The sequence below is a fragment of the Pseudocitrobacter sp. 73 genome (genome assembly GCF_008369545.1).
Lineage (GTDB): Bacteria > Pseudomonadota > Gammaproteobacteria > Enterobacterales > Enterobacteriaceae > Pseudocitrobacter > Pseudocitrobacter vendiensis.
This window is the reverse complement of the sequence record NZ_VTZO01000026.1, coordinates 57,546-151,613: the sequence shown is the minus strand read 5'-3', so window position 1 is coordinate 151,613 and position 94,068 is coordinate 57,546. Positions and strand designations below refer to the sequence as shown.

Below are 94,068 nucleotides of genomic sequence, written 5' to 3'. Positions count from 1 at the left end.
ATACATAAAAACAAGAGTAACACCACAGCCGCCGCAAACCCCGCAGGCGTTGCTGGATTATGCCCGACAGCATCCCGGGACAATCACCTACCCTCGCCCACCTGATTTTACCGGTACAGCGCTGCTTGAGCAGTTTCTGATAAACCTTACACCGCATCCCGAAGCGCTGAAGCGCCCGCCGCAGGAAAAGACCTTCGCGCAGGTTACCGCTCCTCTCTGGCGCTATCTTGATGCGCTTCATCCCCTACTGTGGCGTGAGGGGCGCGACTTCCCGCCGTCTCCTGCGCGCATGGATAGCATGCTGGCAAACGGTACTTTACGGTTGTCACTGACGTTTAACCCCCTGCATGCTCAGCAAAAAGTCGCAACACATGTGCTGCCTGACGACAGTTACAGTTTTGGATTTCAGGATGGCATGCTTGGAAACGTTCATTTTGTAACCATTCCAGCTAATTCACGCGCCAGTGCGGCGGCGCAGGTGGTCGCTAACTTCCTGCTGTCGCCGGAGGCACAGCGTCGGAAAGCTGACCCGGCGATATGGGGCGATCCCAGCGTTCTGGACCCCAAAAAGCTACCCGCCGCGCAGCGAGATGAACTCTCCGCCCGTGAGCCCACCGATCTGCCGCCCGTTCTGGCAGAGCCTCATGCCGCCTGGGTAAACGCGCTGGAGCAGGAATGGCTACGCCGCTACGGTACACATTAAGCGCGTTATGCTGTACCGCAATGCTACTTGTCTATCTGCCGCTGTTTTCTGCGGCAGGCTTTCTGCGTCCGGCATTGATACCGGAGAACTGGCGTCTGCTGTTTGAGGACCCGCAATTCAGTCAGGCGCTCAGCGCCACGCTTATTTCATCGCTCATTGCGGTGGGCGGCGCGCTCGCTCTGACGCTGCTCATTATTGCCGCGCTCTGGCCTTCTGCTGGCTGGCGGCGACTGACTGCCCGTTTACCGTTACTGCTGGCGCTGCCGCACGTCGCCTTCGCCACTGGCGCACTGTTGCTGTTTGCTGAGGGGGGCGTTTTTTACCGTATTCTCCCCCATTTACACGCCATCCCGGACCGTTATGGTATTGGGCTGGGGCTGGTACTGGCAGTGAAAGAGAGCGCGTTTCTGCTGTGGGTAAGCTGGGCGGTATTGGGTGAAAAGCGGCTGAGTGAACAACTTCTTGTACTGCGCAGTCTTGGCTATGGTCGCGGGCAGTGCCTGCGTTATCTGATACTCCCGGTTCTGCTGCCGGCGCTGGGTATCGCCCTTCTGGCGACCACCGCATGGACCCTCTCTGTTGTCGATGTGGCGATTATTCTTGGGCCGGGAAACCCACCGACGCTAGCCGTGCTGGCCTGGCAATGGTTAAATCAGGGTGACGAAAGCACGCAAATCAAAGGCCAACTGGCCTGTGTGATGCTGCTGGCGATTTTGGCAGTACTGGCGCTCACCGCCTGCCTGTTATGGGTTACCGCACGACGCTTTTGTCCTGGCCTGCATGGGCGTCGTCGCCCGCACGCTTCGCCGCTATTCGGGAAGGTTGCCAGCCAGCTTATCCCCCTGAGCGGTGTGGCGTGCGCGTTGACATTATTGCTACTGGCCCACGCCGCACTGCCAGATGCACTGACATTCAGCAACAGTTTCTGGCTGGCCCTGCTGGCGGCATTATTGGGCGCAATACTCTGCCTGCTGTGGCTGGAATGGGGGCCCTCAGCGCTGACGCGCTGTCTGTGGTTGCCGCTGATACTGCCCGCCCTGCCATTAGCAGCGGGCCAGTATGAGATGGCATTATATGGCTGGATGGATGGCGAGTTCATCACCGTGTTGTGGGGGCATCTTTTGTGGGTTATCCCCTGGATGCTGTTTGTGCTGCGCCCGGCGTGGCAGCGCATCGACCCGCGGCTGGTGTTGATTGCCCGCACCCTCGGCTGGCATCAGGTACGCATTTTTGCGCAAATCAAATGCCCGCTGATAATCAAACCCTTACTCTCTGCGCTGGCGATCGGTTTTTCAGTCAGTATCGCGCAATATTTACCCACCCAGTGGTTGGGCGCGGGTCGAGTGCCGACGCTTACGACAGAAGCGGTGGCACTTTCCAGCGGCGGCGCGTCGGCGCAACTTGCCGCTCAGGGTCTCTGGCAGTTGATATTGCCCGTGTGTTTTTTCTCGCTAATGGCTCTCATGGCCCAACTCATTGGCCATTATCGACGAGGTCTACGCTAATGTTGCAGTTAAACAATGTCACGCTGATGCAGGGTCAACAACCGCTGCTGCGCGATGTCTCCTTTACCGTTCGTCCGGGCGAAATTGTCACGCTAATGGGCCCATCTGGCTGCGGAAAATCGACCCTGTTCTCGTGGATGATCGGTGCGCTGCCTTGCACATTTCAGGCCCGCGGTGAGCTATGGCTCAATAACTCGCGCATTGACAAGTTTCCAACTGAGCAACGTCGCATCGGTATCCTGTTTCAGGAAGCGCTACTGTTTGATCACTTGAGCGTGGGCCACAATCTGCAACTGGCGCTTCCTGCCGCGGTGCGTGGAGGCCAGCGTAAAGATGCCGTTCACCACGCGCTGGCGCAGGCCGGGCTGCACGATTTCTATACGCGTGATCCGGCAACACTTTCCGGAGGCCAGCGCGCACGCGTCGCCTTACTGCGTGCCTTGCTGGCGCAGCCCAATGCACTCCTGCTCGATGAGCCCTTCAGCCGGCTCGACAGCACCTTGCGTGTTGCTTTCCGCCAGTGGGTATTTGACACGCTTATCGAACAAAACATCCCGACAATTCTGGTTACCCATGACCAGGCGGATGTGCCGGAAAATGCTTCATGCATGGATATGATGCGCTGGCATGAAACAGTTTAACGACGTGATATTTCACTCTACAAACTGTTGATGCGCTACAATACTGCGTTAACGCAAAGTATTTATGAGGCCTGGCGTTCAGAATGGCGTACCTTTTTTTCTTTGTCGGACGATTCGATGAAACGTGTTTCTCAACTGTCTTTGCTGGCCCTCGCGCTTGGACTCTCCACCTCGGTTTTTGCCACTGATATGGCGAAAACGTTGAGTTTCTCTCATCTGTTACAACAGAATGGCGTCGCTATCGATACGCGCCTGAGCGCGTTCTATAACGGCTGGCCTCAGACAGTCAATGGCCCTCAGGGGCATGAACCCCTGGCGCTCAACCTGTCGGCCAGCTGGCTATCAGCAATGACCGATGAGCAGCTTGCGGCATGGGCGCAGCAGCATAAACTGCAAAAAGAGACCGCCATTGCGCTGTACGGCAACGATAAAGATAACGAGGCCGTCGCGGCACGTTTAGAAAAAATCGGCTACACGCAGATCGTCCGTTTAAGCGACGCCCTGCAACAGCAAAATCGTCTGCAGAAACTCCCCCACTTTGAACAACTGGTGTACCCACAGTGGCTTCACGACCTCCAGAAAAACAAATCTGTAGAGGCCAAACCGACGGGTGACTGGAAAGTCTTTGAAGCCGGTTGGGGCGCACCGAAACTTTACTTACTTAGCCACATTCCGGGCGCAGGCTATATCGACACCAACGAAGTCGAAAGCGAGCCGCTGTGGAATAAAGTCTCTGACGAACAGCTGAAAGCGATGCTGGCGAAACACGGCATCCGCCACGACACCACGGTGATCCTCTACGGACGTGACGTCTATGCCGCCGCACGTGTTGCACAGATTATGCTCTATGCCGGCGTAAAAGATGTCCGGCTGCTCGATGGCTGCTGGAAAACCTGGTCTGATTCAGGGCTGCCCGTTGAACGCGGTACCGCGCCTAAAGAAAAATCCGCGCCAGATTTCGGCGTCGCCATTCCCGCTCAGCCACAGTTAATGCTGGATATGGAACAAGCGCGTGGCCTGCTGAATCGCCAGGACGCCTCGCTGGTCAGCATTCGCTCCTGGCCAGAATTTATCGGCACCACCAGCGGTTATAGCTACATTAAGCCAAAAGGCGATATTGCCGGTGCACGCTGGGGCCATGCGGGCAGCGACTCCACGCATATGGAAGATTTCCATAACCCGGACGGCACCATGCGCAGCGCGGATGATATTACGGAAATGTGGAAGCGCTGGAATATCCGGCCTGAACAGCACGTTGCATTTTACTGCGGCACCGGATGGCGCGCGTCTGAGACCTTTATGTACGCCCGCGCCATGGGCTGGCAAAACGTCGCGGTCTATGACGGCGGCTGGTACGAATGGAGCGCTAACCCGAAAAACCCGGTCGCAACAGGCGATCGCAAACCGGATAGCTCGCTTTAAGGTTTCGATTCGTGACGCTGACACGCCCTCAGCGTCACATACCCTCCCCACACCCGATTAAACGTCGTCAGCCAGCACAGCGCGCCAAATATCCACGCCAGCCAGGAAAAGTACGCCGGGAAGAGGCAACAAAGCACAAATAACGCGATAGTTTCACTGCCTTCCGTCAGGCCGCCGAGGTAATAAAACGATTTGTGCGCATAGCCGGGGTTATCGATATTGTGTTTCGCTGCCAGTGCGGCAAACGCCAGAAAGCTGCTGCCGGTACCGATAAACGCAAACAGTAGCCACGCGCCGGCAATAGCATTGTTCAACGGGTCCGCAAGGACAAAGCCAAACGGCACCAGCGCGTAAAAGAGAAAGTCGAGGGCAATATCAAGGAACCCACCGGCATCCGATAAACCCCGCCGCCTTGCAAGCGCACCATCCAGCCCATCACACAGGCGATTAACCACAATCGCCATTAATGCCACGCCATACCATCCCAGCGCCAGAAACGGCAAGGCCAGCACGCCGACAGCAAACCCCACCAGCGTGATGCCATCTGGGGTAATCTGAGGACGATCGACGATTTCAGCAACGCGATTGAGCAAGGGCTTGAGACGCGGGTGGAGATGACGGTCGAGCATGTTTTTTCCTGTAACAACGCTTTAGCAAACTTCAGGGCAAGGATATTATGGTAATACATTTACAGAATCTTTGACCGCTATGCTGAAAACCATCGATGTCGTTGCTGCCATTATTGAACAAAACGGGCAAATTTTACTTGCCCAACGTCCGCCTCACGCCGACCAGGCAGGCATGTGGGAGTTTGCCGGGGGAAAAGTCGAGCAAGGCGAGAGTCAACCGGAAGCGCTGACCCGCGAGTTACGTGAAGAGTTCGGTATTCACGCGCAACCAACCCGTTATATCGCCAGCCATCAACGAGAAGTCTCCGGGCGTATCATTCATCTGCATGCCTGGCACGTTCCGGTTTACGAGGGTGAGATTGTGGCCCTGGAGCACACTGCGCTGGCGTGGTGCCTCCCGGAAGAGGCATTCGATTATGCGCTTGCGCCTGCCGATATTCCTCTGCTCGAAGCATTTATGGCTTTACGCGATGCCAGATAAGCGGGTTGGTGCTGAGGGTTTTCTCATCGCGCTGACACTGTAGCAAACCACCGTCCGTATTAATCACCGCGCCTTCAGAATAATATTCATTTTGATAGACGCAGCACTGGCTACAGTTTTCTACCTGCTGCCCCCGGGTACTGAAGACTTCCGGCGGCACGTTGACCTCGACCTGCGGGCGCGCGAACGCCGCCCCCGCCATCACAATCAGTACTCCTGTCAGCCATTGCGTTTTCATCCTCGAGCTCCTGTTCTCTGCTTTCGTATCTCTATATATCGACCCATTTGCTCACTTCCTTAAGGGTAAACGTCTATCGGTTTTTATTATGACCCACTGCTGCGTATTAATTTTCCTTTCGGGCTCAATTTTGCTTGTCAAAAGTTAGCAACGTAATGATATAGTCAAAAAACATCACGACGTTAAAACATAAATCACAACAAGCACATACATCATTAACTATAAGAGGAACTTATACTTATGGATCAGGTTGGCTCTCTGGAAAACTTCCTTGCCCACGTTCAGCAACGCGACCCACACCAGACAGAATTCTCTCAGGCCGTACGCGAAGTCATGACCACCCTATGGCCATTTCTGGAACAGAACCCGCAATATCGTCGCCTCTCGCTGCTCGAAAGGCTGGTTGAACCAGAGCGCGTGATCCAGTTCCGCGTAGTATGGGTGGACGATCGCAATCAGGTACAGGTGAACCGCGCATGGCGCGTACAGTTCAGTTCGGCGATTGGGCCGTTCAAGGGCGGGATGCGTTTCCACCCTTCCGTGAACCTGTCGATTCTGAAATTCCTCGGCTTCGAGCAAACCTTTAAAAACGCCCTGACCACGCTACCGATGGGTGGCGGCAAAGGCGGCAGCGATTTTGACCCGAAAGGCAAAAGCGAAGGCGAAGTCATGCGCTTCTGTCAGGCGCTGATGACTGAACTCTATCGTCATCTTGGCGCGGACACCGACGTCCCGGCGGGCGATATCGGCGTGGGCGGTCGCGAAGTCGGTTTCATGGCTGGCATGATGAAAAAACTTTCCAACAACACCGCCTGCGTGTTTACCGGTAAAGGTCTTTCGTTCGGCGGCAGCCTGATTCGTCCAGAAGCTACCGGTTACGGCCTGGTTTACTTCACCGAAGCGATGCTCAAGCGTCATGGTCTGAGTTTTGAAGGCATGCGCGTTTCTGTTTCCGGCTCCGGTAACGTGGCGCAATACGCGATTGAAAAAGCAATGGAATTTGGCGCTCGCGTGGTTACCGCATCCGACTCCAGCGGCACCGTGGTGGACGAAAGCGGCTTTACCAAAGAAAAACTGGCGCGTCTGATTGAAATCAAAGCCAGCCGTGACGGTCGCGTGGCCGATTACGCGCGTGAATTTGGTCTGGTCTATCTGGAAGGCCAGCAGCCGTGGTCTGTGCCGGTTGATATCGCCCTGCCGTGTGCCACGCAGAATGAGCTGGATACCGATGCCGCTCGCGTGCTGGTCGCTAACGGCGTCAAAGCCGTAGCCGAAGGTGCGAATATGCCAACCACCATCGAAGCCACCGAACTGTTCCTCGACGCGGGCGTACTATTCGCACCGGGTAAAGCGGCGAACGCGGGCGGTGTCGCCACTTCCGGCCTGGAGATGGCGCAAAACGCCGCGCGTATGGGCTGGAAAGCCGAGAAAGTCGATGCGCGTCTGCATCACATCATGCTGGATATTCACCATGCCTGCGTTGAGCACGGCGGCGAAAGCAAGCAAACCAACTATGTGCGCGGCGCCAACATTGCAGGCTTCGTTAAAGTTGCCGACGCGATGCTGTCACAGGGTGTGATTTAAGTAGCAAATGCCTGATGGCGCTGCGCTTATCAGGCCTACGGACGGGTGCCATTCATTGAAAACGGCACCATCCGCTTACGCTATCGCCCCACTGCCCGCTTCATCCGATGGCGGGCTTTTTTTCGCGCTACGTTTACGCGGGGCACTCTTTTTCTTATCGCCACTTCCACTGCCCGGCGCGACAATGCCACGGAAACGTCTGACCGGCGTGCTGCGGGCCTGATCAATCAGTTGATACAACGTGCCCACCAGCGGCTGCATAAAGTCCTGATAGCGACACTGTTTTTCGCTGATTTGCGTCAGAATTGACTCCCAGTGCGCGGTCATATCCGGCCGTGTCGCCATTTCTGGCAGCGAGTGGAACAGCGCTTTACCCGCGTCAGTCGAGTGAATATAGCGCCCTTTTTTAGTCAGGAAGCCGCGTTTAAACAGCAGTTCGATAATTCCTGCGCGCGTCGCTTCGGTGCCGAGCCCATCCGTTGCGCGGAGGATCTTTTTCAGATCTTTGTCCTGCACAAAACGCGCGATACCGGTCATAGCAGAAAGCAGCGTTGCGTCGGTGAAGTGGCGCGGCGGCTGGGTTTGCCGTTCCACCACTTCACCTTTTTCGCACAGCAGTTCATCGCTTTTGGCAACCACCGGCAACGGCGTACCGTCGTTTTCTTCATCGCGTTCTTTCCCGCCAAGCAGCGTGCGCCAGCCTGCTTCAGCAAGAAAACGCGCTTTAGCGATAAATTTGCCATTAGCAATATCAAGGTCTATCTGACACTTACGGAAAACCGCGTCCGGGCAGAACTGCATCAGATATTGACGCGCCACCAGGGTGTAGATCTTCGATTCGTTTTCGGTGAGGTTGACGTTGCTCGACCGCGCAGTAGGGATAATGGCGTGGTGCGCATCAACCTTTTTATCATCCCAGCAGCGGTTGCGCGTGTCCGGATTCACCACCGGTTGCGGCAAGAGATCGGGCGCGTGAACGCCAATTGCATTCAGCACCGCATGTCGCCCGGCGAAATGCTCTTCCGGCAAATAGCGGCTATCGGAACGCGGATAGGTAATCAGTTTGTGGGTTTCGTAAAGTTTCTGGCAAATATCGAGCACGTTCTGCGCGCTCAGGCCATAACGTTTTGCGGCTTCAATCTGCAAGGCTGAAAGCGAAAACGGCAGCGGCGCCGATTCTGATTCCCGTTTATCGTTATAGGCGGTGACAATCGCCGGCTGGCCTTCAATGCGTTTGACCACATGATCGGCCAGCGCGCGGTGCAGCAATCGCCCCTCTTCGTCCTGATACGGCTCGCAGGCTTCGCTTGGCTGCCAGACGGCGGTGAAGCGTTCATCTTTCGGCGTGACAATATGCGCTTTCACTTCGAAGAAGTCTTTGGCGACAAAGTTTTCAATCTCTTCATCACGACGCACTACCAGCCCCAGCACGGGCGTTTGTACACGGCCAACGGAGAGCACGCCGTTATACCCGGCGTTACGCCCTAAAATGGTGTAGGCGCGAGTCATATTGATGCCGTAAAGCCAGTCGGCACGGGCGCGAGCCAGCGCGGAGACGCAGAGTGGAATGAAGTCGCTATTGGCGCGCAGGCGCGTAATTGCCCGCTCCACCGCCTGCGGGTTCAGGTCGTTGATTAAACAGCGTTGCACCTGCTGGCGCTTTTCGGGCGCCAGCGAAAGATAGTCCAGCACTTCATCCACCAGCAGTTGCCCTTCTCGGTCGGGGTCTCCTGCGTGAATGACTTCACTGGCTTCGAGCAAAAAACGCTTAATGACATTGAGTTGCTTTGTCACCGACGGACGCGGCTGAAGTTGCCACTTCTCCGGGACTATCGGTAGATCCTGCAAATTCCAGCGCGCATAACGGCTGTCATACGCGTCCGGCTGCGCCTGTTCGAGTAGATGGCCAATACACCAGGTCACCACCTGACCGTTGCCACATTCGATATACCCGTCGCCCTTTCGATGGGGTTTCGGCAATACATCGGCAATGGCCCGCGCCAGGCTCGGTTTTTCCGCAATAAACAGGCGCATCAGTTTAGCGGATCTCAATCATCGGGCGACCCGCGCGGGCCTCAACCAGACCACCAATCGACGTTAAGGTAATGCCATACTCTGCCGCCGCAGCCTGTACCTCTTGCTCGGCATCCGGCGTGACCGCCAACAGCAGGCCACCAGAGGTTTGCGGGTCGCACAGCAGCGAACGCCATTCTTCCGGCATTGCCCCCATCAAATGACCATAGCTGGCAAAGTTACGCCCGGTACCGCCAGGCACCGCACCCTGCGCGATGTACTCTTCCACGCCCGGCAATTTCGGCACGTCGGCAAAGTTCACCTGCGCCTGCACGCCGGCGCCCTGACACATTTCGCTCAGGTGGCCCAGCAGACCAAAGCCGGTGACGTCCGTCATTGCTTTGACGCCGTCAATATTAGCGAAAGCCGCGCCAGCCAGGTTCATCTGGCACATGACTTCCGTCGCCAGCCCCTGATGTTCAGGTTTCAGCAGCGATTTTTTCTCCGCGGTAGTGAGTACGCCAATCCCCAGCGGTTTGGTGAGGAACAGTTTGCAGCCCGCCTGCGCGGTGCTGTTTTTCTTCACGCGCTCGGTCGGCACGACGCCCGTGACCGCCAGCCCAAAGATAGGCTCTGGCGCATCAATGGAGTGACCGCCTGCCAGGGCGATTCCGGCTTGCTGGCAGGCAAAGCGCCCACCGTCAATCACGTCGCGCGCGATTTCCGGGGCCAGCGTGTTGATGGGCCAGCCGAGGATAGCAATCGCCATAATCGGTTTGCCGCCCATCGCGAAGATATCACTGATGGCGTTGGTGGCCGCGATACGGCCAAAATCAAATGGATTATCAACGATCGGCATAAAGAAATCGGTGGTACTGATTATCGATGTGCCATTGCCGAGGTCGTATACGGCCGCGTCATCACGGGTTTCATTGCCGACAAGCAGGTTCGGGTCGACAAACTTCGCCTGCTCACTGTGCAGGATGGTTTCCAGCACTTTTGGGGAAATTTTACAACCGCAACCGGCTCCGTGGCTGTACTGTGTTAAACGAATGGCTTGCTCGCTCATGGGCATCTCCTGATTTTGCCAATCCCACTATGGTAGCGCCCAAATGGCGGCGAGGTAAGTCCGACACTCCGAAATCGCTCACTACTGCTCACTTCGCAAGCAATTGTCCGTTTTGCGACACAGGGCAATTTTTCTTACTGCGTTTTTCTTTCTACTAATTAGTGGCATGAATATATGAGTGTCAAAACCTGCATATCAGGATAAAAATCAAAAGGAAATATCAATGAAAAAACGCATTATCGCCCTTTGCCTGGCTACGCTTTTTACGTCCAGCGCTTTTGCTCTTGCTCCGGCCGGGAACGACGCGACTACCAAACCAGACCTCTATTATCTGAAAAATGCGCAAGCCATTGATAGCCTCGCTCTGCTTCCGCCTCCGCCAGCCGTAGGGAGCATCGCATTCCTCAACGATCAGGCGATGTATGAACAAGGCCGCCTGCTGCGCAATACTGAACGCGGTAAGTTGGCGGTGGAAGATGCAAACCTGAGCGGCGGCGGCGTGGCGAATGCCTTCTCCGGCGCGTTCGGATCGCCTATCACCGAAAAAGATGCGCCGCAGTTGCACAAACTGCTGACCAACATGATTGAAGATGCGGGCGATCTGGCGACCCGTGGCGCGAAAGATAAATACATGCGCATTCGTCCATTCGCCTTCTATGGCGTACCGACCTGTAACACCACCGAGCAGGATAAACTGTCGAAAAACGGTTCTTATCCGTCTGGCCATACTTCTATCGGCTGGGCCACCGCGCTGGTGCTGGCAGAGATTAACCCGGGTCGTCAAAATGAAATTTTAAAACGTGGGTATGAGCTGGGTGAAAGCCGTGTGATTTGTGGTTACCACTGGCAGAGCGATGTTGATGCGGCGCGTATTGTCGGTTCCGCCGTTGTTGCCACGCTGCACACCAACCCGGCGTTCCAGCAGCAGCTGCAAAAAGCGAAAGACGAATTCGCCAAACAACATAAATCTTAATGAAAAAGCCCGGTGGCGCTTACCGCCGGGCGATAAGCTTTATCAGAAACGTACTACAAACGGTGTCGTATCCGGCACCGAGACCGTTGTCGACGCCTTGAGTTGTGGCGTGCCTAAATAGAGAAAACCGACGATTTTATCGTGTTCCCCACACTGAAGCCCTTCACGCACGACCGGGCTATCGGTTAATGCGCCGCTGCGCCAGATACCGTTAAATCCCTGCGCAACCGCCGCCATCTGCATCGCCATCACCGCGCAGCCCGCTGACATCTCCTGTTCCCATTTGGGCACTTTATGATGTGGCTGACATTTCGCGACCACCGCAATAATCAGCGGCGCACGGAATGGCGCATCACGTGCTTTATCAATCGCTTTCTCATCGCTGCCCGCGTCAATTGCGCCTTTTTCCAGCAACTGGCTGAAACGTTCGCGGCCTTCTCCCTCGATGATAAAAAACTGCCACGGCTGTAGGGTGCCGTGATCCGGGGCGCGCATCCCGGCTCGCAGGATATTTTCCAGTTGCTCACCGGCTGGCGCAGGGTCAGCCAGGCGGGAAGCGCTACGGCGATTTACCAGTAATTCAAGTGCGTCCATTGATTCGCTCCTGTCATGTTATTTTTCACAAAATTAACATGCGCAGAGAATTTGTTACAGCGCTGATGGCGATTCCTGCTGACAACAGGCGGCGCTGTAATTAGGATAGCCAGATGTTTCACCGCTTTCGGTGGACCGTTTACTGTCTTTATCAGGGAGAAAACATGCGAACCCTATGGCGTTTTATCGCCGGATTCTTTAAATGGACGTGGCGATTACTCAATTTTGCCCGCGAACTGGTGCTGAACCTGTTCTTTATTTTCCTTGTGCTGGTTGGCGTGGGGATCTGGATGCAGCTTAGCAGCACGCCTGAAAGCAACAATACGCGTGGCGCGCTGTTGATGGACATCAGCGGCGTAATTGTCGATAAGCCTTCAGCCAGCAGTAAGCTGGGGGTGATTGGTCGTCAATTGTTTGGCTCAAGCTCCGATCGTTTACAGGAAAACTCGCTGTTCGATATCGTTCAGGCCATCCGCCAGGCGAAAGATGACCGCAATATCACCGGTATCGTGCTGGATCTCAAGAACTTCGCCGGGGGCGATCAGCCGTCGATGCAGTATATCGGCAAAGCGCTACGTGAGTTCCGTGACAGCGGCAAACCGGTTTATGCCGTGGGCGACAGCTACAGCCAGGGTCAGTATTACCTCGCAAGCTTTGCCAATAAAATCTGGCTCTCGCCGCAGGGCGTTGTTGACCTGCACGGCTTTGCCACCAACGGCCTCTATTACAAATCCCTGCTTGAGAAGCTGAAAGTTTCTACGCATGTATTCCGCGTCGGCACCTATAAATCCGCCGTGGAGCCGTTTATTCGCGATGATATGTCCCCCGCCGCGCGTGATGCTGACAGCCGCTGGATTGGCGAACTGTGGCAGAACTATCTGAATACGGTGGCGGCAAACCGCAAAATCACCGCGCAGCAGGTCTTCCCTGGCGCGCAGGCGATGCTTGATGGCCTGACCAAAGTGGACGGCGATACGGCGAAATATGCGCTTGATAGCAAACTGGTCGATTCACTGGGCAGCAGCGCTGAAATCGAGAAAGCGCTCAGCAAAGAGTTTGGCTGGAGCAAAGCGGATAAAAACTACCGTGCAGTCAGCATTTACGACTATGCGCTGAAAACCCCGGCAGATACGGGTTCCAGCATCGCCGTCGTCTTTGCCAATGGCGCGATTATGGACGGTGAAGAAACGCCGGGGAACGTCGGTGGTGATACCACTGCCGCGCAAATCCGCGATGCGCGTCTTGATCCGAAAGTGAAAGCGATTGTGCTGCGCGTCAACAGCCCTGGCGGCAGCGTCAGCGCCTCGGAAGTGATCCGCGCGGAACTGGCGGCGGCGAAAGACGCGGGTAAACCGGTTGTAGTGTCGATGGGCGGTATGGCGGCTTCAGGCGGTTACTGGATCTCCACCCCGGCAAGCTACATCGTGGCAAACCCGAGCACGCTGACCGGTTCTATCGGTATCTTTGGCGTGATCAATACCGTGGAAAACTCGCTGGATTCCATCGGCGTGCACACGGATGGCGTCGCCACGTCTCCGCTGGCAGATGTGTCAATGACCAAAACGCTGCCGCCTGAAGTGCAGCAGATGATGCAACTGACCATTGAGAACGGCTATAAACGCTTTATCACCCTGGTTGCACAGTCGCGCCACAGCACGCCGGAGCAGATTGATAAAATCGCCCAGGGCCACGTGTGGACCGGGCAGGATGCGAAAGCCAATGGTCTGGTCGACAGCCTCGGCGATTTCGATGACGCGGTCGCCAAAGCCGCTGAACTGGCGAAACTGAAAGCGTGGCACATCGACTACTATCAGTCTGAACCCACGTTCTTCGATATGGTGATGGATAGCGTTTCCGGCTCGGTGCGCGCCTCGCTGCCGCAGGCATTGCAGGCGTATCTGCCTGCGCCGCTGGCCTCAGCCGCCAAAGAGGTGAAAGCCGAAACGGACAAGCTGGCTGCCTTCAATGACCCGCAAAATCGCTATGCGTTTTGCCTGACCTGCGCCAATATACGTTAATCGCAATCCCCTCTTCGGAGGGGATTTTCTTTCGCTTACTCAAACGACACCATGCAAAAAAAATCCATTTACGTCGCCTATACCGGCGGTACCATCGGGATGCAGCGTTCCGAACACGGTTATATTCCTGTCTCTGGTCATCTGCAACGTCAGCTGGCGCTGATGCCAGAATTCCATCGTCAGGAGATGCCGGATTTCACTATCCATGAATATCAGCCGCTGATGGATTCTTCGGATATGACGCCAGAAGACTGGCAGCACATTGCCGATGATATCAAAGCGCACTACGACGATTATGATGGTTTTGTGATCCTTCACGGTACGGATACCATGGCCTTCACCGCCTCGGCGCTGTCGTTCATGCTGGAGAATCTGGGCAAACCGGTAATTGTGACAGGGTCACAAATCCCGCTCGCCGAACTGCGTTCTGATGGACAAATTAATCTGCTGAATGCCTTATACGTGGCGGCGAACTACCCGATCAACGAAGTCTCACTGTTCTTCAACAACCGCCTCTATCGCGGCAACCGCACCACCAAAGCGCACGCCGACGGTTTTGATGCTTTCGCATCGCCGAACCTGGCGCCGCTGCTGGAGGCGGGAATTCATATCCGCCGCCTGGGTACACCGCCCGCGCCGAGCACCTCAGGCGAATTGATCGTCCATCCGATTACGCCGCAGCCGATTGGCGTGGTGACGATTTATCCCGGTATTTCAGCCGACGTGGTGCGTAACTTCCTGCGCCAGCCGGTAAAAGCGCTGATTCTGCGCTCTTACGGCGTCGGCAATGCGCCACAAAACAGCGAATTTTTAAAAGAACTGACCGAAGCCAGCCAACGCGGCATCGTGGTGATTAACCTCACGCAGTGTATGTCCGGCAAGGTCAACATGGGTGGCTATGCTACCGGCAATGCCCTCGCCCACGCAGGTGTGATTGGCGGTGCGGATATGACCGTGGAAGCCACGCTGACCAAACTGCACTATCTGTTAAGCCAGAACCTTGACGCCGACGCCATCCGTAGTGCCATGCAGCAAAACCTGCGCGGTGAGCTGACGCCAGACGACTAAGGAGCCTCTATGAAAGCACGAGCACTGTTACTGGTTGATCTGCAAAATGATTTCTGCGCCGGCGGCGCGCTAGCAGTTGCTGAAGGCGACAGCACGGTTGATGTCGCCAATACGCTGATAACCTGGTGCAAAGCACGCGGCGAAGCCGTGGTGGCGAGCCAGGACTGGCATCCGGCCAGGCACGGTAGCTTTGCCAGCCAGCACGGCGTAGAGCCCTACACGCAAGGTCAACTCGACGGCCTGCCACAGACCTTCTGGCCCGATCACTGCGTGCAACACAGCGAGGGTGCCGAACTGCATCCGTTGCTGGCGCAAAAATCGATTGATGCAGTGTTTCATAAAGGCGAAAGCGTCAATATCGACAGCTACAGCGCATTCTTCGATAACGGTCATCGCCAGAAAACGGCGCTGGATGCGTGGTTGCGTCATCATGAAATCAACGAGCTGATTGTGCTCGGTCTGGCAACCGACTACTGCGTGAAGTTCACTGTGCTGGATGCGCTGGAACTCGGGTACCGCGTGAACGTGATAACCGACGGCTGCCGCGGCGTGAATATTCAGCCGCAGGACAGCAATCAGGCGTTTATGGAGATGGCGGCGGCAGGCGCAACGCTGTATACGCTGGCGGACTGGGAAGAGACGCAGGGGTGATGCCCGGTGGCGCTGCGCTCACCGGGCCTACGTCTTTAACTTCCGTTACCAATCTGCCACAAAAATACCGGCGGTACACCGTTCACCCGCCAGTTTCCAACGCTTCGGCTTTTATAGATAACCGGGTTATGTGATGCCAGCGTTCGCGCATTGCGCCAGTGGCGATCCAGCGCTTTTGCAGTGCGCGTGTCCGATGCACCGAGGGCGTTAAATAACTCTGTTGCTGCACGCGGGATCAGTTCGCTCGCTACCACCTGCGCCTTGGCGGAAGCCACTTCTGCCAGTTCGTTGGCGCGCGTGACTACCGACGGGTCAGTATCGGCATGCACTTCATACGCTGCCTGCATCGCCTGCGCGGCGCGTTCGACTGTGGCCTCTACCGCGTAGACCCAACTGCTGATTTGCCCGACCACCTGCAAAACCTGCGCGTCATCGCGGGCAGCGGGCGCGTTGCCATGGCTATAAACGCGACGGCGATTTTTCACGCCCTCAGCGGCATCGCGTTCAATGGCCCGGCCAACTCCGGCAAGTGTGGCGAGCAGTACGTGCTGATAAAACGCGGTTTGATAACGGAATCGCTCAGCAAAATCCGTCACATGTTCCTGTTCGACAAACGCATCGCGAAAACGGGTGGTGCCGCTGCCCGTCAGGCGCTGACCAAAACCATCCCAGTCATCGTCACGCTCAACCTCCGGCTGGTGCGTGCTGACCAGCGCGATGATATCGCCGCCGGTATCGCTGCGCCGCCCGAAGACATCTATCCAGTCGGCGAACAGCGTGCCGGTGCTGTAAAATTTCTCACCTGTCAGCCGCCAGCCGTTCTCTGTCGGCGTCACTTTAGTGATGACATCACCCAGTTTAACCTCGCCTGTTTCCGTCCAGCCATTGCCGACAATATCGCCATCAAGAAAGCGGCGGAACCAGCGATCGCGCAGTTCGCTCTCGGGGCGGTTGAGCTGGTCTTCGACAAAAGCAAAGTGCCCGCGCAGCGCCTGCGGAAGGTTAGAATCCGCCTGCGCCAGTTCGCTGAACAGCGCGAAAAGCTGCGGCAGCGAGGCGCCAAAGCCGCCCTTTTCCTGCGGGATGCGTACCGTGCCGAAACCGGCTTCCTTCAGCCAGCGAATCGGTTCGTACGGCAGCGTACGGTTAAGTTCCCGCGCGACCGTCTCGGTGGCGATGCGTTCAAATATCGGGCGGAAGCGCGCCGCCAGCACGTCATAATCGGTTCCGGTTGAAAGTAAGGTCATCAAAGACTCCTTATTGGTCGTCAATATCATGGCGGGTAGGCTCATGGCGCACCGCCAGCAGGAAGAAAATGGGGATCAGCGCAGCAAGCGACACCACCCAGAACATGTTGGTACCGAGCGAGGCCTGTAGCAGCGGCAAAATAAACAGCGCCAGCGCGCTGCCAACGCCGGAAAGCGCGCGGCTGAAACCGACGCCCGTCGCACGAATATGCGTCGGGTAAGAGAGCGCCGGGTAAATCATCAGTTGCGCACCGGGGCCAAAGCCTTCGGCAAACAGCCACAGGCCGAGCATCCCCACCGCAATCGCCACGCCCAGCGCCGCCTGCGGTTGCCCCACCAGCGCCAGCACGATCAGCGCGACAAATTGCAGAGCGAAGCCGGCAATCGCCACGTGTCGGGAGGGATATTTCCACGCCAGATGCATTCCGAGCAGGCCGCCGGTAAACGCGAACAGCGCATTCAGCCCAAGCGAGGCAGCGATGGTTTCAAACACGCCCGCGCCGAGGAACTGCGCCAGAATAGTCGGCAGGAAGAATGCAATCGCGGTGTATTCAAACGCGATACAGATATTCATCACCCCGGAAACAATCGTGCGCTCGCGATACGGTTTCTCGAACAGTACGCGGTAGCTCACTTTCGGCGACGGCGCGACGTTTATGCCCGGCGCTTCATGGGCGGCGATACCATAGGATTCGCGCAGAATACGCGCCGCGCCCTGTAAATCGCCCTGATTAGCCGCCCACAGCGGCGACTCGTTCATAAACTTGCTGCGCACGGCAATAATCAACAGCGCAGGCACCGCACCAAACAGCAGCGAGGCTCGCCACAGCCAGTCGAGATGCTGAGTGGGTAGCAGGAAGTACAGCGCGAAGATAATTAAAAAGCAGACGGTGGAGGCCGCATACCACATCGGGCACCAGGCAGCGAGGCGCGCGGCTTTGTTACCTTTTCCGGCGAATTTCGAAAATTCAGCGAGATAGGACATTGCCACCGGCAGGTCGATGCCAACGCCGATCCCCATCAGGAAACGCGCGCCAATCAGTACCCACACATTCGGCGCCAGACCGGCGGCGATCGCCGATATCACGAAGAACAGCATGTCCGCCATAAAGACCGAGTAGCGGCCATACTTATCGGTCAGCCAGCCGCCAATAAGATTGCCAAAAATGGTGCCAACCATAATTGACGACGTCACCAGGCCGGTGAGCAGCGGCGTTAGCTGAAACTCCTTCACCACATCATCGATACCGTAAGAGAGCGTGGTGAGATCGTAAGCATCCAGAAAGACGCCGCCAAGCGCTAAAAAGACAATCATGCGCGCATATTTTGCCTGTTCGCCGTGGTGATTAATCAGCTTCGCGACATCACTCACCGAACCGACGGGCACAGAAACCCCGCCCGTATTTTCTACCGGGATTGAACTCATAATTTTACCTTGCCTGAAAAGGCCGGTCGGCTGACCGGCTAAGAATCGTTATTCTGCGGAAACAGGTACCAGCACACCTTTGACTAAGGGATCGTCCGTGGTCTTAAGCCAGGTTTGGATCCGGGGGTCCGCAAATGCCTGTTTCAGTTTTTCGATATTTTCCTGGTTCAGATATGGCGTACCTATCACCAGTTGTGAAGCGAAGGTACGCGGTGCGGGCGGGAAAAGAATGCCCTTCTCGCGCGGAATTTTCCCGGCATCAAACTGCGAGACATAGCCAATCGCCGCATCCACCGAGTTCAGCGCGCGCGGCATGGTCAGCAAGTCCAGTTCTTTAAACTGATACTGATGCGGGTTTTCGACGATGTTTTTCAGTTTCGCAGTCCGTGGTTCAACCGCCGGGTCGAGTTTAATTAGCCCGATACGCGCTAACAGCCACAGGGCCTGCCCCTGATTTGCACCGTCGTCCGGCACCACAATCGTTGCGCCTTTTGGCAGTTTATCGATAGAGGGATATCGGTCGGAGTAAATACCAAACGCCCACTGGAAGACCGGCACGGTAGTGCTCAGCGCAAAACCGTTGGCATCGACAACCTGCTTGAGCCACCACTGATGTTGATAAATGGTGCCCGCATAGGTGCCATCTGCCACCGCGCGATCCGCCTGCACCGGGTCCTGCACGCCCACGGCTTCCAGCGTCAATCCATAGTCTGGCGCGATATGCTCACCGATATATTCAATAATGCGCTGTTCACCCGCCATCGCCGATTCATAATGAATTTTCAGCGTGGTGCCAAACACCACCTGAGCGGGACCTTGTGTACGCCACCAGGCGAACGCGGCAATCGCAATGAGTAAGATGGCCAGCGCCACCAGCCACGGCCAGCGCTGGGCTTTACGCAGTTCAAACGGTTCTGTCGTCATCAGACGCTCCCCTGTGTGTGTCGAAGTCGGGTAACCAGGCGGTCGCCCAAAAACTGGATAAGCTGAATAGCCACAATCAGCACCACAATGGTGGCAATCATGATGTGGTTGTCGAAACGCTGATAGCCGTACACCACCGCGAGATAACCGATGCCCCCCGCCCCGATGGTGCCCGCGATCGCTGAATACTCAATCATCGAGATGATGTTGAGGGTCACCGCCGCCACCAGCGCAGGCAGCGCTTCACTCAGTTGCGCTTTGGTAATGATTTGCCAGGCGGAGCCGCCGCAAACCAACCCGACCGCCGTCACGTCTGCAGGCAGTTCGCGCAATGCGTTCTCCACCAGCCGCGCGAAGAACGGGATCCCGGCGACAATCATCGGCACCACCGCCGCAGGAATGCCGATGGTGGTTCCCGTTAGCCACCAGGTGAACGGAATGATGGCGGCCATAAGTACCAGGAACGGCAACGATCGCCCGACGTTGGCAATACTGTTGAGTACGCGATGCAGGGCCAGACGAGGGAACAACCCGCGCGCAGAGGTATTGAACAGGACAACGCCGCCCACGCCCCCCAGCGTGACGACAAACAGCATCACGATAGAGACCATCAGCGCCGTTTCCCCCAGTGCGGGCAGCAGCAGCGTATGAATCTCACTCCACGGCGTATCCTGACTGACAGTGGTGGGTTTCATACGGCCTCCTTCAACGCTCGCGGCGCGTCCAGAACCTGCGCGACCACGCCAAGATGCGCTAACTGCGCGATCAGCCGCGGAACTGACATCCGTTCATGGGTAAAGCTGATGCCTATCTGCATTCTGCCGCTGAGTAAGCCATTAATTTGCTCAACATGACCGCCCAACACATCGACACGCAGACCGTGCTGCTGGCTTAACTGGCTAATCCAGTCCGTGCGTACGCTGCCATCGGTGCGATAGCTCACACGCAGTAACACATCGGAAAGCGCGGAGGCCGGCGCCAGCGGCATCAGTTGTTGCCCGAGGCCGGAATCCGGCTGTGCCAGCAGCGTCTTCAGCGCCCCTGCCTGCACAATCTCGCCCTCGCGAATCTCCGCGACCGCATCCGCCGTGGTTCGCACAACGTCCATTTCGTGGGTGATCAACACAATGGCCAGCCGATAGTCATCACGTAACTGGCGCAGCAGTTTCAGCACCGAATCTGTCGCCTGCGGATCCAGCCCGGAAGTGGCTTCGTCCGCCAGCAACACCGACGGGCGTAAAGCCAGCGCGCGGGCGATGCCAATACGCTGACGCTGGCCGCCGGAAAGCTGCGCCGGATAAGCCTGCGCTTTATGGCTCAGCCCGACGCTTTCAAGCAGTTCACCCACGCGAGCGTGAATATCCCGCTCCACCACGCCGAGGCATTCCAGCGGCAGGGCAATGTTCTGCCAGGCCGTTTTACGCCCGAGCAACGCCGAGGACTGGAAAACGGTGCCAATCGCGCGACGTTCACGGCGCAGGGCATCGCCTGAGAGCAGCGAAAGATCGTTACCGTTAACCCGGATGCTGCCGCTATCGGGTCGCTCCAGCAGGCTGATGCACTTCGCCAGCGTCGATTTTCCTGCTCCGCTCGGGCCGACCACTGCCGTGATCGAACCCGTCTGCACCTGCAAAGAAATCCCTTTCAAAACCGGCGTCACGTTGCCGCTTGCGCTACGGTAACTCTTTGAAAGATTTTCGATTTCAATCATGCGACTTTCTCTCCCGCCTCAACGGACTGCCCCGCATGAATGCGATAGCTCGCGCCAGGGTGTGGCGCCTGCAAACGAGCATCCCCGGCGAACAGTTTTTCGCGCAGGGTGCCGGGGCGATACTCTTTCTTGAAGACGCCGCGCTTTTGCAGTTCCGGGATCAACAGTTCCACCACATCGGTAAAGGTCTCGTGCGTCACGGCATACGCCAGGTTGAAGCCGTCCACGTCGGTCTCTTCCACCCACGATTGCAGTTCATCGGCGACGGTTTGCGCACTGCCCACCATTAACGGGCCGAAGCCACCAATACCGACCCACTCCGCCATCGCTTCTACCGTCCACTGACGGTTGGGATCGGCCGTTGAGAACGCTTCGACCACCGACTGAATGGCGTTGGTCTGCGAGTAAGTGAAGATTTGGTCCGGTTTAAACTGGCCGAAGTCGATCCCTGTCCAGCCGGAGATCAGCGCCAGTGCACCCTCGTAGCTGACGTACGATTTGTACTCATTCCATTTCGCCTGCGCGGCTTTGTCCGTTTCGCCGACGATGACCGTTTGCATGTTGAAAATCAGAATGCTGTGCGGGTCGCGCCCGGCTTCAACGGCGCGGCGACGAATATCAGCCACGGTTTTCTTAAGCAACGCTTTTGACGGCGCAGCCACGAACACGCACTCCGCATGGCTGGCAGCAAAGTGTTTACCCCGGCTGGATGCGCCCGCCTGATACAGCACCGGCGTACGCTGCGGAGAAGGTTCGCAAAGGTGAAAACCCGGTACATCAAAGAATTTACCGTGGTGGTTAATATTGTGAATTTTGCTCGGATCGCTAAAGATGCGGCGTTCGCGGTCACGCAGGATCGCGCCCTCTTCCCAGCTACCTTCCAGCAGTTTGTACACCACGTCGAGATACTCGTCGGCGTAGTCATAGCGCGCGTCGTGATCCGTTTGCGCTTTATGCCCAATATTCCGCGCCCCGCTTTCCAGATAAGAGGTGACGATATTCCAGCCCACGCGCCCTTTGGTCAGATGATCAAGGGTCGAAAGACGGCGGGCAAACGGATACGGATGCTCGAAAGACAGCGATGCGGTCAGGCCAAAACCAAGGTGTTCGGTCACCAGTGCCATCGGGGTGATCAGCGCCAGCGGATCGTTTACCGGTACCTGCGCGGCCTGGCGAATCGCCGCCTCGCCGTTACCGTTAAGGACGTCATAAACGCCCAGCACATCGGCAATAAACAGGCCGTCAAACTTACCGCGCTCCAGTAAACGCGCCAGATCGACCCAATAATCCAGGTCTTTGTACTGCCAGGAACGATCGCGCGGATGCGCCCACAGGCCCGGCGACTGATGGCCGACACAGTTCATATCAAAAGCGTTAAGACGAATTTCACGTTGCGATGGCATAGCACTCTCCTGTCGCGCCAGGGGCGAACCTGGCGCTATGTCATTTCATAGTTTTGAAAGGGGGATATTTTTTAGATGGTGGGACATCGTGCTGACAGCGTCAGCAGGGCTTCGCGGGCGACGGCCTGAGCATGATCCGCCACCTGCGGCAGGCCCATCAGTTCACCAAAGCGGCCACGGGCAGCAGGCCCGGAGACCAGAAATATGGCTGAAGGCTTGCCCTGCGCGTCCAGTGTTTGCGAATGGGTATCGACGTCGATCCCTAAACCCAGCGCATCGGGGCGAATCACGCCAGCCCGGCGCAAATCACGTAAAAACGGCTGGCTTTCGGTGAGCGAAGCGTGCGCGGGCCCGGTGGTTAAAATCAGATAATCGACGGACAATTCCTGCTGTGCATCATTGCGCACCGCCAGTTGCACACGCAGATGATTCTCCTTCGCCGTCACCGTTTTCAGCCTGGCCGCCAGCACAGTGAGTAAGCCAGCCTGCTGCTTCGCGGTAATGGCCTCGGCCACCTGTGGCGCAATGCGGTAGCGGTGCACATCCCAGAAGCGACGCAGATGACGCAGGAACTGGCGCTGTTCGCGCTCACTTAACTGTTGCCAAATCGACTGCCCCTGGCTGCGGACTTCATCAAGCACCACCTGCCATGGCAGACCGTTTTCAGCGGCACGAGCGATATCCTCGCGAATCTGCCGCAGGCGCTGGCGTAGCGAGCCGTGCGAATAATCCGCCTGCCATTTTGCCAGCCCCGCCGCCGCGTTAGGCCGTGAAAGCAAGCCGTGGCGCGAGAACGCCAGCAGTTTGCCGCGATGCCCTAAGCGGGTCAGCGATGCCACGACATCCGCCATGCTCAGTGCGGTACCGACAATCGCCACATTGGCCTCGGGCGGGATATTTTCCAGCGCCCCGGCAACCCACGGATTGGCTACCAGGCGCGGATGTTCAGCAATCGCTCGCACTTCTTTCGGGTGATCCGGCGGCGGATGACTGACCGCCAGCACTACGCGATCGGCAGTGATCTTACGCCCCTGCGCGGTGATCACCTGATTATCCTGCCAGGCCACGGCCGTATCACGCAGATGGGAGACGCGTCCTGGCTGCTTTTGCGCCTCGGTGAGAAACGCCCGGGCGACATAGCGACCAAATTCGCCACGTTGCGGATAGACGCTGCCATCGGGATGACGGGCGTCAGCATCGCGCAGGAAACTCGCCTGCTGACGGTACCAGCGGTCAAACGCGCCCTCTTCCTCACCGGAAAGCTGCATCCTGGACGCCGGAACATTGATGCGATGCGCCGGGTCAGCGGCGGAGTACGCCACGCCCAGCCCCGGCTGTTCTCGGGGCTCAATGAGGGTGATACGCACAGGCGTTTGCGCTTCGCGCAGCAGATGAATTGCCACCGCCGCCCCGCTGAAGCCGCCGCCAATAATCACAATATGAGGTTCACTCATCGCACATCTCCACAAACCTTGTTTAACTGGCGCTAACCTGTTTTGTCGGACGCGCCGCACCGCCGATGGTTTCACCAAACGGGCCGGTATTCACGTTGCCGGACTGGCTACGCGGACGCGTACTCAGCGGCAGCAGCGGCATGACCAGCTCAGCGAAGCGATGTGCCTCTTCGAGATGCGGGTAGCCGGAGAAAATAAAATTCGTGATCCCTAAAGCCTGGTACTCCCGAATGCGTTCCGCCACCTGCTGCGGATTGCCCACCAGCGCGGTGCCTGCGCCGCCGCGCACCAGACCAACGCCCGCCCACAGATTGGGCGAGATAACCAGATTGTCGCGATTGCCTTTGTGTAAGGCGCTCATCCGCGCCTGGCCGGTGGAATCCATACGCGAGAAGATCTGCTGTGCCTGCGCAATGGTGTCATCATCCAGATGCGCGATCAGTTTGTCGGCGGCGGCCCACGCCTCTTCTTCCGTTTCGCGCACAATAACGTGCAGACGGATGCCGTATTGCAGCTCGCGTCCTTTCGCCTTCGCTCGCGCTTTCACCACTTCCAGCTTCTCCGCCACCTGCGCAGGCGGTTCGCCCCAGGTCAGATAAGCGTCGATATGATCTGAAGCGACGTCAATCGCCGCATCGGATGAACCACCAAAGTACAGCGGCGGGCCATTTTCCTGTACCGGTGGGAACAGTACTTCCGCGCCTTCCACCTTGATATGCTTGCCGTGGTAATCGACCTTTTCACCTGCCAGCAGACGGCGATAAACATCGAGGAATTCCTGGGTGACTTCATAGCGTTCAGTATGATTCAGGAAAATCCCGTCGCCCTTGTTTTCTACCGGATCGCCGCCAGTGACCACGTTAATCAGCAAACGCCCTTCTGACAGGCGATCCAGCGTTGCCGCCATGCGTGCCGCAAGCGTAGGCGGCTGAAGCCCAGGACGCACCGCCACCAGATAACGCAGATTACGCGTTTGCGGAGCCAGCGCGGCGGCCACCAGCCAGGAGTCTTCACAACTTTTACCGGTTGGGATCAGCACACCGTAATAGCCCAGGCTATCCGCAGCCAACGCCACCTGTTGCAGATAAGGCAAATCAACCGGACGCCCACCCTGAGTAGTGCCCAGATAGCGACCATCACCGTGGGTTGGCAGGAACCAGAAGACATTCAGGTTATTATCGGATTTCGCTGTCATTATCTCTTTCCTTTATAACTATATTCACTATTTATCGAAGCGTTTCTTCAAGATGGTTATAACGGTATTAGCGAAATTCGTGCCAGAACTTCAAAAAAATTAAAATACTTAATATCAATCACTTAACTTATTTTGCGCGTTCAACATCCCGTTGCAAATGCGACAACTACCGGACACAGCCTGCTGCAAATGCAACAAACCGGGCCTTCTCCCCTCTGGTGTATTGCTCCGGTAAAAGATAACTTCGGCATATGAATTACGCGGAGCCAAACCTATGCTGAACGCCTCTACCCCTGTGCTGATTGACCCGGCTTCCAAAGCCTTTCAAAGCCTGCTTGACCGCTTTGCCCCGACCGATGCCACCGTCCTCATCATTGGTGAAACCGGCAGCGGCAAAGAGGTGGTGGCTCGATACCTTCATCACCACAGCCCGCGCAGCCACGCGCCATTCCTGGCGGTGAACTGCGGTGCCTTAACCGAGTCGCTGGCGGAAGCGGAACTGTTCGGTCATGAGAAAGGCGCGTTTACCGGTGCGATGCAGGCACAGCCCGGTTGGTTTGAGGCCGCTGAAGGTGGCACGCTGCTGCTGGATGAAATTGGCGAGCTGAGCCTGGCGTTGCAGGTCAAACTGCTGCGCGTGCTACAGGAACGCGAGATCACCCGAGTGGGCTCGCGCAGACCCATCAAGGTGAATGTACGGGTGATTGCGGCCACCCATGTCGACCTCGAACAGGCCATCCGCGAGCGCCGATTCCGGGAAGATCTCTTTTATCGCCTTAATATCGCGGCAGTTAATCTTCCGGCACTGCGTCAGCGCAGCCAGGATATCCCGCTGCTGGCAGAGCATTTTTTACAGCTTTACGCCAAACGCCTGGGTAAACCCTCACGCCGTTTAGCCCCGGATACGCTGGCCGCGATGATGGACTATTCATGGCCTGGCAATGTTCGTGAGCTGGAGAACATGCTGCATACGGCCGTATTGCTCAGCCAGGAGGAAGTTATTACGCCTGCGCAGCTGCGCTTTACTTCCGCGCCTGCCAGGATCGATGAGCAAGAAGAAGACACATTGGCGGCGTTTATGCGACAGCAGTTAACGCTGCATGGCGGGCAGTTGTACGACCGGGTGATGAACGCAATGATTCAAACGGCGATGGCGCAAAGCGACAATAATCAGAGCCAGGCCGCCGCGCTGCTGGGCATCAGCCGTCACTCTTTACGCACCCATCTGGCGCATCTCGGGGTGATAAAAAGCCGCCGCAAACCGGAATCAATCCTCCTGAGTCCCTCATCACCCGCGCAGCGCGAACGTGAACTGCGTATCGGCTATCAGCGTTTCGGCAACCTTGGCGTACTGAAGGCGCGTCAAACATTAGAGCGTGAGTTTGCCGGGCGCGGCGTGAACGTCCTGTGGAGTGAATTCCCCGCAGGCCCGCAGATGTTGCAGGCGCTGAGCAACAACGATATCGATTTTGGTACCACGGGTGAAGCGCCGCCGGTCTTTGCTCAGTCGCGAGAAAACGCGCTGCTTTACGTCGCCTGGGAGCCGCCCGCACCGCGCAGCGTCGCCATGGTGGTGCCAAACGACAGCGACATTCAGCACATCCATCAATTACGCGGTAAACGTATTGCTCTGAATAAAGGTTCCAACGTGCACTGGCTGCTGGTGCAGATTCTGGAAGAAGCGGGTTTACGCCTTGAGGATATAAAAGTGGTGTACGCACCGCCTAAATATCCGCTAACGCCCAGCGACTATCTGGCCGCCGATGCGTGGATGATGTGGGATCCGGTGCTCAGTGATGCAGAAAAAAGCGGTCAGCTACGGATTGTCGCCACCGGCGAGGGACGCGTGAACAACCATCAGTTTTACATCGCCCGCCGTCACTACGCGCAGCATAACAATGACATCATTGCGCATGTGGTGGATGCGCTCGGCAGAACCGGGAAGTTTATCGACAGGCAGCGTCATGACGCGGCGCAGTTGCTTTCCAGCGAACTGGGGCTGGATATCACCTCGCTGGAGTGCGCGCTGGCCCGTCGCAGCCATCAGACCCGCGAAATGGATCTGAAAGTCATACGCGCACAGCAAACCATCGCCGACCGCTTCTACGCGCTGGGCCTGCTGAGCAAGCCCGTGTCAGTACGCGATGCTATCTGGAATGCGAAAGTGGAACAGGCCGAACCGTGGATTGCGGCCTGAAAACACTCAGTGCTGCTTAAAGGTGGCGATGGGCTTTGGTGAAATGCCGAAGTCCTCTTTCAGCTGCTGCTTACTTTTCATCACCATCTGCCCATTGGTGTCGATGGTCATATGCTGGGCGTCGCTGTTGTAACGCGCCTGCCAGAGCATCACCAGTTGCAGGCAGTTCTCTTTTTGTTCTGCGGTCAGGGCCACGCCATCCGGCCATTTCCCCAGTTCCACCGCCGTCATCAAACGCTGATAAACGTCCGGTGTCATATTGTCGATAATTTGCTCAATACTCATGTCCGACTCCGACTGTTAAGGAATAATTTGCTGAATCGTTTTTTCAACCTTTCGTTGACTCACCTTTCTCGCCATCCGTGAAGCTCAGGGACGCCGAATTGACGCAAAAACGTTCGCCTGTCGGCTGAGGGCCATCGGGGAAGACATGCCCCAGGTGCGCATCGCAATTTCCGCAACGAATTTCAGTACGTTGCATGCCGTGAGAGTAATCGTTGAGATAGCGGATGGCGGTATCACTTACCGGTTCATAAAAACTTGGCCAGCCACATCCAGAATCGTACTTACTTTCGGAGTGGAAAAGTGGCGCATCGCACACTAAACAATGGTAAATCCCGTCACGCTTGTTATGAAGCAAACGCCCGGTGAATGGCGGCTCGGTGCCGTGATTCTGCGTGACGTAGAACTGCATTTCGCTTAAATTTTTTTTGAGTTCTTCGGGGGTAGGTTTGTTCGCCATTTTGCTCACATCTCGCTATGAAAAGTACATCTCAACTCCGATTCTAACAAAACATTAACAATGGCGTATCGACTTTTGTTCTAAACTTATTCGATGCGAAAAAGCGGCTGGTTTATTGTGATGTAATTCACATTTTTATCTGCTGCAACCTTTAAAATTCGCGGCGCCGACCCCATGTGGTTACAAGCTCAAAGGGAGAGTGAGGCATTTCAATCGAGCAAAGCTTGTGCCGATGATTGATTTGTCGCAATGATTGACACGATTCCGCTTGACGCTGCGTAAGGTTTTTGTAATTTTACAGGCAACCTTTTATTCACTAACAAATAGCTGGTGGAATATATGACTATCAAAGTAGGTATCAACGGTTTTGGCCGTATCGGTCGCATTGTTTTCCGTGCTGCTCAGGAACGTTCTGACATCGAGATCGTTGCAATCAACGATCTGTTAGACGCTGACTACATGGCATACATGCTGAAATATGACTCCACTCACGGCCGTTTCAACGGTACCGTTGAAGTGAAAGACGGTCATCTGATCGTTAACGGTAAAAAAATCCGTGTTACCGCTGAGCGTGATCCGGCTAACCTGAAATGGAACGAAGTTGGTGTTGACGTTGTTGCTGAAGCAACTGGCCTGTTCCTGACTGACGAAACCGCTCGCAAACACATCACTGCTGGTGCGAAAAAAGTTGTTCTGACTGGCCCGTCCAAAGACAACACTCCGATGTTTGTTAAAGGCGCTAACTTTGACAAATACGAAGGCCAGGACATCGTTTCTAACGCTTCCTGCACCACTAACTGCCTGGCACCGCTGGCTAAAGTTATCAACGACAACTTCGGTATCATCGAAGGTCTGATGACCACTGTTCACGCGACCACCGCGACTCAGAAAACCGTTGATGGCCCGTCTCACAAAGACTGGCGCGGCGGCCGCGGCGCATCCCAGAACATCATCCCGTCCTCTACCGGTGCTGCTAAAGCTGTAGGTAAAGTACTGCCAGAACTGAATGGCAAACTGACTGGTATGGCGTTCCGCGTTCCGACTCCGAACGTATCCGTTGTTGACCTGACCGTTCGTCTGGAAAAAGCTGCTTCTTACGAAGAAATTAAGAAAGCAATCAAAGCTGCTTCCGAAGGCCCGATGAAAGGCGTTCTGGGTTACACCGAAGACGACGTTGTATCTACCGATTTCAACGGCGAAGTTTGCACTTCTGTGTTCGATGCTAAAGCAGGTATCGCACTGAACGACAACTTCGTGAAACTGGTATCCTGGTACGACAACGAAACCGGCTACTCCAACAAAGTTCTGGACCTGATTGCTCACATCTCCAAATAAGTTGAGATGAAACAGTAATCTGAAAGAGCGACTTCGGTCGCTCTTTTTTTTGTTTGAAAAGAAGGATTGCGTAATGATTAATAAAATTTTTGCACTTCCGGTAATCGAACAACTTACCCCTGTGCTCTCCCGTCGTCAGCTTGATGAGCTGGAAATTATTGTTGTTGATCACCCGGCCGTTAAGGCTTCCGTTGCGCTTCAGGGCGCCCACCTGCTGTCGTGGAAACCGGCGGGAGAAGCGGATGTGCTGTGGCTGAGCAACAATACGCCGTTTAAAAACGGCGTAGCCCTGCGCGGCGGTGTGCCTATCTGCTGGCCGTGGTTTGGCCCGGCGGCTCAGCAGGGACTGCCTTCTCACGGTTTTGCTCGTAACCTACCGTGGGCGCTGAAAGCACATAACGAAGATGACAACGGCGTGGTGCTGACCTTTGAACTGCAAAGCAGCGATGCCTCCCGCCAGTACTGGTCACACGACTTCACCCTGCTCGCTCGTTTCAAACTGGGTAAAACCTGTGAAATCGAGCTGGAAGCACACGGTGATTTCGAAACCACCAGCGCGCTGCACACCTATTTCAACGTGGGCGATATCCATGCGGTAAAAGTGAGCGGCCTTGGCGATCGCTTTATCGATAAAGTGAACGACGCCAAAGAAGGCGTGCTGAGCGACGGCGTACAAACCTTCCCGGACCGTACCGACCGCGTTTATCTGAATCCAGAATCTTGCAGCGTGATCCACGATACGTCGCTGAACCGCAGCATTAACGTGATTCACCACCATAACCCGGACGTTGTGGGCTGGAACCCTGGCCCGGCGCTGTCTGTCAGCATGGGCGACATGCCGGACGATGGCTATAAAACCTTCGTGTGTGTAGAAACCGCGTGCGCCAGCAAAACGCAAAAAGCGTCGGCGGATAAACCGTCCCGTTTGAGCCAGACCATTAAGGTTGTGAAAGGCTAAGTGGTTAGCCCGGCAATTGTGCGGGCTTTTGCCGGGTGGCGCTAGCGCTTACCCGGCCTACAATTGAACGCATATTTGACCGCAATTTTCTGTAGGCCTGATAAGCGAAAGTGCCATCCGGCTTTTTCTTCAGACGACATCAAGCGCCGTTTTATGCCCTGGGGCCGGGAATGCGCTGTCCAGCAATGCCTGTTCTTCTTCGCTTAACGTCAGCGCCAGTGCCGCCGCATTCTCTTCCACATGTTTTACTGTTGCCGCTTTCGGAATGGCCATGATGCCCCGCTGGCGAATTACCCACGCCAGCAGCACCTGCGCGACGGTCGCCTGATGCGCATTCGCAATGGCGCCAACTGTCGGGTTAGCAAACAACCCACTGCGCAAACGACCGGCCTGCGCCAGCGGGCAGTACGCCATTACCGGCATTGAGTGTTGCTGACACCAGGGAAGAAGATCGTATTCAATTCCACGCGAAGCCAGATGATAGAGCACCTGATTCGCCGCGCAGGCCTCCCCACCTTTCACCTGCCACAATTCCTGCATATCGGCGTAATCGAGGTTCGACACGCCCCAGTAGCGGATTTTGCCCTGCGCCACCAGCTTTTCCATTGCCGTCACGGTATCCTGCAAAGAATAATTCCCGCGCCAGTGTAAGAGGTATAGATCAAGATGGTCGGTGCCCAGTCGCCGCAGACTGGCTTCGCAGGCAGCGGTCATATTGCTGCCCCCGGCGTTCCACGGGTACACCTTCGACACCAAAAATACACGGTCGCGAATTCCGCGAATCGCCTCGCCCACCACCTCTTCCGCGCCGCCTTCCGCGTACATCTCCGCCGTATCAATTAGCGTCAGACCGCAATCAACACCCGCCCGCAGCGCCATGGCTTCCTCACGCCGCGCACTGGCGTTTTCCCCCATATACCACGTACCCTGGCCAATCGCGGGTAACCGTTGCCCGGCAAGCGTAACCGTTTTTTCTGCCATAACATCCTCCTTTTGTTACCTCTTACCCTAAAGGAAAACCACATCCCATTATGTTGGTCAATTGCCTGAATTATGACGTCAGTTTCCGGGAAAATGCCAAAAAAAAGCCCGCCAGCGGCGGGCTCGATACAGTGATGCGGGGATCAGAAGGTGTAAGTGACACCGGTTGAGAGCAGACCGGTCCAGCTTTTGTCCACCATCGGGCTGTCGGTGATTTCATCCGACAGACGAGTATAACGAGCAGTTCCGTATACGCTCCAGTTGCCGAGGAAGCGGTAGTTCGCGCTCAGCTCCAGATACGGGTTCCAGCCACCGTCTGCGCTGTAGTCACGCAGGCCGCTTTTACGTGATTCTTTGTGCGACACGCCGTAGTAGTAGTCGTTCATGTTATCGCTGTTCCACTCAACACCGATACCTGGCGTCAGCGTCAGGTTGCCGTTGGTGTAGCGATAAATCCAGCCCAGATCCCAAATCAGACCGTTGCTTTTATCCAGCGTATCACCGGAAAGCGTGGTACGCAGAGAACCGTACTGGGTATGGTGGAACCAGGAGACACCCGCCATCATTGTCGAGTGACGACTGTCGAGGCGACGCAGTTTATGGCTGTCGCTATCGCTCGGTTTGAAATACATCGGCAGCCAGTACGCAGTCAGGGAAAGCTGATCGGTACCGTCGTTCCACAGGTAGTAACCACCGCCCAGGCCTCGGAACCAGAAGTTCTCACTTTCATAGGTCAGAACCGGCACCGGTACAACGTCGTTGCCGTACTGTTTATAGGGATGTTGAATGACACCAACGCCTGCCCCCAGGGTCAGTTTGCTTTCAGCCTGCACGGCAGTTGCAGAAGTAGCCAGCAGCACGCCCAGCGTCAGAAGTTTGATTTTATTCACAATCCTTTATTCCTTTTTCAACTTATCAGCGGCGGAAGTTTACCCGCCAGGTCCGCTTATCACAAATTTTTTACCTGAATGAGCACAATATGGCTCGATATTCTCTCGGAAATCAATGACAGCACGTTTGCAAACACGTGACAGCAGAAAGAAATCCCTTCTCTCCATAAAAAGAATAAATGACCGTATTTTTGGATGAGTTATTGATATGTCATTGAAATTCGTTTTTGACAGCATGCAAGTTTTGCAAATGCCATCTACGCTTATTTTTAGAAGTCGTCATCGCAGGGCATGTTTTCGTGAAGAGTGCAGCAGCCGGGGATTTCGGTTGCAGGACTTGCAGCGAGCGTCGTGCGGCAGACCGCTTCCGGGAGCCTCCACTATTCATACGAACGGCTCTTAACCACCTGTGCTAAAAAAGACGAAAGGACGGCATGCCATGAATATATTCGATCACTATCGCCAGCGTTATGAAGCTGCCAAGGACGAAGAGTTCACACTGCAGGAGTTTCTTACCATTTGTCGGCAAGACCGCAGTGCCTATGCTAATGCGGCAGAACGGCTATTAATGGCTATTGGTGAGCCTGTAATGGTCGACACGGCCCAGGAGCCACGGCTTTCCCGTCTGTTTTCGAACCGCGTCATTGGACGCTATCCGGCGTTTGAGGAATTTTATGGCATGGAGGATGCGATTGAGCAAATCGTCTCCTACCTGAAGCACGCCGCCCAGGGACTGGAAGAGAAGAAACAGATCCTTTATTTACTGGGCCCGGTGGGTGGCGGTAAATCGTCACTGGCGGAACGACTGAAATCCCTGATGCAGCGGGTGCCTATCTACGTGCTGAGCGCCAACGGCGAGCGCAGTCCGGTAAACGATCATCCGCTGTGCCTGTTTAACCCGCAGGAAGACGCGCAGATTCTGGAAAAAGAATACGGCGTGCCTTCACGTTACCTCGGCACCATCATGTCACCGTGGGCGGCAAAACGTCTGCATGAGTTTGGCGGCGACATCACCAAATTCCGCGTGGTCAAAGTGTGGCCATCGATTCTGGAACAGGTGGCGATTGCCAAAACCGAACCGGGCGATGAAAACAACCAGGATATCTCGGCGCTGGTCGGGAAAGTGGATATCCGTAAGCTGGAACACTTCGCGCAGAACGATCCGGATGCCTATGGCTATTCCGGTGCGCTGTGCCGCGCCAACCAGGGCATCATGGAATTCGTCGAGATGTTCAAGGCGCCGATTAAAGTGTTGCACCCGCTGCTGACCGCGACCCAGGAGGGCAACTACAACGGTACCGAGGGCCTCTCCGCCCTGCCGTTCAACGGTATTATCCTCGCGCACTCCAACGAATCGGAGTGGGTCACCTTCCGTAATAACAAAAACAACGAGGCGTTCCTTGACCGTGTGTACATCGTCAAAGTGCCTTATTGCCTGCGCATTTCGGAAGAGATCAAAATTTACGAAAAACTGCTCAACCACAGTGAGCTGGTACATGCGCCTTGCGCGCCTGGCACGCTGGAAACCCTGTCGCGCTTCTCGATTCTTTCACGTTTGAAAGAGCCAGAAAACTCGAGCATTTACTCGAAAATGCGCGTCTACGATGGTGAAAGTTTGAAAGATACCGATCCGAAAGCGAAGTCGTATCAGGAGTATCGCGACTATGCCGGCGTGGACGAAGGGATGAACGGTCTCTCAACCCGTTTCGCCTTTAAAATTCTGTCGCGCGTATTCAACTTCGACCATGCGGAAGTGGCGGCCAACCCGGTTCATCTGTTCTATGTGCTGGAACAGCAGATTGAGCGCGAACAGTTCCCGCAGGAAATGGCGGAACGTTATCTTGAGTTCCTGAAGGGTTATCTGATCCCGAAATACGCCGAGTTCATCGGCAAAGAGATCCAGACGGCCTATCTGGAGTCCTACTCTGAGTATGGCCAGAACATTTTTGACCGCTATGTAACCTATGCGGATTTCTGGATTCAGGATCAGGAGTATCGCGACCCGGATACCGGCCAGTTGTTTGACCGCGAATCCCTGAACGCTGAGCTGGAAAAAATTGAGAAGCCTGCCGGGATCAGTAACCCGAAAGATTTCCGTAATGAAATCGTCAACTTTGTGCTGCGCGCCAGAGCACACAACAACGGGCGCAATCCGAACTGGACCAGCTACGAAAAACTGCGCACGGTGATTGAGAAGAAAATGTTCTCCAACACCGAAGAGCTGCTGCCGGTTATCTCCTTCAACGCCAAAACGTCAACGGACGAGCAGAAAAAACACGACGACTTTGTCGATCGCATGATGGAAAAAGGCTATACCCGTAAACAGGTACGCCTGCTGTGCGAATGGTATCTGCGCGTACGTAAATCGTCATGATGTCATGCCCGGCGGTGCTTACCTGCCGGGCATATCACAGCGTTCCGTAATCCGGATAAGCGCAGCACCATTCGGCATTGATTTACGGCGAAAAGTTGGCAGTACGGGAGGGGAAATATGACCTGGTTTATAGACCGGCGTCTTAACGGTAAAAACAAAAGCGCGGTGAATCGGCAGCGCTTTTTACGCCGTTATAAAGCGCAAATTAAACAGTCGATTTCCGAGGCCATCAATAAGCGTTCGGTTACCGACATAGACAGCGGCGAGTCTGTCTCCATTCCTACGGATGATATTAATGAGCCGATGTTCCATCAGGGACGCGGCGGGCTTCGCCATCGGGTGCATCCCGGTAACGATCACTTTGTGCAAAACGACCGCATCGAGCGCCCGCAAGGGGGCGGCGGTGGCGGCGGAAGCGGTCAGGGTCAGGCCAGCCCTGACGGCGAGGGGCAGGACGAATTCGTCTTTCAGATTTCGAAAGACGAATATCTGGATCTGCTATTCGAAGATTTAGCGCTGCCGAACCTGCGAAAAAACCAGCAGCGACAGCTTACCGAGTATAAAACGCACCGGGCGGGGTTTACCTCAAACGGTGTACCGGCCAACATCAGCGTGGTGCGATCGCTGCAAAACTCACTGGCCCGACGCACTGCCATGACGGCGGGGAAACGGCGCGAATTACATGAACTGGAAACCAGTCTGGAAATCGTCGCCAAAAGCGAACCGGCCCAGTTGCTGGAAGAGGAGCGGCTGCGCAAAGAGATTGCTGAGCTGCGGGCAAAAATCGATCGCGTGCCGTTTATCGACACCTTTGACCTGCGTTACAAAAACTATGAGAAACGGCCTGAGCCCACCAGCCAGGCGGTTATGTTCTGCCTGATGGACGTTTCAGGGTCGATGGATCAGGCCACCAAAGATATGGCTAAACGTTTTTACATTCTGCTCTATCTGTTCCTGAGCCGAACCTATAAAAACGTCGAGGTGGTCTATATTCGCCACCATACGCAGGCGAAAGAAGTGGATGAACATGAGTTCTTCTACTCTCAGGAAACTGGCGGCACGATTGTCTCCAGCGCTCTGAAACTGATGGATGAAGTGGTGACGGAGCGTTATAACCCGGCACAGTGGAATATCTATGCCGCACAGGCGTCGGATGGCGATAACTGGGCGGATGACTCCCCACTGTGTCATGAACTGCTGGCGAAGAAGATTCTGCCGGTAGTCCGTTATTACAGCTATATCGAAATCACCCGCCGGGCACATCAAACCCTGTGGCGAGAGTATGAGCATCTGCAGGCGACGTTTGAGAACTTCGCGATGCAGCATATTCGCGACCAGGAAGATATTTACCCGGTATTCCGCGAGCTGTTCCATAAGCAGGATGCCTGACACTCATCAGCCAGCATTACCTTTTGCTGGCTGATTTCCTCATTTTTGTTATCAGCAAATTCTCAGCACGCTATTCATCGGGGTGATTATCATTAAAAAATGGTATAGCTCACGAAACGTACACTTTTTAATATACCCCTACCCCATAAACGGTTACTTTTAAATTGGTGATGACAAAAGGAGGTATTATGACCAAGAAGATTCTTGTACCGATTGATATTTCAGAAACTGAACTCACCCAGCGCGTGATTGCGCAGGTAGAAGCGCAAGCGAGTCTGGATGATGCGGAAGTCCATTTCCTGACCGTACTCCCTTTGTATCCATACTATGCCACCCTTGGCGCACGCTATGTGGCCGACCTGCCGGTGATGGACGATCTCGAAACCGATGCCATGAAAAAGCTCGATGAGATTGTGAAGCAGTTTTCATTACCTGAAGATCGGGTTTACAAGCACTTCGCGGAAGGCGCGCCAAAGGACAAAATCCTCGAACTGGCGAAAACCATTCCTGCGGATTTGGTTATTATTAGCTCGCATCGTCCTGATTTTACCACTTATCTCCTGGGCTCAACCGCTGCGGCGGTGGTCAGACACGCGGAGTGTTCTGTTCTGGTTATCCGATAATTATCTTTACACTAAGCGGAAAAGGTTATTTCCGCTTAGTGCCCTACCCTGAAAAAAGGCATGCTATAATTCAGCGTCGCCAGTGAAGTTCAGGATATAAACGTGTCACATTTCAGCAGCAAAAAAACAACGTTTGTGATAGTCATCTTATCGACCTGCGTATTCCTCGGACTTTTGTATAAAGAATACAGCAACCTCAATAACTACATGAATTATATCTCCGAGAATGGGCGTTCCGCACTTTTTCACGAGGAGTATATTAATCAGAATCTGGCCTTTCAGTTATCTCGCGCTTTTTCAGCGGATGCCAACATAAAGAAGCACGATACCGGTGCCTGTCAGCAACTGGAGCATCTTAACGGAGTGAATGGGTTTAACCTTGCCAGCCATGATTTTCAGGCGCTACCGGGCACGTTACAAACCACCAACGCCTCCTGTGAGCAGTGGATCAGTGATATCGCTTATCTTCCGCTAATCAATTCACTTCCCGCGCGAAAAACATCAAAGTATACGTTTTCTAACTATTCCGGTTACGCGTTTGATAACATTCGCTATTACATCGACGTGGCTAATTCTTATATCTATATCAATAAACTGGTCGATAGCAATAAGTACACCTTTAATAACTGGCTGGTTGTTCACCATAATTCAATCGATATTAAAAAAAGTGCGCAAACTATCAGCATAGATGACAGCAGCCTGAAAGATCTGGCGATGGGAGAAAACATTATCTCTCATGTTTACCGGGATGGTTACACCCACCATAATATTATTAGCCTGCTAACGCCGGTGTTTAAAGACAGCACGTTTAAAGGCATTATCATCACCGATATAAATATCAGCGACCTGGCAACGTCTTTCTATACCGCCGACAGACCGGTTATCTGGAAGTTTCTGTCGATGCACATCGAAGACAACGCCACCGGGAAAAAAATCAATTTCCACAACCCTGCCTGGCGGGTGCGTACGCTCATTCATCATAAAGAAGCGATCACCCAATACTACTCTCTGCACATCAGCCTGGATATCCTCTATTTTATCATTTCGAATACGTGGCTGATCTTCAGTTATCTCCTGACGACCTATTTGCTCTGCGCTTACGCCAATTACCATCTGACACGCAATGCGCGTCTCTCGCGAGAGAACATCACGGATGTAATGACCGGCCTGTACAACAGAAAACTGCTCTCACCTACCCTGCAGGCAAAAATCGATGAACTGCTTGTTAAAGGCATTGCCGTGAGCGTCATTGCTCTGGACTGCGACGGTCTGAAACGCATTAACGATACCCTTGGCCATCAGGCGGGTGACCGTATGATTCAGGCGCTGGGAAAAGCCATCGATCAGTCGATTCGTAAGAGCGATTACGGCATTCGCCTCGGCGGTGACGAATTTAATATTATCCTCATTGATAATACCCTGGTCGCGGCACAACAGGTGGTGAAACGTATTGAAAACAATCTGGCGGCGATGGATACCGGCTTCCCGGTGAAATTCTCCTGGGGCGGTTATCAAATGCAAGCCGGTGAATCACTGGACAGCGCTTTTGCGAAAGCCGATGGCGCGTTGTATCTGCACAAAAAAGGGAAGCGTTCTCGCTAAAGGTTTAGCACTTGAGTTAGCCGCGAAAAGGTCTACCCTGAAGGCTGTTTTTCGTCGCAAGGAGAAGATATGTCTGAAATCACCGCGCCCCAGGATGTTCACCAGCATCTGTTAGATTTGTTAGCGGAAAACCGCGCACGCTACCGCGTCATGACCCATGAAGCGGTGGGTAAATGCGAAGCCGTTTCTGAAATGCGTGGCACGGCGCTGGGCCAGGGAGCCAAAGCGCTGGTGTGCAAAGTAAAAGGCAACGGTATTAAGCAACATATTCTGGCGGTACTCGCCGCCGATCAACAGGCTGATTTATCGCGTATTGCTGAGCACGTGGGCGGGTTAAAAGCCTCCCTCGCCAGCCCAGCCGAGGTGGAGCAACTCACCGCCTGCGTTTTTGGTGCCATCCCGCCATTCTCGTTTCATCCCTCGCTGCGTCTGATTGCAGACCCATTATTGTTCACGCGGTTTGATGAAATTGCGTTTAATGCCGGCCGTCTGGAAAAATCCGTTATTCTCAATACCGAAGACTATTTACGCATTGCACAGCCAGAACTGGTGGCGTTTCGTCGCGAGCTATAAGAATAAATAATAGGCATAGTGCAAATGCCACAAATATCAATACGAAGAACAAAAAGCCTGCTTATTCACGCGGTTGCGCGTAAAGTAAGCAGGCTTACTTTTTTTGGCAAGGATTTCCTTTCATGTTCGATACCACCCTGCTGATCCTCCTTGGTCTGGCGGCGCTCAGCTTCGTCAGTCATAACACCACCGTAGCCGTCTCCATCCTGGTACTGATTATTGTTCGTGTCACGCCGCTAAATACCTTTTTCCCCTGGATTGAGAAACAGGGGCTGACCATCGGGATTATTATCCTGACCATCGGCGTCATGGCGCCCATTGCCAGCGGGACCCTGCCGCCTTCCACGTTGTTACATTCATTCGTTAACTGGAAATCACTGGTGGCAATAGCGGTTGGCGTGTTTGTTTCGTGGCTTGGCGGACGCGGCGTCGTGCTGATGGGCAGCCAACCACAACTGGTGGCCGGGTTGCTGATTGGCACCGTACTGGGCGTGGCGCTGTTTCGCGGTGTTCCGGTGGGCCCGCTAATTGCCGCCGGGCTGGTTTCCATTCTTATTGGGAAGTCGTGAGGCTCGCCAGATAGCGTCCCGGCGTCTGACCGAGCCCTTTACGGAACATGGTGATAAACGCGGTGGTAGAGTCATATCCCAGCGCCAGCGCCACCTGCTGCACCGCCAGCCCGCGCACCAGCATTTGCAACGCCAGAATCAACTGCAACTGATGCCGCCAGCGGCGAAAATTGAGCCCGGTCTCTTTGACCACCAGCCGCGCCAGGTTACGCTCACTCATGGCAAATCGGCTGGCCCACTGGCTGAGCGTCTGCCACTGCGCGGGCTCCGCCTCCATGGTCTCGACCATCAGGCGAATCTTCGGATGCGGCGATACCGGTAGCTGTAGCTGCTGTTCGGCCTGCTGCGGAAGCTCATCGAACAGGACCTGCGTCAGGCGCTGTTTTTGCTGCGTCTCGCGCGCGTTGCCAGGCCGTTGCGCGAGCGCCAGAATCAATTCGCGCACCAGCGGTGAAATTTTCAAAGAACAGCAGTGATCGGGCATCAATGCCGCGCCGGGCTCGATAAACAGAAAACAGAGCTGCGCCTGCGGCGTTGCACGATTGCTGTGCGGCATCCCGCCGGGGATCCACACCGCAAACTGGGGCGGTACCATCCAGCGCGCATTTTCCACCTCACAGGTGATCGCGCCATGTAACGCCAGAATCAACTGCCCTTTACGATGCTGATGCTGCGGAATGTACTGCTCATCGGGTGCGACCTGAACACTGAACGCCACTGCCGCATCGTGATGACCGTCGGGGTGATAACCATCAAGACCGAGACCCAACATAATTTTGTCCGAATTTAGCGATAATTTGTCATTTTAGCTTGATTTCATCCTGGACTAAACAGGGTATCGTCTTGTTCCCATCGTTTTACTGAGAATGCTATGCGTACTGTTTCACCTTCTGCCGCCCGCCGCACCTGGCTTTTGATTGCGGGCATCTTACTGATCGCCTCGACGCTACGCGTCACCTTTACCGGGGCCGCGCCACTGCTTGACGCTATTCGCGCGGAATATGGCTTAACCACGGCCCAAACCGGTTTGCTGACGACCCTCCCCCTGCTGGCTTTTGGGCTGGTCTCCCCACTGGCTGCGGGGATCGCACAACGCCTCGGCATTGAACGCAGTCTGTTTGTCGCCCTGCTGTTGATTTGCATCGGGATTGCGGTGCGCTCGTTACCGGCAGTCAGCCTGCTGTTCATCGGTACGGCGATCATCGGCTGCGGAATTGCGCTGGGTAACGTCCTGCTGCCAGGGTTAATCAAACGCGATTTTGCAGGCAACGTCGCCCGCATGACCGGCGCGTATTCTGTCACCATGGGTGCCGCCGCCGCGCTGGGCTCCGCCATGGTCGTGCCGCTGGCCCTGAGCGGTTTCGGCTGGCGTGGCGCATTGCTGGGGCTGATGGCCTTTCCACTGCTGGCGTTCCTGCTGTGGTTACCGCAATGGCGCGCGGCAAAGACCGCCACGCTGACCACCTCACGCACGTTGAAAAGTCGGGGGATCTGGCGGTCATCGCTGGCCTGGCAGGTGACACTGTTTTTAGGGATCAACTCGCTGGTTTATTACGTTGTGATAGGCTGGCTCCCCGCCATTTTGATTGGGCAGGGCTACAGTGAAGCGCAGGCCGGGTCGCTGCATGGGCTGTTGCAGCTGGCGACCGCCGCACCGGGGTTTGTGATTCCGCTGATCCTCCATCGGCTCAGAGATCAGCGCGGGATCGCCATCCTCGTCGCATTAATGTGTGCCATCAGTGCAGCGGGCTACTGGCTTTTCCCGGCGCAGGCCGTTGTCTGGACGATAATATTCGGCTTCGGCTCCGGGGCGACGATGATCCTCGGCCTGACCTTTATCGGCCTGCGCGCCAGCTCGGCACATCAGGCCGCCGCGCTTTCGGGCATGGCGCAATCTGTGGGTTACTTGCTGGCCGCCTGTGGGCCGCCGCTGATGGGGAAAATCCACGACGCCAGCGGTGACTGGCATATCCCGCTCTACGCCGTGGCGGTCATTTCACTGGTGATGTCGCTGTTTGGCGCCCTCGCCGGACGCGACCGGGAAATACACTAAGCGTTTAATTTGCCGCTGCGTACAGGAAAGCCTGTACCAGCGGTGCAGGACGCCCTTCCAGCGCATTGCGCTCATGCTGGAAAAGCGTTGCCACAAAGAACGGATGCGTCACCAGTTCAACGGCGCGAATCTCCCCTTCTTCATCCCAGCCGGTCACTCGCAGCGGTTGGTCCTGTAACGCCGCCGCAAATTCCGTAGAGATACCGTAATTACAGTGGTATCCCTCTGTAATGTCATCACGCCCGTACGCGCGCGCAATCAGCGTATTTGTGCGCAGTTCGATAGTGTCCGTTTTTTCCACCAGCGAACAGCTCAGTGGCGCAATCACCATACGGCCTTCGCTGTCGGTTTCAGCGTGAGCCGCATCGTCCCAGCCCATGACGTTACGCGCGTATTCAATCACCGCGTGCTGGAAACCGCCGCAGGTGCCCAGGAATGGCAGGCTGTTTTCGCGCGCGTGGCGAATTGCCAAAAACGCGCCGTCACTGTTCTTATACGGGCTGGCCGGTACCACCCAGATGGCGTCAAACTCCGCTAAATCATCGGTAGAGTGGATATCTGAAGTCGCAAGCCAATGATAGTCCACCGGAATCTCCAGAACCGCCGCCGCGTCATCAATCGCCAGCGGAATCGCCTGATGAGCTGTCACGTCTGGGTTGTAGTCGCCAACCAGAGCAATGCGAAGGGGATTTTTGACAGCTGGGTTTTCCATGAAAGGTCCTTATGCGTAACAATTTTTAAAACAAGATTATGCGTGTCATCCTGGTGGAGTCGCCGTTGAATAGCAATACCCGAAAGGCGGTGTTATTGTGGAAAGTCTATCATCTGGATGAGCGTAAAGGAGGCAGGAGATGATCCAGTGTAAACGCGTTTATGACGCAGCAACACCCGAGGATGGTTATCGCGTGCTCGTCGACCGGCTGTGGCCGCGCGGCATCAAAAAGGAGAATTTAGTCTACGATGACTGGTGTAAAGATCTCACGCCGTCTGCCGAACTGCGTAAGGCGTATCACGGCGAGGTGATCGATTTTGCGACCTTCTGCCAGCACTACCGCGATGAACTGAACCAGCATCGCGAGGAAGGCGTTCGCCTGCAAGGCATCGCCAATACGCAGGGCCTTACGCTACTTTATGCCGCAACCAACACCACCCAAAACCATGCACGGGTGTTAGCTGACTGGTTGAGCAAACTGTAAGACTCTTTAATGCTACGCCTCACGGCGTAGCATTACGCAAAACTGAGCGTTTTTTCTTCTTCAGGCAACATATCCGGCGTGAGTGGCAAAAGATACTCGCTGCGCACAAACGCAAACCCGTGTTGCCCATCCGCTGCTCGCACATCACCGGTAACCAGCCATAACGCGCGCGGCGATTGCGCAGGGACTTGCGTCATCACGCCATTCACCGGATTTAAAATACCTTCTCCCGGCGCGCAAAGCGCAAATAGCTCAACGGCTTTACCAATATTCGCGCGGCCGGCAGTGGTGCGCGCGGCAATGATCAGGGCGGTGCTGCCCGGTTTATGCAAAAACATGCTCTCTTTCTACTCGCGTTCTTTGATTAAGAATTATCCTAAGCGGAGTTTACTCAAGAGCCGCGATATTGTCACTGTTTCTGCGGATGATCTCGCCGCCAGAGTGTCCATTCATCCACACGCTCGCCGCCCGGTAGCTGGCAGAGATTGCTCTCCCCCTGCGCGCTCTTCTGCGCTATCAGTTTGCCGCCCTTTTCCACGCAGTACACCGATGCCGGATTAGCCATGCCCACCTGTTTTGGCGGCGGTGGCGCATCGGGTTGTTGTTGTGCGCACCCAGCAAGAAGTAATGCGGCACCAATCAGATACTGTTTCGACATGCTTTTTCCTTTTAGATGAGGTTTCACTTTAAACTCCATGATTTCTCCATTTTAACTGCACTTTTGCCCAATAAAGTACACCTCGTTCTCGAACTGACCAGAGAACAGATCATTCCATAATCAATGAGTTTTTGCCCCATCTCCCCCGATGGGGCTTTTTTTGTCTTCTAAGCCTTAAAATCCCGCGCCATAATGTATAAAATTTGATATATCCAGGCAGTATTCGTAATACTTAGCCAGAAAATTCTTACCAACGTACGGCCGATTTTTTTGCTGTACGGGAGCTTTTTTCATGTCTGACAACATTCTTGCCCGGATATCGCACACCCTTGCTACGGAACAATCACTGGAGTGCATGGTTCGCCAGTTGCTTGAAATGCTAGAGCTGGTCACCAATATGGAGTCAACGTATCTGACTAAAATCGATACGAAAGCCGAGCTACAACATATTGTTTATGCACGCAACAGTGGTGAAATGACCATTCCAGAAAACGCTTCCGTTCCCTGGGAAGAGTCGTTGTGCAAACGGGCAATGGATGAGAATTTTTTCTTCTGTAATGACGTTAACGTTCACTGGGCTGATTGCGAGCGTGCGCGCGAACTTGGTATCACTACGTTTCTCAGTACCCCGGTGCATCTGGCCGACGGGTCGCTGTATGGAACGCTGTGGGCTTCCAGTAAGCGGACCATGCCGTTTAGCCTAAACGGTGAGCAGGTGCTGCAGTTGTTTGCCAGTATTATTGCACGTTACATTGAGAAAGAGTCGCTGGTAAATCAGTTGCGCGCGGCAAATGCGGCGCTGATATACCATTCCTACACGGATGCTTTGACAGGATTGCCTAATCGCCGGGCGATATTTGAAAACCTGGAGACGATGTTCTCCCATGCCCAAAAAATGGGTTGCCATATTACGCTTGCCTATATCGACCTTGATGACTTTAAGGCCATTAATGACCACTACGGCCATCATTGTGGCGATCTGTTTTTACGGCAAGTTGGGCAACGGTTGTTAGCCTTCAAAACGGAAGACTGTCTCGTCGGGCGTCTGGGAGGCGATGAATTTCTGGTTGCGATACTCTGTGCTCCATATAACAAACAAACGCAGTTTATCCATTCATTGCGTGAGCAGCTAAGTGGTGATTATTTGTTAGCGGAAACAATCCTCCATTATCCCGGAACCAGCATCGGCTTGATTGATATTGATCCCACTACAACGGACATTGAAAGTGCCCTGCGTAGCGCCGACAGTGCAATGTATCTGGATAAACAAATGCGCCGTCAGATACAATCTCCATGGCACATCGTTTAAGATTCACCCTACACAACATGAATAAGTAACATCAGGATAAAATAATGAGGCTAGGTATCGCTTTCCCCATCGTCATCTTTATTGTGGCGGTCATTTTTCTGGGCTGGTTCTTCATTGGCGGCTATGCGCTGCCGGAAGGTGCAAAATGAGAAAAACAACCATTATTATGTTGATTGTGGCGGTTGTTGCCGTCGCCGGGACACAATTAGGCTGGTGGTAAACCGCACAAGGGCCGGTTTACCGGCCTGATTCCTGATGCGTACTTCTTTTCATCCGATACATATCCGCATCTGCCTGCTGAATTGCGCTATCCAGATTATCCGCTCCTGAAGACATTCCCCATGATACGGATAATGGCACCGCTTCACCCTCTACCGTGAAGGTATACTGCGCGACCTGCGTCGCAATCCGTTCAGCAATAAAACGTGCATCTTCCTTACTGGCGCTGGCCAGTAGAATGACAAACTCGTCGCCACCAGTACGGATCACCAGATCGTGGATAGCGCGGACGTTATCCAGCATACATTGCGCGATAATCTTCAGCGCGCGGTCTCCCACGCTATGCCCCCAGGCATCATTGATCGCTTTAAATTTATTGCAATCAAACAGAAGAACAGTGGTGTAACGTAATTCATGCTTCTGAATCAGTTCCAGAATATTGCGCGTATAACTGCCGGTGAGTGCATCAGAATAGAAGCGATTATCCCCTTTATTTAGCCTGCGGCGAATAACAAAGAAAAGTAACAAAAAGAGCAACGGTGCCAGCAGAACGGCAGTTGAGGCCATTGGGTCATTTAAGATGTATAAATAAAGCGGCAGCGCATAACGGAACTCGTAACGTTCGGAGAGATCGTAAACCTGATAAACCGTCGGCCAGTTACAGTTATCCGTTAAGCAAAGATGGCTACCATCCTGACGGTTAACAAATTTCAGCATCAGCTCAGAAGGGATGTTATTTTTGAACGACTCGCGCAAGGCACGCTGTAACTCGGGCTTTGAAAAGTCGTATAATAAATAACCGACGATATGATTACTCACCTGTCCGGCAGAAAGATCGTAGATATAACTCACCAGACTATAGGCTTTTTCACCGGTTATTTTATCCGTATAAAAATTAGTCGAACTCCGCGCTTTTTTACGAGAATCTTTAAGTAATAAACGATCATAAAACGATTCAGGAATCTGGAAAAAGGCGGCAGGATTGCGCGCCATTTGTGACGAATCAAAGGAGAAACGAACGGAATCTTTACTGGTAAACCAATAAAACCAGTGCGCGTCATGCGCCACTATATAACGATGAGTATCGTAATGCCCAGGATTCAACGTATTCATTCTGGCACGCACAAACTCCCCTGCGGCAAACATACAGCGCGCTTCTTCACTTTGCGTTCTGGAGATGAGCGTGCCGTAGCCCGGATTGAGAACCGACCTGTCAGCATTAATGCCCCATTCGTTATGATTACGCGGACGAAAATCGCTCAAATTACCGCACTGGTTATTACTTTTTAGCTGTTGATAACGCACACCCGCGGCATCGGCAATTAATTCATTATCATTAAAGATGGCCAGCATATTGCTTTCCAGCGCATTAATGCCGTCATTGACCTGAGTAATGGCACGTTGATACATAAAAAAGAGATACAGGAAAATTAACAGGCCAGTGATCCCTGCGGCCACAAGCAACGCCTGCTTCTTTCGTAAACTGTCCTGAACACGTCTCACATGCGCACCATCATAAAAGTCATTCTTTTAAACGTAACACACTTTGTGTTTTTAGCTTGTTCAGAAAGAACCTATCAGAAAAATAGGCTTTTCATACCTTAAATGTGCGGTTATTAACAAATTAATGTACAACTGGCTAATTTATGCGCATGAGAATTAGGCGCAAAGACGCAGGAAACCGTAAAGAATGCGGAGTAATCTTATCTACTAATGCATGGGCTTTTATAACAATCGTCTCGGCTGAATCGCATAGACTATTTACAGCGACAGCGTGTTACTGGAGACACTTATAATGAAAAAATTGCTCGCACTCTCTTTATTAATTGTATTGAGCAGCACACTCAGCGGATGCATCATCGACCACGATCATCATCATCATGGCGGTCATCATCACTCGCACCATCGTTGATGGCAGGGAAAATTCAGGCGAGCCGTGCTCGCCTGATCAATTTAGCTGTGGCTCTCTTTGGGGCCCAGGAAAATAAAACCAAATGGAATTGACCCCAGCACGGTGAAAATGCAGCTGTAGACCATAACCATCGCGCCCTGCAAAAAGAACATGCCCGTTGTCCACTCTGAATAAGGCAGGTTGTACTCACGTACCACACCGCCAAACGTTGCCCGACCCACGACAAACAACGCGATCACAAAGATTGTGCAGGCACACAGCAGAAATTTTTTGCCGTTCCTTGTCCGCAATTTTTCCAGCACCATACTCAACGCCCCCCTTCATGGCGATATATTATACTGTAGTTGTAACATTTATGTGCCAATAAATGAATGTTTTTGTGAATCCATAGTGATCTACCCCTTTTAAAGTAGCATTTAAAATGCACTTTTTGATAAATTTCGGCCTGCACTTCGTGCTCTAATAACCCGTAACAAAACAGGGGGAAACATGTTACGGATTCCGCAAAGTTGTGTTCATACGCGTTCCACGCCGTTCTGGAACAAAGAGACGGCACCCGCCGGTATTTTCCAGCGTCATCTCGATAAAGGTACGCGCCAGGGGGTCTATCCTCGCCTGTCGGTGCATAAAGGGGCGGTGAAATACCTTGGCTATGCTGATGAGACGATTGAACAGCCTGAAGCCGAGTTACTGATCCAAGCGGGTCACTTTGGCGTGTTCCCACCTGAAAAATGGCATCTGATAGAACTGATGACCGAGGATACTGTTTTTCAAATTGATTTTTTCGTGGAAGCTGATGTTTTGAGATCCCTTTAAGCTCACAAGGCGACTAAGTAAGGAGCCAATTATGCTGCGTATTCCTGAAAATTTTGTTCATTCCCGTTCTACACCGTTCTGGAATAAAGACACCGCGCCAAAAGCGCTGTTCACTCACCACAACACCAAAGCGCATGTTTATGGCCGCCTCTCGGTGATGCAGGGCGCGGTGCGCTACTTTGGTTTTCCTGACGCCGAGGCCACTGAGCCCGACGTCGATATCGTCATCGAGGCCGGTTCCTTCGGTATTTCGCCGCCGCAAAAATGGCACCGAATCGAGCTTCTGACTGACGACACTTATTTCAATATCGACTTCTTTGCCGACCCGGATGTCAAACTTGAAGGCGCAGGCCTGGGCAAAGTGGTCAATTCGCATAAGGAGTAAACATCATGGGTAAAGCAACCTATACGGTGACCGTCACGAATAACAGCAACGGCATTTCGGTAGATTATGAGACCGATAAACCGATGGAATTGCTGATACCTGATGTTGCTGCCGATGTGGTTAAAGATCTGATTAATACCGTGCGTGCATACGATACCGAGAATGAACACGAAGTGTGTGGCTGGTAACGTATCCGGCGGGAGAGAAAGCGGGAGCCAACGGGCTCCCGTTTTTAATTACTTCAGCGCAATACGCGCCACGCTATCCGGGCCTTTAGTGGTGCTGTCATCATTGAAGTCTTGCTTCAGGGTGACATACAGCGTTTGACCGTCCGGCGTCAGCAGCAGGCTGTTCGGGCGGGCGTCAAATGACCAGCTTTTCTTCACCGCATAGGTGGTGGCATCCAGTTGCAACACTTTCTTCGATTCACGCTGGCTGATAAAGATCTCATTGCGTTTCGCGTCAAACTTGATGCCCAGCGCATCGCCTTCCAGACGTTTAATCACGCATCCGGTGCGCTCATCAAACACCAGCGTGGTTTTCGCCTTCGAGTCATCGGTCACGAACAGACGCCCCGTTTGTGGGTCTGTCGCCATGTTCAGGAACAGGTAGCTTTTGCCATCCCCTGCGGTCAGGCGTTTTTCAATACGGTAGTTTTTCGGGTTAATCACCAGAATTTCACCGCCGCCGTTGGCCGCGTAAATACGATCGGTGGTAGGCGAGTAGATAATCCCGGTCACCCATTTCCCGGCATTTTTGATGCGGGTTTTCAGGGTCATGGTTTTTGCATCCACCACCCAAATCAGACCAGGGTCTGCCACGCCGCCGATAAACAACAGTCCGTCATGCCACAGGATTTCACGCGCACCAACCGGGTCGCCATCCGGACCTTTTTCGCTAAATTTCACCCGTTGCAGAATCTTGCCGGTTTTGGCATCCACTTTCGATACCGCACCATCAAGGGAGTTGGTGGTGTAGAAGATGCTTCCATCCGGCTCGCTCGCCATGCCAAAGTTTTTATAATCGGTATGCGTTTCACCGGTAGTGGCAAGGGTTGCCGGGTCCAGACGATACAACACGCCACCGTTAATATCTTTAAAACCCTGTGCGCTGGCGACATAAAGCGCCTTTTCCGTCGGCGCGTAATTCATCTCATAGAGTCCATTCGCTAATACGCGCTGAGTAACATCACTGCTGGCGGCAGGCGGCTGCGTTTTGGATTCTACCGGCAGTTTCTTCGCCGCCGGAGACTGACATGCTGAAAGCCCCAGCGCAGCAGCAATCGCAAAAGCCATCGTAACGTGACGGCGCGTAAGCACTAATTTCATTCTGTACTCCATTCGATGGATAAAGGTTCCCGTGACGGCAACCATTAGAGAATGAGAATCATACTTATTATCGCCATTTTGGCAAACGGTCCCTGCTCTACTGTCATATCGCCTCACCCGCTCTTTGCGGCGGTTAACCACCTTTCTCTTCGCACAACGCCCGCCCCAGGCCTGTTGGCGAAAAACCCTTACAACACTGTGATAATTAATGAATTTACATTAACTTACAATTTAGATGAGATCATTTCTCAATCCGATAAGGCAAATGATTATCATTGCCATTCGCCCATTTGGGCGGTGGTCACAGTGGCAGATTTTTCTATAACAAACACAACATATGAGAACGTACAATGGGTTGTTTTAACAGGGTTCCCCGTTCCGCACAGAGATCTTCAGCAACGGCATCACGCTTTCTTTTTTCAAGCCTGGCGGCGATGATTCATCTCGCCCTCGCCTCTGGCTCAGCAGTCGCTGCGGAAAATACCGATACGCAGGATGTCATGGTGGTTGATGGTGCAGCGACGGATGCGGCGGACGGGATACAGGATGAGCACGACTACAGTGTAAAAACGACGCGTGCTGGCACCAAAATGCTGCTCACACCACGCGATGTGCCGCAGTCGGTAAGTATCATTACCGAACAACGCATGCAGGATCAAAACCTCGAAACCATCGGCGATGTGCTGGCGAATACCACGGGGATCTCCGCCAATATTTTTGACAGCGAACGCTCCAGCTATTTTTCCCGTGGTTTTTACATCAACAACTATACCTTCGATGACATTCCCACCTCCGTTAGTGATGAATGGAATTTTGGTGACACGGGTGACGACACCGCTATTTATGATCGAATTGAAGTGGTGCGTGGCGCGACCGGGTTGATGACCGGCGCAGGCAACCCGGCGGCCTCGGTCAATATGGTGCGCAAACGCGCCGACAGCCGTGAATTCACGGGCAACGTCGGTGTCACTTATGGCAGCTGGAACAAACAGCGCTATGTTGCCGATCTCTCAGCCCCGCTGAACGACACAGGCTCCGTGCGTGGCAGAATTATCGCCGGATATCAGGATCAGGACAGCTGGCTTGACCGTTATCATAAACGCAAAAAATTCTTCTACGGCGTTGTGGATGCTGACATCACTGACAACACGACAGTTTCGCTGGGATATGATTATCAGCAAAGCACCACCCGTAATCCGACCTGGGGCGGGCTGCCAACCTGGTACAGTAATGGCGTAAAAACCCATTACGATCGTAGCACTAACCCCTCAGCAGATTGGGCGCACTACTATCTTGAGTCACGCAAAGTTTTCGCCGACCTGACCCACGAGTTTGATAATGGCTGGAGCCTGCGCATGAATGGCACACATGCGGAAGCCTCGTTTGATTCGAAACTGCTCTACTCCTTCGGCTTCCCGGATCGCTCCACCGGGGAAGGCCTGTCGGGTTATGGCAGTCTCGATCGCGGCAAGCGGAAACTCGATTCCGTGGATACCTACACCACCGGGCCCTTCACGCTGCTGGGGCGTCAGCACGAGCTGGTGGCGGGTATGAGCTACAGCCGACAGACCAACCGCTATTACAGCGCCGGAGCGGATATTGATACAGCAGATATTGGCGTGTTTGATAACAACTGGAACGGTAGCCTCGCAGAGCCCGCGTGGAGCGACTGGACGCTAACATCCGATGACATCGTGCGGCAAAAATCTGCTTACACGGCGGCGCGTTTCTCGCTGGCTGACCCGCTCTCTTTAATTGTAGGCGCGCGCTACACACAGTGGAGCACCCACGGCTCCAGCGGGGATATGAGCAAAAACAACATCACGCCGTATGCCGGGCTGGTCTATGACATCAATGATATCTGGTCGGCGTATGCCAGCTATACCTCCATCTTCCAGCCGCAGACTTACCGTGACCAGAAAGGCAGTTACCTCTCGCCGGTCACCGGAAAAAGTTATGAAACCGGCCTGAAATCCGCCTGGCTGGACGGTCGGGTAACAGCGACGGTTGCCGTGTTCCGTATTGAGCAGGACAACGTGGGCCAGGCCGATGGCGATAATCACGTCAATGGTAGCAGCGAGCAGGCTTACTACGCGGCAAAAGGCGCCGTCAGCAAGGGCGCGGAGTTTGAGCTGAACGGTGCGGTGACCGATAACCTGCAAATGACCTTTGGCGCCACACGCTACGTGGCACGCGATTCCACTGGGCGCTTCAACAGTAATATGCCTCAGACGCAGTTTAAGCTCTTTAGCCGTTACCAGTTACCGATGCAGCGCGACCTTACCGTGGGCGGCGGCCTCACCTGGCAGAATCGAACATATCAGGATGCCAGTGGACCGGATGGCGTAACCACCCGCGTCCATCAGGGCAGTTATCCACTGGCGAATCTGTTTGCTCGCTACCAGGTCACGAAACAGCTGGCGGTGCAGGCGAATATCGAAAACCTCTTTGACCGGGAATACTATTCCTGGGTCAGTGATTACGTGGTGTATGGTGAACCGCGTAACTATTCGGTAAACGTCTCCTGGGCATTCTGACCGACGCACGCAGAGGATTGTCCTCTGCGTTTTCCCCCTCCGCTTTCAGACTGATTAACCCCGCATTAACTGGATCTTAGCGCGATGTTATTCCAGGCTTGAAACCATGAAAAATTCAATCGCACTGGGCATCACCGGTTTTTCGCTTATCGCTGTCACCTACGGGATGGCGAGATTTTCATGGGGACTGATGATGCCAGAAGTGGCGAAAGAGGTGTCGTTTAGCCCACAAATTGCCGGCATTATCGCGGCCTGCAGCTATCTGGCTTACTGCCTGGCGATCGTCTTCACTCCGCTGCTGGTTTCCCGCTTTGGCCCACGCATGCCGGCATTGACTGCCGCACTGGCAGCAGCAGTCGGGCTTATTCTGCTGGCACTGGCACATTCCCCGCTTATGCTCGCCATCGGGCTTTTCATCGCGGGCACCAGCGCCGGGTTGTCTTCTCCAGCGCTTGCAGAGGCTGTTTCACAGCGCATCTCCGCGCACCACCAGCCGCAGGTGAATACCGTCATTAATGCGGGTACCGGCGCGGGAATTATTATCAGTGTTCCGATATTGCTGGCCCTGCCCGGCGGCTGGCGAATGGCGTGTGTGACCTTTTCCGCGCTGGCAGCACTGTGCCTGTTTCTGATTTATCGGCATATCCCCGCCGGAACAGGTGCAAAACCGCAGCGAAGCCCTCTCACCCTGCGTGAATGGTTTTCGCCAGCAATGATCCGCTTAGCCATTATCGCCCTGATAAGCGGCGCGGCCAGCGCGGCCTGGTGGAGTTTTGGCCCGGATATACTCGGCCATCATCTCGGTGTAAATGCACGGCTTCGCAGCCTGCTATGGCTGATAAGCGGTGCGGCAGGCATTTTAGCGGTATTCACCGGGTTACTGGCTCGCTACCTGGCCTGGGCGCAGATTTATCGTTTATCTCAGTTGAGCATGGCGCTGCCATTGCTGCTAATGGCTTTTTCGCAAAATTACTCCGGGTGGCTGATCCCCGCCGTGGCGATGTGCGGCGCCGGGTATGTCACACTTTCCGGCGTGTTGCTGGTGTATGCCGCCGATGTCCTCCGTCAGGCTCCGGCAACTGGGGTCAGCATCGCGTTCTTTATGCTGGCAGCGGGTCAGGTGGTTGGCTCAGCACTATTTGGGCAGATTTATGCGGAGTATGGCGCAGTTGTTGCGTTGATGGTGTTTTCCGGATTGTCGGGAGGGATGCTATTTTTAATTCCCATCGAGCGTCACGTGGTATTCACGCCGCTGAAAAAAAATGAATAATGAGAACGCAACATACATGTTCCGTTCTCGTTATTTGAATAATATTATTTAATACTCAATCGAGAGCAATTATCAAGTTCCCTAAATTACCCTCGGTATGACCATGCGTTGAAAGGATTCAGGTGCCTGCCTCATTTCCCGGACACGGGGATTAACATAAATAGTATCTGCCGGGATATCTTTATTTACAAAAGACATCGCACCAATGACAACATTGTCACCAATGGTGATCGGCCCAACCAGACATGAATTCGCACCTAAATCGACATTATTCCCGATGGTCATAACTTCGTCTTCTCGCATGCTCACAGTACCGCCCAGCGTGGTGTTTTAGCGAATGATGCAATGTTCGCCAATGTGCGCCCTACTGGTGATGACAATCCCCATATGATGCGGAATATGCAGACAAGCCCCTATCTTTGCATCAAGCGCAATATCACAGGCGTACCTGTCTTTTAACTTTGAAGCAATTGCAGATGCGGCTTTTTTCTGTGATTTAGAACCATGACGGTGCATTTCACTCGCTAAACGCCACCAGAAAAGAAAATTTCTTCGGCGATTCTTTTTATTTCGCAACAGGCGATGCCACGAGAAAGACTCTTTGCGTACCACTTCTATACGCCAGAATTCCATAAGATCATGAGATTTACTTGAAAAAATGAACAAAATACATTGCAAAATTTTAATAATAATCTCCTTTTGCGAATCAAGTCGCAAATGAGGGATAGCACTGTTTAAAAAGATAAAGATAACGCAAGCGTGTACAGAAATCACATAAAAAAGGAGCCTTTCGGCTCCTTCGCGTTCTCAACAAGTGAGCATTACATATTCGCGATTATCGCGTCACCAAACTCTGAACATTTCAGCAGCTTAGCGCCTTCCATCAGACGTTCGAAGTCATAGGTCACGGTCTTGTTCGCGATAGCGCCTTCCATACCTTTAACAATCAGGTCAGCCGCTTCGAACCATTCCATATGACGCAGCATCATTTCTGCGGACAGAATGATGGAGCCCGGGTTAACTTTGTCCTGGCCTGCGTATTTCGGTGCAGTACCGTGGGTAGCTTCGAACAGGGCACATTCGTCGCCGATGTTCGCGCCCGGCGCAATACCGATACCACCAACCTGTGCCGCCAGGGCGTCAGAGATGTAGTCACCGTTCAGGTTCATACAGGCAATTACGTCATACTCTGCCGGACGCAGCAGGATCTGCTGCAGGAAGGCGTCAGCGATCACGTCTTTAACGATGATGTCTTTGCCGGTTTTTGGGTTCTTGATTTTCAGCCACGGACCGCCGTCGATCAGTTCGCCGCCGAATTCTTCGCGTGCCAGCTGGTAGCCCCAGTCTTTGAACGCGCCTTCGGTGAACTTCATGATGTTGCCTTTGTGAACCAGGGTCACAGAGTCACGGTCGTTAGCGATTGCGTATTCGATAGCTGCACGAACCAGGCGTTTGGTACCTGCTTCGGAGCACGGTTTAATACCAATACCGCAATGTTCCGGGAAGCGAATTTTCTTCACGCCCATCTCTTCGCGCAGGAATTTAATCACTTTTTCTGCATCAGCAGAGTCCGCTTTCCACTCGATACCTGCATAGATGTCTTCTGAGTTTTCACGGAAGATAACCATATCGGTCAGTTCAGGGTGTTTAACCGGGCTTGGGGTGCCCTGGTAATAACGCACCGGGCGCAGACAAACGTAGAGGTCCAGTTCCTGACGCAGGGCAACGTTCAGAGAACGGATACCGCCGCCAACAGGTGTGGTCAGAGGGCCTTTGATTGCAACGCGGTATTCACGTACCAGATCCAGCGTTTCAGCTGGCAGCCAGACGTCCTGACCATAAACCTGAGTGGATTTCTCGCCGGTGTAGATTTCCATCCAGGAAATTTTACGCTCACCTTTGTAGGCTTTCTCAACTGCGGCATTCACAACTTTGATCATCGGTGGGGTTACATCAACACCGATGCCGTCGCCTTCAATGAATGGGATAATCGGATTGTGCGGCACATTCAGCTTGCCGTCTTTCAGGGTGATTTTTTGACCTTCTGCCGGAACAACTACTTTGCTTTCCATTCACCTCTCCTTCGAGCGCTTCTGGTGTGCTCGTCATCCTTTACGCCACAGGTTCTCGCTGTTTACTACATGCCGGTTAAACCCCGGGAATGCACTGTCTTACCGCCTTCCTGCAACACAAAGAGTTAGAGCATTTTTGTTAATGATTTGTAATGATCGCGTCAATACTACCTTATTGTTCGGCGCCATGAAAGACACTCGTTATTAGGCTATAATGCGCGAATACATAACATCTGAAAATACCATGCAGAAAACTTCTTTTAGAAATCACCCGGTTAAGCGATTCAGCACCAAACAAGCTGCCAAACAACGTAAAGATAACCAGCCAAAACGCGTAGTTCTGTTCAATAAACCCTACGATGTTTTGCCGCAATTTACTGACGAAGCGGGCCGCAGCACGCTGAAAGATTTTATTCCGGTGCAGGGCGTATACGCCGCCGGACGTCTCGATCGCGACAGCGAAGGCCTTTTAGTGCTGACCAACGACGGTGTGTTGCAGGCGCGACTGACGCAACCGGGCAAGCGCACCGGAAAAATTTACTATGTGCAGGTTGAAGGCGAACCGAGCGAGGCATCGCTGACGGCGCTGCGTACAGGCGTGACGCTCAACGATGGCCCAACATTGCCCGCAGGAATTGAAGTGGTGAATGAACCCGAATGGTTGTGGCCGCGAAATCCGCCGATACGTGAGCGTAAGTCGATCCCCACCACCTGGCTGAAAGTCACGCTGTACGAAGGCCGCAACCGTCAGGTACGCCGCATGACGGCGCACGTCGGCCACCCTACTTTGCGTCTGATTCGCTATGCGATGGGCGACTATCGTCTGGATGGGCTGGCAAACGGCGAATGGCGTGACGCCGAATAAAAAGGAGAGTACATGTTTAAACCTCATGTCACCGTTGCCTGCATTGTGCATGCTAAAGACAAATTTCTGGTTGTAGAAGAGACCATCAACGGTAAAGCATTGTGGAATCAACCCGCGGGGCATCTCGAAGCCGACGAAACATTAGTTCAGGCTGCCGAGCGCGAATTGTGGGAAGAAACCGGTATTCGCGCTACGCCGCAGCACTTTATCCGTATGCACCAGTGGATAGCGCCCGACAAAACGCCCTTTTTGCGCTTTCTGTTTTTGATAGAGCTGGACGGTATTTGTCCGACACAACCGCACGACAGCGATATTGATCGCTGCCTGTGGGTCAGTGCTGAGGAAATTCTTAACGCAACGAATCTGCGTTCAAAGCTGGTCGCGGAAAGCATTCATAGCTACCAGAGCGGCGAGCGTTATCCTCTTTCGCTTATCGGCGCATTTAACTGGCCGTTTACAGAGGGTGTCAAGTAAGGGGCTGCGTGCTAGAATATGCCGCCTTGAAGTTCAATGTCGTGAGTATTCCAATGTCAGAAAGCCAGAAAAAAGTGATCGTCGGCATGTCCGGCGGTGTTGATTCCTCCGTCTCAGCCTACCTGTTGCAACAACAAGGTTATAAGGTTGAGGGCCTGTTCATGAAGAACTGGGAGGAAGACGACGGCGAGGAATATTGTACTGCCGCCGCCGACCTTGCCGATGCGCAAGCGGTCTGCGATAAGCTCGGCATTGAGCTGCACACCGTTAACTTTGCCGCTGAATACTGGGATAACGTTTTTGAACTCTTCCTGGAGGAGTACAAAGCGGGCCGCACGCCAAACCCGGATATCCTGTGCAACAAAGAGATCAAATTCAAAGCCTTCCTCGAATTCGCCGCAGAAGATTTAGGTGCTGATTACATCGCCACCGGCCACTATGTGCGCCGTAAAGATGTCAACGGCAAAAGCCAGTTACTGCGCGGGCTGGATGGCAACAAAGATCAGAGCTACTTCCTTTACACCCTCGGCCACGAACAGATTGCCCAAAGCCTCTTCCCGGTTGGTGAGCTGGAAAAACCGCAGGTGCGTAAAATCGCCGAAGAGCTGGATCTCATCACCGCGAAGAAAAAAGATTCCACCGGTATCTGTTTTATCGGCGAGCGAAAATTCCGCGAGTTTTTAGGTCGCTACCTGCCTGCCCAGCCAGGCAAAATAGTCACCGTTGACGGTGAAGAGATTGGTGAACACCAGGGGCTGATGTATCACACCCTGGGTCAGCGTAAAGGCCTCGGCATCGGCGGTACTAAAGAAGGGTCGGAAGATCCGTGGTACGTTGTCGATAAAGATGTCGAAAACAATATTCTGGTCGTTGCGCAGGGCCACGACCATCCGCGCCTGATGTCCGTTGGCTTAATTGCCCAGCAATTGCATTGGGTCGATCGCGAACCTGTTCAGGGTACGTTCCGCTGTACGGTTAAAACACGTTACCGCCAGACAGATATTCCCTGCACCGTCGTCGCGCTGGATGAAGAGCGCATTGAAGTGCGTTTTGATGAGCCCGTTGCCGCAGTCACGCCGGGCCAGTCCGCCGTGTTCTACAGCGGTGAAGTATGCCTTGGCGGCGGCGTAATCGAACAGCGCATACCGCTGCCGGCATAATTAACAGCAGTCGTCTCCCCAACGCCGGGGCACCAGACGCCCTGGCCGCGCTCAAGCGCGGGGAATCAACAAGGAGTTAGCGTGGCGAAGAACTACTATGACATCACCCTGGCGCTGGCGGGTATCTGCCAGTCCGCCAGCCTGGTGCAACAACTGGCCCATCAGGGCCACTGCGATAGCGACGCGCTGCTTGTGTCGCTGAACAGCGTTATCGACCTGAACCCGGACTCAACCCTGGGCGTGTTCGGTGGCAGTGAAGCAAATCTTCGTCTCGGCCTGGAAACGCTGTTAGGCGTACTGAATGCCAGCAGTCGCCAGGGGCTCAACGCCGAGCTCACCCGCTATACGCTGAGTTTAATGGTGCTCGAACGTAAACTGGCCTCCGCAAAAGGCGCGATGGATACGCTCGGCGACCGTATCGCGGGCCTGCAGCGCCAGCTTGACCACTTTGATTTACAGTCTGAAACCCTGCTGAGCGCGATGGCCGGTATCTATGTCGATGTTATCAGTCCGCTTGGCCCACGTATTCAGGTTACCGGCTCCCCTGCCGTGCTGCAAAGTCCACAGGTGCAGGCAAAAGTCCGCGCCTCGCTGCTTGCTGGCATTCGTGCTGCCGTTCTCTGGCACCAGGTTGGTGGCGGACGCTTGCAGCTCATGTTTTACCGTAATCGCCTGACCACTCAGGCAAAACAAATTCTTGCTCATTTAACCCCGGAGTTATGATCTATGGAATTATCCTCACTGACCGCCGTTTCCCCTGTCGACGGCCGCTACGGCGATAAAGTCAGCGCGCTGCGCGGCATTTTCAGCGAATTCGGTTTGCTGAAATTCCGTGTACAAGTTGAAGTGCGCTGGCTGCAAAAGCTGGCTGCGCAGGCAGCGATCAAGGAAGTTCCTGCTTTTGCCGCAGACGCAAACGGTTTCCTCGATAAAATCGTTACCGACTTCAATGAAGAAGATGCCGCGCGCATCAAAACCATTGAGCGCACCACTAACCATGATGTGAAAGCGGTTGAGTATTTCCTGAAAGAAAAAGTGGCGAATGTGCCGGAACTGCATGCGGTTTCTGAGTTCATTCACTTCGCCTGTACTTCTGAAGATATTAACAACCTGTCTCACGCACTGATGCTGAAAACCGCGCGTGATGAAGTGATCCTGCCTTACTGGCGCAAGCTTATCGACGGCATTAAAGATTTAGCGGTACAGTACCGCGACATCCCGCTGCTGTCGCGTACTCACGGCCAGCCGGCAACCCCGTCCACCATCGGTAAAGAGATGGCTAACGTGGCTTACCGTATGGAGCGTCAGTATCGCCAGCTTAACCAGGTTGAAATTCTGGGTAAAATCAACGGCGCGGTCGGCAACTATAACGCCCATATCGTCGCGTATCCGGAAGTCGACTGGCATCAGTTCAGCGAAGAGTTTGTCACTTCTCTGGGTATTCAGTGGAACCCGTACACCACTCAGATCGAGCCACATGACTATATCGCCGAACTGTTTGATTGCATGGCGCGCTTCAACACTATCCTGATCGACTTTGACCGTGATGTGTGGGGCTACATCGCCCTGAACCACTTCAAGCAAAAAACCATCGCCGGTGAAATTGGTTCGTCCACCATGCCGCACAAAGTTAACCCCATTGACTTTGAAAATTCCGAAGGCAACCTGGGCCTGTCAAACGCCGTGCTTCAGCACCTGGCGAGCAAACTGCCGGTGTCCCGCTGGCAGCGTGACCTGACGGACTCCACCGTCCTGCGTAACCTGGGCGTGGGTATTGGCTATGCGCTGATTGCCTACCAGTCAACCCTGAAAGGCGTGAGCAAACTGGAAGTGAATCGTGACCGTCTGCTGGACGAACTCGATCACAACTGGGAAGTGCTGGCAGAGCCTATCCAAACCGTTATGCGTCGTTATGGCATTGAAAAACCGTACGAAAAACTGAAAGAACTGACACGCGGCAAACGCGTTGATGCCGAAGGCATGAAACAGTTTATCGACGGTTTGGCCCTGCCGGAAGACGAAAAGACTCGCCTGAAAGCAATGACGCCAGCCAACTATATTGGCCGCGCAATTCAGATGGTCGATGACCTGAAATAATGGCTGACTCCCTCCCCTGAATGGGGAGGGAGGTCCCCCTGATTATTCCTTTCCTCACGACCACAAGACGCCCCTCTCATCTTCTATACTCCTGAGTAACACACACTGTCAGCGATAACGCCGCTCATCAGGAGATGCACATGCTCAGGGCTATCATTCCGCCGATTGCCGCGGTGCTGACGTTTATTGCCGGGATATTCATTCTGAATGTACAACTTTGGTATTCCGCCAAAATTGACAATGTCGCTGGCGCTACCCAGGCCGTCGAAAATATTAACCAGATTCTTGACGAAGCTAAGACCGCCAGTAAAACAGCCATGGCCATTGCTGCATCGGGCTGCACCGTTGAAGGGCAATATCAACTGGGGACGACGGCAGTACTCAGCCCACACCTCAGAACGATTCTCATCCTGAAAGAAGGTAAAGCATGGTGCACCTCCCTGCCCGGTAACCGTCTTTTGTTAACCAACCCAGCGTCCCTCCCTGATACGCCATTAACGCTGGTTCGTGCTAAAGATAATGTCCATCAGCATCCAGCTCTCGTTTACCGCGCCGATATATCAGATGGGGTCATTTTAGTGACCATCAGCGACTCCCATATTCATGATGCGCTAAACAGCACCGGAAAAAATGCACAGCTCCGGATGATTGTCGGCCGATATTCACTGGGTCAGGATGGTGATGTGCGCGAGGTGGGGCGTCAGAACCATCGCGAAGACATTATTGATGCCAAAATGTATCCCTTTTCTGTCCAGTACACGTCCCCTGCCTTCTTCAGCCTGAAACGTATTTTTCGTCAGGGCGCTGGCGTCCTCATTTTCATTCTGCTGATGTCCTGTACTGCTGGCTGGTCTCTCGATAAATATTTTCATAAAACGATTACCCCGGCGGATGCCCTGAAACGCGCCATAAACAATGGTGAAATTATCCCCTATTACCAACCGGTGATGGATGGACGAGATAACTCGATACGGGGTATCGAAGTCCTTGCCCGCTGGAAACATCCTGAGGCCGGGTTTATTTCCCCTGCGGCTTTTATCCCGCTGGCGGAGAAATCCGGATTAATCATTCCGCTTACGCAGTCGCTCATGTGGCAGGTTGTGACGCATATGAATGCCATCAGCAGCAAATTGCCGGAAGGCTTTCACGTCGGTATTAATTTCAGCGCCGCACACATCAATGCGGCGTCTTTCGTTGAGGATTGCCTGAAATACCAGGCGGGTTTTGTGAATAAAAAGTTGACGCTGGTGCTGGAAGTGACCGAGCGCGAACCGCTGCACGTGGATGAACAGCTCATCAGTAACCTCAACACGCTGCACGCGAATGGTTTTGCGATTGCACTGGACGATTTCGGCACCGGTTATTCCGGCCTCTCTTATCTGCACGATCTGAACATCGATTACATTAAAATCGATCAGAGTTTTGTCGGTCGGGTGAACGAAGATGAGGATTCAACAAAATTGCTCGACTGCGTCCTTGACCTTGCGCGGAAACTCTCTTTAACGATTGTCGCTGAAGGCGTCGAAACGCAAACGCAGCTCAACTACCTCAATCGTAATAACATCAGCCTGCTGCAAGGTTACTATTTCTACAAGCCCGTTAAGTTTGTCGAGCTGGTAAAAATACTGCTGTCAAAACCAAAAGAGAAAATTGAGCGCTATATTGAAACGTAAAGGAACAGAACAGGACAAATTCTTTTACTGTCCGGTGTTTAGTTTTAGTATAACCAGCCAGGTTTAAACTATTAGCTTCAATTATGATATGGAGAAAAAACATGCGCGTACTCGTGGTAGAGGATAACGCCCTGTTACGTCACCATCTGAAGGTTCAGCTTCAGGAGCTGGGTCATCAGGTTGATGCGGCGGAAGACGCAAAGGAAGCAGATTACTATCTCGGCGAGCATCTGCCGGATATTGCCATTGTCGACCTCGGCTTGCCGGATGAAGACGGCCTTTCTCTGATTCGCCGCTGGCGCAGTCACGACATCTCGTTACCGGTTCTGGTACTGACTGCCCGCGAAGGCTGGCAGGATAAAGTCGAGGTGCTGAGTGCCGGGGCTGATGACTACGTCACCAAACCGTTCCATATTGAAGAAGTGGCTGCGCGCATGCAGGCGCTGATGCGCCGTAATAGCGGCCATGCTTCGCAGGTGATCTCCCTGCCACCGTTCCAGGTGGATCTCTCACGCCGCGAATTGTCGATCAACGACGAAGTGATCAAGCTGACGGCGTTCGAATACACCATTATTGAAACGCTGATCCGCAATAACGGCAAAGTGGTAAGCAAAGATTCTCTGATGCTTCAGCTTTATCCCGACGCCGAACTGCGCGAGAGTCACACTATAGACGTGCTGATGGGTCGCCTGCGCAAGAAAATACAGGCGCAATATCCACATGATGTGATCAACACCGTCCGTGGCCAGGGCTATCTGTTCGAACTGCGCGGATGAATAAGCTATTGCGGCATATGCTGCCCCTCTCGCTGCGGGTGCGCTTCTTGCTGGCGACCGCAGCCGTGGTAATGGTGCTTTCTCTTGCTTACGGTATGGTCGCCCTGGTGGGCTACAGCGTCAGCTTCGACAAAACCACATTTCGTCTGCTGCGCGGCGAAAGCAATCTGTTCTACACCTTTTCCAAATGGGAAGACGGAAAGTTAACCGTCGATATGCCCGATAATCTCATCCGTCAAAGCCCGACGATGGCCATCATCTATGACAACAAAGGCAATCTGCTTTGGCAGCAGAAAGATATTCCCTGGCTGAAAAACCGTATACAGAAGGATTGGCTGCGCGGTAACGGCTTTCATGAGATAGAAGCGGATATCAACGCCTCCAGCGCCTTGCTGACCGATAACCATGAAGCACAGGAACAACTGAGTGAAATCCGTAAAGAAGATGATGACTCAGAGATGACGCACTCTGTTGCCGTCAACAGCTATCCGGCAACAAAGATGATGCCCGCGTTGGTGATCGTAGTGATTGACACGATCCCTATCGAGCTTAAACGCTCTTATATGGTGTGGAGCTGGTTTATCTACGTGCTGGCGGCCAACCTGTTGCTGGTGGTTCCGCTGCTGTGGGTGGCTGCACACTGGAGCCTGCGCCCGCTGGCGGCGTTGACGCGCGAGGTGCGCGAGCTTGAAGAGCATAACCGCGAAGCGTTAAACCCGGAAACGACCCGCGAGTTGACCGGCCTGGTGCGTAACCTGAATCGCCTGCTGAAAAGCGAACGGGAGCGTTATGATAAATATCGCACCACGCTTACCGATCTCACGCACAGCCTGAAAACGCCGCTGGCGGTGCTGCAAAGTTCGCTACGCTCACTGCGCAGTGAAAAAATCAGCGTCAGCGAAGCCGAGCCCATCATGCTTGAGCAAATCAGTCGCATCTCTCAGCAGATTGGCTATTACCTCAACCGCGCCAGCATGCGTACCGACAGTACCCTGTTGAGCCGCGAGCTTCATCCGGTCGCGCCCACGCTGGATAGTTTAATTTCCGCGTTGAATAAGGTCTATCAGCGGAAAGGCGTGAGCATTAGCCTCGACATTTCACCCGAAATTAGCTTTGTCGGCGAGAAAAACGACTTTATGGAAGTGATGGGCAACGTGCTGGATAACGCCTGCAAATACTGCCTCGAATTCGTGGAAGTGTCCGCGCATCAGGCCGAAAACCAGCTACACGTGATTGTTGAAGATGATGGTCCGGGCATTCCGCAGGGTAAACGGGATCTGGTGTTCGATCGCGGCCAGCGCGCCGATACACTCAGGCCAGGCCAGGGCGTCGGGCTCTCCGTCGCGCGTGATATCGTCGAGCAATATGACGGGCAAATCATCACCGCCGACAGCCTGCTGGGCGGGGCAAAAATGGACGTGGTTTTTGGTCGCCAGAACCTGGAGCACCACGTCGGCTAAATCCGGTTTGCGCAGCAGGCAGGTTGCCGGATTACGTGTATAATCCGAGAAAACACCTGCTGCGGACATACTCATATGGATTATCACTTAACGCTCAACTGGCCCGACTTTATCGAACGCTACTGGCAGAAACGCCCGGTGGTCCTCAAACGCGGGTTTGCTAACTTTGTCGACCCTATTTCACCGGATGAGCTGGCAGGCCTGGCGATGGAAAACGAAGTCGACAGCCGGCTGGTGAGTCATCTTGACGGAAAATGGCAGGTCAGCCACGGACCATTTGAAAGCTACGATCACCTCGACGAAACCAACTGGTCGTTGCTGGTTCAGGCGGTCGATCACTGGCACGAGCCCTCGGCGGCGTTGATGCGTCCCTTCCGCGCCCTGCCCGACTGGCGTATTGACGACTTGATGATTTCCTTCTCCGTACCGGGCGGCGGCGTGGGCCCGCATCTCGATCAGTACGATGTCTTTATCATTCAGGGGACGGGTCGCCGTCGCTGGCGCGTGGGCGAGAAAGTGCCGATGAAACAGCACTGTCCGCACCCTGATCTACTCCAGGTAGACCCTTTCGAAGGCATCATTGATGAAGAACTCGAGCCCGGCGATATTCTGTACATCCCGCCAGGTTTCCCGCACGAGGGTTATTCGCTGGAAAACTCGCTGAATTACTCCGTGGGTTTCCGCGCGCCAAGTGGCCGTGAACTGTTTAGCGGTTTTGCCGATTACATCCTGCAACGCGAACTGGGCAGCCAGCGTTATACCGATCCGGACGTACCTGCACGCGCGCATCCGGCGGATATTTTGCCGCAGGAAGTCGACCGTCTGCGTGACATGATGCAGGGGTTAATGAATCAGCCAGAGCAGTTCCAGCAATGGCTCGGTGAGTTTATCAGCCAGTCACGCCACGAGCTGGACGTCGCGCCGCCAGAGCCGCCGTATCAGCCAGATGAAATTTACGACGCGCTGCAACAGGGCGATAAACTGGCGCGTTTAGGTGGGTTACGCGTGCTGAAAATCGGCGACGATGTTTTCGTTAACGGCGAAAAAATCGACTCGCCTCATCGTCCGGCACTGAATGCGCTGGCAGGAAATATGGTGCTGGAAAGCGAACACTTCGGCGATGCGCTGGAAGACCCGTCATTCCTCGCGATGCTGGCCGCGCTGGTAAACAGCGGGTACTGGTTCTTTGAAGGGTGAGTGAGGCCCCTCACCCCGGCCCTCTCCCTCAGGGAGAGGGAGAAAACCAGCGCAGATCTGCAAAACCGGCTCGGTCGGTCCCCTCTCCCTGAGGGAGAGGGTTAGGGTGAGGGGGAGACTTACCCCGCCCGCTTCGCCGTCAGCTCCGCGATACGCACAATCACCTGCACCGCTTTTTCCATCCCTTCCAGCGTCACAAACTCGTGTTTACCGTGATAGTTATAGCCGCCGGTGAAGAGGTTCGGGCATGGTAGCCCCATAAAGGAGAGCTGTGCACCATCGGTACCGCCACGAATCGGTTTGAGATCCGGCTCGATATTGCAATCACGCATCGCCTGCTGAGCGATATCAATGATGTGCGGATGCTCCATCACCTTCTCACGCATATTGTAGTAGCTGTCTTCAATAATAAGTTCAATGTAGCAATCCGGATGCAGCCCTTTGCCGACCTTCTTGGCGATCTCCATCATTTTGCGTTTCCGCGCTTCGAACTGCTTACGGTCAAAATCGCGAATGATGTAGTGCATTTCCGCGCGATCAACGGAACCTTTCATCGTGTTGAGATGATAGAAACCTTCATAACCGTCTGTTTTTTCGGGGCTCTCATCTGCGGGTACTTCCGCATGAATGCGTGCGGCCAGCGACAATGCATTGACCATCACCCCTTTCGCAGTGCCCGGATGCACATTGTTGCCGACGATCTTGATAATCACCGATGCCGCATTGAAGTTTTCATACTCCAGCTCACCCACACCGCCGCCATCAACGGTATAAGCCCAGCGGGCATCAAAGGCTTCCACATCAAAGTGTTTTGCGCCCTTGCCCACTTCTTCGTCGGGCGTAAACGCCACGCGGATATCACCGTGAGGAATGTTTTTCTCTTTCAGTACCGCCAGCGCGGTCATGATTTCCGCAATACCCGCTTTATCATCCGCGCCGAGCAGCGTTTTGCCGTCAGTGGTGATAAGCGTCTGGCCCAGCAGTTGATGCAGCACCGGGAACATCACCGGCGAAAGCACTTCATCGCCGATACCCAGCGCAATATCGCCGCCGCGATAGTTTTCCACGATCTGTGGATTGACGTTTTTACCACTGAAATCGGGTGCGGTATCGACGTGTGAAATGAAGCCTACCGCTGGAATATCGCCGTCGATATTCGCAGGCAACGTGCCCATCACGGTGCCTTTTTCGCTCAGAGTGACATTCACCAGCCCCATTGCTTCAAGCTGTTCTTTGAGCAGATGCAACAGTTTCCACTGCCCCTCTGTACTCGGCACCTGACGCACGCCGGGCTTAGATTGCGTGTCCAGAGAAACATACTGTAAAAAACGCTCAAGTAATTTATCCATGCAGTCACCCTCACTTTTTGTGACAACATTATCAATAAGCGGGAAAACACAAATATTGCGTCAGGTCACTTTTACCCCGGCAAAGCCCATTTTTTTTCGCTAAATCATTTACAGGCTTAAAGATAGCTCATCTGTATGCATAGAGGATTGGCGATTTAACACGATTGCCGTAGAATGCCAGGCCTTAATATGTGTCAGGCCTCTATACGTCTAAAGGTGGTTAACCACAAACCCCGCATCGGTAAGCCATCCGGTGCGTCTGAATGGGACAGAGTAAAAAATTGAATACACAATCGCGTTCGCTTTCACCGCTGGTGCAATTGGCGGGAATTCGCAAAGGTTTCGATGGTAAAACGGTCATCTCCGATCTGAACCTCACCATCAATAACGGCGAGTTCCTTACGCTGCTTGGGCCCTCTGGCTGCGGTAAAACAACCGTCCTTCGTCTTATCGCGGGTCTGGAAAATGTAGACTCTGGAACGATTCATCTGGAAAATCAGGATATTACTAACGTTCCGGCCGAAGATCGCCACGTTAACACCGTTTTCCAGAGTTATGCGCTTTTTCCGCACATGTCCGTCTTCGAAAACGTGGCATTTGGTCTGCGCATGCAGAAAACCCCTGCCGATCAAATTCCCCCTCGCGTAACCGACGCGCTGCGTATGGTGCAACTGGAAGAGTTCGCTGAGCGCAAGCCACATCAGCTCTCCGGCGGCCAACAGCAGCGCGTGGCGATTGCCCGTGCGGTGGTCAATAAACCGAGCCTGCTATTGCTGGATGAATCACTCTCTGCGCTCGACTACAAGCTGCGGAAGCAGATGCAAAACGAACTCAAAGCGTTGCAGCGAAAGCTGGGTATCACCTTTGTCTTTGTCACCCACGATCAGGAAGAAGCGCTCACCATGTCGGATCGCATCGTGGTAATGCGCGACGGGCGTATTGAGCAGGACGGTACCCCGCGTGAAATTTACGAAGAACCGAAAAACCTGTTTGTCGCCAGTTTTATTGGCGAGATCAATATTTTCGACGCGACCGTGATTGAGCGTCTTGATGAACGTCGGGTACGCGCTAATGTTGAGGGCCGCGAGTGCAATATTGACGTCAATTTCCCGGTCACCCCCGGCCAGAAACTGAATGTCCTGCTACGCCCGGAAGATCTGCGTGTGGATGAAATCAACCACAACGATCACATTGAAGGTTTGATTGGCTACGTGCGTGAGCGCAACTATAAGGGCATGACGCTGGAGTCCGTCGTCGAGCTGGAAAATGGCAAGATGGTGCTGGTCAGCGAATTCTTTAATGAAGATGACCCGGACTTCGACCATTCGCTCGATCAAAAAATGGCAATCAACTGGGTAGAAAGCTGGGAGGTCGTACTGGCTGATGAAGAACACAAGTAAGTTCCAGAATGTGGTGATTGCCACAATCGTCGGTTGGCTTGTGTTATTTGTCTTTCTGCCCAACCTGATGATCATCGGTACCAGCTTTCTGACCCGCGATGACGCCAGTTTCGTCAAAATGGTCTTTACGCTGGATAACTACGCGCGCCTGCTCGATCCGCTTTACTTCGAGGTGCTACTGCACTCGCTAAACATGGCGCTCATTGCTACGCTCGCCTGCCTGGTGCTGGGCTACCCCTTCGCCTGGTTTCTGGCAAAGCTGCCGCACAAGGTGCGCCCGCTGCTGCTGTTTCTGCTGATTGTCCCCTTCTGGACGAACTCGTTGATTCGTATCTACGGGCTGAAAATTTTCCTCAGTACCAAAGGCTATCTTAACGAGTTTTTGCTGTGGCTGGGCGTTATCGACACGCCGATTCGCATCATGTTCACGCCGAGCGCGGTCATCATTGGCCTGGTCTATATCCTGCTGCCGTTTATGGTGATGCCGCTCTACTCCAGCATCGAAAAACTCGATAAACCCTTGCTGGAAGCGGCGAAGGATCTGGGGGCCAATAAGCTGCAAACGTTCATCCGCATTATCATTCCATTGACGATGCCGGGAATTATCGCGGGTTGTCTGCTGGTCATGCTGCCGGCGATGGGGCTGTTCTACGTCTCTGACCTGATGGGCGGCGCGAAAAACCTGCTCATTGGTAACGTCATTAAGAGCCAGTTCCTCAATATTCGCGACTGGCCGTTCGGCGCAGCCACCAGCATTACATTGACAATAGTGATGGGTCTGATGCTGCTGGTTTACTGGCGCGCCTCGCGTCTGCTGAACAAAAAGGTGGAGCTGGAATGATCGGTAAACTGCTGCGCGGCGGTTTTATGACCGCCATATACGCTTATCTCTACATCCCGATTATTATTTTGATCGTGAACTCCTTTAACAGCTCGCGTTTCGGGATTAACTGGCAGGGTTTTACCACCAACTGGTATAACCTGTTGATGAACAACGACAGCTTGCTCCAGGCTGCACAGCACTCGCTGACGATGGCTATTTTCTCGGCAACCTTCGCCACGCTGATTGGTTCGCTGACGGCGGTGGCGCTCTATCGCTACCGTTTTCGCGGCAAACCGTTTGTCAGCGGCATGTTGTTCGTGGTGATGATGTCGCCGGACATCGTGATGGCCATCTCACTACTGGTGCTATTTATGCTGCTGGGGATCCAGCTCGGCTTCTGGTCGCTGTTGTTCTCGCATATCACCTTCTGCCTGCCGTTTGTGGTGGTGACCGTTTACTCGCGCCTGAAAGGGTTTGATGTTCGGATGCTGGAAGCGGCAAAAGATTTGGGTGCCAGCGAGCTCACTATTTTACGAAAAATCATACTGCCGCTGGCGATGCCTGCGGTGGCCGCCGGTTGGCTGTTGAGCTTTACGCTCTCGATGGATGATGTGGTCGTCTCCTCATTTGTTACCGGGCCGGGCTATGAGATTTTACCGTTAAAAATTTACTCAATGGTTAAAGTCGGCGTTTCACCGGAAGTGAATGCGCTGGCAACGATTTTGCTGGTGCTGTCACTGGTACTGGTCATCGCCAGCCAGCTTATTGCACGCGATAAAACGAAAGGTCTGGCGCGCCAGGCATAATGGGCATTGGCCTGAATTCAGGCCAATCAACACAGCAGCCTTTCGGGGCTCAATCAGGGGACGTTAAATGAAAAAATGGTCACGCCACCTGCTCGCAGCGGGTGCTTTAGCACTGGGAATGAGCGCCGCTCACGCTGATGACACCAAAACACTCTACTTCTACAACTGGACGGAATATGTCCCGCCAGGGCTGTTAGAACAGTTCACCAAAGAGACGGGCATCAAGGTTATCTATTCGACCTATGAATCGAATGAAACCATGTACGCTAAGCTTAAAACCTACAAAGACGGCGCTTATGACCTGGTGGTGCCTTCCACCTATTACGTCGATAAAATGCGCAAAGAGGGCATGATCCAGAAGATCGATAAAACGACGTTAACCAACTTCGGCAATCTCGACCCGGAAATGCTCAATAAACCGTTCGACCCGAACAATGATTACTCCATCCCCTATATCTGGGGTGCGACCGCTATCGGCGTGAACAGCGACAGTATTGATCCAAAAAGCATCACCAGCTGGGCCGATCTGTGGAAGCCGGAATATAAGAACAGCCTGCTGCTCACCGACGATGCGCGCGAAGTGTTCCAGATGGCGCTGCGCAAGCTGGGTTATTCCGGCAATACCACTGACCCAAAAGAGATTGAAGCCGCTTACAATGAGCTGAAAAAACTGATGCCGAACGTGGCCGCATTTAACTCGGATAACCCGGCCAACCCGTATATGGAAGGCGAAGTCAACCTGGGGATGGTGTGGAACGGTTCAGCGTGGGTCGCGCGTCAGAACGGTACGCCGCTTGAGGTTATCTGGCCAAAAGAAGGCGGAATTTTCTGGATGGATAGCCTCTCGATTCCAGCAAATGCCAAAAACAAGGAAGGCGCGCTCAAGCTCATCAACTTCCTGCTGCGCCCGGAAGTGGCAAAACAGGTAGCGGAAACCATCGGCTACCCAACACCAAACCTCGCGGCACGTAAGCTGCTGAGCCCGGACGTGGCTAACGATAAATCGCTCTACCCTGACGCCGATACCATCAACAAAGGCGAATGGCAGAACGACGTGGGCGCGGCCAGCGCGATTTATGAAGAGTATTATCAGAAGTTGAAGGCGGGACGGTAATTTGCCACTGTGCCGGAGAATGCCTCCGGCACAATTATTTCTGCGTCAGTTGTCTTGGCCAAAAATACTGCACATTAAATTCATAACTATTATTATAAAGAATAGAATAGTCGAGAATTGTTTGGTGGATATCTACCGCCTGCGTCTCCATGCGTATGACCGGGTCTTTAACGCTAATATGTAATATCCGCGCCACGTCCTGATTTGCCAGCTCGGTCGAGAACGTTTCAAACGATCCTGATAGGGTTATGCCACACACACGTTCAAAATAATCAAACTTTGATTTATTCATATCACTGATTGTTAGCTGGGGGAACCGCGTGACTGAAAGCCAGGTATTTTCCAGCTGCATGGGGATATTGTCGATCAAGCGTATTCGTTTCACCTGATAAACCCACTCGCCGGCCGGAATCTTCAATTTTGCCGCGATGTCCTCCGTCGCAGGTAACGCTTCAAACTTCAATACCCGGCTGGTGGAGGGCTTACCGTGCAGGCGCGCGATTTCGCTAAACCCCATAGAGGTATTGACCTGCGGCACAAATTTCTTATAGCACACAAAGCTTCCCGCCCCTTTTCGCGTCTCAACCACACCTTTCGCAACCAGTTCCGCCAGCGCTTTGCGAATGGTATTGCGCGATACATTGCAGCGCTGCGCCAGTTCATATTCAGGAGGTAACGGGTCGCCGATAGACATATTATTGCTGGTGATTAATTCCCGAATCGCATGAACGATATTTTTATAAATCATCTTTTGTTTAATCCATAAAGGAACAACTATAAGACATCTTAATTTAAATTATTTCAATTAGTTACTCTTTTTCAGGCTGAAATATATCGCAGATGTCCATCTTTTCCTTAAGAGTAGAACAAGTTGCCGTAATTAAATATTGATGGGCTTAACACTTTCTCGCTTAAATAATCTCAAAAATATCGCTAACCCTGGCCAATTAAATATATTTACCATGAATAAATTTGAGAAAGCTTTTCAGAAATTAGATCCCATTATTGCCGCTCTGGGTCGTAGCCCGTGGCTACAAACCATTTCGGTATCAATGGTTTCTACCATCGCCATAACGCTCATCGGCTCAATTAGCGTATTGCTGATTGTTTTCCCCATCGATAGCGTGCATCAATTTTTTGTCGCGACGGAGATGATTCCGGTTTTCAGCGGCGTCGCCACCTGCACCCTGGGCATCTTAGCCATCTATGTCACCTTCTTTATGGCGCGCCATCTGGTAAGCCATTATGACGTCGATGTAGATGGTTCTCTCTGCGGCATTGCCGCCGTAATGGCCTTTTTGATTGTCACGCCGTTGGCGGACGCCGAGGGAAATATCGCGTCCATTCCACTGACCTGGCTCGGCGTGCAGGGCGTTTTCTCGGCCATGCTGATAGGCCTTGGCGTCGGGCGGTTGTTCATCTTTGTGGTACAGCGCGGCTGGACAATAAAAATGCCGAAAGGCGTTCCGCCCATGATTAGCCGTGTCTTCCAGGGTCTACTGCCGTTTCTGACCGTCGGTCTGGTGGCGCTGCTTATCAACCGTGCCTTTATGGACACGCCCTGGGGCAGTTTTCACCAGTGTATCTACACGCTGATTCAGCAGCCGCTTAAAGGGCTGGGAGGAAGCCTGCTGGCGTTCCTGCTGGTGACGCTTATCATGCAAATCTTCTGGTTTTTGGGGATTCACGGCACCAATGTTGTTTTGCCGCTGGTGACCCCTATCTGGCTGGCCATGGATCTCGAAAACCTCGCTGCCTGGCAGAATGGTCAGGAGTTACCTAATGTCCTGGGCCTGGCATTCTTTAATATTGTCACCTGGGGCGGCCTGGCGCTGGGGCTGGTATTGCTAATGTGCCTGTCGCGCAGTAAACAATTTAAACAGGTCGGTCGTCTGGCGCTGACGCCTGCCCTCTTTGGCATTACCGAACCGGTTATCTTCGGAACGCCGCTGGTGATGAATTATCACCTGATGGTGCCGTTTATTACCAATAACGCGATTGCGATAACCCTTTCCTGGGCGCTGATCAAAATGGGGCTGGTCGCGAAGATTGTCGGCGCACAAACCATTTTCGGCCTGCCGTTGGGCTTCTTTGCCTCCATTGGCGGAGCGACTTCTATTATTCTGCTGCATCTGTTTTTACAGCTGATTCTCTCCCCGTTGCTGTGGTTCCCGTGGTTTAAGCTGGCGGAAAAAGAGGCGTTAAAACGTGAAACCGAGGAAACTCACTGATGAGCAGAATCACGACGCTTCTGGCGCAGATGACGCTGGAGGAGAAAGTCGGCCAACTGGTACAGCTTTCCGGTGAGTTTTTCGTCGATGAACCTCAACTCACCGTTGGCCCAAAAGCGAAGCTCGGCATCAGCCAGCAACAGGTTCAGTGCGCCGGTTCAGTATTGAACGTGTCTGGCGCGAAAAAGACGCGTCATATTCAGGAACAGCATCTGCAAAACAGCCGCCTGAAAATCCCGCTGCTGTTTATGGCGGATATCGTTTACGGCTATCGCACGGTTTTCCCCATTCCGCTGGCGCTGGGCTGTAGTTGGTCGCCCGCGCTGATCGAGCGTTGCTGTCAGGTGGCGGCAAAAGAAGCGGTCAGCGCAGGCAGCCATGTGACCTTCGCCCCCATGGCTGACCTGGTGCGCGACGCCCGCTGGGGCCGCTGTCTGGAGTCGACGGGCGAAGATCCGCTGCTTAACAGCCAGATAGTCCGCGCCTGTGTACGCGGCTTTCAGCATAATCTGGAATACGGTGAGGGGCTGGCAGCCTGCGTGAAGCACTTCGCCGGGTATGGCGCGCCTGTCGCCGGGCGCGATTACAATACCGTCGAGCTGTCGCGGCAGTCGCTTTTCGATGATTATCTCCCGCCCTATCTTGCCGCGGTTCAGGCCGGATGCAAGCTGGTGATGACGGCATTCAATACACTCGACGGCATTCCCGCCACCGCCAACCGCTGGCTGCTCAACACCGTTCTGCGCGATCGCTGGCATTTCGACGGCGTGACCATCGCTGATTATGCCGCGGTAAAGGAACTCATCCCTCATGGCGTGGCAGAGGATGAACGCCATGCCAGCCAACTGGCCTTTAACGCCGGGCTCGATATCGACATGAAATCGCCCTGCTATGTCAATCATCTGCCCGCGCTGGTTAAAGCAGGTGTGATATCCGAAGACGCGCTGGATCAGGCCGTGACGCGCGTGCTGCAACTGAAAGAAACGCTGGGATTGTTTGACGACCCGTTTCGCGGCGCGTCGGAAGAAAAGGAACGGGCCTGGTTTTATCACCCGGATCATCTGGCGCTGGCGCGGGAAACCGCGGCCCGCAGCCTGGTGCTGTTAAAAAACGATAATGCCCTGCTTCCGCTGAAACCGGGCACAAAAGTCGCCCTGATTGGCCCCTATGCCGATAACCCGGATATTATCGGCCTGTGGGCGGTCTACGGTGAGACGACCCACAGCGTCACCCTCAAACAGGCGCTGGATGAAGTGCTCGCGCCGGAGGACCTGCTGACCACGCAAGGCTGCGATCTGCTGCTTAATTACGACTTTCTCGGTGAATTTGGCGCGACCACACAGGTTGATGCGCAATCCTGCATGAGCGAAGAACAACGGCAAACTGAGCAGGCGCGCGCATTGCAGTACGCGCGTGAGGCTGACGTGGTGCTGCTGGCTATGGGTGAGCATATGATGCAGAGTGGTGAAGCCGCAAGCCGCACCGATATCCATCTGCCGCGTCATCAGGTGGAGTTTATCCAGGCGATCGCGCGGGCGGCGAAGAAAACGGTGCTGATTCTTTTCAACGGTCGCCCACTGGTATTAAGTGATGTGGTGGAACATGTCGATGCCATTGTCGAGGCGTGGTTTCCCGGCAGCGAAGGCGGGCACGCGCTTGCCGATGTACTTTACGGCAAGCGCAATCCCGTCGGACGGCTGTCTATGAGCTTCCCCCGCGCAAACGGCCAGGTGCCGATTTACTATAACGCGCTTTCGACCGGCAGGCCCGCCGGGAAATCCGATCACAGCCCACGCTTTATCTCAAAATACCTCGATTGCCCCACCACGCCGCTCTTCCCGTTTGGCTTCGGGCTCTCGTGGCATCGCGTTGAGATCAGCGAATTAACCCTCGCCGCGCAATTTACCGCTGGCGAGACACTGACGGTAGGCCTAACGGTACGCAATCTGACGCAGCATACTGGTATCGAGACGATTCAGCTCTATTTACACGACTGTGTCGCCAGCGTCGCGCGTCCGGTAATGATGCTGAAGGATTTCCAGCAGATTGCCTTGAAGGGTTACGAAACGCGACGGGTGATTTTCGAAGTGAAAGAGGAGATGCTCGCGTTCTACAACGCGGAGGGTGAGCAGGTTATTGAACCCGGCAGATTCACTGTTTTTGTCGGCACCAGCAGTGTAGACGTGCTGGAGGGGAAATTTATCTACCGCGCAGAATGAAAAACGGGCACCCGGCAAACATCACCGGGTGCACAGACTTACATTTTTTGCAGCAGTTGCTCGACGAACTCGGGCACCACTTCACTCGCCAGACCGTAGTACTTCTCTTCAAACTCGCTGCCTACCTGGCTCGGTTCGAGGTTGAGCTCGACGGTTTTCGCGCCGTGTAGTTTGGCTTCATGCACAAAACCTGCCGCCGGATAGACGTGGCCGGAGGTGCCGATGGCGATAAAAATATCGGCCATAGAGAGCGCCAGATAGATGTGGTCCATCTCAAACGGCATCTCACCAAACCAAACGATATGCGGGCGCAACGGCGCCGGGAATTGACAGCAGTGACATTTATCGTCCGGCGTCACATCGTCAGTCCAGTCCAGCACTTGTCCGCTCTGTGTGCAGCGCACTTTGAGCAGTTCACCGTGCATATGCAGCACATTTTTGCTGCCTGCACGCTCATGCAGGTTGTCGATATTCTGCGTCACCAGCATAAAATTATCGCCCAGCGCCTCTTCCAGCCTGGCCAGCGCGATATGCGCGGCATTCGGCTGGATTTCCGGCTGCTGAAGCTGTCTGCGGCGCGCATTATAAAATGCCTGAACCAGCGCCGGATCGCGCTGAAATCCTTCTGGTGTAGCGACATCTTCAACCCGATGCTCTTCCCACAGTCCATCAGCCGCGCGAAACGTACGAATACCTGATTCAGCCGAAATACCGGCGCCCGTTAGCACAAGAACTCTTGGTTTATCCATATGCTCTGGTATCACCCTGTCAGTGAAAAAAATCCGCTGGCGCAGACGCTGGCGCAGCTGACGTTTATTCCGACGAAAACGGCTCAATCGATGTAAGCGGCGCGACTGCATATCTACTCCATGTATTAGTTTGTGAGATGAAGGAAGGCAGCGCCGCGCATTCCTCCCGCATCACCGTGTCGCGCGCGTTCTATGCGCGGTACGGCGGCGACGGGGAGTAAATGGCGCGGCAGGCGCTGCGCGAGCCCATCTGTGATAGCTGAAAAGTTTGATAACCCGCCACCGAGGACCACTAAATCGGGGTCCACGATAGTTAAAATATTGCCCAGGCACACCGCCAGAAGGTCCAGATAGCGCTCAACGTGTTCGCGTGCCTGCACGTCGCCCTGCTCCCACAATGCGACGATCTCCGGAGAGGTGCGTTGCTGGTGATAAAAATGTGTATAAAGCCAGGCAAATCCGCGCCCGGAAAGGTAATTTTCGATGCAGCCCAGTTGCCCGCAGCCGCAGCGCGTTAACGGAAAATCACGCCCCACCACCTCTAACGCATCCACCGGCAAGCGGATGTGACCGAACTCTCCGGTAATGTAACGATGGCCGGTAATCGATTTGCCGTTCTGTACAATGCCGCCACCGACGCCGGTGCCAAGAATTAAGCCCATCACCAACGGGTATTGGGTGAATTCATCATCCCACGCTTCTGAGATAGCGAAGCAGTTGGCGTCGTTATCGAGACGGACATCGCGCGCCAGTAAGCGGCTCAGGTCTGCGCGCAGCGGTTTACCCGTGGCGGCAGGCACGTTGGCCGCATACAGCGTACCGTCTTCGGTTTCCGGCATGCCTGGAATACCAATTCCCACCGTTCCCTGACAGTTGAAGCGCGCATCGGCTTGCGCCACCAGCCCGCAAACAGCGTCAAGAAAAGCCTCATAACCCTCTTTCGGCGTGGCGACACGCGTCTCCCAGACTAGCTGTCGCGTCGTATCGAACACGCCGAGTGCAATTTTGCTGCCGCCGATATCAAATCCATAATGCATCATCGTAAATTCCTCTTACTGACGCGCACAGCGGCAAAACTGCACCGTCAGGACGTTAAATTACTGGCCACTGAGCACCCTCGCCGGGTCAATACGGCTGGCGCGGCGAGCCGGATACCAGCTCGCCAGCAAACTCAGCAACAGTGCGGTGACCAGCACATAAACGACATCCAGCCAGTGAAGTTCTGACGGCAGGAAGTCGATAAAATAGATATCGCCAGACAAAAATTTATGGCGAGTAACACCTTCAATCCACTTAATAATCGGCGTCAGATTCAGCGCACACAGCACGCCAATCACCACACCGAGAAGGCTGCCCAACAGGCCAGCGAGTAAACCATACCACACGAAAATTGCGCGGATCAGCCCGTCTTTTGCGCCCAATGTGCGCAGTACCGCAATATCGCTACTTTTATCTTTCACCGCCATCACCAGTGTTGAGACGATGTTGAAGCAGGCCACGCCGATCACCAGCACCATCGCCAGATACATAATCGCGCGGATCATCTGGATATCGCGGTACATATAGCCGTAGGTGCCGATCCAGCTCTGGATGGTGACATAGCTGTTGGTCACTTCGCCTGCCGAACGGACCAGTTTATTGGCGTTAAAGACGTCGTTTACTTTAATCGCGATGCCCGTGACACTGTCACCCATTTCCAGATACTGCTGCGCATCCTGCAATGGAATCATGGCAAAGCTATGATCGAGCTGGCCGCTAAGCTGCAAAATGCCGGAAACATGCAAACGAATGCGTTTGGGTTGCAGCAGCTTGTGTTCCGCATTGGCGTTCGGGATCATGATGGTCAGCCAGTCGCCCTGCTTCACCTTCAGCGCATCCGCCACACCTTTGCCAATGATGATTTGCTGACCGCCCGCCTTAAAGTCGCTCCAGCTTTCGCCCTGCACAAATTTCGGCAACGCGCTTAAACGGCTTTCCTGCTCAGGATCAACACCTTTCACCTGAATCGCGCGCATATTGCTGCCGCTTTCGACCAGCCCGGTGAAGGTGATGTAAGGCGCCGCAGCCGCGATACCGTTGACTTTTTCAACCTGCGGCAGAATGGTGCGCCAGTTGGTCCACGGCTGGTTTACCGCTTCGATTTGTCCGTGCGGCACCACGGCCAGTACGCGGTTGTTTAGCTCGCGTTCAAAACCGTTCATCGCGCTTAAGCCGAGGATCAACACCGCGACGCCCAGCGCGATACCGACGGTGGAAATCACGGAGATCAGCGACACCATGCCGCTGCGGCGACGCCCGCGGCTAAAGCGCAGGCCAATCAGAAGGGAGAGTGACGGGGCCATCAATCTGCTCCCATCAGGGAGAGTTGGTCGGTAAGACGGCCATCGCGCATCTCAAGCTGGCGGCCCATGCGTTTCGCCAGTTGCAGGTCATGGGTGACAACCAAAAACGCGGTGCCCTGGGACTGGTTCAGTTCACCCAGCAGTTTAAAAATGCTGTCAGCGTTTTTAGCATCCAGGTTGCCGGTCGGTTCATCCGCCAGCACCAGACGCGGGTTGTTGACCAGCGCACGGGCAATCGCCACACGCTGGCGCTCGCCGCCAGAGAGTTCCGACGGGCGATGGCGGGCACGATGCCCAAGCCCGACGGCGTTCAGCATATCTAACGCGCGCGCGTTGATTTCCGCTGGTTTCTTCTTGCCGATAAGCAGTGGCATTGCCACATTTTCTAACGCGCTGAAATCGGGCAGCAGGTGGTGAAACTGATAGATAAAGCCGAGTTTCTGGTTACGCAGTTCAGCCTTAGCCGCCGAAGAGAGCTTGCTCATCGGTTGACCACTAAAAATAACGTCGCCGGAGGTCGGTGTATCAAGCCCGCCCAGCAGGTGCAGCAGCGTACTTTTACCGGAGCCGGAGCTGCCGACAATCGCCATCATCTCGCCTTCGCCTACGTTAAAGCTCACATTGTGCAGCACGTCGGTTTGCACAGAGCCTTCCTGATAGCGTTTGCACAGGTTGTCGCATTGCAACAGGATCTTATTCATAACGTAAAGCCTCAGCGGGTTGAGTGGCGGCAGCGCGCCAGGAAGGATAAAGCGTAGAGAGTAACGCCAGCGCCATCGCCACCAGCGCAATCACGATAACCTGCATTGGATCGATGGCCACCGGCAGCGCCGCACCATCAAGGAACGCACCGATTACCGGCATTAAATTGTTAAGCTGGCTGGCGAGCAACACGCCCAGTACGGCGCCAAGCAGCGCACCAATCACGCCCGCGCTGGCGCCCTGAACCATAAAGACCATCAGAATTTGACGTGGCGTCAGCCCCTGGGTTTGCAGAATGGCGACTTCGCCCTGCTTCTCCATCACCATCAGCCCCAGCGAGGTGATGATATTGAAGGCTGCCACCGCGATGATCAGGCTTAGCAGCAGCCCCATCATGTTTTTCTCCATGCGCACGGCCTGGAACAGCTCGCCTTTGCGCTCGCGCCAGTCCTGCCATTTGGTGCCTTCCGGCAACGTTTGCTGGCTGAGGGTATCGACCTGCAACGGTTTATCGAGCCACAGACGCCAGCCGGTGATATTCCCCGCCGGATAGCGCATCAAGCGCGAGGCATCCTGAATGTTGACCAGCATTTGATAACCATCGACTTCGCTGCTTGCGGCAAAGGTGCCAATAACATTAAACAGACGCTGGCTCGGAACGCGGCCCATCGGCGTAAACTGGCTGGCCGACGGCACCATCACGCGCAGCTGATCGCCACGGTTAACGCCCAGTTGCCCCGCCAGCTGTTCACCGAGAATGACGTTATATTTGCCCGCTTCCAGCGCACTCTGTTTGACGTTAACCAGATATGGCGTCAGCGGATCTTTCTGTGCGGGATCAACACCCAGCATCACGCCAACCGAGACGTTGCGCGCGCTTTGCAGCACCACATCGCCGGTGGTTAACGGCGCAACGCGCGTGACGCCTTGCAGCTTGACATCTTTCTCAGGCAGCGTTTGGGGATTGAGGGAACCGTTTTCAGCGGTCAGGATGGCCTGAGGCATCAGCCCCAGAATGTTGTTTTGCAGCTCACGTTCAAAGCCGTTCATCACCGAAAGCACGGTAACCAGCGCCATTACGCCAAGGGTAATGCCGATTGTCGACAGCCAGGAAACAAAGCGACCGAAACGGTCCGCTGCGCGCCCACGCATATAACGCAGGCCAATGAATAGTGCGACAGGTTGATACATGTAATCCGTCTTTGCTGATAGCAGAGGCATGAGTATATAAGCGAAAGCAAAGAGCGTAAATGAGTGAAACAGTAAGTTTTCGTCATTGCCGGGTTAAAATATTCCTAAAAATCAAGCAAATGATTTCAGATTCGCAGATAAAACAGACGATTGATTTAAGTAACAACGTGGAAAACGACGCCTGGTTGTTACCTGATCCTTTTCTGAAAATGGTATGAATACAGACTGTTACCCATTACATCCCTTTTAACGGCCTTCAGGATAACGCCTTATTTTATGGCAACGAAGGCACAGGCGACATGCAACAAAAAACATTATGGATCAACCAGATAAAAGGGTTATGTATCTGCCTGGTGGTGGTGTACCACTCGGTGATAACCTTCTATCCGCATCTCTTTGCGTTCCAGCATCCCTGGTCAGAGACGCTCTCGAAATGCTGGATCTACTTCAATTTATACCTCGCCCCGTTCCGCATGCCGGTGTTTTTCTTTATCTCGGGCTTTCTTATTCAGCGTTATGTGGCCGAAGTACCGTGGAAAGGCTGTGTGGATAAACGCATCTGGCATATTGTCTATGTGCTGGCGCTGTGGGGGCTGTTGCAGTGGCTGGCACTGCGCCAGTTAAACGGCTGGCTGGCGCCTGAGCGTGACCTTGGTAATGCCGCCAACGCAGCCTACGCCGATAACCCCGGCGAGTTTATGTATGGCATGCTCACTGCCAGCACCAGCCTGTGGTATCTCTACGCACTGGTCGTCTATTTTGTGTTCTGTAAACTGTTTGTGCGAGTGAAAGCGCCGCTCATCGTCGCATTAGCTCTGCTCAGCGTGGCAATCAACTTCCTGCCGCTACCGTGGTGGGGAATGAACAGCGTGCTGCGTAACGTTATCTATTATGCGCTGGGCGCATGGTACGGCACGGCGGTGATGGTCTGGCTGACGACAGCGCTGCCGCGCAAGGCGCTTATTCCGCTTCTGGTTTTCGCGCTTGCTGCCGTGGCGCTCTACTTCAAGGGCGTTCCGCTGCTGATGGCGCTGCTGTCGATTTTCGTCATCATGAAACTCTTCTGGCGAGCCAGTCAGGTTATTCCACCGAGCGAAAATAACTGGCTGAACGTTGTCGGTTCAAACACCATCGCCATCTACACCACGCACCGTACTCTGGTCGAAGGTGCAAGCCTGGTACTCATCAAACAGGTAAACGGGCATGCGCTCACGGCGACCAGCGAACTGGCGCTGCTGCTTGCTTACCCGCTGCTAAGCCTTTTTGTGTGCACACTGTTTGGTCTTTTAGTACGCCAGATTTCGCGCCGTCTGACGGACGATCTGCTGTTTAGCCCGCCAGCAAAACGCGCGCTGGCGACGTCCTGACGCCTCACGCCAGGCTTCCGGGCCTGGCGTTTTCTCTCCTCGATTTCCGCAGTTGCACTCCCGCCGCCATCACGGATAATAAGCGTAATAAATTGATATTTTTACCGTGTCACTTTGCGGTTTCTGGAGAACGTGCCCCGCTATGCCTGAACTAGCCCGTTACGCCCTACCCACCAAAGCTGGCGATCAGCGTCAACTGGGGGAACTGACCGGTGCGGCCTGCGCCACGCTGGTCGCGGAGATTTCCGAACGTCATACCGGCCCGGTTATCCTGATTGCGCCTGATATGCAGAATGCCCTGCGACTGCACGATGAAATCAGCCAGTTTACCGATAATCTGGTGATGAACCTCGCCGACTGGGAAACGCTGCCGTACGACAGTTTTTCTCCGCACCAGGATATTATTTCGTCCCGTCTTTCAACGCTTTACCAGTTGCCGATGATGCAGCGCGGCGTGTTAATTGTGCCCGTAAGCACGCTGATGCAGCGCGTTTGCCCGCACAGTTATCTGCACGGCCACGCGTTGATGATGAAAAAAGGCCAGCGTCTGTCACGCGATGCCCTGCGCGCGCAACTGGATAGCGCGGGTTATCGCCACGTGGATCAGGTCATGGAGCACGGCGAGTACGCCACGCGCGGCGCGCTGCTCGATCTCTTTCCGATGGGCAGTGAGCAGCCGTATCGTCTCGATTTCTTCGATGATGAAATTGACAGCCTGCGCGTGTTCGACCCGGACAGCCAGCGCACGCTGGAAGAAGTCGATTCCATTAATCTTCTGCCTGCACACGAATTCCCGACGGATAAAACCGCCATCGAGCTGTTCCGCAGCCAGTGGCGCGATAAGTTCGATGTAAAACGCGACGCCGAGCATATCTATCAACAGGTGAGTAAAGGTACGCTGCCAGCGGGGATCGAGTACTGGCAGCCGCTATTCTTTAGCGAACCATTGCCGCCGCTGTTCAGCTATTTCCCGGCCAATACGCTGCTGGTGAACACCGGCGATCTCGACGCCAGCGCTACCCGTTTCCAGGCCGATGCACAGGCGCGATTCGAGAATCGCGGCGTTGACCCGATGCGCCCGTTGCTGGAGCCGGAACTGCTGTGGCTACGCCCGGACGAGCTTAACAGCGAACTGAAAAAATGGCCGCGCATTCAACTCAAAACAGAGCATCTGGCAGAGAAAGCGGCCAACACCAATCTCGGCTTCCAGCCGCTGCCCGAGCTTGCGATTCAGGCGCAAAACAAAGCGCCGCTGGATAACCTGCGCCGCTTCCTGGAATCGTTTACCGGCCTGGTGATTTTCTCCGTAGAGAGTGAAGGTCGTCGGGAAGCGTTAGGCGAGCTGCTGGCGCGCATCAAGCTGTCGCCAAAACGCATTCTGCGGCTGGATGAAGCGACGGATGCCGGGCGCTATCTGATGATTGGCGCGGCGGAGCACGGGTTTATCGACACGCAAAATAACCGGGCGCTGATTTGCGAAAGCGACTTGCTGGGCGAGCGCGTGGCACGACGTCGCCAGGACTCCCGCCGCACCATTAATCCGGATACCCTGATCCGCAACCTGGCCGAGCTGCATATCGGCCAGCCGGTGGTACACCCGGAACATGGGGTTGGGCGCTATGCGGGAATGACCACGCTGGAGGCCGGCGGCATCAAAGGCGAATACCTGATGCTGACCTACGCCAACGAGGCCAAACTGTATGTGCCGGTCTCCTCACTGCATCTGATTAGCCGCTACGCAGGCGGTGCCGAAGAAAACGCGCCGCTGCATAAACTGGGCGGCGATGCCTGGGCGCGCGCCCGGCAAAAAGCCTCTGAGAAAGTGCGTGATGTCGCGGCCGAGTTGCTCGATATTTATGCTCAGCGCGCAGCGAAAGAAGGCTTTGCCTTTAAACACGATCGTGAACAGTATCAGCTATTCTGCGATAGCTTCCCGTTCGAAACCACGCCGGATCAGGCGCAGGCCATTAATGCTGTGTTAAGTGACATGTGCCAGCCGCTGGCGATGGACCGCCTGGTGTGCGGCGACGTGGGCTTCGGTAAAACCGAAGTGGCGATGCGCGCCGCATTCCTGGCCGTCGAAAACAACAAACAGGTGGCCGTGCTGGTGCCGACTACCCTGCTGGCGCAACAGCACTACGATAACTTCCGCGACCGTTTTGCCAACTGGCCGGTGCGCATTGAAATGCTCTCCCGCTTCCGTAGCGCCAAAGAGCAGGCACAAATTCTGGAACAGGTGGCGGAAGGCAAAATCGACATTCTGATCGGCACCCACAAGCTGCTGCAAAACGATGTGAAGCTGAAGGATTTAGGTTTGCTGATCGTTGATGAAGAGCACCGCTTCGGTGTTCGCCACAAGGAACGCATTAAAGCGATGCGCGCCGATGTGGATATCCTGACACTCACCGCCACGCCAATCCCGCGTACGCTGAATATGGCGATGAGCGGCATGCGTGATTTGTCGATTATTGCCACGCCGCCGGCGCGTCGTCTGGCGGTCAAAACCTTCGTGCGTGAATACGATAATCTGGTGGTTCGTGAAGCCATTCTGCGTGAAATTCTGCGTGGTGGTCAGGTCTATTATCTGTTCAATGATGTCGAAAACATCCAGAAAACAGCGGATAAACTGGCCGAACTGGTGCCGGAGGCGCGCATCGCGATAGGCCATGGTCAGATGCGCGAACGCGAACTGGAACGCGTGATGAACGATTTCCATCACCAGCGATTCAACGTGCTGGTCTGTACGACCATCATCGAGACCGGCATCGACATTCCGACCGCCAATACCATCATTATTGAACGGGCGGATCACTTCGGTCTGGCGCAGCTGCACCAGTTGCGTGGCCGTGTGGGGCGTTCACACCACCAGGCCTATGCGTGGCTGCTGACACCGCATCCAAAAGCGATGACCACCGATGCGCAGAAACGTCTGGAAGCCATTGCTTCGCTGGAAGATCTCGGCGCTGGCTTCGCGCTGGCGACCCACGACCTCGAAATTCGCGGCGCGGGTGAACTGCTTGGCGAAGATCAGAGTGGTTCGATGGAAACCATTGGCTTCTCGCTCTATATGGAACTTCTGGAAAACGCTGTCGATGCGTTGAAAGAAGGCCGTGAACCGTCGCTGGAAGATCTCACCAGCCAGCAAACGGAAGTGGAGCTGCGTATGCCGTCGCTGCTGCCGGACGATTTCATTCCTGACGTCAATACGCGTCTCTCCTTCTACAAGCGTATCGCCAGTGCGAAAAGCGAAAGCGAACTGGATGAGATCAAAGTGGAATTGATTGACCGCTTTGGTCTGTTGCCCGATGCAGCGCGCACGCTGCTGGATATCGCGCGTCTGCGCCAACAGGCACAGAAACTGGGTATTCGTAAGCTGGAAGGCAACGAGAAAGGCGGCGTGATTGAGTTCGCGGAGAAAAACCATGTGAACCCGAGCTGGCTGATTAGTCTGTTGCAGAAACAGCCGCAGCACTATCGTCTGGACGGTCCGACACGGCTGAAGTTCTTCCAGGACCTGAGCGAGCGTCAAGCGCGTATGGACTGGGTGCGACAGTTTATGAGTCAGTTAGAAGAGAACGCCATCGCATAATGCTAAATGGCAGGCCTGATAAGCACAGCGCGTCAGGCACCTCAGGTTGCAAAAAGGGGAGCCATTCGGTTCCCCTTTTCTTCTCCCCAACGTCGCTCAACCGAGCTTAGTTATTGCGGATGTATTCATCCATTTCGGTTTTCAGGTTATCAGATTTAGTACCGAAAATCGCCTGAACGCCGGAACCCGCAACAACCACACCTGCCGCGCCCAGTTTCTTCAGCCCAGGCTGGTCAACTTTCGCGACGTCCGCCACGCTGACGCGCAGACGGGTGATGCAGGCATCAAGGTTGGTGATGTTTTCTTTACCGCCGAAAGCAGCGACCAGAGCCGGTGCCATTTCGCTGGTTGCGCCAGCTTTGCTGTCTTCGGTTGCATCTTCACGACCCGGCGTTTTCAGGTCCAGCGCTTTAATCAGCACGCGGAAGATGGTGTAGTAAACGATCGCATAGCAGATACCGACAATCGGGAACAGCCACAGTTTGCTGCTGTTACCAGACAGAACGATAAAGTCGATCAGACCGTGAGAGAACGACGTACCGTCACGCATACCCAGCAGGATACAGATCGGGAATGCCAGACCCGCCAGAATCGCGTGGATGATGTACAGGATCGGCGCAACGAACATGAAGGAGAACTCGATCGGCTCGGTAATACCGGTCAGGAACGAGGTCAGCGCCGCGGAGATCATGATACCGCCCACTTTTGCACGGTTTTCCGGTTTAGCTGAGTGCCAGATAGCAATCGCTGCAGCCGGCAGGCCGTACATTTTGAACAGGAAGCCACCGGACAGTTTGCCCGCGGTCGGGTCACCGGCCATGTAACGCGGGATATCACCGTGGAACACCTGGCCTGCTGCGTTGGTGAACTCACCAATCTGCATCTGGAAAGGCACGTTCCAGATATGGTGCAGACCGAACGGTACCAGGCAGCGCTCGATGAAGCCGTAGATACCAAACGCCACAACCGGGTTCTGGTAAGCAGCCCACTGAGAGAAGGTCTGGATAGCGGTACCAATCGGCGGCCAAATGAAGGACAGCACGATGCCCATAAAGATTGCGGTCAGACCAGAAATGATCGGAACGAAACGTTTACCGGCGAAGAAGCCCAGATACTCAGGCAGCTTGATACGGTAGAAGCGGTTGAACATGTACGCGGCGATCGCACCGGCGATAATACCGCCGAGAACACCGGTATCCGCCAGGTGCTTCGCGGCGATTTCTTCAGCCGGGAGATGCAGGACCAGCGGCGCAACCACAGCCATGGTTTTCACCATGATGCCGTAGGCGACAACGGAAGCCAGAGCGGAAACACCGTCGTTATTGGTGAAGCCCAGAGCAACACCGATAGCGAAGATGAGCGGCATGTTGGCAAAAACGGAACCGCCCGCTTCCGCCATAACATGGGAAACGACGGCTGGCAGCCAGCTGAAGTTTGCAGAACCGACGCCCAGCAGGATACCTGCGATAGGCAGTACGGATACTGGCAACATCAGTGATTTACCGACCTTTTGCAGGTTAGCAAATGCATTCTTAAACATAATTGAGAGTGCTCCTGAGTATTTGTGCTTTTACACATCACCTTTCGGGCTACGTCTGCGTAAGCGGCAGTTACGGTGCCAGCTGACGCAACAAGAATGATGTTGTGTATTTTTTCTACGTTTTCACGCATTAACGAGGGGGGAGTAACCTCGTCGTGTAACGGGCATCTAAGCGCCCTTTATTTATTACATAGAGTAAAATAAATACCCTGAACTTTGTTTGACGGCTATCACGTTTCAATGAGCGACAGATGAAATACTTATGTAACTTTACATAATTGATTGCCAAATGTTACAAAAACCCCATCCACCGCCATTTTAATGGCGGTGAACTTTACTCGCTTTGATTATTAATTACGAGCTTTAAAATAAGCTGAGAAATCAGGGAAGTTGCAGGCGGGCGGGGTCAATATGGAAGAGACTGGCGAAGTTTTGTGTCGTCTGCTGCGCCAGTTCTTCAACAGTAACGCCCTTCAGAACGGCCATATACTCTGCAACATCACGCGTCATCGCGGGCTGATTCTCTTTACCGCGATGCGGTACCGGCGCCAGATACGGCGAATCCGTTTCAACCAGCAAACGATCCAACGGCACGTAACGCGCGGCATCACGCAGTTGCTCTGCATTACGGAAGGTCACAATCCCCGAGAAAGAGATATAGAACCCCATATCCAGCAACTTACCTGCGGTTTCTCTGTCTTCTGTGAAACAGTGTAGTACGCCACCGCAATCCGTCACTTTTTCTTCGCGAAGAATCGCCAGCGTATCAACACGTGCGTCACGTGTATGAACGATAACCGGTTTATTCAGTTCGCGACCAATCTGGATATGCTGGCGGAAGGAGATCTGCTGACGGGGTTTTGTTTCCGGTGTGTAATAGTAGTCGAGCCCGGTTTCGCCCATGGCGACCACGCCCTCCTCTGCCGCCAGACGGCGCAGTTCTTCTACATCGTACTCTTCATCCTGATTCAGGGGATGCACGCCGCAGGAGAAAACCACGTTTGGCCGCTGGCCGACCAGATCGCGCATGCCACGGTAACCGGGCAAAGTGGTGGCGACAGCCAGACAAAATTTCACATCGCGTGCGGCGGCTTTGGCCAGCACGTCATCTACATCTTTATGCAGGTTTTCATAATCGAGGCCATCAAGATGGCAGTGCGAGTCGACTAAAAACATAATGTCTCTCTTAGAGATGCGATACCGGCAGTACCGCACCAGGTTGCAAGTAATGTTCCCAGCGCAGAAGGCGCTCGGTGAGGATCAATTCACGGTTCAGCCCCGTCACGTTCAGCAACTGTTCGCGACAGGAACAGATATCCGCCACGATAGCCTGGAGTCGCGCTGACGTTATCGCATGGGCGATCTGCTGCACCAACGCGCCATAATCGACGTTCACAATCGCGCTGATACCCTGCTGCTGTTTGAGCGCATCAAGCAGCAGCGATGCCAGCCAGTGCAAACGCTGGGCCACCGTTTCATGATTCAGTAACGGCAGCAACACCAGCCAGTCACCGCTGCTAAGGGTAGCAGAGAGCCCCTGACACAGTTTTGCCCGGGATGCCCAGATCTCTTCCTGAAGCAGCGTTTGCGCCGCCGCAGGCGCGCTGGCGCTGAGGCGTAGCGCTGCCAGCAATTCATTTTGTGACATTGTCACTTCTCGTTCCAGCCAGGCTAAACCGTACTGTTCAGACGGCGGTGCGAGATGAAAAAGACGACAACGGCTGCGTAAGGTTGCCAGCAGACGCGCGGGCTCTTCACAGGCGAGGAAGAACCAGGTATTTTTCGGCGGCTCTTCCAGCGTTTTCAACAACGCATTGGCGGCGGCTTCTGTGAGGATCGCCGCATCGGCAATCCACACCACTTTCGCGCCGCCCAGTCGGGCATGCTCGTACAGCTTCTCACTGACCTCACGCACCGCATCAATACCCAGCGTGCTCTTGCCCTTTTCTGGCGCAAGCGCGTAATAGTCCGGATGCGTACCGGCCTGCATCAACTGGCAGCTATGGCATTTCCCGCAGCTTTTATGGCCATCAGGTTGCTGGCACATCAGATAGCGCGTCAACGCATAGACCAGCGCTTCCTCGCCCATACCAACGCGCGCCTGCACCAGCAGCGCATGATGGCCTCGACCGGCCTGATAGCTGGTAATCAGCTGTTCAAAAGCGGGACGTAGCCACGGATACCATTTCATGCCTGCTGCTCCGCAACCCAGTCTATAACCGTCTGGCGGATGTCGCTCATGACCTGCTGCAATGGTTGCGTCGCATCGATAGTGCGAATGCTATCATCTGCCGCCGCCAGCTCAAGATAGCGCGCCCGGGTACGATTGAAGAAGTTCAGCGACTCCTGCTCAATACGGTCAAGGTCGCCACGGGCTCGGGCGCGTTTCAGGCCCACTTCCGGCGTAACATCCAGATAGAGCGTCAGGTTCGGTCGAAAATCGCCCAGCACCGCATTGCGCAGCGTCGCCAGCATGTGTTGATCAATACCGCGTCCGCCGCCCTGATACGCCTGGGTGGAGAGATCGTGGCGATCGCCAATTACCCACTCCCCCTTCGACAGCGCCGGTTTAATGACCGTCTCCACCAGTTGTACGCGCGCGGCGTAAAACATTAAGACTTCGGCTTTATCGGTGATCACTTCATCACCGACAGATTTGATATCCAGCACCAGGCTACGCAGTTTTTCAGCAAGGACGGTCCCGCCCGGCTCACGGATAAAAACCAAATCCGTGATGCCCAGTTCCTGCAAGGTTTTTACCACTACATCGCGTGCGGTGGTTTTCCCTGCGCCTTCCAGACCTTCGATGACGATATAGTTACTGCGCATTTTTTTCCTTAAGGGCTTTTAGATAGTCCTGCACTGAGCGGTTATGGCTGACCAGATTAGTATTGAAAGTGTGGCCGCCTTTGCCGTCAGCAACAAAATAGAGATACGGCGTTTTGGCCGGATGCGCCGCTGCTTTCAACGACGCTTCCCCAGGTGCCGCGATCGGCCCCGGCGGCATGCCGGCAATGACATAGGTGTTGTAAGCCGTCGGCGTTTCCAGATCTTTACGCGTCAATTTACCATTATAACCCTCACCCATCCCGTAAATCACGGTCGGGTCGGTTTGCAGACGCATACCTATACGCAGGCGATTGATAAAAACAGACGCCACACGATCGCGCTCTTCAGCGACGGCCGTCTCTTTCTCGATAATCGAGGCCATGGTCACCAATTCATTCTGGTCTTTATACGGTAGCCCTTCCATACGCCCTTCCCAGACCTTATCGACCTCGGTCACCATTTTCTGGTGCGCACGTTTGAGAATCGCCACATCACTGGTATTGGCGGTGTACATCCAGGTATCGGGCCATAACCAGCCTTCCACCCAATCCGGATGCTCCAGCTCAAGCACCTTTGCGACGGTTTCGTAACTGTCGTCCGCCAGCGTATGCTTCACATACGGCGCATCGCGCAGCTGACGCAGATAATCGCTCACCCGCATACCTTCAACAAAGCGCAGCGGGAACTGCGCCTCTTTGCCGCTCTCGAGCAATTGCAGCATTTCGCGTACGGTCATTGATGGCGTAAAGCGATAGGTCCCGGCTTTGAAGTGAGAAAGCTCCGGCTCAAGGCGTAGCAGCCACTGAAACACGCGCGGACGATTAATGATTTTTTCGCCGTAAAGCTGTTGGCCCAGCGCCAGTCGGCCCGTTCCAGCTTTGAGGGAGAAAATGGTCTCTTCTTTAATTAACAGCGTGCTGTTCGCCAGTTGACGAACTTTCCACGCGCCAATGCCCGCAGCGATAGCCATCACTACCAGCAGTATCAAAATAACGCCTAACAATTTCTTCATGCTAATCAGACAACTCACAAAATGGGGCTAAATATTGGTAAAGTTCGCGCGACGGCCAATCGAACCCGGCGTAGTGTTGCACCGGCACTAACGGCATCAACGCATTGCAGATTAACACTTCATCTGCATCGGCTAACGCTTCCGGCAGCGCGACCACCTCAATCAGCGTGTAAGGCGATGCGGCAAGCTGCGCAATAATGTGCTGGCGCATGATCCCATTCACTCCCGCCTGATCAAGACGCGGTGTAAAAACATCCTGCCCCTTGCGCCAGAACAAGTTAGCCGCACAGCATTCCGTAACCCACCCTTCGCTGTCAAGAACCAGCGCCTCTTCAGCGTCCGTCTGCTCAAGATGAGAGCGGATCAACACCTGTTCCAGCCTGTTAAGGTGTTTCAGCCCGGCGAGATAGGGATTGCGCCCCAGGCGTACCGGGCTGAGTGCTAAAGTGATGCCTTCCTTGCGCCAGCGTGCGTAATGAGCAGGTGATGCGGACGTGGCAAGAATACGCGTAGCAGAGACACACGCCGCACCGCTGTAGCCTCTGCCGCCCGTGCCGCGGCTAATAATAACTTTCAGCACGCCCTGCTGTTGTTGGGCCGCCAGTTGGCACATTTCCTCTTGAAGGAGCGTCCAGTCATTGAAGACGATGCTTAAACGCTGGCAGGCAAGCTGTAAGCGCGCGAGGTGGGCAGAGAGTAAAGATATGCGCCCCTGCTGGATGCAGGCCGTTGTAAAACAGCCATCGCCAAACTGGGTAGCCCTGTCGTTGACCGCGAGGGTGTCCTGTTTCAGGCCGTTAATCAAGAACATAAGCCGCTCCTTTTCGGTGGGCGGATAGTGTCGCAGGATGAGTAGTACAGGACAAGCAGAGAAAACTGAAGATAAAAAAAGACCCGCAAAGCGGGCCTTCTTAAACGGTCTTTCTGTCAGCGAGCGGGCCCGCCGTCAGCGTTAGATCTTTTTGAAGATCAACGAACCGTTGGTGCCGCCGAAGCCGAAGGAGTTACACAGGGTGTATTCCATTCCGCTTACCTGACGGGCTTCGTGAGGAACGAAGTCCAGATCGCAACCTTCATCCGGGTTATCCAGGTTGATGGTTGGCGGGACAGCCTGATCGCGCAGCGCGAGGATGGAGTAGATTGATTCTACCGCTCCCGCCGCACCTAACAGGTGACCGGTCATGGATTTCGTGGAGCTCACCATTACGCGGCTGGCAGCATCGCCGAAGACAGATTTCACAGCCTGCGCTTCCGCTTTATCGCCCGCCGGCGTCGATGTACCGTGTGCGTTAACGTAGCCAATCTGACCCGGTTCAAGCGCTGCATCACGCAGTGCATTGACCATCGCCAGCGCAGCACCTGCACCGTCTTCCGGCGGTGACGTCATATGGTAAGCATCGCTGCTCATACCAAAGCCGACAACTTCAGCGTAGATTTTCGCGCCGCGTTTCTTCGCATGCTCGTACTCTTCAAGTACCACCATACCTGCACCGTCACCCAGCACGAAGCCATCACGCTCTTTATCCCACGGACGGCTCGCCGCCTGCGGGTTTTCGTTATGAGTAGAAAGTGCACGCGCTGCGCCAAAGCCACCCACGCCGAGCGGCGTACTGGCTTTTTCTGCGCCACCCGCCACCATCGCGTCTGCATCGCCATAAGCAATAATGCGAGCTGCATGGCCAATGTTATGTACGCCTGAAGTACAAGCCGTTGCGATAGAGATACTTGGCCCACGCAAACCAAACATGATGGTCAGATGACCGGCCACCATATTAACAATTGTGGATGGAACAAAGAACGGGCTGATCTTACGCGGTCCGCCTTTTACAAGCGAACTGTGGTTTTCTTCGATCAAGCCGAGACCACCGATACCGGAACCAATAGCGGCACCGATGCGGGTTGCGTTCTCTTCCGTCACTTCAAGGCCAGAATCCTGCATGGCCTGTACGCCAGCGACAATTCCATATTGAATGAAGGCATCCATCTTGCGCTGTTCTTTGCGCGAGATAATGTCATCACAGTTAAAATCCTTTACTAAGCCAGCAAATTTCGTTGCATAGGCGCTAGTATCGAAATGGTCGATCAGGCTGATGCCACTCTGACCGGCAAGGAGAGCTTTCCAGGTAGACTCTACGGTATTGCCGACAGGAGACAACATGCCCAGTCCGGTCACAACTACACGACGCTTAGACACGGTTGTCCTCCAGGGAGGGAATAAATAAGATTCGTTGGGAAAAAAAGATAAAACTCAGGCGGTCGAATGACCGCCTGGAGATGTTCACTTACGCCTGGTGGCCGTTGATGTAATCAATGGCAGCCTGAACGGTGGTGATTTTCTCAGCTTCTTCGTCCGGAATCTCAGTATCAAACTCTTCTTCCAGAGCCATTACCAGCTCAACGGTGTCAAGAGAATCTGCGCCCAGGTCTTCAACGAAGGAAGCGGAGTTCACAACTTCTTCCTGCTTAACGCCCAGCTGTTCGCCGATAATTTTCTTAACGCGTTCTTCGATAGTGCTCATACTCTTAAATTTCCTATCAAAACTCGCTTTCGCGATGGTTTTCGTAGTGTATAAAATGTTGAAAAATTTGCAACTAAATCCCGGCAGGTCTTACCACGATTTTACGTTATTTTGAGGCCATACCCCCCTATAACGCAAATCATTTTGCACTAATTATGCCCAGAACTACGTAGACTGCGCGCATCCTGAGCATTTTGTGCAAATCGCGGTCAGACCATGTACATCCCGCCGTTCACATGCAAAGTTTCACCCGTGATGTAAGCTGCTTCGTCGGATGCCAGGAATGCAACCGCGTTGGCGATTTCCTGTGCGCCGCCGAGGCGACCCGCAGGAACCTGCGCCAGGATACCCGCACGCTGGTCATCAGACAGCGCACGCGTCATGTCCGTTTCAATAAAGCCCGGAGCAACAACGTTCACCGTAATACCGCGAGACGCAATTTCACGCGCCAGCGACTTACTGAAACCGATCAGACCTGCTTTCGCCGCAGCGTAGTTAGCCTGACCAGCATTTCCCATGGTACCAACCACAGAACCGATAGTAATAATACGACCGTGACGCTTTTTCATCATAGCGCGCATTACTGCTTTTGACAGACGGAAAACTGATGAAAGATTGGTTTCGATGATATCGTCCCACTCATCGTCTTTCATGCGCATTAACAGGTTATCACGTGTAATCCCGGCATTATTGACCAGAATGTCCACTTCGCCAAATTCTGCGCGAATATTTTCCAGAACAGATTCGATAGATGCCGGGTCGGTCACATTCAACATCAGACCTTTACCGTTCGCACCCAGATACTCGCTAATCGCCTGCGCGCCGTTTTCACTGGTCGCAGTGCCGATCACTTTCGCGCCGCGAGCGACGAGAGTTTCAGCGATTGCGCGGCCAATACCGCGGCTTGCACCTGTTACCAGGGCAATTTTTCCTTCAAAGCTCATGCGTTCCTCTTTTATTGCGCAAGTGCCGCTGACAGGGCTTCCGGCTCGTTAATCGCCGATGCTGTCAGGGTATCTACAATACGTTTCGTCAGGCCGGTAAGCACTTTGCCCGGACCAACTTCATACAGGTGCTCTACACCTTTCGCCGCCATCAGTTCCACGCTCTTCGTCCACTGAACCGGGCTATACAGCTGGCGGATCAGCGCATCACGAATCGCGTCCGGCGCGGTTTCACACTGCACATCCACGTTGTTAATTACCGGGATCTGCGGTGCGTTAAACGTAATTTTTGCCAGCTCAACGGCCAGTTTATCCGCGGCAGGCTTCATCAGCGCACAGTGAGACGGTACGCTGACCGGCAGTGGCAGCGCACGTTTTGCACCAGCGGCTTTACAGGCTGCGCCTGCACGTTCAACGGCTTCTTTGTGACCAGCGATAACCACCTGGCCCGGTGAGTTAAAGTTCACCGGAGAAACCACCTGCCCTTCGGCAGACTCTTCACAGGCTTTGGCAATAGACGCGTCGTCCAGGCCAATGATCGCGGACATGCCACCGGTACCTGCCGGAACAGCTTCCTGCATAAACTTGCCGCGCAGTTCAACCAGACGAACCGCATCAGCGAAATCAATGACGCCAGCGCAAACCAGCGCAGAATATTCACCCAGGCTATGACCTGCCATCAGAACCGGCGCTTTACCGCCCT

Annotated in this window: 89 protein-coding genes (1 of these 89 cut by a window edge); 45 read left to right on the top strand and 44 right to left on the bottom strand. The window is 54.1% G+C overall.

Features of this window, described 5'->3' with window-relative positions; all coding sequences use genetic code 11:
* The 4 genes from F0Q32_RS22290 to F0Q32_RS22275 all read left to right on the top strand — a co-directional run.
* The coding region (locus F0Q32_RS22290) for an ABC transporter substrate-binding protein (protein ID WP_149464775.1) at positions 1–703 on the top strand (703 nt) is incomplete at its 5' end.
* Positions 676–2,208, top strand: coding sequence for a thiamine ABC transporter permease (locus tag F0Q32_RS22285; RefSeq protein ID WP_149464774.1), 1,533 nt, complete (start codon positions 676–678; stop codon positions 2,206–2,208). The genes F0Q32_RS22290 and F0Q32_RS22285, both read left to right, overlap by 28 nt.
* Positions 2,208–2,849: an ATP-binding cassette domain-containing protein gene (locus F0Q32_RS22280; protein WP_149464773.1), complete on the top strand. Its 642-nt coding sequence runs from the start codon at positions 2,208–2,210 to the stop codon at positions 2,847–2,849. Before F0Q32_RS22285 ends, F0Q32_RS22280 begins: the two co-directional genes overlap by 1 nt.
* 117 nt (positions 2,850–2,966) lie before the next feature.
* On the top strand, positions 2,967–4,271 hold the full coding sequence (locus tag F0Q32_RS22275; RefSeq protein ID WP_149464772.1) for a sulfurtransferase: 1,305 nt from the start codon (positions 2,967–2,969) through the stop codon (positions 4,269–4,271).
* Here the strand turns inward: F0Q32_RS22275 and F0Q32_RS22270 are convergent.
* Positions 4,268–4,900: a CDP-alcohol phosphatidyltransferase family protein gene (locus F0Q32_RS22270; RefSeq protein WP_149464771.1), complete on the bottom strand. Its 633-nt coding sequence runs from the start codon at positions 4,898–4,900 to the stop codon at positions 4,268–4,270. The two genes, F0Q32_RS22275 and F0Q32_RS22270, sit on opposite strands and share 4 nt — an antisense overlap.
* 79 nt (positions 4,901–4,979) lie before the next feature.
* Between F0Q32_RS22270 and F0Q32_RS22265 the strand changes: the two genes are divergently transcribed.
* Complete coding sequence (locus F0Q32_RS22265; RefSeq protein ID WP_149464770.1) at positions 4,980–5,381, top strand: pyrimidine (deoxy)nucleoside triphosphate diphosphatase; 402 nt, start codon at positions 4,980–4,982, stop codon at positions 5,379–5,381.
* Here F0Q32_RS22265 and F0Q32_RS22260 read toward each other — a convergent pair.
* A complete protein-coding gene (locus F0Q32_RS22260) occupies positions 5,356–5,619 on the bottom strand; it encodes a DUF1496 domain-containing protein (protein WP_149464769.1) in 264 nt (87 codons plus the stop codon). The genes F0Q32_RS22265 and F0Q32_RS22260 overlap by 26 nt on opposite strands.
* Before the next feature lie 240 nt (positions 5,620–5,859).
* On the opposite strand from F0Q32_RS22260, the gene gdhA reads away from it, so the two are divergent.
* Entirely contained in the window at positions 5,860–7,203 is a 1,344-nt protein-coding gene (gene gdhA, locus F0Q32_RS22255) for an NADP-specific glutamate dehydrogenase (protein ID WP_149464768.1), read from the top strand.
* Positions 7,204–7,278: 75 nt separating this feature from the next.
* Here gdhA and F0Q32_RS22250 read toward each other — a convergent pair whose 3' ends face one another.
* Together F0Q32_RS22250 and selD are read right to left on the bottom strand one after the other, a co-directional pair.
* The gene (locus tag F0Q32_RS22250; RefSeq protein ID WP_149464767.1) at positions 7,279–9,237 is read right to left on the bottom strand and encodes a DNA topoisomerase III; all 1,959 of its coding nucleotides are present in this window, start codon (positions 9,235–9,237) and stop codon (positions 7,279–7,281) included.
* A gap of 4 nt (positions 9,238–9,241) precedes the next feature.
* Positions 9,242–10,285 (bottom strand): selenide, water dikinase SelD, encoded by a 1,044-nt coding sequence (gene selD / locus F0Q32_RS22245; protein ID WP_149464766.1) that lies wholly within the window; start codon positions 10,283–10,285, stop codon positions 9,242–9,244.
* A 223-nt stretch (positions 10,286–10,508) separates the two neighbouring features.
* Here selD and phoC point away from each other — a divergent pair, with 223 nt between their 5' ends.
* On the top strand, positions 10,509–11,258 hold the full coding sequence (gene phoC / locus F0Q32_RS22240; protein WP_149464765.1) for an acid phosphatase PhoC: 750 nt from the start codon (positions 10,509–10,511) through the stop codon (positions 11,256–11,258).
* 42 nt (positions 11,259–11,300) lie between these two features.
* On the opposite strand, the gene F0Q32_RS22235 is transcribed toward phoC, so the two are convergent.
* Complete coding sequence (locus F0Q32_RS22235; RefSeq protein WP_149464764.1) at positions 11,301–11,852, bottom strand: NAD(P)H nitroreductase; 552 nt, start codon at positions 11,850–11,852, stop codon at positions 11,301–11,303.
* A 164-nt stretch (positions 11,853–12,016) separates the two neighbouring features.
* Here F0Q32_RS22235 and sppA point away from each other — a divergent pair, with 164 nt between their 5' ends.
* The 3 genes from sppA to pncA are packed head-to-tail and all read left to right on the top strand — an operon-like array spanning position 12,017 to position 15,589.
* Positions 12,017–13,870, top strand: coding sequence for a signal peptide peptidase SppA (gene sppA, locus F0Q32_RS22230; protein ID WP_149464763.1), 1,854 nt, complete (start codon positions 12,017–12,019; stop codon positions 13,868–13,870).
* Positions 13,871–13,921: 51 nt separating this feature from the next.
* The gene (ansA, locus tag F0Q32_RS22225) at positions 13,922–14,938 is read left to right on the top strand and encodes an asparaginase (RefSeq protein WP_149464762.1); all 1,017 of its coding nucleotides are present in this window, start codon (positions 13,922–13,924) and stop codon (positions 14,936–14,938) included.
* 9 nt (positions 14,939–14,947) lie between these two features.
* Complete coding sequence (gene pncA / locus F0Q32_RS22220) at positions 14,948–15,589, top strand: bifunctional nicotinamidase/pyrazinamidase (RefSeq protein ID WP_149464761.1); 642 nt, start codon at positions 14,948–14,950, stop codon at positions 15,587–15,589.
* Positions 15,590–15,624: 35 nt separating this feature from the next.
* Here pncA and F0Q32_RS22215 read toward each other — a convergent pair whose 3' ends face one another.
* From F0Q32_RS22215 to ssuD, 8 genes are all read right to left on the bottom strand, one after another.
* Positions 15,625–16,836: an acyl-CoA dehydrogenase family protein gene (locus F0Q32_RS22215; protein ID WP_149464760.1), complete on the bottom strand. Its 1,212-nt coding sequence runs from the start codon at positions 16,834–16,836 to the stop codon at positions 15,625–15,627.
* Positions 16,837–16,846: 10 nt separating this feature from the next.
* Positions 16,847–18,262: an MFS transporter gene (locus F0Q32_RS22210; protein WP_149464759.1), complete on the bottom strand. Its 1,416-nt coding sequence runs from the start codon at positions 18,260–18,262 to the stop codon at positions 16,847–16,849.
* 48 nt (positions 18,263–18,310) lie between these two features.
* Positions 18,311–19,186 carry a MetQ/NlpA family ABC transporter substrate-binding protein gene (locus tag F0Q32_RS22205; protein WP_149464758.1) on the bottom strand — a complete coding sequence of 292 codons (876 nt, stop codon included), beginning with the start codon at positions 19,184–19,186 and terminating at the stop codon, positions 18,311–18,313.
* On the bottom strand, positions 19,186–19,881 hold the full coding sequence (locus F0Q32_RS22200) for a methionine ABC transporter permease (RefSeq protein ID WP_149464757.1): 696 nt from the start codon (positions 19,879–19,881) through the stop codon (positions 19,186–19,188). The genes F0Q32_RS22205 and F0Q32_RS22200 overlap by 1 nt, the downstream gene beginning before the upstream one ends.
* Entirely contained in the window at positions 19,878–20,897 is a 1,020-nt protein-coding gene (locus F0Q32_RS22195; protein ID WP_149464756.1) for a methionine ABC transporter ATP-binding protein, read from the bottom strand. Before F0Q32_RS22195 ends, F0Q32_RS22200 begins: the two co-directional genes overlap by 4 nt.
* Positions 20,894–22,300, bottom strand: a complete 1,407-nt coding sequence (locus tag F0Q32_RS22190) for an LLM class flavin-dependent oxidoreductase (protein ID WP_149464755.1) — start codon at positions 22,298–22,300, stop codon at positions 20,894–20,896. Before F0Q32_RS22190 ends, F0Q32_RS22195 begins: the two co-directional genes overlap by 4 nt.
* Positions 22,301–22,371: 71 nt before the next feature.
* The gene (locus F0Q32_RS22185; RefSeq protein WP_149464754.1) at positions 22,372–23,754 is read right to left on the bottom strand and encodes an FAD/NAD(P)-binding protein; all 1,383 of its coding nucleotides are present in this window, start codon (positions 23,752–23,754) and stop codon (positions 22,372–22,374) included.
* Positions 23,755–23,776: 22 nt separating this feature from the next.
* Positions 23,777–24,949 carry an FMNH2-dependent alkanesulfonate monooxygenase gene (gene ssuD, locus F0Q32_RS22180; RefSeq protein ID WP_149464753.1) on the bottom strand — a complete coding sequence of 391 codons (1,173 nt, stop codon included), beginning with the start codon at positions 24,947–24,949 and terminating at the stop codon, positions 23,777–23,779.
* Positions 24,950–25,223: 274 nt separating this feature from the next.
* Between ssuD and F0Q32_RS22175 the strand changes: the two genes are divergently transcribed.
* A complete protein-coding gene (locus tag F0Q32_RS22175) occupies positions 25,224–27,146 on the top strand; it encodes a sigma-54-dependent Fis family transcriptional regulator (protein ID WP_149464752.1) in 1,923 nt (640 codons plus the stop codon).
* 6 nt (positions 27,147–27,152) lie between these two features.
* On the opposite strand, the gene F0Q32_RS22170 is transcribed toward F0Q32_RS22175, so the two are convergent.
* Both F0Q32_RS22170 and msrB read right to left on the bottom strand, forming a co-directional pair.
* Positions 27,153–27,431 (bottom strand): YeaC family protein, encoded by a 279-nt coding sequence (locus F0Q32_RS22170; protein WP_015964794.1) that lies wholly within the window; start codon positions 27,429–27,431, stop codon positions 27,153–27,155.
* Between the two features lie 43 nt (positions 27,432–27,474).
* Positions 27,475–27,888, bottom strand: a complete 414-nt coding sequence (gene msrB / locus F0Q32_RS22165; protein WP_015964795.1) for a peptide-methionine (R)-S-oxide reductase MsrB — start codon at positions 27,886–27,888, stop codon at positions 27,475–27,477.
* 339 nt (positions 27,889–28,227) lie between these two features.
* Here msrB and gapA point away from each other — a divergent pair, with 339 nt between their 5' ends.
* Together gapA and F0Q32_RS22155 are read left to right on the top strand one after the other, a co-directional pair.
* Positions 28,228–29,223, top strand: coding sequence for a glyceraldehyde-3-phosphate dehydrogenase (gene gapA / locus F0Q32_RS22160; protein ID WP_149464751.1), 996 nt, complete (start codon positions 28,228–28,230; stop codon positions 29,221–29,223).
* Between the two features lie 73 nt (positions 29,224–29,296).
* Positions 29,297–30,181: a D-hexose-6-phosphate mutarotase gene (locus tag F0Q32_RS22155; protein ID WP_149464750.1), complete on the top strand. Its 885-nt coding sequence runs from the start codon at positions 29,297–29,299 to the stop codon at positions 30,179–30,181.
* A 129-nt stretch (positions 30,182–30,310) separates the two neighbouring features.
* Here F0Q32_RS22155 and F0Q32_RS22150 read toward each other — a convergent pair whose 3' ends face one another.
* Entirely contained in the window at positions 30,311–31,162 is an 852-nt protein-coding gene (locus F0Q32_RS22150; RefSeq protein WP_149464749.1) for an aldo/keto reductase, read from the bottom strand.
* A gap of 143 nt (positions 31,163–31,305) precedes the next feature.
* Positions 31,306–32,052 carry a MipA/OmpV family protein gene (locus tag F0Q32_RS22145; RefSeq protein ID WP_149464748.1) on the bottom strand — a complete coding sequence of 249 codons (747 nt, stop codon included), beginning with the start codon at positions 32,050–32,052 and terminating at the stop codon, positions 31,306–31,308.
* 439 nt (positions 32,053–32,491) lie between these two features.
* On the opposite strand from F0Q32_RS22145, the gene yeaG reads away from it, so the two are divergent.
* From yeaG to F0Q32_RS22115, 6 genes are all read left to right on the top strand, one after another.
* Entirely contained in the window at positions 32,492–34,426 is a 1,935-nt protein-coding gene (gene yeaG, locus F0Q32_RS22140; RefSeq protein ID WP_015964800.1) for a protein kinase YeaG, read from the top strand.
* Positions 34,427–34,543: 117 nt separating this feature from the next.
* Positions 34,544–35,815 (top strand): YeaH/YhbH family protein, encoded by a 1,272-nt coding sequence (locus F0Q32_RS22135; protein WP_149464747.1) that lies wholly within the window; start codon positions 34,544–34,546, stop codon positions 35,813–35,815.
* Between the two features lie 188 nt (positions 35,816–36,003).
* A complete protein-coding gene (gene uspF, locus F0Q32_RS22130) occupies positions 36,004–36,438 on the top strand; it encodes a universal stress protein UspF (protein ID WP_149464746.1) in 435 nt (144 codons plus the stop codon).
* 102 nt (positions 36,439–36,540) lie between these two features.
* On the top strand, positions 36,541–38,040 hold the full coding sequence (gene dgcJ / locus F0Q32_RS22125; protein ID WP_149464745.1) for a diguanylate cyclase DgcJ: 1,500 nt from the start codon (positions 36,541–36,543) through the stop codon (positions 38,038–38,040).
* 69 nt (positions 38,041–38,109) lie between these two features.
* Positions 38,110–38,613, top strand: coding sequence for a YbaK/prolyl-tRNA synthetase associated domain-containing protein (locus F0Q32_RS22120; RefSeq protein WP_188016903.1), 504 nt, complete (start codon positions 38,110–38,112; stop codon positions 38,611–38,613).
* A 122-nt stretch (positions 38,614–38,735) separates the two neighbouring features.
* Positions 38,736–39,182, top strand: a complete 447-nt coding sequence (locus F0Q32_RS22115; RefSeq protein WP_015964805.1) for a DUF441 domain-containing protein — start codon at positions 38,736–38,738, stop codon at positions 39,180–39,182.
* Here F0Q32_RS22115 and F0Q32_RS22110 read toward each other — a convergent pair.
* The gene (locus tag F0Q32_RS22110; RefSeq protein ID WP_149464744.1) at positions 39,166–39,954 is read right to left on the bottom strand and encodes a helix-turn-helix domain-containing protein; all 789 of its coding nucleotides are present in this window, start codon (positions 39,952–39,954) and stop codon (positions 39,166–39,168) included. The genes F0Q32_RS22115 and F0Q32_RS22110 overlap by 17 nt on opposite strands.
* A gap of 99 nt (positions 39,955–40,053) precedes the next feature.
* Here F0Q32_RS22110 and F0Q32_RS22105 point away from each other — a divergent pair, with 99 nt between their 5' ends.
* Positions 40,054–41,235, top strand: coding sequence for a CynX/NimT family MFS transporter (locus F0Q32_RS22105; protein WP_149464743.1), 1,182 nt, complete (start codon positions 40,054–40,056; stop codon positions 41,233–41,235).
* Positions 41,236–41,239: 4 nt separating this feature from the next.
* On the opposite strand, the gene F0Q32_RS22100 is transcribed toward F0Q32_RS22105, so the two are convergent.
* Entirely contained in the window at positions 41,240–41,947 is a 708-nt protein-coding gene (locus tag F0Q32_RS22100; protein ID WP_149464742.1) for a CTP synthase, read from the bottom strand.
* Between the two features lie 139 nt (positions 41,948–42,086).
* On the opposite strand from F0Q32_RS22100, the gene F0Q32_RS22095 reads away from it, so the two are divergent.
* The gene (locus tag F0Q32_RS22095; protein WP_149464741.1) at positions 42,087–42,431 is read left to right on the top strand and encodes a DUF488 domain-containing protein; all 345 of its coding nucleotides are present in this window, start codon (positions 42,087–42,089) and stop codon (positions 42,429–42,431) included.
* 32 nt (positions 42,432–42,463) lie between these two features.
* On the opposite strand, the gene F0Q32_RS22090 is transcribed toward F0Q32_RS22095, so the two are convergent.
* Together F0Q32_RS22090 and F0Q32_RS22085 are read right to left on the bottom strand one after the other, a co-directional pair.
* Positions 42,464–42,769 carry a hypothetical protein gene (locus F0Q32_RS22090; protein ID WP_149464740.1) on the bottom strand — a complete coding sequence of 102 codons (306 nt, stop codon included), beginning with the start codon at positions 42,767–42,769 and terminating at the stop codon, positions 42,464–42,466.
* A 71-nt stretch (positions 42,770–42,840) separates the two neighbouring features.
* A complete protein-coding gene (locus F0Q32_RS22085) occupies positions 42,841–43,089 on the bottom strand; it encodes a DUF333 domain-containing protein (protein ID WP_041686470.1) in 249 nt (82 codons plus the stop codon).
* Between the two features lie 292 nt (positions 43,090–43,381).
* Here F0Q32_RS22085 and F0Q32_RS22080 point away from each other — a divergent pair, with 292 nt between their 5' ends.
* Both F0Q32_RS22080 and F0Q32_RS22075 read left to right on the top strand, forming a co-directional pair.
* Positions 43,382–44,398, top strand: coding sequence for a sensor domain-containing diguanylate cyclase (locus tag F0Q32_RS22080; protein ID WP_149464739.1), 1,017 nt, complete (start codon positions 43,382–43,384; stop codon positions 44,396–44,398).
* A 44-nt stretch (positions 44,399–44,442) separates the two neighbouring features.
* Entirely contained in the window at positions 44,443–44,547 is a 105-nt protein-coding gene (locus tag F0Q32_RS22075; RefSeq protein WP_149464738.1) for a YoaK family small membrane protein, read from the top strand.
* An 88-nt stretch (positions 44,548–44,635) separates the two neighbouring features.
* Here F0Q32_RS22075 and F0Q32_RS22065 read toward each other — a convergent pair whose 3' ends face one another.
* Together F0Q32_RS22065 and F0Q32_RS22060 are read right to left on the bottom strand one after the other, a co-directional pair.
* The gene (locus tag F0Q32_RS22065) at positions 44,636–46,120 is read right to left on the bottom strand and encodes a GGDEF domain-containing protein (RefSeq protein WP_188016902.1); all 1,485 of its coding nucleotides are present in this window, start codon (positions 46,118–46,120) and stop codon (positions 44,636–44,638) included.
* Positions 46,121–46,570: 450 nt separating this feature from the next.
* Entirely contained in the window at positions 46,571–46,834 is a 264-nt protein-coding gene (locus F0Q32_RS22060) for a DUF2534 family protein (RefSeq protein ID WP_015964815.1), read from the bottom strand.
* Positions 46,835–47,018: 184 nt separating this feature from the next.
* Between F0Q32_RS22060 and F0Q32_RS22055 the strand changes: the two genes are divergently transcribed.
* From F0Q32_RS22055 to F0Q32_RS22045, 3 genes are read left to right on the top strand one after another with little or no spacing between them, the layout of a single operon-like run.
* A complete protein-coding gene (locus F0Q32_RS22055; RefSeq protein ID WP_149464737.1) occupies positions 47,019–47,345 on the top strand; it encodes a DUF1971 domain-containing protein in 327 nt (108 codons plus the stop codon).
* Positions 47,346–47,376: 31 nt separating this feature from the next.
* Entirely contained in the window at positions 47,377–47,730 is a 354-nt protein-coding gene (locus F0Q32_RS22050) for a DUF1971 domain-containing protein (protein ID WP_108475696.1), read from the top strand.
* A gap of 5 nt (positions 47,731–47,735) precedes the next feature.
* Positions 47,736–47,918: a DUF1869 domain-containing protein gene (locus F0Q32_RS22045; RefSeq protein WP_015964818.1), complete on the top strand. Its 183-nt coding sequence runs from the start codon at positions 47,736–47,738 to the stop codon at positions 47,916–47,918.
* A gap of 48 nt (positions 47,919–47,966) precedes the next feature.
* Here the strand turns inward: F0Q32_RS22045 and F0Q32_RS22040 are convergent, their stop codons facing one another.
* Complete coding sequence (locus F0Q32_RS22040) at positions 47,967–49,058, bottom strand: YncE family protein (protein ID WP_149464736.1); 1,092 nt, start codon at positions 49,056–49,058, stop codon at positions 47,967–47,969.
* Positions 49,059–49,408: 350 nt separating this feature from the next.
* Here F0Q32_RS22040 and fhuE point away from each other — a divergent pair, with 350 nt between their 5' ends.
* Both fhuE and F0Q32_RS22030 read left to right on the top strand, forming a co-directional pair.
* Positions 49,409–51,595, top strand: a complete 2,187-nt coding sequence (gene fhuE, locus F0Q32_RS22035; RefSeq protein ID WP_149464735.1) for a ferric-rhodotorulic acid/ferric-coprogen receptor FhuE — start codon at positions 49,409–49,411, stop codon at positions 51,593–51,595.
* A 106-nt stretch (positions 51,596–51,701) separates the two neighbouring features.
* The gene (locus F0Q32_RS22030) at positions 51,702–52,865 is read left to right on the top strand and encodes an MFS transporter (RefSeq protein WP_149464734.1); all 1,164 of its coding nucleotides are present in this window, start codon (positions 51,702–51,704) and stop codon (positions 52,863–52,865) included.
* Positions 52,866–52,946: 81 nt separating this feature from the next.
* Here F0Q32_RS22030 and F0Q32_RS26855 read toward each other — a convergent pair whose 3' ends face one another.
* The 3 genes from F0Q32_RS26855 to icd are packed head-to-tail and all read right to left on the bottom strand — an operon-like array spanning position 52,947 to position 54,937.
* Positions 52,947–53,168 (bottom strand): DapH/DapD/GlmU-related protein, encoded by a 222-nt coding sequence (locus F0Q32_RS26855; protein ID WP_370516901.1) that lies wholly within the window; start codon positions 53,166–53,168, stop codon positions 52,947–52,949.
* A gap of 27 nt (positions 53,169–53,195) precedes the next feature.
* A complete protein-coding gene (locus tag F0Q32_RS26850) occupies positions 53,196–53,639 on the bottom strand; it encodes a hypothetical protein (RefSeq protein ID WP_370516900.1) in 444 nt (147 codons plus the stop codon).
* 47 nt (positions 53,640–53,686) lie between these two features.
* A complete protein-coding gene (icd, locus tag F0Q32_RS22020) occupies positions 53,687–54,937 on the bottom strand; it encodes an NADP-dependent isocitrate dehydrogenase (RefSeq protein WP_149464733.1) in 1,251 nt (416 codons plus the stop codon).
* A gap of 214 nt (positions 54,938–55,151) precedes the next feature.
* Here icd and rluE point away from each other — a divergent pair, with 214 nt between their 5' ends.
* From rluE to F0Q32_RS21975, 9 genes are all read left to right on the top strand, one after another.
* Positions 55,152–55,802 (top strand): 23S rRNA pseudouridine(2457) synthase RluE, encoded by a 651-nt coding sequence (gene rluE, locus F0Q32_RS22015; protein WP_149464732.1) that lies wholly within the window; start codon positions 55,152–55,154, stop codon positions 55,800–55,802.
* 12 nt (positions 55,803–55,814) lie between these two features.
* Positions 55,815–56,276, top strand: coding sequence for an NUDIX hydrolase (locus F0Q32_RS22010; protein ID WP_149464731.1), 462 nt, complete (start codon positions 55,815–55,817; stop codon positions 56,274–56,276).
* Between the two features lie 53 nt (positions 56,277–56,329).
* Positions 56,330–57,436 (top strand): tRNA 2-thiouridine(34) synthase MnmA, encoded by a 1,107-nt coding sequence (gene mnmA, locus F0Q32_RS22005; protein WP_149464730.1) that lies wholly within the window; start codon positions 56,330–56,332, stop codon positions 57,434–57,436.
* An 81-nt stretch (positions 57,437–57,517) separates the two neighbouring features.
* Positions 57,518–58,159, top strand: coding sequence for a high frequency lysogenization protein HflD (hflD, locus tag F0Q32_RS22000; protein WP_149464729.1), 642 nt, complete (start codon positions 57,518–57,520; stop codon positions 58,157–58,159).
* A gap of 3 nt (positions 58,160–58,162) precedes the next feature.
* Positions 58,163–59,533 carry an adenylosuccinate lyase gene (purB, locus tag F0Q32_RS21995; protein WP_149464728.1) on the top strand — a complete coding sequence of 457 codons (1,371 nt, stop codon included), beginning with the start codon at positions 58,163–58,165 and terminating at the stop codon, positions 59,531–59,533.
* Between the two features lie 140 nt (positions 59,534–59,673).
* Positions 59,674–61,206 (top strand): cyclic diguanylate phosphodiesterase, encoded by a 1,533-nt coding sequence (locus F0Q32_RS21990; RefSeq protein ID WP_149464727.1) that lies wholly within the window; start codon positions 59,674–59,676, stop codon positions 61,204–61,206.
* Between the two features lie 101 nt (positions 61,207–61,307).
* Positions 61,308–61,982, top strand: a complete 675-nt coding sequence (gene phoP / locus F0Q32_RS21985; RefSeq protein ID WP_015964830.1) for a two-component system response regulator PhoP — start codon at positions 61,308–61,310, stop codon at positions 61,980–61,982.
* Positions 61,979–63,442, top strand: a complete 1,464-nt coding sequence (gene phoQ / locus F0Q32_RS21980; protein ID WP_149464726.1) for a two-component system sensor histidine kinase PhoQ — start codon at positions 61,979–61,981, stop codon at positions 63,440–63,442. The genes phoP and phoQ overlap by 4 nt, the downstream gene beginning before the upstream one ends.
* 75 nt (positions 63,443–63,517) lie before the next feature.
* Positions 63,518–64,639 carry a cupin domain-containing protein gene (locus tag F0Q32_RS21975; RefSeq protein WP_149464725.1) on the top strand — a complete coding sequence of 374 codons (1,122 nt, stop codon included), beginning with the start codon at positions 63,518–63,520 and terminating at the stop codon, positions 64,637–64,639.
* Between the two features lie 119 nt (positions 64,640–64,758).
* On the opposite strand, the gene pepT is transcribed toward F0Q32_RS21975, so the two are convergent.
* Entirely contained in the window at positions 64,759–65,988 is a 1,230-nt protein-coding gene (gene pepT / locus F0Q32_RS21970) for a peptidase T (protein ID WP_188016901.1), read from the bottom strand.
* A 263-nt stretch (positions 65,989–66,251) separates the two neighbouring features.
* Between pepT and potA the strand changes: the two genes are divergently transcribed.
* The 4 genes from potA to potD all read left to right on the top strand — a co-directional run bounded on the left by potA (position 66,252) and on the right by potD (position 70,131).
* Positions 66,252–67,388, top strand: a complete 1,137-nt coding sequence (gene potA, locus F0Q32_RS21965; RefSeq protein WP_149464723.1) for a spermidine/putrescine ABC transporter ATP-binding protein PotA — start codon at positions 66,252–66,254, stop codon at positions 67,386–67,388.
* Positions 67,372–68,229: a spermidine/putrescine ABC transporter permease PotB gene (gene potB, locus F0Q32_RS21960; RefSeq protein ID WP_149464722.1), complete on the top strand. Its 858-nt coding sequence runs from the start codon at positions 67,372–67,374 to the stop codon at positions 68,227–68,229. Before potA ends, potB begins: the two co-directional genes overlap by 17 nt.
* The gene (gene potC / locus F0Q32_RS21955; protein WP_149464721.1) at positions 68,226–69,017 is read left to right on the top strand and encodes a spermidine/putrescine ABC transporter permease PotC; all 792 of its coding nucleotides are present in this window, start codon (positions 68,226–68,228) and stop codon (positions 69,015–69,017) included. Before potB ends, potC begins: the two co-directional genes overlap by 4 nt.
* Positions 69,018–69,084: 67 nt before the next feature.
* Positions 69,085–70,131 (top strand): spermidine/putrescine ABC transporter substrate-binding protein PotD, encoded by a 1,047-nt coding sequence (gene potD / locus F0Q32_RS21950; RefSeq protein ID WP_149464720.1) that lies wholly within the window; start codon positions 69,085–69,087, stop codon positions 70,129–70,131.
* Between the two features lie 34 nt (positions 70,132–70,165).
* Here the strand turns inward: potD and F0Q32_RS21945 are convergent, their stop codons facing one another.
* Entirely contained in the window at positions 70,166–70,879 is a 714-nt protein-coding gene (locus F0Q32_RS21945) for a GntR family transcriptional regulator (protein ID WP_149464719.1), read from the bottom strand.
* A 214-nt stretch (positions 70,880–71,093) separates the two neighbouring features.
* On the opposite strand from F0Q32_RS21945, the gene F0Q32_RS21940 reads away from it, so the two are divergent.
* Together F0Q32_RS21940 and bglX are read left to right on the top strand one after the other, a co-directional pair.
* Complete coding sequence (locus F0Q32_RS21940) at positions 71,094–72,362, top strand: PTS sugar transporter subunit IIC (protein WP_255475686.1); 1,269 nt, start codon at positions 71,094–71,096, stop codon at positions 72,360–72,362.
* Entirely contained in the window at positions 72,362–74,581 is a 2,220-nt protein-coding gene (gene bglX, locus F0Q32_RS21935; RefSeq protein ID WP_149464717.1) for a beta-glucosidase BglX, read from the top strand. The genes F0Q32_RS21940 and bglX overlap by 1 nt, the downstream gene beginning before the upstream one ends.
* A 38-nt stretch (positions 74,582–74,619) precedes the next feature.
* Here bglX and cobB read toward each other — a convergent pair whose 3' ends face one another.
* From cobB to lolC, 5 genes are read right to left on the bottom strand one after another with little or no spacing between them, the layout of a single operon-like run.
* Entirely contained in the window at positions 74,620–75,441 is an 822-nt protein-coding gene (gene cobB / locus F0Q32_RS21930; RefSeq protein WP_149464716.1) for a Sir2 family NAD+-dependent deacetylase, read from the bottom strand.
* Positions 75,442–75,455: 14 nt separating this feature from the next.
* Positions 75,456–76,367 carry an N-acetylglucosamine kinase gene (gene nagK / locus F0Q32_RS21925; RefSeq protein ID WP_149464779.1) on the bottom strand — a complete coding sequence of 304 codons (912 nt, stop codon included), beginning with the start codon at positions 76,365–76,367 and terminating at the stop codon, positions 75,456–75,458.
* A gap of 60 nt (positions 76,368–76,427) precedes the next feature.
* Positions 76,428–77,672, bottom strand: coding sequence for a lipoprotein-releasing ABC transporter permease subunit LolE (gene lolE / locus F0Q32_RS21920; RefSeq protein WP_149464715.1), 1,245 nt, complete (start codon positions 77,670–77,672; stop codon positions 76,428–76,430).
* Complete coding sequence (gene lolD / locus F0Q32_RS21915) at positions 77,672–78,373, bottom strand: lipoprotein-releasing ABC transporter ATP-binding protein LolD (RefSeq protein WP_149464714.1); 702 nt, start codon at positions 78,371–78,373, stop codon at positions 77,672–77,674. Before lolD ends, lolE begins: the two co-directional genes overlap by 1 nt.
* On the bottom strand, positions 78,366–79,565 hold the full coding sequence (lolC, locus tag F0Q32_RS21910) for a lipoprotein-releasing ABC transporter permease subunit LolC (RefSeq protein ID WP_149464713.1): 1,200 nt from the start codon (positions 79,563–79,565) through the stop codon (positions 78,366–78,368). Before lolC ends, lolD begins: the two co-directional genes overlap by 8 nt.
* Before the next feature lie 299 nt (positions 79,566–79,864).
* Here lolC and F0Q32_RS21905 point away from each other — a divergent pair, with 299 nt between their 5' ends.
* Both F0Q32_RS21905 and mfd read left to right on the top strand, forming a co-directional pair.
* Positions 79,865–80,932: an acyltransferase family protein gene (locus tag F0Q32_RS21905; protein WP_149464712.1), complete on the top strand. Its 1,068-nt coding sequence runs from the start codon at positions 79,865–79,867 to the stop codon at positions 80,930–80,932.
* Positions 80,933–81,074: 142 nt separating this feature from the next.
* Complete coding sequence (gene mfd / locus F0Q32_RS21900; protein ID WP_149464711.1) at positions 81,075–84,521, top strand: transcription-repair coupling factor; 3,447 nt, start codon at positions 81,075–81,077, stop codon at positions 84,519–84,521.
* A 106-nt stretch (positions 84,522–84,627) separates the two neighbouring features.
* On the opposite strand, the gene ptsG is transcribed toward mfd, so the two are convergent.
* The 10 genes from ptsG to fabD all read right to left on the bottom strand — a co-directional run.
* A complete protein-coding gene (gene ptsG, locus F0Q32_RS21895) occupies positions 84,628–86,061 on the bottom strand; it encodes a PTS glucose transporter subunit IIBC (protein ID WP_149464710.1) in 1,434 nt (477 codons plus the stop codon).
* Between the two features lie 381 nt (positions 86,062–86,442).
* Positions 86,443–87,237 carry a metal-dependent hydrolase gene (locus F0Q32_RS21890; protein WP_149464709.1) on the bottom strand — a complete coding sequence of 265 codons (795 nt, stop codon included), beginning with the start codon at positions 87,235–87,237 and terminating at the stop codon, positions 86,443–86,445.
* Between the two features lie 10 nt (positions 87,238–87,247).
* Positions 87,248–88,252: a DNA polymerase III subunit delta' gene (gene holB / locus F0Q32_RS21885; RefSeq protein ID WP_149464708.1), complete on the bottom strand. Its 1,005-nt coding sequence runs from the start codon at positions 88,250–88,252 to the stop codon at positions 87,248–87,250.
* A complete protein-coding gene (tmk, locus tag F0Q32_RS21880; protein ID WP_149464707.1) occupies positions 88,249–88,890 on the bottom strand; it encodes a dTMP kinase in 642 nt (213 codons plus the stop codon). Before tmk ends, holB begins: the two co-directional genes overlap by 4 nt.
* Positions 88,880–89,902: a cell division protein YceG gene (gene yceG / locus F0Q32_RS21875; RefSeq protein WP_149464706.1), complete on the bottom strand. Its 1,023-nt coding sequence runs from the start codon at positions 89,900–89,902 to the stop codon at positions 88,880–88,882. The genes tmk and yceG overlap by 11 nt, the downstream gene beginning before the upstream one ends.
* A gap of 1 nt (position 89,903) precedes the next feature.
* The gene (gene pabC / locus F0Q32_RS21870) at positions 89,904–90,713 is read right to left on the bottom strand and encodes an aminodeoxychorismate lyase (RefSeq protein WP_149464705.1); all 810 of its coding nucleotides are present in this window, start codon (positions 90,711–90,713) and stop codon (positions 89,904–89,906) included.
* Between the two features lie 141 nt (positions 90,714–90,854).
* Positions 90,855–92,096, bottom strand: a complete 1,242-nt coding sequence (gene fabF / locus F0Q32_RS21865; RefSeq protein ID WP_149464704.1) for a beta-ketoacyl-ACP synthase II — start codon at positions 92,094–92,096, stop codon at positions 90,855–90,857.
* Positions 92,097–92,184: 88 nt separating this feature from the next.
* Complete coding sequence (gene acpP, locus F0Q32_RS21860) at positions 92,185–92,421, bottom strand: acyl carrier protein (protein WP_003857954.1); 237 nt, start codon at positions 92,419–92,421, stop codon at positions 92,185–92,187.
* Between the two features lie 209 nt (positions 92,422–92,630).
* Positions 92,631–93,365: a 3-oxoacyl-ACP reductase FabG gene (gene fabG, locus F0Q32_RS21855; RefSeq protein ID WP_149464703.1), complete on the bottom strand. Its 735-nt coding sequence runs from the start codon at positions 93,363–93,365 to the stop codon at positions 92,631–92,633.
* Positions 93,366–93,376: 11 nt separating this feature from the next.
* A protein-coding gene (gene fabD / locus F0Q32_RS21850; RefSeq protein WP_149464702.1) for an ACP S-malonyltransferase crosses the window boundary here: on the bottom strand, positions 93,377–94,068 show its 3' portion. Its footprint extends 238 nt past the window's final position; the window shows 692 of its 930 coding nt (coding positions 239–930); its start codon lies off the right edge, out of view — the gene reads right to left on this strand; its stop codon occupies positions 93,377–93,379.

Excerpts from the sequence above, each read along its gene's own strand:
- F0Q32_RS22285 (WP_149464774.1), top strand. The coding sequence starts at position 676 with ATGGCTACGCCGCTACGGTACACATTAAGCGCGTTATGCTGTACCGCA.
- F0Q32_RS22280 (WP_149464773.1), top strand. The coding sequence starts at position 2,208 with ATGTTGCAGTTAAACAATGTCACGCTGATGCAGGGTCAACAACCGCTG.
- F0Q32_RS22275 (WP_149464772.1), top strand. The coding sequence starts at position 2,967 with ATGAAACGTGTTTCTCAACTGTCTTTGCTGGCCCTCGCGCTTGGACTC.
- F0Q32_RS22270 (WP_149464771.1), bottom strand. The coding sequence starts at position 4,900 with ATGCTCGACCGTCATCTCCACCCGCGTCTCAAGCCCTTGCTCAATCGC.
- F0Q32_RS22265 (WP_149464770.1), top strand. The coding sequence starts at position 4,980 with ATGCTGAAAACCATCGATGTCGTTGCTGCCATTATTGAACAAAACGGG.
- F0Q32_RS22260 (WP_149464769.1), bottom strand. The coding sequence starts at position 5,619 with ATGAAAACGCAATGGCTGACAGGAGTACTGATTGTGATGGCGGGGGCG.
- gdhA (WP_149464768.1), top strand. The coding sequence starts at position 5,860 with ATGGATCAGGTTGGCTCTCTGGAAAACTTCCTTGCCCACGTTCAGCAA.
- F0Q32_RS22250 (WP_149464767.1), bottom strand. The coding sequence starts at position 9,237 with ATGCGCCTGTTTATTGCGGAAAAACCGAGCCTGGCGCGGGCCATTGCC.
- selD (WP_149464766.1), bottom strand. The coding sequence starts at position 10,285 with ATGAGCGAGCAAGCCATTCGTTTAACACAGTACAGCCACGGAGCCGGT.
- phoC (WP_149464765.1), top strand. The coding sequence starts at position 10,509 with ATGAAAAAACGCATTATCGCCCTTTGCCTGGCTACGCTTTTTACGTCC.
- F0Q32_RS22235 (WP_149464764.1), bottom strand. The coding sequence starts at position 11,852 with ATGGACGCACTTGAATTACTGGTAAATCGCCGTAGCGCTTCCCGCCTG.
- sppA (WP_149464763.1), top strand. The coding sequence starts at position 12,017 with ATGCGAACCCTATGGCGTTTTATCGCCGGATTCTTTAAATGGACGTGG.
- ansA (WP_149464762.1), top strand. The coding sequence starts at position 13,922 with ATGCAAAAAAAATCCATTTACGTCGCCTATACCGGCGGTACCATCGGG.
- pncA (WP_149464761.1), top strand. The coding sequence starts at position 14,948 with ATGAAAGCACGAGCACTGTTACTGGTTGATCTGCAAAATGATTTCTGC.
- F0Q32_RS22215 (WP_149464760.1), bottom strand. The coding sequence starts at position 16,836 with ATGACCTTACTTTCAACCGGAACCGATTATGACGTGCTGGCGGCGCGC.
- F0Q32_RS22210 (WP_149464759.1), bottom strand. The coding sequence starts at position 18,262 with ATGAGTTCAATCCCGGTAGAAAATACGGGCGGGGTTTCTGTGCCCGTC.
- F0Q32_RS22205 (WP_149464758.1), bottom strand. The coding sequence starts at position 19,186 with ATGACGACAGAACCGTTTGAACTGCGTAAAGCCCAGCGCTGGCCGTGG.
- F0Q32_RS22200 (WP_149464757.1), bottom strand. The coding sequence starts at position 19,881 with ATGAAACCCACCACTGTCAGTCAGGATACGCCGTGGAGTGAGATTCAT.
- F0Q32_RS22195 (WP_149464756.1), bottom strand. The coding sequence starts at position 20,897 with ATGATTGAAATCGAAAATCTTTCAAAGAGTTACCGTAGCGCAAGCGGC.
- F0Q32_RS22190 (WP_149464755.1), bottom strand. The coding sequence starts at position 22,300 with ATGCCATCGCAACGTGAAATTCGTCTTAACGCTTTTGATATGAACTGT.
- F0Q32_RS22185 (WP_149464754.1), bottom strand. The coding sequence starts at position 23,754 with ATGAGTGAACCTCATATTGTGATTATTGGCGGCGGCTTCAGCGGGGCG.
- ssuD (WP_149464753.1), bottom strand. The coding sequence starts at position 24,949 with ATGACAGCGAAATCCGATAATAACCTGAATGTCTTCTGGTTCCTGCCA.
- F0Q32_RS22175 (WP_149464752.1), top strand. The coding sequence starts at position 25,224 with ATGCTGAACGCCTCTACCCCTGTGCTGATTGACCCGGCTTCCAAAGCC.
- F0Q32_RS22170 (WP_015964794.1), bottom strand. The coding sequence starts at position 27,431 with ATGAGTATTGAGCAAATTATCGACAATATGACACCGGACGTTTATCAG.
- msrB (WP_015964795.1), bottom strand. The coding sequence starts at position 27,888 with ATGGCGAACAAACCTACCCCCGAAGAACTCAAAAAAAATTTAAGCGAA.
- gapA (WP_149464751.1), top strand. The coding sequence starts at position 28,228 with ATGACTATCAAAGTAGGTATCAACGGTTTTGGCCGTATCGGTCGCATT.
- F0Q32_RS22155 (WP_149464750.1), top strand. The coding sequence starts at position 29,297 with ATGATTAATAAAATTTTTGCACTTCCGGTAATCGAACAACTTACCCCT.
- F0Q32_RS22150 (WP_149464749.1), bottom strand. The coding sequence starts at position 31,162 with ATGGCAGAAAAAACGGTTACGCTTGCCGGGCAACGGTTACCCGCGATT.
- yeaG (WP_015964800.1), top strand. The coding sequence starts at position 32,492 with ATGAATATATTCGATCACTATCGCCAGCGTTATGAAGCTGCCAAGGAC.
- F0Q32_RS22135 (WP_149464747.1), top strand. The coding sequence starts at position 34,544 with ATGACCTGGTTTATAGACCGGCGTCTTAACGGTAAAAACAAAAGCGCG.
- uspF (WP_149464746.1), top strand. The coding sequence starts at position 36,004 with ATGACCAAGAAGATTCTTGTACCGATTGATATTTCAGAAACTGAACTC.
- F0Q32_RS22120 (WP_188016903.1), top strand. The coding sequence starts at position 38,110 with ATGTCTGAAATCACCGCGCCCCAGGATGTTCACCAGCATCTGTTAGAT.
- F0Q32_RS22115 (WP_015964805.1), top strand. The coding sequence starts at position 38,736 with ATGTTCGATACCACCCTGCTGATCCTCCTTGGTCTGGCGGCGCTCAGC.
- F0Q32_RS22110 (WP_149464744.1), bottom strand. The coding sequence starts at position 39,954 with ATGTTGGGTCTCGGTCTTGATGGTTATCACCCCGACGGTCATCACGAT.
- F0Q32_RS22105 (WP_149464743.1), top strand. The coding sequence starts at position 40,054 with ATGCGTACTGTTTCACCTTCTGCCGCCCGCCGCACCTGGCTTTTGATT.
- F0Q32_RS22100 (WP_149464742.1), bottom strand. The coding sequence starts at position 41,947 with ATGGAAAACCCAGCTGTCAAAAATCCCCTTCGCATTGCTCTGGTTGGC.
- F0Q32_RS22095 (WP_149464741.1), top strand. The coding sequence starts at position 42,087 with ATGATCCAGTGTAAACGCGTTTATGACGCAGCAACACCCGAGGATGGT.
- F0Q32_RS22090 (WP_149464740.1), bottom strand. The coding sequence starts at position 42,769 with ATGTTTTTGCATAAACCGGGCAGCACCGCCCTGATCATTGCCGCGCGC.
- F0Q32_RS22085 (WP_041686470.1), bottom strand. The coding sequence starts at position 43,089 with ATGTCGAAACAGTATCTGATTGGTGCCGCATTACTTCTTGCTGGGTGC.
- F0Q32_RS22080 (WP_149464739.1), top strand. The coding sequence starts at position 43,382 with ATGTCTGACAACATTCTTGCCCGGATATCGCACACCCTTGCTACGGAA.
- F0Q32_RS22075 (WP_149464738.1), top strand. The coding sequence starts at position 44,443 with ATGAGGCTAGGTATCGCTTTCCCCATCGTCATCTTTATTGTGGCGGTC.
- F0Q32_RS22060 (WP_015964815.1), bottom strand. The coding sequence starts at position 46,834 with ATGGTGCTGGAAAAATTGCGGACAAGGAACGGCAAAAAATTTCTGCTG.
- F0Q32_RS22055 (WP_149464737.1), top strand. The coding sequence starts at position 47,019 with ATGTTACGGATTCCGCAAAGTTGTGTTCATACGCGTTCCACGCCGTTC.
- F0Q32_RS22050 (WP_108475696.1), top strand. The coding sequence starts at position 47,377 with ATGCTGCGTATTCCTGAAAATTTTGTTCATTCCCGTTCTACACCGTTC.
- F0Q32_RS22045 (WP_015964818.1), top strand. The coding sequence starts at position 47,736 with ATGGGTAAAGCAACCTATACGGTGACCGTCACGAATAACAGCAACGGC.
- F0Q32_RS22040 (WP_149464736.1), bottom strand. The coding sequence starts at position 49,058 with ATGAAATTAGTGCTTACGCGCCGTCACGTTACGATGGCTTTTGCGATT.
- fhuE (WP_149464735.1), top strand. The coding sequence starts at position 49,409 with ATGGGTTGTTTTAACAGGGTTCCCCGTTCCGCACAGAGATCTTCAGCA.
- F0Q32_RS22030 (WP_149464734.1), top strand. The coding sequence starts at position 51,702 with ATGAAAAATTCAATCGCACTGGGCATCACCGGTTTTTCGCTTATCGCT.
- F0Q32_RS26855 (WP_370516901.1), bottom strand. The coding sequence starts at position 53,168 with ATGCGAGAAGACGAAGTTATGACCATCGGGAATAATGTCGATTTAGGT.
- icd (WP_149464733.1), bottom strand. The coding sequence starts at position 54,937 with ATGGAAAGCAAAGTAGTTGTTCCGGCAGAAGGTCAAAAAATCACCCTG.
- rluE (WP_149464732.1), top strand. The coding sequence starts at position 55,152 with ATGCGCGAATACATAACATCTGAAAATACCATGCAGAAAACTTCTTTT.
- F0Q32_RS22010 (WP_149464731.1), top strand. The coding sequence starts at position 55,815 with ATGTTTAAACCTCATGTCACCGTTGCCTGCATTGTGCATGCTAAAGAC.
- mnmA (WP_149464730.1), top strand. The coding sequence starts at position 56,330 with ATGTCAGAAAGCCAGAAAAAAGTGATCGTCGGCATGTCCGGCGGTGTT.
- purB (WP_149464728.1), top strand. The coding sequence starts at position 58,163 with ATGGAATTATCCTCACTGACCGCCGTTTCCCCTGTCGACGGCCGCTAC.
- F0Q32_RS21990 (WP_149464727.1), top strand. The coding sequence starts at position 59,674 with ATGCTCAGGGCTATCATTCCGCCGATTGCCGCGGTGCTGACGTTTATT.
- phoP (WP_015964830.1), top strand. The coding sequence starts at position 61,308 with ATGCGCGTACTCGTGGTAGAGGATAACGCCCTGTTACGTCACCATCTG.
- phoQ (WP_149464726.1), top strand. The coding sequence starts at position 61,979 with ATGAATAAGCTATTGCGGCATATGCTGCCCCTCTCGCTGCGGGTGCGC.
- F0Q32_RS21975 (WP_149464725.1), top strand. The coding sequence starts at position 63,518 with ATGGATTATCACTTAACGCTCAACTGGCCCGACTTTATCGAACGCTAC.
- pepT (WP_188016901.1), bottom strand. The coding sequence starts at position 65,988 with ATGGATAAATTACTTGAGCGTTTTTTACAGTATGTTTCTCTGGACACG.
- potA (WP_149464723.1), top strand. The coding sequence starts at position 66,252 with ATGGGACAGAGTAAAAAATTGAATACACAATCGCGTTCGCTTTCACCG.
- potB (WP_149464722.1), top strand. The coding sequence starts at position 67,372 with ATGAAGAACACAAGTAAGTTCCAGAATGTGGTGATTGCCACAATCGTC.
- potC (WP_149464721.1), top strand. The coding sequence starts at position 68,226 with ATGATCGGTAAACTGCTGCGCGGCGGTTTTATGACCGCCATATACGCT.
- potD (WP_149464720.1), top strand. The coding sequence starts at position 69,085 with ATGAAAAAATGGTCACGCCACCTGCTCGCAGCGGGTGCTTTAGCACTG.
- F0Q32_RS21945 (WP_149464719.1), bottom strand. The coding sequence starts at position 70,879 with ATGATTTATAAAAATATCGTTCATGCGATTCGGGAATTAATCACCAGC.
- F0Q32_RS21940 (WP_255475686.1), top strand. The coding sequence starts at position 71,094 with ATGAATAAATTTGAGAAAGCTTTTCAGAAATTAGATCCCATTATTGCC.
- bglX (WP_149464717.1), top strand. The coding sequence starts at position 72,362 with ATGAGCAGAATCACGACGCTTCTGGCGCAGATGACGCTGGAGGAGAAA.
- cobB (WP_149464716.1), bottom strand. The coding sequence starts at position 75,441 with ATGCAGTCGCGCCGCTTACATCGATTGAGCCGTTTTCGTCGGAATAAA.
- nagK (WP_149464779.1), bottom strand. The coding sequence starts at position 76,367 with ATGCATTATGGATTTGATATCGGCGGCAGCAAAATTGCACTCGGCGTG.
- lolE (WP_149464715.1), bottom strand. The coding sequence starts at position 77,672 with ATGGCCCCGTCACTCTCCCTTCTGATTGGCCTGCGCTTTAGCCGCGGG.
- lolD (WP_149464714.1), bottom strand. The coding sequence starts at position 78,373 with ATGAATAAGATCCTGTTGCAATGCGACAACCTGTGCAAACGCTATCAG.
- lolC (WP_149464713.1), bottom strand. The coding sequence starts at position 79,565 with ATGTATCAACCTGTCGCACTATTCATTGGCCTGCGTTATATGCGTGGG.
- F0Q32_RS21905 (WP_149464712.1), top strand. The coding sequence starts at position 79,865 with ATGCAACAAAAAACATTATGGATCAACCAGATAAAAGGGTTATGTATC.
- mfd (WP_149464711.1), top strand. The coding sequence starts at position 81,075 with ATGCCTGAACTAGCCCGTTACGCCCTACCCACCAAAGCTGGCGATCAG.
- ptsG (WP_149464710.1), bottom strand. The coding sequence starts at position 86,061 with ATGTTTAAGAATGCATTTGCTAACCTGCAAAAGGTCGGTAAATCACTG.
- F0Q32_RS21890 (WP_149464709.1), bottom strand. The coding sequence starts at position 87,237 with ATGTTTTTAGTCGACTCGCACTGCCATCTTGATGGCCTCGATTATGAA.
- holB (WP_149464708.1), bottom strand. The coding sequence starts at position 88,252 with ATGAAATGGTATCCGTGGCTACGTCCCGCTTTTGAACAGCTGATTACC.
- tmk (WP_149464707.1), bottom strand. The coding sequence starts at position 88,890 with ATGCGCAGTAACTATATCGTCATCGAAGGTCTGGAAGGCGCAGGGAAA.
- yceG (WP_149464706.1), bottom strand. The coding sequence starts at position 89,902 with ATGAAGAAATTGTTAGGCGTTATTTTGATACTGCTGGTAGTGATGGCT.
- pabC (WP_149464705.1), bottom strand. The coding sequence starts at position 90,713 with ATGTTCTTGATTAACGGCCTGAAACAGGACACCCTCGCGGTCAACGAC.
- acpP (WP_003857954.1), bottom strand. The coding sequence starts at position 92,421 with ATGAGCACTATCGAAGAACGCGTTAAGAAAATTATCGGCGAACAGCTG.
- fabG (WP_149464703.1), bottom strand. The coding sequence starts at position 93,365 with ATGAGCTTTGAAGGAAAAATTGCCCTGGTAACAGGTGCAAGCCGCGGT.